We start from the raw sequence: 111934 nt of genomic DNA on the forward strand, positions 1-111934 counted from the left end.
GATGTCGCCGGAGTGGACCGGGATGGGGAACGGCTCGGCGGGCGGCAGGCCGGGGTTGAAGGCGCCGTCGACGAGCAGGCCCCAGACGTTGCCGAAGGAGACATGGCCGACGAGGTCCTCGATGTCGACGCCCCGGTACCGGAGTGCGCCGCCCTCCTTATCCGGTTCGGCGATCTCCGTCTCGAACGCGACTACTCCCTCGAGCCCGGGTACGAAGTCGGACATCAGGCGGCTCCTCGTGATGTAAGTGACAGATGGTGTCTGGTGGGGTGAGACGTGTGAACCATGTGTCAGTCAGCTTGCGAAGCGGGCGGCCGTCCGGAGGATCCACGGTCGCCGCGGCGACTCGCGGTCCTGGCCGGTCTCCCCTGTGATGCCCCGTGCGGCTGGCGGTCACCCAACCCGAACGGCATCAGAACGATATCTCCGAGTGCCACCTTTGGGGAGGGTTCACGGCACTCAGTGCCACTCAGTGACGAAGGACACCGTCCATACGGCAAGATGACCGGGTGACCGACCGCGACGCCGTCCCCTTCGATCTGGCCTCGATGCGCAAGCAGTACCGGGCCGAGGGCCTCTCCGAGACCGAGCTGGCCGCCACCCCCGTGGAGCAGTTCGCGCGCTGGTTCAAGCAGGCCGCGACGGACGGCGGGCTGTTCGAGCCGAACGCCATGGTCGTCTCGACGGCCGACGCCGAGGGGCGGACCAGCGCCCGTACGGTTCTGCTGAAGCACTTCGACGAGCAGGGCTTCGTCTTCTACACGAACTACGACTCCCGCAAGGCCCGTGACCTGGCCGAGAACCCGTACGTCTCGCTGCTCTTCCCCTGGCATCCGATGGCCCGGCAGGTCCTCGTCACCGGTGTCGCGCGGCGCACCGGCCGGGACGAGACGGCGGCGTACTTCCGGACCCGGCCACACGGCTCACAGCTGGGCGCGTGGGCCAGCGCCCAGTCCTCCGTGATCTCCACCCGTGCCGACCTCGACGGCGCGTACGCCGAGCTGGCCGCCCGCTATCCGGAGGGCGAGCAGGTGCCCGTACCGCCGCACTGGGGCGGCTTCCGGGTGGCCCCGCAGGCGGTGGAGTTCTGGCAGGGCCGGGAGAACCGGCTGCACGACCGGTTGCGGTACGTGGAGCAGGCTGACGGGAGCTGGCGGGTGGAGCGGCTGAGTCCTTGAGGGCTCAGATCTGTCCGGGGTGCCTCGTCCCAGCCCCAGTCCGGGACGGCGACGGCCGCCGTGCATTCGGGGCGCCCCGGGCAGGTCGGGTCAGCCCAGCGTCTGCTCCAGCAGCCCCGCCCACTGCGCCACCACCCGTTCCCGGCGGGACGCGTCGTCGGTGAGGAGGTTGGCGAGGCCTAGGCCTCGGGCCATGTCGAGGAGGCCCTGGACCGTTTCGCGGACGCCGGGGAGGGATTCGTCGGCGGCGAGGAGGTCGACTGCTATGCGGTGGGTCTCGCGGCCGACGCGGGATTCGAGTTCGGTGACGCGGGGGCGGAGCTGGTCCTCGTTGGAGGCGGCGACCCAGAGGTGGAGGGCGGCGCGGAAGAGGGGGCCCGTGTAGAGGTCGACCAGGGCGGCGACGACCGCGTGGCGGTCTCCGGACGCGCCCTCGGGGAACAGGGCGCGCAGGGCCGTCGAGCGTTCTTCGGCGACGTATTCGACGGCCGCCGTGAAGAGGTCCTCGCGGGTCGGGAAGTGGTGCTGGGCGGCGCCGCGGGAGACGCCCGCGCGTTCGGCGACGACCGACACCGTGGAGCCGGCCCAGCCGTGTTCGGCGAGGCAGGCCACGGCGGCTTCCAGGAGCCGCTGCCGGGTGGCCCGGCTGCGGTCCTGCTTGGGGACCCGCTCCGCACGTTCGGCCGTGCTCACACCACCCATGCCGCATCCCGTCGTTCGAGGAAGGCCGTCATCCCCTCGCGGGCCTGCGGGGAGGAGAACAGCCGGGCCGAGAGCGCGGTCAGGTCGGTCGCGTCCCGGTCGAAGGCTTCCAGCACCCTAGCCGTGAGCAGCCGTTTCGTCTCGGCCAGGGCGTCGGGGGCGGATTTGCGCAGGCCGTCCAGGAGGGGGGCGAGGGTGGTGTCCACGTCGGCGCCGTACGTCGTGAGCAGGCCGGTGCGCTGTGCCTCCGCCGCTTCGAAGCGTTCGCCGGTGAGGTAGTAGCGGGCCAGGGCGCGCGGGTCGGTGCGCGGGAGCAGGGGGAGGGAGATGACCGCGGGGGCGACGCCGATGCGGACCTCCGTGAAGGCGAAGGTGGCCTCGGTGGAGGCGGCGGCGATATCGCATGCGGCCAGCAGGCCGAGGCCGCCCGCGCGGACGTGGCCGGTGACGCGGGCGACGACCGGCTTGGGCAGTTCGATGATCTGCCGCAGCAGGCCGACCAGGGCGTCCGGGGGTGGTGGGTCCTTGAGGTCGGCTCCGGCGCTGAAGGTGTTGCCGGTGTGGGTGAGGACGATCGCGCGGACGCCGGTGTCCTTGCCGGCGTCGGTGAGGGCGTCGGCCAGTTCCGCGACGAGGGCCGCCGACAGGGCGTTGCGGTTGTGCGGTGAGTCGAGGGTGAGGGTTTCGACCGCACGCGCGCGCGTGCGGGTGACGAGGCTCATGTGCGCTCCCTGAGCTGTCGGCGGAGGATCTTGCCGGAGGCCGCTCGGGGGACGCCGACGATGAAGGTGACGTGCCGGATCCGCTTGTAGGGGGCGACCCGTTCGGCGACGAACATCATGACCTCCGCCTCCGAGAGGCCGGTGGCGGACGGCTGGCGGACCACGTAGGCGTGCGGGACCTCGTTGCCGTCGTCGTTGTACGTGCCGATGACGGCGGCGTCGGCGATGCCCGGGTGGGTGAGGAGGAGTGCCTCCAGTTCGGCGGGGGCCACCTGGAAGCCCTTGTACTTGATGAGTTCCTTGACGCGGTCGACGACGAAGAGCCAGCCGTCACCGTCCACGTGGCCGACGTCTCCGGTGTGCAGCCAGCCGTCGGGGTCGATCATCGCGGCGGTGGCGTCGGGGCGGCCGAGGTAGCCCTTCATCACCTGGGGGCCGCGGATGAGGATCTCGCCGGACTCGCCGGCGGGGAGGTCCTTGCCGGGGTCGTCCAGGGAGACGATGCGCATCTCGGTGCCGGCGATGAGCTTGCCGACGGTTCCGGGCGGCGCGGCGCGCATGGCGTCCAGGGGGACGACATGGGTGCCGGGCGACAGTTCCGTCATGCCGTAGGCCTGGCCGACGGGCGGCAGGCCGAGCCGTTCGGAGCAGGCGGCGGCGAGGCGGGCGTCCAGGGGTGCGGCGGCGCTGAGGATGTACTTCAGGGACGACAGGTCGTACTGGGCGACGGCCGGGTGCTTGGCGAGGGCCAGGACGATCGGCGGGGCCACGTAGAGGCCCGTGATGCGGTGGTTCTGGATGGCCGCGAGGAACTGTTCCAGGTCGAAGCGGGGCAGGACGACGACGGTGGCGCCCTTCCTGAGGGGCGCGTTCATCAGGGCCGTGAGGCCGTAGATGTGGAAGAACGGCAGGACGGCGAGGATGCGGTCGCCGGGGCCGGCGGGTATCGCCCCGTCGAGCTGGGCGAGGTTGGTGGCGATCTGCCGGTGGGTGAGCAGCACGCCCTTGGGGGTGCCGGTGGTCCCGGAGGAGTACGGGAGGGCCGCCACGTCCTCGGCGGGGTCGATGTCGATCACCGGCTCGGGGGCGGCGGAGGCCAGCATGTCGATCAGGGACCGGTGGCCGGTGGCGCTGTCGCACACGAAGATCTCGCGTACGCCGCCGGCGAGTTCGGCGGCCCGGCGGGCGATGTCGAGCAGCGGTGAGACGGTGACGATCCAGCGGGCCGCCGAGTCCGTGAGCTGCTTGGCGAACTCCTGGGCGGTGGCGAGCGGGTGCACGGTGGTGACGGTGGCGCCCGCGCGCGTGGCGGCGTAGAAGGCGGTCGGGAAGGCGATGGTGTTGGGGCTGTGCAGGGCGAGGACGTCGCCCTTGCGCACCCCGGCCTCGGCGAGCCCAGCGGCGACGCGCCGGTGGAAGCGGTCCAGTTGCTCGTAGGAGAGTGTGGTGCCGTCGGTGCCGTCGATCAGCGCGGGGATACCGCCGAACTCCGCGGCCCGGGCCAGGACCGCGTCGTGGATGGGCAGGTCGACGGGCGGGACGTCTGCGTACTCGCTGCGGAACATGGTTCCTCCTCGCGCGCGGGCCGTCGCCGGCCGCCTCAGTACGACTTGGGCAGGCCCAGGGTCTGGTGGGAGACGTAGTTCAGAATCATCTCCCGGCTCACCGGTGCGATACGAGCCACGCGCGCGGCCGTTATCAGCTGCGCCAGGCCGTACTCGCGGGTGAGGCCGTTGCCGCCGAGGGTGTGCACGGCCTGGTCCACGGCCTTCACACAGGCCTCCCCGGCGGCGTACTTCGCCATGTTGGCGGCCTCTCCGGCGCCCATGTCGTCGCCCACGTCGTACAGGTGGGCGGCCTTCTGCGTCATCAGGTGGGCGAGTTCGAGCTCGATGTGCGCCTGGGCCAGGGGGTGGGCGATGGCCTGGTGGGCGCCGATGGGGGTCTTCCAGACCTGCCGGTCGCGGGCGTACTCGATGGCCCGCGCGAGCGCGTAGCGGCCCATGCCGATCGCGAAGGCGGCCGTCATGACGCGCTCGGGGTTGAGGCCGGCGAAGAGTTGCAGCAGGCCGGCGTCCTCGTCGCCGACGAGGGCGTCGGCGGGCAGCCGTACGTCGTCGAGGGTCAGCTCGAACTGCTTCTCGGCGGCGTTGAGTTCCATGTCGATGGGGCGGCGTTCGAACCCGGGGGTGTCGCGCGGGACGATGAACAGGCAGGGCTTGAGGCTGCCGGTGCGGGCGTCCTCGGTGCGGCCGACGATGAGGGTCGCGTCCGCGATGTCGACGCCGGAGATGAAGACCTTGCGGCCGGTGAGGATCCAGTCGGCTCCGTCACGGTGAGCCGTGGTCGTGATGCGGTGTGAATTGGACCCGGCGTCGGGTTCGGTGATGCCGAAGGCCATGGTGCGGGTGCCGTCGGCGAAGGCCGGGAGCCAGTGCCGCTTCTGTTCTTCCGTGCCGAAGCGGGCGATGACCGTGCCGCAGATGGCGGGTGAGACGACCATCATCAGGAGCGGGCAGCCGGCGGCGCCCAGTTCTTCGAGCACGAGGGAGAGTTCGGCGATTCCGCCGCCTCCGCCGCCGTAGGCCTCCGGCAGGTTGACGCCGAGGTAGCCGAGTTTTCCTGCCTCGGACCAGAGTGCCTCTCGGTCGTAGGTGCGGCCGTGGCGTTTGCCTAGTGCCGCTACGGCCGATCGGAGGGCCTTGTGCTCATCGGTTTCGATCGTGGGCATGTGACTCCTTCGTCGTGGCTGGTCGCGCGCACGCGGCGGAGCCGCAAATTCGATGCGGCCCCGCGCCCCTAAGGGGTCTCCTTCACCACCGCAAGTAGTGCGCCCGGCTCCACCTGTTGTCCGGGTACGGCGTGCAATTCGCTCAGCGTTCCTGTGGTCGGGGCCGTGATCTTGTGCTGCATCTTCATCGCTTCGAGCCAGAGGATCGGTTCACCGGCCTTGACGGGGGTTCCCGCGGTGAGGCCGTCGGCCACTCGGACGACCGTGCCGGGCATGGGGGCCAGGAGGGAGCCGAGGGCGTGCTGGGCCGTGGGGTCGGGGAAGCGGGGCAGGGGCGTGAGGGTGGTGGTGTTGACGTAGAGGTGGTCGCCGTAGCGGGACACCTCGAACCTTCGCCGTACGCCGTCCACTTCGAGGACGACGAGGCGGGCGTCGGCGTGTACGACGGTCACCCCGTCCGCTTCCAGGCCCGTGCGGGTGTGGCGGTAGTGGACCTCGTGTTCCTCCCCCGCCATCGCATAGCGCTTGATCTGCGGTTGTGAGGGGACGTTGCGCCAGCCGCCGAAGCGGGAGCGGGACCGGGGGCCGGTGTGGGCGTCGGCGAGGGCCGCGGCGAGGGGGGCGTGCGGGTCGGGGGCGGGGGTGGTCAGGTCGGGCAGGTGGCGGTCGTAGAAGCCGGTGTCCATGCGGGCCGCGGTGAACTCGGGGTGGCGCAGGGAGCCGACCAGGAGGTCGCGGTTGGTGACGGGGCCGTGGATCACGGTCCGTTCCAGGGCGGAGGCGAGCTTGCGGAGGGCCTCCGTGCGCGTGGGGGCGTGGGCCACGACCTTGGCGAGCATGGGGTCGTAGTGGACGCCGATCGTGTCGCCGTCGGTGTAGCCGGTGTCCAGGCGGACGCCTTCCGGCACGGACAGGCGGTGCAGAGGGCCGGTCTGCGGGGTCCAGTCGCGGGAGGGGTCCTCGGCGTACAGGCGGGCCTCGACGGCGTGGCCACGCGCGCGTGGAGGCTCGTCGTCGAGGGGGTGGCCTTCGGCGACGCGGATCTGCTCGGCGACCAGGTCGAGGCCGAACACGGCCTCCGTCACGGGGTGTTCGACCTGGAGGCGGGTGTTCATCTCCAGGAAGTGCGCCCTGCCGTCGGCGACGAGGAACTCGACCGTTCCGGCGCCCACGTAGTCGACGGCTCGGGCGGCCCGTACGGCGAGGGTGCTCAGCTCCTGCCGGAGTTCCTCGGGGAGTCCGGGTGCCGGGGCCTCCTCGACGACCTTCTGGTGGCGGCGCTGGAGGGAGCAGTCGCGGGTGCCGAGCGGCAGGACCGTGCCGTGGGTGTCGGCGAGGATCTGGACCTCGACATGGCGGCCGTTCTCCACGTACGGCTCGACGAAGACCTCGCCGTCGCCGAAGGCGCTCGCGGCTTCGGCGCGTGCGGAGGCCAGTTCGGCGTCCAGGTCCGCGAGTCGTCGTACGACGCGCATGCCGCGTCCGCCGCCGCCCGCCGCCGCCTTCACCAGCACAGGCAGGTCGGCTTCGGTGACGTGGGTGAGGGGCTGGATGTCCATGAGCTGCTTGGCGCGGGTCTTGGACGCCATCGCCTCGATGGCCTCGGGGGGCGGGCCGATCCAGAGCAGGCCCGCGTCCTGGACGGCCCGGGCGAAGCCGGCGTTCTCGGAGAGGAAGCCGTAGCCGGGGTGCACGGCGTCCGCGCCGGCCGCGACGGCGGCCTTCACGATGAGGTCGCCGCGCAGATAGGTGTCGGCGGGCGCCTCCCCCGGAAGTCGTACGCTCGCGTCGGCCACGCGTGCGTGGAGGGCGCCCTCGTCCGCGTCCGAGTGGACGGCGATGGTGCGGATTCCCAGCTCACGGCAGGTGCGGAAGACGCGGCAGGCGATCTCGCCCCGGTTCGCCACCAGAACAGAAGTAATCATTGCCTCACATCCGGAAGACGCCGAAGCCACCGCGTGCGCCCTCGTAGGGGGCCGTGTGGATGGCGGACAGGCACAGGCCGAGGACGGTGCGGGTGTCGCGCGGGTCGATGACGCCGTCGTCGTACAGCCGTCCGGACAGGAACATCGGCAGCGACTCGGACTCGATCTGCTGCTCCACCATGGCGCGCAGGGCGGCGTCCGCCTCCTCGTCGTACGGCTGTCCCTTGGCGGCGGCGGACTGGCGGGCGACGATCGACAGCACGCCCGCGAGCTGCTGCGGGCCCATGACGGCCGACTTGGCGCCGGGCCAGGCGAAGAGGAAGCGGGGGTCGTAGGCCCGGCCGCACATGCCGTAGTGGCCGGCGCCGTAGGAGGCGCCGAGCAGGACGGAGAGATGGGGGACGCGGCTGTTGCTGACCGCGTTGATCATCATCGCGCCGTGCTTGATGATGCCGCCCTGCTCGTACTCCTTGCCGACCATGTAGCCGGTGGTGTTGTGCAGGAAGAGCAGCGGGATGTCGCGCTGGTTGGCGAGCTGGATGAACTGGGCGGCCTTCTGGGACTCCGCGCTGAAGAGGACCCCTTGGGCGTTGGCGAGGATGCCGATGGGATAGCCGTGCAGGGTGGCCCAGCCGGTGGTCAGGCTCGTGCCGTAGAGCGGCTTGAACTCGTCGAAGTCGGAGGCGTCGACGATGCGGGCGATGACCTCGCGCGGGCCGAAGGGGCTCTTCAGGTCGCCGGGGACGATGCCGAGGAGTTCGTCGGCGGCGTACTTGGGGGGCTCGGCCGGACCCGGATCGTCGTACGCCTTGCGGTGGTTGAGACGGGCGACCACGCGCCGGGCCTGGCGGAGCGCGTCGGGCTCGTCGACGGCGAAGTAGTCGGCGAGGCCGGACACGCGCGCGTGCATCTCGGCGCCGCCCAGGGACTCGTCGTCGCTCTCCTCGCCCGTGGCCATCTTCACCAGCGGCGGGCCGCCGAGGAACACCTTGGCCCGCTCCTTGACCATGATCACGTGGTCGGACATGCCGGGGATGTAGGCGCCGCCGGCGGTGGAGTTGCCGAAGACGACGGCGACGGTCGGGATACCGGCCGCCGACAGCCGTGTCAGATCGCGGAAGATCGCGCCGCCGGGGATGAAGATCTCCTTCTGGGACGGCAGATCGGCTCCGCCGGACTCCACCAGGCTGATGCAGGGCAGCCGGTTGGCGAGGGCGATGTCGTTCGCGCGCAGGGCCTTCTTCAGCGACCAGGGGTTGCTCGCTCCCCCGCGCACGGTCGGGTCGTTGGCGGTGATCAGGCACTCCACGCCCTCGACGACACCGATGCCGGTGACGAGGGACGCGCCGACGGTGTGGTCACTGCCCCAGGCGGCCAGCGGGGACAGCTCCAGGAACGGGGTGTCGGGGTCGAGGAGCAGCTCGACGCGCTCGCGGGCGAGGAGTTTGCCGCGTTTCCGGTGCCGTGCCACGTACTTCTCGCCGCCGCCCGCGAGGGCCTTGGCGTGCTCGGCGTCGAGTTCGGTGAGCTTGGCGAGCATCGCCTCGCGGTTGTCCCGGTGGTCGGGGCTGTTCGGGTCGAGCGCGGAGGTCAGGACGGTCACAGGAGGGCCTCCGGTATGTCCAGGTGGCGGGAGCGCAGCCATTCGCCGAGGGCCTTGGCCTGCGGGTCGAAGCGGTGCTGGTCGGCGACGCCGGCGCCGAGGATGCCCTCGACGACGAAGTTGAGGGCGCGGAGACCGGGCAGGAGGTGCCGGGTGACGTCGAGGCCGCGGCTCTCGGGGATCAGCTGCTGGAATCGTTCGGCCGTCAGCTCGTGCGCGAGCCACCGCCAGGCGTCGTCCGTGCGGGCCCACACCCCGACGTTGGCGTTGCCGCCCTTGTCGCCGCTGCGGGCGCCCGCGACAAGGCCGAGGGGGGCGTTCCGGGTGGGGCCGGCGGCCGGCGGCTCCGGCAGGGGCGGTTCCGGTACGTCGTCGAGTACGGCGGTGTCGTGGGCCGGGGGCACGGGGATGCGGCGTCCGTCATGGAGGACGGCCACATGGTCGACGGCCCTATGGGGCACGTACACATCCTCGAAGACCCCGTACGGCGAGCCCTTTCCAGGTGGCGCGAGCACATGGAAGCCGGGGTAACTGGCGAGCGCCAGCTCCACGGCCGCCCCGCTCAGCGCCCGCCCGACGGTCTGCTGGTCCGGGTCCCGTACGACGAGCCGCAGCAGCGCGCTCGCCGTCTCCTCGCTCGGGGCGTCGGGCCGGTCGGTGCGGACCAGCTCCCAGCGCACGTCGGCGACCTTGCCGAGAGCCGGTTCCAACTGCTCCCGCACCAGCGCTGCCTTGGCCTCGATGTCGAGGCCGGTGAGCACGAAGACGACCTCGTTGCGGAAGCCGCCGAGCTTGTTGAGCCCGACCTTGAGGGTGGGCGGGGGCGCCTCTCCGCGCACGCCGTCGATCCGCACCCGGTCGGGCCCGTCCTGGCCGAGCCGTACGGTGTCCAGCCGGGTGGTGACGTCGGGCCCCGCGTACCGGGCGCCGGCCGTCTCGTACAGCAACTGGGCGGTGACGGTGCCGACGTCGACGAAGCCGCCGGTGCCGGGGTGCTTGGTGATGACGCAGCCGCCGTCCTCGTGGAGTTCGGCGAGCGGGAAGCCGGGGCGTCTCAGGTCGGCGTCGCTCTCGTGGAAGAAGGCGTAGTTGCCGCCGGTGGCCTGCGCCCCGCACTCCAGGACGTGCCCGGCGACGACGGCCCCCGCGAGCCGGTCGTAGTCCGTCTCCCTCCACCCGAAGTGGGCGGCGGCGGGCCCGGTGACGAGGGCCGCGTCCGTCACCCGACCGGTGACGACGAGGTCCGCGCCCTCCCGCAGACAGGCCGCGATGCCGAACCCGCCGAGGTAGGCGTGGGCGGCGAGGCTGCCGGGGTGGCGGGCGGTGAGGTCGTCGCCCTCGACATGGGCGACGCGGACGGGGATGCCGAGCCGGTCGGCCAAGTGCCGTACGGCGTCGGCGAGTCCGGCCGGGTTGAGCCCGCCGGCGTTGGTGACGATCTTGACGCCCCGCTCATGGGCGATCCCCAGGCAGTCCTCCAACTGCCGCAGGAACGTGCGGGCGTACCCGGCGGCCGGGTCCTTCAGCCGGTCACGGCCGAGGATCAGCATCGTCAGCTCGGCGAGGTAGTCACCGGTGAGGACGTCGAGTTCGCCGCCGGTGAGCATCTCGCGCAGGGCGTCGAAGCGGTCGCCGTAGAAGCCGGAGGCGTTGCCGATGCGCAAGGTCACCCGGGCTCCCCCTCCCCCTTCGGCTTCGGCATGCGGCCGTTGCCCGGCGGTCCCGCGAAGGCCTGGGCGAGGTCGAGCCAGCGGTCGGCGTCGGGGCCTTCGGCGCGCAGGGCGAGGTCGCCGCGGTGGGCGCGCTGGGTGACCAGGAGGCAGAAGTCGAGGGCGGGGCCGGTGACGCGTTGCGGGGCGTCCTCGGGGCCGTACGCCCACACGTCGCCGGACGGTGCGCGCAGTTCGACGCGGAAGGGGTCGGCCGGCGGGGTCAGCCCGTGCGCCCCGTAGGCGAAGTCCCGGGTCCGCACCCCGAGCCAGGCCACATGCCGCAGCCGGTCGGTGGGTGGGCGCACCACACCCAGGGCGTCGGCCACGTCCTGGCCGTGGGCCCAGGTCTCCATAAGACGGGCCGTCGCCATGGAGGCGGCCGACATGGGCGGGCCGTACCAGGGGAAGCGCGCCTTGGGCGGGGCGGCCCGCAGCGCCTTCTCCAGCGCCGTACGCCCCTCACGCCACCGTGCGAGCAGTTCGGCGGGCGGGAGCGCTGCCCCCTCCTCGGCGCCCTCGTCGACGAAGGAGCCCGGGGCCGCGAGGGCCTTCTCGACCAGGGCGCGGAAGCCGTCGGCGTCCGTGACGGCGAGCAGGGACGAACGGTCGGTCCAGGCGAGGTGGGCGACCTGGTGGGCGACGGTCCAGCCGGGCGCGGGGGTGGCGAGCGCCCAGCGGGGCGTGCTCAGCCCGGCCACGAGACGGTCGAGTTCCTCGCTCTCCTCGCGCAGGTCGTCGATCACGGATGTCGGATCGGACACGGGCGCTCCCTGGGGCACGGCGGTGTGCGGGGTGGTGCGGAGTCGTGCGGCGTGCTGTGGAGCATGGCAGGGGGGTCAGAAACAATCAAGCATGCTTGCATGAAAAAAGGAGGGTGGCCGGACGCGTCCCCGGTCGGGGCCTATCCGTCGATGTCGAGCGCCGTCCCGTACAGCCGGTCCACCCTCAGCCGGACGACGACCCGGCGTTCGGCCACCAACTCCTCCAGGAACGCCTCCTCGTCCTCCGGCTCCGCGCCCCGCGGGATCATCCCGAGCAGCTCCCGCCCGACCGCGTCACCGGGAACGGCAGTGACCCCGGAGACCTCGGCCTCGCCCTCCGCGACGGCGAACGACCACACGTCCCCGCCCTGCACATGCAGCGCCGCACGCGGGTCGCGTCTCAGATGCTTGACCTTGATCCGCTCGGCCGTCGTCGAGAACCGCACGATCCGAGCCTCGGGGTCCCAGCTGTAGACCATCGTGGTCAGGTGGGGCCTGCCATCACGCTTGACGCTGGCGAGCGTGCCGAACTGCTGCTTGCCGAGGAGGTCGGAGAGGGCTTCGTCGGAGAGGGGGCGGGGAGCAGGGCGTTGAGTCATGAACGAGGCAACTGCGTCGCCCGCGGCGTTATTTCGCTTGTCGGCGGGCGATCGCGAGCAGATGGGAACTCGCCGCCAGCAGCTCCGGGTAGGGCTCGGCCATGCGTGCGGCGGTCAACGCCGACTCGAACAGGGCCGTATCGCTGAACGGCTGGCCGGTGTTGCGCTCGGCCGCCGCGAGCATGGACCAGGCCGGACCTTCGATTCCGTACACCTCGGCGCCGTCGAAGCCGGCCTCCGCCACCTCGTCACGCAACTGCTCGCCGCTGTGGAAGTAAGCGGCGGTGAAGGCCTTCTTCCCGTCATGGATCTGCGTGGCCAGGATGCCGGTGATGCTCTGCCGCATGGGCTCCTTGTGCAGGTGCGCGAAGGCGGCGTGCTCGAACAACGACGCGTAGCGGTTGATACCGGCCGCCGCGAGAAGACCGCCCGGCTTGAGAACGCGGTGGGCCTCGGCCAGCGCCTGGTCGCGGTCCGCGCGTTCGAGCAGGTGGTAGAGAGGGCCCAGCAGGAGCACGACGTCGTACGAGGCATCCTCGGCCGTGAGCCGGCGGGCGTCTCCGAGTTCGACGCCGGCGCCGGTCTGCCGGGCCTGTTCGAGGTGGCGTGGGATCGGGTCCACCAGATGAAGGTCGTAGCCGTCCTGGACGAGCCACCGGGCGTGGGCCCCCGGGCCGCCTCCGATGTCGAGGATCCGGGCCGGGGCTGAGGGGAGGTGCCGTCGCAGCAGTTCCTGCGTGCGTACCATCTCCAGGCGGCCGTCGGCTGTCGTGGTGAGCCGGTCCGCCTCGTCGATGGTCTCCGTGTAGAACCTCACGATCTCCGGGGCTGTCTCAGGGCTCGTCATGCGGGCATTGTGGTGGCTCGCCGGTGGACCAGTCCAGTGATCGGAAGTGCGCCCCATGCCGCTGCTGAAGTACGAGCAGATCGCCGACGATCTGCGCACGCGCATCGCCAACGGCGAGTTCGGTGCCGGTGATCTGCTGCCTTCCGGCCGCGACCTCGCCGAACAGTGGGACGTGTCCCGTGCCACCGTCGTCAAGGCGTACGACGTCCTGCGCAACGACGGTCTGGTGGTCGCCCGTCAGGGTTCCGGCTTCACCGTCGTCGAGACTCCCGTCGCGCGGCCCGCCGGCGGCCGCCGCGCGGGATCCAGTCGGGTGTCCGGCGGCGCACCCTACCGGCGCCTCGGTGTGCCGGACCGTGCCGCGCCTCCCGCACATGTGGCGGACGCCTTGGGACTGCGGCCGGGCGAGACGGCGCTGCGACGCGTCCGGCTGGTACTGCTGGACGACGGTTCCCCGCACAGCCTGGTGACGGCCTGGTTCCCGCCGTCGGTGGCGGACGCCGCGCCTCGGCTGGCACTGAAGGGGCCGATCACCGAGGGAACCACGCACTACGTGAGGCGCGAGACGGGCCGCTCACCGGTTGAGGGCACGGACAGCACGACGGTACGGCTCGCCACGGACGACGAGGCCGAGCTGCTGGCGGTGGAGCGGCCGACGGCGGTGGCGGTCGTACTGCATACGGCGTTCGACGACGATCGCCGGCCGCTGGTGTGCGAAGAAGGCGTCACGGCTTCGCACGTGTTCGAGCAGGTCGACAACTACCCGATGGCGTAAGCGAACTGACGACGGACACGAACTGACATTCTGCTTGACTGGACCGGTCCACCGGTCCAGTCTCTTCGTAGTGACGCGAGATCGCTGCGAAGGAGCATCGACATGCAGAAGGCTGCGATTCCCGGGCCGGTTCCGACCGGTCTGTCCGTCCCACCCACATCCGAGCCGGTCTCGGCATGGTTGGCCTCGGCCCACCCTTCGCCGACCGCGGTGCGTGATGAGTGGGACAGTGCCGCGCAGCTCGCGATGGTCCCCCTCGGTCAGCTCTTCGACGCCGTGCGCATCCCGGAAGGCTTCGTGCACGCCGCCACAGGGAGTGATGAACCGTCCGTCATGGCGGCCCGGTTGAACCGATTCCTCAACGACCCCGTCATCCACGACCCGGGTTTCGGCCGCTACTACGCGCTGGTACCGCCCGGCACGGCAAAGGAGTGGCCGACCCCGCTCGCCGAGTGCTTGACGGAAGGCACCTTCCTTGGTGTGCCCCGCGTCCACCGCACGGAGTTGGCCGAGCCACGGCGGGCCTCGTACTGGTCCGTTCCGATGAGTCGCCCGGGGTGTCTGTGCAAGGCCGCGGATGTCCTGGCGCTCGTGCCGGCGGGCGGCTGCCGGTCCGGTGACGAGGAGGGCGGTTCGTGACCGCGCTCGTCACGGGCATTCCGCTGCCGCCGGACACTGTGGCGATGCGCGCGGCAGCGCATCGCCTCCTGGCCTCCGACGCCGGGACACCCTCGGACGAGGAACTGTCCGCGTTCGTTCACCGGCTGCGCGAGCACATCGAGCTGCTCACGCCCGCGGTCGAGGAACTCACCCGCCCGCTGCCCATGGACGACGTCCGCGCGGCTGCACGATCTACCGCATCGGCGAGGCGCGACTGAGACTCCGCGACCGGGCGCGGCTCAAGCACCGGGACGGCCTCGCCTACGCCCAAGGCCTGGCCCGCTCCCTCCTGTCCTTGTGCAACCACTACGAGGCCCGGAGGGACCGGCGAGTCGTCGTGCACAGGGAAGACCGAGAACTGGCCGCATACGTACGCCTGCTGTACCACCCGCCCCGCTGCCAGGCGTGGCCGCCCCTCGGCTCCCTCGGAATGCCGCGCCGCCGAGCGGCTGTACGAGGAGTGGCGCGAAGCGCGCCGCAGCGGGAGAGCCGTCGGTAAGGCAGCAGTGATCTGCGGATAGGGTCCCCCCGCATGGGAGTTGGCGTAAGCGTGGAGAGCGAGATGGTCGTCGTCCCGGCCGGGGCGGTGACGCTGTCCGACCGGCGGACGCGGCGCGACTGGACAGTTGATGTCGCGGCGTTCCGGATGGGGGCGTTCCCCGTCACCCAGGAGCGGTACGCCCAGGTCACCGGTGAACGGCCGAGTACTGCTCGGGGGGAGCGGCTGCCGGTCGAGGGAGTGTCGTGGTGGGACGCGGTCCGCTTCTGCAACGGCCTGTCCCGTGGTGAGGGGCTGACGCCCGCGTACCGCCTGCGCGGCGAGGACGAGGGCGTCGAGTGGGACGCCTCCGCCGACGGCTACCGGCTGCCGACCGAGGCCGAGTGGGAGTACGCCTGCCGGGCCGGCAGTGCCGGGCCGCGTTACGGCCGACTGGACGAGGTCGCCTGGTATCGGGGGAACTCGGGCGAGCGGATCCACTCCGTGGGTGGCAAGCAGGCCAACGCGTGGGGCCTGTACGACATGCTGGGCAACGTCTGGGACTGGTGCTGGGATCTCTACGACGCCGAGGTCTACGGGACGTACCGGGTGTTGAAGGGCGGCGGCTGGTCGGACGAGCACTGGAGCTGCCGGGTCTCGGTGCGGCGCCGTAGCCATCCGACGTTCAGGATCGACGACGTGGGGTTCCGCGTCGCGCGGTCGGCGGTGGCGTGAGCCGGGGGGATGGGGTCACGCCCAGAGGAGAAGGAGCAAGCGACCATGCAGGCGTCAGAAGCCCGGCGTGCGATGGCCGCGGCCATGTCGATCGCCTCGTCACTCGGCCTGCCGGCCGACGACGTGATCGTCCTTCATGACTCGAACAAACTCACCCTGCGCCTGCTGCCCTGTGACGTCCTGGCCCGGGTGGCACCGGTCGGGGATCAGGTCGCCCAGTTCGAAGTCGAGCTGGCTCAGCGGCTGGCCGACGCCGGGTGCCCGGTGGCCGCTCTCGCGCCGCGGGTGGAGCCACGGCCGTATGAGCGGGACGGCTTCGTCATCACGCTGTGGACCTACTACGAACCCGCGACGCCGGGCGAGGTCTCACCGGCCGACTACGCCCACGCGCTCGCGCGGCTGCATGCAGGCATGCGCGAACTCGACGTCCCGACGCAGCACTTCACGGACCGGGTCGAGCAGGCCCAACGGCTCGTGGCGAACCGCGACCGCACTCCGGACCTCGCCGACGCGGACCGGGAGCTGCTCGGCGACACGTTGCGGCGCATGAGGCGCGTGATCGGCGAGCGCGGCGGCGCCGAGCAGTTGCTGCACGGCGAGCCGCATCCGGGGAATCTGCTCAGCACGGGGAACGGGTTGCTGTTCATCGACCTTGAGACGTGCTGCCGCGGGCCCGTCGAATGGGACCTCGCGCATGCGCCCGAGGAGGTCGGCGAGCATTATCCGGGGGTCGACAAGGAGTTGCTGCGCCAGTGCCGGATCCTCGTGCTGGCCGTGATCACGACGTGGCGCTGGGACCGAGACGACCAGCTCCCGGACGGGCGCCGGCTGGGTGCGGAGTGGCTCGGCCGGATCAGGGCAGCACTCGATCGCAACGGCTTTCACCCTGGCTGACTCTGACGAAGAACCCTCGCCCGTGCCCGAGCCGAGCCCGACCTGTGGCCGGGCCCCGCACTGAAGCGAGCGGCTACAGCTGACCGGGGTGATCGTCGCCGACGATCTGCCAGATGATCCGGATGAGGGTGTAGAGGGCGGGTCCCCAGCGTCGGGCGTGGGTGACGATCTTCTCCCGGCTCCGGCCCTGGCGGGACCGCGGCTGATCGATGCGGTCCTCGGAGCGATCGGAACTGTCGCGGTGCGCTTCGTTGGAGGTCATAGTGCCATTGCTCCGCGTCCGAGTTCGGACGGCCGGGAACCCGGACATCCCGTGCGTCCGTCCCTCCCGCCAAGGGCATCCGGGCCGGGGCCGACGTCCCGGACGGCTCGGACGCGCCCGGACGGGGTATGGAGCATGCCCCAGGGCTGGGCATCAGGCGGGAGGGGGAGGCGCATGCCGCAGGAGGAGCCGATCGATTCGTGGGAGAGGTTCCGCAAGGACCTGGAAGCACTGCACGAGGCCGCGGGCAGGCCGATCTGGACTGCGGTAGCGGAACGGTCCGGAGTGGCACGGTCGACGGCACACGGCTACGTCCGTGCGAGCAAGGGCCGCGTCGGCAACGGGAATTGGGACCAGGTGGAGGCGTTCATCGTCGCGCTGATCGACTACGCGGACGCCCACTCCCGGACCAGCTCTCTCAGCGCCGCGCAGCGGGACTTGCCCCGGTGGGAGCGCCGGTGGACAGCCCTGGACGTGTCACGGCAGAGGCGGGAGCACGAGCCGGCTCCCCCCAAGGTGCAGCCGCGCGGGGTCGGGATGCTGGGCGGGTGGGACGGCGCCGGGACGGTGGTTCTCTCACCGGAGGTGTCAGCCGAGTTCGCGGTCTGGGCCGCAGACCACCCCCACCTCGACAGACTCGCCGACAACGTCACGACAACCGGGGAGCTCGGCTTCCCCCGGGAAGCGTCAGACCTCGCCGAGAAGCTGGTCACGCGCACGACCGCGGCTCTGGGAGAGGGGCATCCGGCGACCCTGGCGGCTCGGCATGCCCACAGCTACTGGGTGGGGCAGGCCGGCGACATCCGCACAGCCCTGGACATGGCCGACACCCTCCAACGGGACTGCCTGCGCTACTTGGGGGCCGACCACGCCCTGACCCTCCTGGCCCGCCTGCGGCACGCGGCCTGGCAGCACCGCAACGGGCGGATGGTGGAGAGCCGACGCGCCTACGCCGCTCTCGCCAGAACGACTCCCCCGCCACCCGACGAACGGTTCCTCATCCTGGCCCGGCTCGGACGCACACAAGCACTCGGCACGTCCGGCCAGCTTGAGGAAGCGCGCGACCAGCTGGAGCAACTCCTCCCCGACATCAGCCACGCCTTCGGCCCTCACCACCTTGTCACCCTGCACGCCCGCATCAGCCACTCCTACCTCACCGGAAGAGCGGGGGATCCGCTCAGGGCGTACGCGCTGCTCACCAAGCTGTCCGAGGACGTGGGAGAGCACTTCGATCGCACCCACCCCGTCGTCCTGGAACTGCGCACCTACACGGTGTTCAGCGGCTGGCGGGTATCACCGCCCGACGAAGGCGTGCGCCAGGCCCGCGACCTCCACAAGGACTGCAGCGACCTCTTGGGCGACGACCACCCGACCACCCTCAAAGCCCGATCCCTGGTGGGCATCGTCCTCTACGACAGGGACGGCACGGAAGCACGCGACGTGATGACCGAAGCGCACAGGGCCCAGCAGCGCGTCCTTGGTACCGAGCATCCCGACACCTTGAACTCCGCCAACAATCTCGCCGTCGTCATCAGCGCCGTAGAGGGCGCGCAAGCGGCCCTCGACCTCTACCGCGCCACCCTGGAGACACAACGACGCGTCCTCGGATCCGACCACCCCGACACCCTCCGCACCGAGAACAATCTCGCCAACGCCATCAGCGACATCGAGGGCTCGGAGGCCGCCCTCGACCTCTACCGCACCACCCTGGAGACACAACGACGCGTCCTCGGATCCGACCACCCCGACACCCTCCGCACCGCAAGCAACCTCGCCAACGCCATCAGCGACATCGAGGGCTCGGAGGCCGCCCTCGACCTCTACCGCACCACCCTGGAGACACAACGACGCGTCCTCGGACCCGACCACCCCGAAACCCTCCACACCGCCGCGAATCTTCGATGGGCTTGCGGTGAGACAGCCGATGAGCCAGAAGGCCTCTAGCCCTCCAGCCCCGTGCTCTCCAGCGCCGCCGTCTTCTCGCGCCCGCGGCGGCCCCGGCCCACCTGCGTGCGCACCGCCCCCATGCTCGCCGCGACGACGAGGGCGATCGCGGCGGCCTCCATGGCGGAGAGGGCCTGGTCGAGGATGAGGAAGCCGGCCGTCGCGGCGATGGCCGGCTCCAGGCTCATCAGGATCGCGAAGGTGGAGGCCGGCAGGCGGCGCAGGGCGAGGAGTTCGAGGGTGTAGGGCAGGACCGAGGAGAGCAGGGCCACCGCCGCGCCCAGCCCCAGCGTCACCGGGTCCAGCAGCTTCGTACCCGACTCGGCGATGCCCAGGGGCAGGAACAGCACCGCGCCGACCACCATCGCCAGGGCCAGCCCGTCCGCCTGCGGGAAGCGGCGGCCCGTACGGGCGCTGAAGACGATGTATGCCGCCCACATGGCGCCGGCGCTCAGGGCGAAGGCCGCTCCGGCGGGGTCGAGGCTGCTGAAGCCTCCGCCGCCGAGGAGGAAGACACCGGCGAGGGCGAGGGCCGCCCAGACGAAGTTGATCGCGCGGCGGGATGCCAGGACCGAGAGGGCGAGCGGGCCGAGGACCTCCAGCGTGACCGCGGGGCCCAGCGGGATGCGGGCGACCGCCTGGTAGAAGAGGCCGTTCATCGCGGCCATGGTGATGCCGAAGACGACGACCGTGCCCCAGTCGGTGCGCGAGTGGCCGCGCAGTCGCGGACGGCAGACCAGCAGCAGGACGACCGCCGCCACGAGCAGGCGCAGCGCCACCACCCCGAGGGCGCCCGCCCTCGGCATCAGGGTCACCGCCAGGGCGCCGCCGAACTGCACGGAGATGCCACCCGCGAGCACCAGACCCACGGGCCCGAGGGATCCGAGACGGCCGGCGCCGCCTGGGCCTCCGGGGCCGCCGGCCGGGGAGGGCGTGGCGGCCGTCGCGGGCTGCGGCGTGGTGGCGTTGGTGGCGCTGGCGGGGGTGGTCACGGGCGGTCCTGTGCTGGTCGGGCTCCGGGTGCGGGCTGTGCGTACACCGGCCTGCACTCCGCGTACATCCCGATGTACTTGCCAGTCCAGAGTAATGGACTCAGTCAGGTGCGTGAAGCCCTTTTGCCTCTGTCTCGGGCTCTGAGACGCCGGCGCCGGGACGTCAGCGCCGGGAGAGGTAGAGGCCGAACGCCTTGTACAGCAGCCGGTTGAGGGGGTACTCCCACTCGCCGAGGTACTCGACGGCCTCGCCGCCGGTGCCCACCTTGAAGCGGAGCAGGCCCAGCAGGTCGCTGGACTCCTCCAGGGTGTCGGTGATGCCGCGCAGGTCGTAGACGGCGGCGCCGAGTGCGTGGGCGTCGGTCATCATGCGCCACTGCACGGCGCTGCTCGGCTGGACCTCGCGCCGGCGGCTGGTGGAGGCGCCGTAGGAGTACCAGACGTGGTCGCCGACGGTCAGCATCGTCGCGGCGGCGAGCACCTCGCCGTCGTGGTAGGCGAGGTAGAGCCGCATACGGTCCGGGTGCTCGGCGGTGAGCGCCCTCCACATGCCCTGGAAGTAGGACAGCGGGCGCGGGACGAACCGATCCCGCTCGGCGGTCTCGCCGTACAGCTCGTGGAAGGCCGGCAGATCCTCGATGTCGCCGCGTACGACCTTCACGCCGGCCTTCTCGGCCTTCTTGATGTTGCGCCGCCACTGCTGGTTCAGGCCGCTGTGGATGTCGTCCAGTGACCGGCCGGCGAACGGCACCTGGAAGACGTACCGGGGCTGCCCCGCGGCGAAGCCGCCCTCGCCGCCGGCCTCGGTCTGCCGCCAGCCCATGCGGCGCAGATCGCCCGCGATCCGGCCGGCCCGCGGGTCGTACGACGTCGCCCGCACGTCGTTCAGCCGCCCGGCGGCCGGGTCCGCGATGCCCGCCTTGACCGCCTCGGCGCTCCAGCGGCGCACCGCGACCGGCGGGCCCATCCGCACCGCGAAGGCGCCCCGCCGTCCCAGGTGCGCGAGCATCGGCTCCAGCAGCCGTTCCAGACCGGGCTCGTGCCAGTCGACGAGCGGGCCCTCGGGCAGATACGCGAGGTATCTCCGCAGCCCGGGCAGTCGCGGTCCCGGCAGCGGGCGCAGCAGTACGAGCCCCGCGCCGACGAGCCGCCCGACCGCGTCGAACCAACCCAGGCTCTCCGCCCGCCAGTCGGGCTTCACCTCGCCCCAGGACGGGACCTGGGTGTGGCTGGCGGAGGGGCGGGCCGCGACGAACGCGAGGTGTTCGTCGCGGGTGATCGGTCTGACGCGGATGCTCATACGCGGGCTCCTTCGAGTGGCTGACCACGCGAGCCTAGGAGCGGGCCCGGCCCTCCTCCGGCTCAGACACTCGGGTCCGTCCGTCGCGTGGCCCGAACGCCTCAAGCAACCCCCGCCAACGCCTCAAGCAACCCCCGCTTCACCCCTCGTCCTCCGGTTCGAACCCTCCCCCGGCGGCATCGTCGCCCGCCCCGTCCAAGGCCGCCGCCAGGACCTCCGCCAGATGCCTCCCCCGCACCCCCGCCAGCTGTTCCAGCTGTGTGCGGCAGGAGAAGCCGTCCGCCAGGACCACCGTGCCGTCCGGGGCGTTCCGTACCGACGGCAGGAGGTGTTCCTCCGCGCAGGACGTGGACACCTCGTAGTGGCCCTTCTCGAAGCCGAAGTTGCCCGCGAGGCCGCAGCAGCCGCCGCTCAGTTCGCCGGAGAGCCCGGCCGCCGCACGCAGCCGGCGGTCGGCGGCGTCGCCCAGCACCGCGTGCTGGTGGCAGTGGGTCTGGCCGGCCACCGGGCGGTCCACGCGCGGCGGCGTCCAGTGGGGGGCATGGCGTTCCAGGGTCTCCGCGAAGGTGAGGACCTTGGCGGCGAGGCGGGCCGCGCGCGGGTCGTCGTGCAGCAGCTCGGGGACGTCGGTGCGCAGGGCCGCGGCGCAGCTCGGCTCCAGGACCACGACCGGGGCGTCGGTCTCCAGCACGGGTTCCATCAGGTCGAGCGTGCGGCGCATGACCGCCCGGGCGCGGTCCAGCTGGCCCGTCGACATATACGTCAGCCCGCAGCAGACCCGGCCCCGGCCGCGCAGCACCGACAGCGGATCCATCGCGACCGTCCGCCCGTCACCCACCGGCGATGTCACCAGCCGCAGCGTCGGCGGCAGCCCCACCCGCAGCCCGGCCGCCTCCAGCACCCGCACGGCGGCCTGCCCGACGGAGGGCGAGAGGTGCTCGGTGAAGGTGTCGGGCCACAGGATGACCAGGGTGCCCGAACCGACGGCCGCCTCGCCCCGCCGCCGCTCCCACCACCGGGTGAACGTCCGCCTCGCCACCCGCGGAATCTCCCGTTCGGGTGCGATCCCGCCCAGCCGTTTCGCCGCCCATGCGAGGGGCCGTACCGCGGAGAGCGCGTTGACCAGCCACGCCGTGCGCGTACGGGACACGGCCCGGAGCCACACCGGAAGCCGCCCCATCGAGTAGTGCGCGGCCGGTCGGCGTCGCCCCGCGTAGTGGTGGTGGAGGAACTCCGCCTTGTACGTGGCCATGTCGACCTCGACCGGGCAGTCCGAGCGGCAGCCCTTGCAGGACAGGCACAGGTCCAGCGCGTCCCGTACCTCGGTCGAGCGCCAGCCGTCCGTCACGACCTCGCCCGCGAGCATCTCGTGCAGCAGCCGGGCCCGCCCGCGTGTGGAGTGCTCCTCCGCGCCGGTCGCCCGGAAGGACGGGCACATCACGGAGGAGCCGGACACCGACGTCGTACGGCACTTGGCGACGCCGACGCAGCGCCGTACCGCCGCCGAGAAGTCGCCGCGGTCCAAGGGGTAGCCGAAGGCGACGTCGACCGGTTCGCGGGGCAGGACGGAGAAGCGGAGGTTGGAGTCGAGGGGTGCGGGGCGTACGAGCATGCCGGGGTTGAGCAGGTCGTCGGGGTCCCATACGCCCTTCGCCCGCTCGAAGAGGTCCACCATCTCCTGGCCGTACATCCTCGGCAGCAGCTCCGCCCGCGCCTGCCCGTCCCCGTGCTCCCCGGACAGCGACCCGCCGTGCGCCACCACCAGCTCCGCGAGCTCCTCCGAGAAGCGGCGGAAACGGGCGACTCCGGGCTCGGTCAGCAGGTCGAAGTCGATCCGGACGTGGATGCAGCCGTCCCCGAAGTGCCCGTACGGCGTGCCGCGCAGCCCGTGTTCGGTGAGCAGCCCCCGGAAGTCCCGCAGATACGCCCCGAGCCGGGCGGGCGGCACCGCGCAGTCCTCCCACCCCGGCCACGCCTCCGACCCGTCCGGCATCCGGGTCGCCGTGCCGCTCGCGTCCTCCCGGATCCGCCACAGCGCACGCTGCCCCGCCGGGTCGGTGACCACCAGGGCGTCCACGACATCGGCCGCCCGCACGATCGCCTCGGCACGCGCGCGTGCCTCAGCCGCCGACTCTCCGCCGGTCTCCACGAAGAGCCAGGCCGCGCCCTTGGGCAGGGCCGCCGCGGACGGCACCAGGTCCGCCGACATGCCCTCCACCGTCAGCGGCCTCAATGGCAGCAGCCCGGCGGCGGCCTCCGCGGCCGCGCTCTCGTCGGCGTAGCCCAGCACGGCCAGCGCACGCGCGCGGGGCGCCTCGACCAGTCGTACGACCGCCTCCGTCAGCACGCCCAGGGTGCCCTCGGAGCCGCAGAAGGAGCGGGCCACGTCGGCGCCGTGCTCGGGCAGCAGGGCGTCCAGCGCGTATCCGGAGATACGGCGGGGCAGCTCCGGGAAGCCCGTGCGCAACCGGGCGAGGTCGCCGTCCACCAGGGCCCGCAGCCCGTCGGGCGCCCCGGACCAGTCCTGCCCGAGTCGCAGCCGCTCCCCGCGCGCGGTGACCACGTCCAGTTCGCGCACGCTGTCCGCGGTGGTCCCCCACGCCACCGAGTGGGAGCCGCACGAGTTGTTGCCGATCATGCCGCCGAGCGTGCACCGGCTGTGCGTGGACGGATCCGGGCCGAACCGCAGACCGTGCGGTGCGCCGGCCTCCTGGAGCCGGTCGAGCACCAGCCCCGGCTGCACGACGGCCGTCCGCGCCTCGGGATCCAGCGACACCAGCCGGTTCATGTGCCGGGTGAAATCCAGCACCACGCCCGTTCCCGTCGCCTGCCCGGCGATGGACGTTCCCCCGCCCCGCGCCACCACCGGCACGCCGTGGGCCCGGCACACCTCCAGCACGGCCGCCACGTCATCGGTGTCGCGTGGGGCGACGACGCCCAGCGGGACGCGGCGGTAGTTGGAGGCGTCCATGGTGACCAGCGCCCTGGAGGTGACGTCGAAACGGACGTCACCCCCGACGGCCCCGCGCAGCTCGACCTCAAGATCCGTCATACGTCCAGCAAAGCAGTCTCACGCCGAGACGAACCCCGTCTCACCCGACGGACCACGTTTCGCCCAGGTTTCCTCACCGGCTAACCTCCAGAGCGTGGCTGAGATCCAGATTCCCGCTGACATCAAGCCCGCCGACGGACGTTTCGGCGCGGGCCCCTCCAAGGTGCGGACGGAAGCGCTGGACGCGCTGGCCGCGACCGGTACCTCCCTCCTCGGCACCTCCCACCGGCAGGCCCCGGTCAAGAACCTGGTCGGCAAGGTGCGCGAGGGCGTCCGTGAGCTGTTCCAGCTCCCCGACGGCTACGAGGTGGTGCTCGGCAACGGCGGCTCCACCGCGTTCTGGGACATCGCGACGCACGGCCTGATCGAGAACAAGTCGCAGCACCTCACCTTCGGCGAGTTCTCCTCCAAGTTCGCCAAGGCGTCCAAGCTCGCGCCGTGGCTCGCCGAGCCGGACGTCATCACCTCGGACCCCGGCACCCACCCGGAGCCGGAGGCCGCGGCGGGCGTCGACGTGTACGCGTTCACGCACAACGAGACCTCCACGGGTGTCGCCGCCCCGATCAAGCGGGTGGAGGGCGCCGACGAGGGTTCCCTCGTCCTGGTCGACGCCACCTCCGGCGCCGGCGGCCTGCCCGTCGACATCGCCGAGACGGACGTCTACTACTTCGCCCCGCAGAAGTCCTTCGCCTCCGACGGCGGCCTGTGGATCGGTGTCTTCTCCCCGGCGGCGATCGAGCGCGCCGAGCGTATCCACGCCTCCGGCCGGCACGTCCCGGAGTTCTTCTCGCTGCCCACGGCGATCGACAACTCCCGCAAGAACCAGACGTACAACACCCCGGCCCTCGCCACGCTGTTCCTCCTCAACGACCAGCTGGAGTGGATCAACGGCCAGGGCGGCCTGGACTGGTCGGTGCGCCGCACGGCCACGTCCGCGCGCACGCTGTACGGCTGGGCCGAGGACGTCAAGTACGCGAACCCGTTCGTCACCGACCCGGCCAAGCGCTCCCAGGTCATCGGCACGATCGACTTCACCGACGACGTCGACGCCGCCGCCGTCGCCAAGGTCCTGCGCGCCAACGGCATCGTCGACACCGAGCCCTACCGCAAGCTCGGCCGCAACCAGCTGCGCGTCGCGATGTTCCCGGCGATCGACCCGGCGGACGTCGAGGCCCTCACGAAGTGCGTCGACTACGTGATCGAGAAGCTCTGACCTTCTCCCGTACGTGACTTCCCGTACGTGACTGAGGGCGCCCCGCGGAGTTCCGCGAGGCGCCCTCACTCGTGCTCGGGCAGGCTCGCTCAGCCGCCGTAGCCCAGGATCGCGCTCAGGGTCTTGCCCGCCGTCGAGACGGCCGACTCGGCCTTGCTCGGGGTCTTCGCCGCAGCGGACTGCGGCTTCGGGTCGGCCAGCTTCTTGCAGACGGCGTCGGCCGTGCCGCTGCCGTGCGGCACCTTGCCGTTGGTGAGGTAGGTCGCCAGGTGCTTGTCGAGGCAGGCGTTGCCGCCCAGCGAGATGCCGTGGTTGCCGCCGCCCTGCTCGACGACCAGGCTGGAGCCCTTCAGCAGACGGTGCATGGTGACGCCGCCCTGGTACGGGGTGGCCGCGTCGTCCGTCGCCTGGAACAGCAGGACCGGCGGGAGCTTGGAGTTGGCGACGTTCACCGGCTTCAGCGTCTTCGTCGGCCAGAACGCGCACGGTGCGTTGTACCAGGCGTTGTTCCAGGCCATGAACGGGGCCTTCTCGTACACGGCCCAGTTGTCCTTGCGCCACTGCTTCCAGTCGCGCGGCCAGGAGGCGTCACGGCACTGCACGGAGGTGTAGACGCTGTAGCCGTTGTCGCCGGAGGCGTCGATGGCCGCGATGTCGTCGTACGCCTTGACCAGCGCGGCGGTGTCCTTCTTGTTGACGTAGGCCGCGAACGTCTGGGCCAGGGTGGGCCAGTAGGCGTTGTTGTAGCCGCCGGGTATGAAGATGTCCTCCAGTTCGGAGGCGCCCACCTTGCCGCCGGCCGGCTTCTTGGCGAGGGCCGCCCGCATGGCGTACCACTTGGCCTCGATCTTCTTCGGATCGGTGCCGAGCTTGTACGTGGAGTCGTACTTGGCTATCCAGGCCATCAGCGCCTTGTGGCGCTTGTCGAAGGCGTAGTCCTGCTTGATGTTGGCGTCGTACCAGACCCCGGTCGGGTCGACGATGGAGTCCAGCACCAGGCGCCGCACCCGCTCGGGGTACAGCTTGGCGTAGACCGCGCCGAGGTAGGTGCCGTACGAGTAGCCGAAGTAGTTGATCTTCTTCGCGCCGAGGGCCTTGCGGATGGAGTCCATGTCCTTCACGGCGCTGACCGTGTTGATGTACGGCAGGACGTCCTTGTACTTGGTGCCGCAGGCCTGGGCGAACGCCTTGGCGCGGGCGAGGTTGGCCTTCTCGATCGCGGGCGTGCTGGGCACGGAGTCGGGGCGCACCGGGTCGAAGTGGCCCGGCTTGCAGTCCAGGGCGGGCTTGCTCTCGCCCACGCCGCGGGGGTCGAAGCCGATGACGTCGTACTGGGCCGCGACCTCCTTGGGCAGGGAGGAGGCGACGAAACCGGCCAGCGACAGACCGCTGCCGCCGGGGCCGCCGGGGTTGACCAGCAGCGGGCCCTGGTACGTCGAGGCGGTGTGCGGCACGCGGGAGAGCGCCAGCGTGATCTGCTTCCCCTGCGGCTTCGCGTAGTCGAGCGGCACCTTCACCGACGCGCACTGCATCGTCGGGGAGTCGTCCGTGGCGCACTTCTTCCAAGTGACCTTCGCGGCCTGGGCGGTGGTCGCGGAGTGCGGCGCCTCGGCGCTGGCGGGAGCGGCGGTGAGGGTCCCGGCCAGGACGACGGTCGCACCGCACAGTACGGCTGCGCTTCTTCTCATGGAGTTCTCTCAGAACGGTGAGGGGGGTCAGGCCCGCGTCAACACGGGCCGTGCCGCATCGTTTCGGAAGAGCACGCCATGCACATACATATTCGACCGAGACTTGACCGAATCGAGTCATTCCCTGCGCTCAAAGCGCCTTAAAAGAGGGGTGTTTGGGCCATCAGCACCCAAACACCCCTCTCGCCGCGCGGGTCAGGACTTACAAGGAGCAGGTCAGGAGGAGGTCAGGAGCCGGGAAGGGAGCGAAGGAAACCAGGGGCCTCCTCCTGCTTCTCCTTCGCTTCGCCGCCGTCGCCGTCGCCATCGCCTTCGCACCGGGTCTCCGTCGTATTGTTCTGGGGCCCGAACAGGACGGACCAGACGATGTTCTCGAGCCCCTGCTTCTGGGTGTTGGACGTCTTGCACGAGTAACTCTGGTTCTTGCCGCCGTCAGACGGCGCAGCGCTCTGGGCCGCGACGGGCGCGGCGGAAGTCAGGGCCGCCGCGAGGATGATGACGGCCGCACCAGCCGAGTGCGCCAGGGATCGCGGCATACGGTACAAACGCTGATTTTTCATGATCACACCTTGAGCGGAAAAGTGCCCAGGAGGAAGGCTGACGGCCCCTCGGCCGGGCAACTGAACCCGAACGGCCGCCCGCACCGCACGCCGCCACCGCACGCCGCCACCGCGACCGCTCACGTCCGGCGGGTCGAGGGCTGCGGAGGCAGCATCACGTCTCCGCTGCGCTTGAGCCGCTGCCAGGGCAGCCGGTAGCCGTTGATCGCGGTCAGGCAGGCCTGGGTGAGGACGAGATACATCACCTGGCGGTAGACGACCTGTTGGAGAGGGAGCGCCCACAGCGGCCGGAGCCGCTCGCCGTCGAGGTGGAAGGCGTACGCGGCACAGACCGCCTGCACCGCCAGCACACCGCACCACGCGAGCACGGTGGTGAGCGGGTTCCCGAACACCAGGCCGTAGAGGGCCAGGATGTCGATCAGCGGGGCGAGCAGCGGGGTGAGGATCTGGAAGACGGCCAGCAGGGGCAGACCGAGGCGGCCGAACCGGCCGGCGGGGCCGCGCTCGATCAGCGCGTGCCGGTGCTTCCACGCGGCCTGCATCGTGCCGTAGCTCCACCGGTAGCGCTGGCGCCACAGCTCCCGCAGCGAGGACGGTGCCTCGGTCCAGGCCAGCGCGTCCGGCACGTAGCCGATCTCCCACCCGGCCCGGTGCAGGGCCATGGTGAGGTCGGTGTCCTCGGCGAGGGTGTCCGCGCTCACCATCCCGGCGTCCCGCAGGGCCTCTGCGCGAAAGGCCCCGACGGCACCGGGGATGGTGGGCATGCAGTGCAGCAGGTCGTACATGCGGCGGTCGAGGTTGAAGCCCATGACGTACTCGATGTGCTGCCACCGGCCGAGCAGTCGCCGCCGGTTGCCGACCTTGGCGTTGCCCGCGACGGCGCCGACGCGGGGGTCGGCGAAGGGCTGGACGAGGCGGCCGACGGTCGAGGGGGCGAAGACGGTGTCGGCGTCCAGCATGACGACGAGGTCGTGGGAGGCCCGCAGGACACCGGTGTTGAGGGCGGCGGGTTTGCCGCTGTTGGGCTGCCGGACGACGGTGACGTTCTTCAGGGCGAGTGACTCCGCGAGGTCGGCGGTGCCGTCGCGGGAACCGTCGTCCACGACGATGATCTCCACGGGATGCTCGCTCGCGGCGAGGGAGCGGAGCGTCTTGGGGATACACGGCTTCTCGTTGTAGGCGGGGATGACGACGCTGACGGGCCGGGTGACGGCCCCGCGCCCGCCGGTGTCGGAGCGCCCGCGGCGAGCGTGCTGACGGGCGTGGTGACGGGCCAGGACGAGCAGCAGCACACACCGGGCGAGGACGAGCGAACCGACCACCAGCAGCAGCGCGCTGACGGCCGTGACCGCTGTCGCCGACACGGCGACGGCGGCCACGAAGATCCGGCCGCTCCACCGGTCGGCCGTGCCGACGGGGCTGCTGAGGGTGTCGGTGCCGACCAGCTCGGCGAGCGTGGTGAAGCGGTAGCCCTGGGCCTGCAGCCGGGGGATCAGGGTCTTGAGGGCCTCGACCGTCTGCGCTCTGTCCCCTCCCGCGTCGTGCAGGAGGACCACGGCACCCCTGCCCCCGGTCGGGATGGCCGCGTCGGCGATCTCCCGGGCACCCGGCCGCCGCCAGTCGTTGGTGTCCTGGTCGATGAACGCCAGGACGTAGCCCTTCTCCCCCAGGCGCCGGGCCAGGGACCACTCCGGGGTGTCGAGGGCCGAGGGCGTCGAGGAGTAGGGCATCCGCATCAGCGAGGTGTGGATGCCCGCGGCCCCGGCGAGGGCGAGTTGGGTCAGCGACAGCTCACGGTCGATGTCGCTCGCGGACCGGGTGGTCAGGTCCGGGTGGGAGAAGGTGTGCACGCCGATCTCGTGGCCGGAGCGCACCACGCGGCGCAGCACGTCCGGGTACCGGGCGGTCTGCTGCCCGGTGACGAAGAAGGTGCCGGGCGTGCCGTAGCGGTCGAGAACGGCCTGGATGCGGGGTGTCCAGGTGGGGTCGGGGCCGTCGTCGAAGGTCAGGACGACGGTCTTGTCCGGCGTGCGATAGGTGCGCAGACGATCGTTGGTGGTGTCGACGACCGGGCCGCCGTCGGCGATCGAGCGGGGGACGCCGGCCGCCGATCGTCCGCCGCGCCCTTCCTGGTCGCCGGCGAAGCCGCGGGTGGTGTAGCCCTCGACCAGGAGGACCGAGGCGACGAAGGCCAGCAGGATCAGGGGGACGACGATGCGGAAGCGATGCCGCGGTGCCAGGGGCGCTCGGGTCCGGCGCGGACCGGACGGCCTCGATGAGCGGTCGGGTGACCGGTCGGGGCGCCGCCGCATCAGGGAGCCTCGGCCACCGAGGGGTCGGCGGGCGGGGGCGGCTCGGCGGCATCGGGCGGTGCCGAGGGGCTGGTCGCCGGCCCTGTGGGCTCAGGTGCCGGTGGGGCGGGTGTGGTGGGCGGAGCGGGTGTGGGCGGGTCCGGGGGCGAGGGCGTTGTGGTGCCCGTGCCCGGCTCGGGGGCGGGAGCGGCGGGGTCGTCGGGGTCGGCGGGCTGCTCCGGCGGGGGAGGCTCCTGTGCCGGTGGTGTCTGTGGTTCCGGTGCGTCGGAAGGTGCCGGTGCGCCGGGCGGTGGGCTCCCTGGGACCAGGGGCGGTTCGAGGGAAGGGCCGGGCCCGGTGAGCCCCGGGACGAGCAGGGCGCTGGGGCCGGCCGCGTCCGAGGCGTCGCCGGGCGGTGCCAGGGGCGTCCCGCCCGGGGCCTGGGCCCTCGGCGCGGCGGGCGCCGCCACGTCACCGGGGAGCAGCGCGCCCGGCGCGAAGGGCGTCGCCCCCATCAGGCTCAGCCCCAGCACCGCCATGTAGGCCGCCGCACAGCCGGCCAGTCCGTAGCCGGCCCGCCGGAGATTGCGCGCACGCCGGCCGGAGGAGTCGACGAACACCGGAAGGCGCGGATCGCTCGACGGTTCCTGCCCTGTTTGCTCCCTCTTGGCACGGTACGGCGCCATAAATGTCAGCGTACGCCGCCCCGGAGCCGTCGGTCGGACGAGGCGCCCGGCGAGCACCGGGCGCCCCCTCACCCCGACGTCAGGTCGCCGTACAGCTCACACTCGGCACCGCTCCGCCCCCGGGAGCGCCGCCGAGGCCGAGGCTCGCCGAAGCCCCCACCGGCACGCTCCCGTTGTGCGCGGCGTTCACCGCCGTCACGCTCGCCCCGCTCTGCGTGTACGAGGCGTTCCACATGCTGGTGACCTTCTGTGCGCCGCTCCACGTCCAGGCGACCTTCCACGACGTCAGCGGCGTACCGCCCGTGTTGGTCACCTTCACCTCGGCGTTGAAGCCGCCGCCCCAGTCGCTGCTGACCGTGTAGGCGGCGGTGCAGGCGGCCCCGCCACCGGGTTCACCGGGCCCGCCGGGGTCCGGCCCGGAACCGCCTCCCGCGAAGCCCGGCGCCTTGATCGCCTTGAGGTAGCCGTCCTTGGCGGTGTCCACGGTCTGCCAGTCGTCCTTCAGGATGCCGCCCGTGTCGCCGGAGTTGGGGTTCCAGGACCAGAACGTCCAGTGGAAGCTGTCGGCGCCGTTCGCCGACGTCGACCGCAGATACGTCACCAGCGCGGACAGCCACCGCTGGTCCACCGTCGACTGGAGCGTCGTACCGAACTCGCCGAGCCACACCGGGGCGATGTTCTGCTTGAAGATGTAGCCCCAGTACTTGTCCCAGATCCCCGGCATGTTCGCGGGGAACGAGGGGTCGCCGAACCACGGCTGCTGGGCCACCGACGTGGCGTAGTCGTGGGCCGAGTACACCAGCCGGTTCGGCACGTCGAGCTGGACCGGGTACTGGGCCACGCCCATGAGGTTGCCGCCCCACCAGCCGTTCGTGCCGTTGTACGACTGCACGCCCTCGACCATGATCAGCAGCTCGGGGTTGACCGACAGCACCGCGTTGCCCGCGCGCTGGGCGGCCAGCCGCCAGTCCCTGCTCGTGTCGCCGCAGCCCCAGCAGGCCGGGTCGTGGGGCTCGTTGTGCAGGTCGATGCCCACGACGGTGGAGTTGCCCTTGTAGCGCGTGGCCAGGGCCTTGAGATTGGCGATCCAGGTCGACTCGGGGACCGACGCCGTGTACCAGAGGGCCGACTGTCCGGCCGCGTCCGGCCGGTGCCGGTCGAGGACGATCTTCAGCCCGGCCTGTCCGGCGTAGGCCACGATCTTGTCCAGGACCTGGAGCGAGGTCAGCCCGCGCAGGTCGGTGTTCTTGCCGTCGTAATTGACGCTGTCGGGCATGGTGCCGGACTTCAGGATGTCGTCGCTGTAGGGCATCCGGATGGTGTTGTAGCCCAGCGACTTCATCTGGTCGATCATGCTCTTGTAGTCGCGGGCCCACAGGCCGTGGACGACGTGGTTGGCGGTCTCGAAGCCGAACCAGTTGACACCGGCGATACGGACGGGCGCTCCGGCCGCGTCCAGGATCTGACGGCCGCTGGTGTGCCAGTAGCCGGCGCCGGCCTTCACCTCGACGTCGGCGCGGGCCGACTCCGTGCCGGCCAGCGGTAACAGGAGCGCCGCGGCAACACACAGCGCTCTGCGCAGAGTGCGGAACATGTGGCTGCTTCCTCTCGGGTTCCTCGGGGAGGGGGAGGCGCGGCCCCGGAACCGGACGAGAGCCGAATGGGAGCGCTCCCACAACGCCGCGCACCCCCCAGGAAACTGACGCACCATGAACACGTCAAGACCCCGGGAGGTGCGCGTCGCCCGCGCTACCGGCTGAGCTTCTTGAACCGCCGTACGGCCAGCGGCAGGAAGATGGCCGTCAGGATCACCGGCCACACCCCGGCCATCAGCAGCGCGTGCTGCTCGACCCAGGTGTCACCGCCGACCGGCGTGCCGAACAGTTCGCGGGTCGCCGCCGCCGTGGAGGAGATCGGGTTCCACATCGCCACCCAGCCCAGCCAGTCGGGCATCAGCTGCGGCGCGACGAAGATGCTGGAGATCATCGTGAAGGGGAAGGCGACCGCGAAGAGGCCGCCCGCCGCCTCCGGGTTGGGCACGATGAGGCCGAGCCACACGCCGATCCAGATCAGTGAGAAGCGCAGCCACAGCAGCAGCCCGAACGCGCCGAGGAAGCCGAGCCCGCCGTCCGGACGCCAGCCCATGGCGAGCGCCGTGAGCATCATGATCGCCAACTCGGCGCAGGCGATGATCAGATCGGTGACGCCGCGCCCGGCCACCACCGCCGAGGACGACATCGGCATGGAGCGGAAGCGGTCGATGACGCCCTTGGTGGAGTCGTAGACCACGACGGTCGCCGTGTTGATGAAGCCGAACGCCATGGTCATCGCGAACATGCCCGGCATCAGGAAGTCCTGGTAGTCCCCGCCGCCGGGCACCTTCATGGCGCTGCCGAAGACATAGCCGTAGAGCAGCACGGACAGGATCGGGAAGCCCAGCTGCCAGGCGATGTTGACGGGCTGGCGCTGGTAGTGGGTCAGGCCGCGGCGGACGATGTTCCAGCAGTCGGAGAGCAGCCAGTACGTGCCGCTCCGGGTGCTCGGCGTACTCAGGTCGATGGCGCTCACGCCGCGGCCTCCTTCTCGGTGCGGTGTCCGGTCAGGCGCAGGAACACGTCGTCGAGGCTCGGCCTGCGCAGCCCGATGTCCTCGACGCGGACGCCCTCGTCCTGCAGGGTCCGCGCCACCTCGGTGAGCGCGGTGACCCGGTCGGTGACCGGGGCGTGCACCCGCAGCTCGCTCTCGTCGGCCTCGGGTTCTCCGTCCGTGACCCGGGCGACGACCTTCACCACCCGCGGGATCTCGGACCGCTCGGCGACCACGACCTCGATCCGGTCGCCGCCGACGAGGTTCTTCAGCCCGTCCGGGGTGTCGTCGGCGATGGCCCGCCCCTGGTCGATGACGGTGATGCGCGAGGCCAGCTTGTCGGCCTCCTCCAGATACTGCGTGGTCAGCAGCACCGTCGTGCCGCCCGCCACCAGCGCCCGTACGGACTCCCAGACCTCGCCCCGGCTGCGGGGATCCAGGCCCGTGGTCGGCTCGTCGAGGAAGAGCACGGCCGGTGCGAGGATCATCGACGCGGCGAGGTCGAGGCGGCGCCGCATGCCACCGCTGTACTTGCCCACGCCCTTGTCGGCGGCGTCGGCCAGGTCGAACTGTTCCAGCAGTTCACCGGCCCGGACCCTGGCGCGCCTGCCGCCGAGATGGAACAGCCGGCCGAACATCTCCAGGTTCTGCCGGCCCGTGAGCACCTCGTCCACCGCCGCGTACTGCCCGGTGAGCCCGATCCGGGCCCGGACCTCGCGCGGCTGCCGGGCCACATCGAGACCGGCGACCGTCGCGCTGCCCCCGTCCAGCCGGATCAGCGTGGACAGGATGCGCACGGCGGTGGTCTTGCCCGCCCCGTTCGGCCCGAGCAGACCGTGCACCGTGCCCTCGCGCACGGCCAGGTCGAAGCCGTCGAGGGCGCGTTTCTCGCCGTACCGCTTCTCCAGCCCCTCGGCCCGTACCGCGTAACCGTCCATGCCGCCCCTCCCGTGCCCGCACTTCGCCGACCTTGAACTGAGTACACCGTACCCTATTACGCGTACACAGTACCCAGTTTTTGCCGCGGCCTCTAAGCTGGGCCCATGACGAGCGGTACGAGTGGTGCGGGCAGTACGGAGACCAGCGGCAGCGGCGATATCGCCCGCACCCTCGAACTGCTGTGGGACACCGGCCGGCGCCCCAGCCGGGGCCCCAAACCGACCCTGACCCTGGACCGGATCGTGGAAGCCGCCGTCCAGGTCGCGGACGCCGAGGGGCTGGGCGGGCTGTCCATGCGCCGCGTCGCCGCCGGACTCGGCACCGGCACCATGTCGCTGTACCGGTACGTCCCCGGCAAGGCCGAGCTGCTCGACCTCATGCTGGACCGGGTGCAGCGCCGCTCCGACAACCCGTCCGACCTGGGCGACGGCGGCTGGCGCGCCGCCCTGGAGGCACTGGGCCGGACGACCCTCGCCCTCTACCGCCGCCACCCCTGGCTGCTCCACGTCAACCAGTCCCGCCCGGTTCTCGGCCCGAGCGCCGTCGACGGCATGGAGAAGATCCTCACCCGGATCCGCCCGATGGGGCTGACCGACCCCGAACTGGTCTCCGCGGTCATCATGATCGACGGGTACGTCGTCGGAGCCGCGCGCACGCAACTGTACGAGCGGGAGGCGGAGCGCCGGACGGGCCTGACGGACGTCGAGTTCTGGCAGGCGCAGGTGCCGGTGCTGGAGAAGGCCATGGCTTCGGGCCGCTACCCGGTGATGGCCTCGCTCTCCGAGGACAGCTTCGGGTCGGACTTCGACCACTTCGAGTTCGGGCTGCAGCGGATCCTGGACGGGCTCGAGGTCCTGGTGAAGCAGCGCGGCGAGTCGGCCCCCTAGGCGCTGCCGGGCTCCCCTACCGTCGCCGTCGCCTCAGCCCCCGCAGCCCGAACAGCGCGGCACAGGCCACGGCGACGGCGATCGCGCCGTTCTTGAGATTCCCGCTCAGCCCGTCCCCGCCGCCACCGTCCGAAGCGGCCGAACCGCCGCTGCCGGAGGCCGAACCGGACCCACCGGCGCCGGGAGCGTCCTGCGGCTCCACGGGGCTGTCGGCCCCCTCGGCGCCGTACATGAGCTTCTTCCCGTCGGCGGTGTAGGTGACGGACTCCCCCTGCCCGAGGAACGGCACCCCGAGCCGCTCCTTCTTCTTGATCTTCCCGTCGTTCCAGTCGTACGCGATCGCCCCGAAGTAGCTGCGTACGACGAGGTGTTGGGCGTCGGGGGAGAGCGTGGCGTCGGTCGCCTCCAGGTCGGGGACGGCCGCGACGGGCCGGAAGACGTTGCTCCCGGTGGGAGACAGCTCGGCCGGCCCCTCGTACAGATGCCCGCCCTTCTCGTTCTTGTCGACGAGGTAGACACGGCCGGTCTTCGGGTGCACGACCAGCGACTCGGCGTCCCGCGCGCCGTCGGAGTACTTCACGACGTACTGCGTGGCCCGGACGGTCTGGTCACGCAGGTTCTTCGGCTCGGGCAGCCGGTAGATCCACACGTACGGCCAGCTGCCGCCGAGGTTGTCGCCGATGTCGCCGACGTAGATCTGGTTGTCCGGCCCGATGGAGATGGCCTCGACATCACGCGGACTGCCCACCCCGGCCATGGTGATCGTGGCGACCGTCTCGCCCGTAGCGCTGTCGACGGCGTAGAGATACGCCCCGTCGTCGCTGTCGTTGTGCGTCCAGTAGACGCCGGGGTGCTGGCGGGACGCCGCCAGGCCACTCGACTCGGTGATGCGCGGGTCCTTGATCGTGAACTCCTCGTCCCCGTCGGCTGCGGAGGCGGGCACGGCGAAGGCGCCCACGAGGAGAGCCGCGGCGAGGAAGGCGATCGGTCTGCGCATGCCCCAAGACTGCCATCCCGCTCCGCGGTTCATGGGGCACAACGGATCACGGGCGGGACGGATGACAGAGGCCGACGGGTTGCGAACGTCCGGCGGGGGTCGGGGGCGCGGGGGGGGCGCGAACACCTGACGGACTCCGAGCGCGGCCGACGACGGGCAGTCGGCTGACGTCGGCGGCCGACTCGCGCCGACGGGCGGCTCGGATCCTAAGGGCGGCTCCCATCCGGCAGCCGACTCCCATCCGACGGGCAGCTCCCATCCCACGGCCGACCCCCCTCCGGCAGCCACCTCCCGCCCGACAGACAGCTCCCATCCCACGGCCGACCCCCCTCCGGCAGCCACCTCCCGCCCGACAGACAGCTCCCATCCGACAGGCAGCTCCCGCGCGTCCGGCTGACGGCTCGTCGAGGACACGCACCCCGCATCCGGCCCGGGCGCCGAGGGCGGACCGCGGACGGAGGCGAGACGGAGACCAGCCGGAGGCGAGACGGGGGGCGGGGGGGGGGGGGGGGGGGGGGGGGGGAGGAGGGGGGGGGGGAGGGGACGGGGGGGGTGGGGGGGGGTTTGCCCTCCCCACCCCCCCCCCCCCCCCCCCCCCCCCCCCCCCCCCCCCCCCGCCGGTCACCCGCCGCGTGGCCCGACTCACACCCCATCCCGCAGCCCGACCCTCTCGTGATCCTCCATGATGAGCGGATGCTCAGGTTCATGCCCGTAGGTGACTCCATGACGATCGGAAGCACGGGCGAACACACGTGGCGCTACCGGATCTGGCAGCACCTGTGCCGTTCCTACGGCGGCCCCTTCACCCTCGTCGGCCCGCGCGAGACGCTCTACGACAAGCTCGACGAGGCCCCGACGTCGTACGCCTACGCCGAACCGGACTTCCCGCGTGCCCATCTGGCCGGCTGGGGCGAGGGCTGGCAGCACATGGCCCCGCTGATCGGCGAGGCGGTGCGCTCGACGCGCGCGGACATCCTGCTGGTCTCCCTGGGCCTCATCGACCTGGGCTTCTACACGAACGCGGAGCAGACCGCCGAGAACGTCCGGGCCTTCACGGCCGAGGCACGGGCGGCGAACCGGCGGGTGCGGATGGTGTGGCTGCCGGTGACCCCGAACGTCCGGGCCCAGACGGACCCGGCGTTCGCCACCGAGGTCGCCCGCTTCAACGAACTGCTGGCGAAGACGGCCGCGGACCTCGACGAGCCCGGCTCCCTCGTCCTCCTGGCCTCGACCCCGCCGTCGTACGACATCGACACCGACACCTACGACGGCACGCACCCGGGCACGAGCGGCGAGCACAAGATCGCGGCGGCCTTCGCGGAGGCGATGTACCAGGCGTGGGACCTGGGCGAGCCCTACGAGGAGTGAGGTCGGCGTGCGTCACTTGTCACTGGCCGGTGGTGTCGCCGAGGGCTCGGCGAAGAACTTCCAGATCGTGATCACGGCGATGACCTGACCGATGAGATAGGCGACCTGCAGGGAGTAGTAGCGCATCTGGTAGACCGACAGGAGGAGCCCCAGGCGGCTCTGCCAGTAGCGGCGTTCCGTGCGGAACGTGTCGAGGTCGAGCGCGATACCGGTGACGGTGAGGACGAGGAGCATCGTCGTCGCGTACAGCGCGAGATTGGCGGTGCCCTCCTGTACGAACCAGCCGCTCAGCGCGTCCAGTGCCACCGGAAGCGCGAAGGCGACGGCGACCGGGAGCGCCTTGACCGCCCCGCGCCGCCCGGGCAGGACACGCCACAGCGCCCCGAGGAGGAAGCCCGCTCCCACCCAGGTGGACACCCACCACAGGACGCGCAGCACCGTTCCGGGCAGACCGAACAGGTCCATCAGCGTGTCCTGCCAGGCCTCGCCCCGGACGGAGTCGGACCAGGCGCCGAGGACTGCGGCGGGCAGACCGGGCATCAGGGCGAAGCGCGCGCCCCGGACCCCGTTGTCCCACCAGTTGTCCCGCGGCCCCAGCGCGAGCGCGGCGTCGACCACGGAGACCTGTGCGGGAAGCCGGTCGGTGCGCGCCAGGCGTCTGCTCGTCGGCCAGTCGTGGAGTTTGTCCAGCGTCTTTTCCAGCTTCGCCCGTTCGGGCGGCTTGTCACCGGTCATCCCCTGGTCGAGGCGACGCAACTCGGCATGGGTCTCCCGGTAGACGCGGGACTTGTTCAGCAGAACCGTACGGGCTCCGGAGTCCGCGCTCTCGGCGAGCGGCCGCCCGGAGACCTCGAAGCACTGCTCCAGGACCGCGTTGCGCCGACGGAAGGCCACCGCCGCGTACAGGGCCAGCATGTACAGCGGGATCCAGAGGACCTCGGGAAGTGCGCTGCCGAGGCGGCCACTGCCGATGGAGACGGCGAGGGGGAAGAACGTGAGAAGCAGCAGCCGGTCCGCAGGGTCGTCGAGCGGCGAAGTCGTCGGGGCACGCCAGGTGCGCAGCACGCCGAGCACGGCCACGGCGGTCAGGAGCCAGGCGTAGGAGAGGAACCACTCCTGGCCATGGGACGCGGACCAGACCGCTTCCCAGATGAAGTCCTCCTTGTGAAGGTTCCCGTACCCGGCGTCCCAGCGGTCGTAGAGCCAGGTGGCGCGCTGCCAGTTGCGTTCCTCCGTGAGCGCGCAAGAGAGGGCGACCACCACGGTCCAGGCAGCGACGGCGGGCCCGGCGATACGCAGTCGCAGCTCCCGGTCCCGCGGTCGCTGCCCGGGGGGAACGGTGCTGCGGCTCTTCGGGAGCAGCTCCGCGTCGACCGCGAGCCGCCAGGCCACCGCGACGAAGCCGAGCACCGTGGCGGCCATGAGACAGCAGGCGGCCGTGGCCTGCGCGGCGAGGGCGAGATCCGACGGCAGCCAGTCCCCCTCGCATGACGCGCACAGACCGAAGAACTCCGTCAGGGTCATCGAGGCCAGCGGCGGGACCATCAGCACAAGCCCGGCCAGCCAGATCCGCCAGGGCGGTTTCGCGAAGCAGAACAGCAGGGCGACGGCGGCCAGGGCGAAGACATGGCCGCGCAGGAGGGCCTCGTCCAGCCACCACTCCGTGCGCCTCATGTCGTAACGACGGAGCAGGTCGTCCACACGGATGAGCAGGTGGAGTACGACGACGGTGACGGCCCACCACTCGAGATTGCGCAGCACACGGTCCTGACGTGCGAGCGGAGGCACACGTGGGGGACGCGGGGGACCGGGCCGGCGGTAGAGGGCGACGGCCCCGAGCAGAAGGCCGGAGATCGTCACCATCCACAGCAGCCCACCGAGTACGTCGAGCCCCGCGGCGCTCAGACGGTCGGACTGTGCGGCCCATGCGCGCTGCCAGGACGGCCTGATGGACACGGTCACGGCGGGGGCCGCCCGCGGTTTCTTCCCCGTAGGGCGCCACACCAGCCCGGAGTCCTTGTCCTTGGCCGTCGGCAGCGGCGTCGCGGACTCCACGCCGGGCGGGCCGGGGTTCACCGTGATCCTGTTCCAGACCGAGCCCGCCAGCGCGGGCGGCGGCTCGAGGGTCACGGTCCAGGCCTCGGCTCCGGCCCGTACCCGCCAGATCCCCGCATGGATGTGCGCGCGGTACTGGTTGACCCAGGAGACGGCCTCGTAGACGACCTTGACGCGGCCGCCCTTCGTCGTGACGACCGGCGGGTGGGGCCGCCATTCCCCCCAGCGGGGTTGCTGCTTGCCGGGATCTCGAGTGAGGCAGGCCATCGCCTTGACGTACGCCCTGCTCTCCCGGCTGAGCAGCAGGGCCTCGGCGTGCTTCCAGTCGGCCGGCAGGTCGACGGTCAATTCCGTCTCGATCTTGGTGTACGTACGGTCGTCATGCCGTAGTTCCACACCGGTGCTGACCCGCGCTTTCGCGAGCCCGGCGGTCGCGCACGGGTCCCCGGTCCCCTCCCCCGCGCGAGCGGATCCGGAAAGGAGCAGGACCCCCACCGCCGCCGCCAGGACCGTCGCCAACGCCCGACTTCTCAGCAAGCCCGCCCCCCGACCGACTCGTCATCTCACGACTTCGGACATCCTGCCCACAGCGCCGTGTATCAACTCACCATCCATAAATAGGACTTCCTCCACACGGGTCGACCCGCCATCGACTCCCTTGCCTGGAGCGCACTCCACGTCGCTAGCGTGCACCCATGAAGTACACGCAGCTCGGACGCACGGGACTCAAGGTCAGCCGGCTCGTCCTCGGCACCATGAACTTCGGCCCGCAGACCGACGAGGCCGACAGCCACGCCATCATGGACGCGGCGCTGGACGCGGGCATCAACTTCTTCGACACCGCCAATGTCTACGGCTGGGGCGAGAACAAGGGCCGCACCGAGGAGATCATCGGCAACTGGTTCGCCCAGGGCGAGGGGCGGCGCGACAAGGTCGTCCTCGCCACCAAGGTGTACGGCAACATGGGCGCCGACGGCCCGGCCTGGCCCAACCACGACAAGCTCTCCGCCGTCAACATCCGGCGGGCCGTGGACGCCAGCCTCAAGCGGCTGCAGACCGACCACATCGACGTCTACCAGTTCCACCACGTCGACCGGGACACCCCCTTCGACGAGATCTGGCAGGCGATCGACGTCCTGGTCCAGCAGGGCAAGATCCTCTACGTCGGATCGTCGAACTTCCCCGGCTACAAGATCGCCCAGGCCAACGAGATCGCCGCCCGGCGCGGCGGGACCATCGGGCTGGTCAGCGAGCAGTGCCTGTACAACCTCGCCGAGCGGCGGGCCGAGATGGAGGTCGTCCCGGCCGCGCGGGACTACGGCCTCGGCGTCATCCCCTGGTCGCCGCTGCACGGCGGTCTGCTGGGCGGCGTGCTCAAGAAGGAGGTCGAGGGCGGACGCCGTGCCTCCGGCCGGGCCGCCGACGCCCTCGCCGATCCGGCGACCCGCGCGCGGATCCAGTCCTACGAGGACCTGCTCGACAAGCACGGCATCGAACCCGGCGAGGCGGCCCTGGCCTGGCTCCTCACCCGCCCGGGCGTGACCGGCCCGATCGTCGGCCCGCGCACGGCGGGACAGCTGGAGTCCGCCCTGCGGGCGGCCGACCTGGACCTGTCCGAGGAGCTCCTGACCGGCCTCGACGAGATCTTCCCGGGCCCGGGCCCGAGCCCGGAGGCCTTCGCCTGGTAGCGCCCCTGGAAGGGGCGCGGGGAACTGCGCGACAGGCCCCCACCGGCCGGCAGCCGGAAGGCGACCGCAGTTCCCCCCGGCGCGCCCTACCTCCCCAGCGCGGAAGCCAGGACGACAACGAGAAACATCAGCACGAGCACACCGGCCATGATCCGGTTACGGGTTTTCGGGTCCACGGCACCGAGCCTAACCGGCACCCCCGAGCGCCCACCGACCGACCGCCTCATACCGGGGCTGCTCACCCGGAACCCCCGACGTCGGCAGATTGCTCCGCACCAGCGCCAGCTCGCCCACCGTCCAGGTCCGGCCCGTGAACCCGGCCAGGGTGTCCAGATACGCCCGCACGTCCCGCGCCTCCCGGCTCCTCGCGATCGTCAGATGGGCCTTGTACCGCCGGTGCTCCCCCATCGGCACCCCCGCCTTCCGCGCCGCCGCCTCGGCCCGGTCGGCCAGCAGCCGCAGGGTCGCCAGGTCCCCCTCGGCCCCGGCCCACAGCGCCCGGCCGTGCCCGAACTGACCGCCGCCCCGCACGGCCAGCTCAAAGGCGCCGGTACGGCGAGCGACCCGCTCCAGCCGGGCCGACAGCTCCGGCACGAGGCCGTCGTCGACCTCCCCGTAGAAGGCGAGCGTGAAGTGCCAGCCGGCCCGGCCGGTCCAGCGCATCCCGTCCGCCCCGGGCAGCTTCCGCAACGCGTCCACGACGGTGCCGAGTTCACGGGCCGCCTCGTCGGGAGGCAGTACGGCGGCGAAGACTCTCATGGGGACAGCCTGGCACCATGAGGCCATGGAGATCACCATCAGAGAAGGCGGTCCCGACGACATTCCCGCGATACTCGGGATGCTCGACGGCTGCGTGGAGTGGCTGGTCGCGCAGGGCCGCACGGGGCAGTGGGGGACGCAGCCCCTGTCCCAGAGCCCGAAGACGGTGGAGTCGGTCGGGCGGTACATGGGCGAGGGCAGCGTGTTCCTGGCCGAAGCGGACGGTGTCCCGGCCGCCACCCTCACCCTGACCGACTCTCCCGGCGCCTACCTGGCCCACCTCTCACCGCCCGGCGAACCCGAGCGCTACATCCACTGGCTGGCCTCCGACCGCCGCTTCAAGGGCCACGGCCTCGGCAGCGCGCTCCTCACACACGCGGCCGAGGAGACCCGCCGGGCCGGGGTGGGCCTCCTCCGCGTGGACTGCTACGCCGGCGACGACGGCAAGCTCGTCCGCTACTACGAGACCAACGGCTTCACCCGCACCGAGGCCTTCACGGTCGGCGAGAACGACTGGCCCGGCCAGCTGCTGGCCCGGAGGGTGTAGGCGGCCTCCGGACCCGGGCGTGTCCCGGTCACCGTGCGTATCGTTGTACCGCGCGGCCGACTCTATTCGCGGGTGCGGCCGGGGAGGAGCGCCACGATGACCGTCCTTGCAGACAGGATCGAGATGGCCGACAGCAGCGGTGAACTCACCCTCGACACAATGTTCGAGTGGGTGGAGACGATGCCGGTCCCCGAGGGCTACAAGGTCGAGATCGTCGGGGGGAACATCTTCATGGCTCCTCAGCGGGACACCCACTGGGAGATCATCGCGGACATCTACGACCAGCTGCGCACCAAGTATCCGCGCAAGCGCCTGAAGTCCGACGTCCGCGTCGACTACCCGGGCCACCTCAACGGCTTCGCCTCCGACATCACCTTGATGGCGGAGGGGGCGTCAAAGAACGCCAAGAACCTGTGGCGCTACGAGGACGTCGAGTTCGTGGCCGAGGTGATCTCCAGGAAGACCGCGGCGAACGACTACGGGCCCAAGAAGGACGCCTACGCCGCCGCAGGCGTGCCGGTGTACCTGATCGTGGACCCGTACACCGGCCGCTGGCATCTGCACACCAAGCCCAAGGACGGCGAGTACCGAGGCGAGCTGAGCCTGGACTTCGAGGACGAGATCGACCTGACGGGAACCGTGGTCGGGCTCGTCCTGAAGACCGGCGAGTTCCCCCGGGACTGATCCCGCCTACGCCGCCGGAGCCAGCGCCTCCTGCCGCTCCCGGGGGACGAACCGCACCCGTGGGTGGCCGTGGTGCCAGCCCACCGACAGACGCAGGTTGCCCACCCGGGCCAGGATCACGCCGATGACCGCCGCGGCGACCGCCGCCACCGCACCTCCGGCGGCCAGGCCGACCCGGGCGCCGTACGTATCGGTGATCCAGCCGACGATCGGGGCGCCGACCGGGGACCCGCCGAGGAAGACCATCATGTAGAGGGCCATGACACGGCCGCGCATGGCCGGATCGGTGGACATCTGGATGCTGGTGTTCGTCGTGACGTTGACCGTCATGCCGAACAGGCCCAGCGGGACCATGAGCAGGGCGAACATCCACAGCGTCGGGGTCGTCGCCGCCACGATCTCCAGCGCGCCGAAGACCATGGCGGCGGCGATCAGCAGCCGCAGCCGGGCGGTACCGCGCCGCGCCGCGAGCAGCGCGCCCGCAACCGAACCCACCGCCATCAGCGTGTTGAACATGCTGTAGGCGCCCGCGCCCGCGTGGAACACGTCGTCGGCGAAGGCCGAGAGGTAGACGGGGAAGTTGAAGGCGAAGGTGCCGACGAAGCCGACCAGGACGATCGGCCAGATCAGCTCGGGCCGGCCGGTGACATAGCGCACGCCCTCCCGCAGCTGCCCCTTGCCGCGCGGGGCGCGCTCCACGACATGCAGCTCGCGGGCGCGCATCAGCAGCAGACCGGCGAGCGGCGCGACGAAGGACAGGCCGTTGAAGAGGAAGGCCCAGCCGGTGCCGACGCCGGTGATCAGCAACCCCGCCACGGCGGGACCGACCAGCCGAGCCGACTGGAAGTTGGCGGAGTTGAGGCTGACCGCGTTCTGCAACTGCCCGGGGCCGACCAGTTCGGAGACGAAGGACTGCCGGGCCGGGTTGTCGACGACCGTGGCCAGACCGACCGCGAAGGCGGCGACGTACACGTGCCACACCTGGACATGGCCGGTGAGGGTGAGGACGGCGAGGGCGATGGCGGTGAGGCCCATCGACGACTGGGTGACGAGCAGGGTGGGCCGCTTGCGCAGCCGGTCGACGAGGACACCGCCGTAGAGGCCGAAGAGCAGCATCGGCAGGAACTGCAGCGCGGTCGTTATGCCTACGGCAGCGGAGGAGCCGGTGAGGCTGAGGACCAGCCAGTCCTGGGCGATGCGCTGCATCCAGGTGCCGGTGTTGGAGACGACCTGCCCCAGGAAGAACAGGCGGTAGTTCCTGACCTTCAGGGAGGAGAACATCGAGGACTTGCGCGGGAGCGGGTCGCGGGGAGGCGTGTCGGAGGTGGGCGGGGAGTCGTGGGGATCAGGTGCGGGGACGGAAGCTGCTCCGGGACCCGTACTCAAAAGGGTTCGCCTCCTTGCTGTGACGACTTACAGGTGCGCGAGCTTCTCCAGCACGGGGGCGGCGGCGCGGAGTTTCGCCCACTCGTCCTCGTCGAGGTCCTCGACCAGCGTGGCCAGGAACGCGTTCCGTTTGCGGCGGCTCTCCTCGAGCATCGCTTCGGCCTGCTCGGTGCGCGTCACGACCTTCTGGCGCCGGTCCTCGGGGTGCGGCTCCAGACGGACCAGCCCCTTCGCCTCCAGCAGCGCCACGATGCGGGTCATCGACGGCGGCTGGACGTGTTCCTTGCGGGCGAGCTCGCCCGGCGTGGCCCTGCCGCAGAGGGACAGGGTGCCGAGCACCGACATCTCGGTGGGGCTGAGCGACTCGTCGACACGCTGGTGCTTGAGCCGACGGGACAGCCGCATCACGGCGGATCGGAGGGAGTTCACGGCGGCTACGTCGTCGCCATGGCTGAGGTCCGGCATGTTCTTTAGCGTAACTCATTACTCTCGCTAAAGAACACCAGGGACACGCAGAAGCCCCCGTGACCCTGGCCACTTACCCGTGACATCACTCATATGGGTGACGCGACGGCGGAACGCGACCCACCGCACCGAAGGATGCCGCGACCCTCATGCCCATGGGGACCAGCGTGCTCAGCCTGCGAATAGACCACGACCTGCTCGACCGGCTCCGGCACCATGCCGCGAAAAGGGGAATGAGCGTCCAAGACTATGTCGTCCGGACGCTCATTCGAGATGACTTCGACGAACGGTTCCAGTCCGCCGTCGAGGAGACGGAGAGGTTCTACGGGGTCACCTGAGGACCCCGTCCGATCAGGTCAGCCCCAGCGCGGGCATCAGGTAGTAGAACGTGAACACCGCCGCCACCGCGTACATCGCCGTCGGAACTTCCCGGCCCCGGCCGGCCGCCAGGCGCAGCACGACGAAGGTGATGAAGCCCATGCCGATGCCGTTGGTGATCGAGTACGTGAACGGCATCATCAGCATCGTCACGAAGGCCGGGACGGCGATCGTGTAGTCCGCCCAGTCGATCTCCTTGACCGAGCCGGCCAGGATCAGGAAGCCGACCGCGACCAGGGCCGGGGTCGCCGCCTGGGACGGCACCATCGTGGCGACCGGCGTCAGAAAGAGGGCAAGGGCGAAGAGCCCGCCGGTGACGACGTTGGCGAGACCGGTGCGGGCACCCTCACCCACACCCGCCGTCGACTCGACGAAGGCGGTCGTGGCCGACGACGAACTCGCACCACCGGCGGCGACGGCGAAGCCGTCCACGAGCAGCACCTTGTTGATGCCGGGCATCTGCCCCTGCGCGTCCGTCAGCTTCGCCTCGTCGGAGACGCCCATGATCGTGCCCATCGCGTCGAAGAAGCACGACAGCAGCACGGTGAAGACGAAGAGCACGCCGGTCAGCATGCCGACCTTCTCGAACCCGCCGAACAGACTGACCTGCCCGACCAGCCCGAAGTCAGGACTGGCAACGGGATTCCCGGGCCACTTCGGAGTCGTGAGCCCCCAGCTCGGCACGTCGACCACGGCCTCGATCACGACCGCGACCACCGTCATGGCGACGATCGAGATCAGGATGGCCCCGGACACCTTGCGCACGATCAGCGCGAGCGTCAGCAGCACGCCCAGCACGAAGACCAGCACCGGCCACCCGTTGAGATGACCGTCGCCACCCAGCTGCAGCGGCACGGTCGTCTGCGCGGCATCCGGAATACGCGAAACAAAACCGGCGTCGACGAGGCCGATCAGCATGATGAACAGGCCGATACCGATCGAGATGGCCTTGCGCAGCCCGAACGGCACGGCGTTCATGACCCGCTCGCGCAGCCCGGTCGCGACCAGCAACATCACGACGAACCCGGCGAGGACCACCATGCCCATCGCGTCCGGCCAGGACATGCGCGGGGCGAGCTGCAGCGCGACGACGGAGTTCACACCGAGCCCGGCGGCGAGCGCGATCGGCACATTGCCGATGACGCCCATGAGGAGCGTGGTGAGGGCGGCGGTGAGGGCGGTCGCGGTGACCAGCTGACCGTTGTCCAGCTGGTGGCCGTACATGTCCTTCGCGCTGCCGAGGATGATCGGGTTCAGCACGATGATGTAGGCCATCGCGAAGAAGGTGGCGAGACCGCCCCGGACCTCGCGGGACAGGGTGCTGCCCCGCTCGGAGATCCGGAAGAAGCGGTCGAGTGCGCCGTACGTGGGCCCGGCTCCCGGCTGTTCAGGGGAGGGGGCCTGGGCGGGAGCCGAGGACGACATGTGTTTGGTGTTTCCTACGAAGAGAAGTGGTCAGACACAAACCGTTTCAGTATGAACATATAAACCCCCGAACGACCATCTCCGCGCGTAGACCTGATCGCCTCGTAAGCTGTCCCCATGGCGAAGTGGACCCCCAGGCACGAGGCGCCGGAGCCCCTGGAGGGCCCCGTGGTCGCCACCATCATCGGCGGCACGATTCTGTGGTTCCTCCTCTTCCTGATCCAGCTCCCCTTCTATGGCTGGTTCGACGACCACGGCCACACCTGGTGGGTGTGGACGTGCCTGGCCGGGGCCGGGCTCGGCCTGATCGGCATCTGGTACGTCCGCAAGCGCGATGCCGCGATCAAGCGAGCCGCCGCCCAGGACCCGACGGATACTCCCCCGACCCGCTCGACCCCCTCGGCCCAGTAAGAGGGACCACGACCCGCCCGCACCCGCGCACGGCGAGAAGGGGACGTGTCGGGGGGTGTCCGCCCGCAGCGGTTGTCGCGTCAACGAACAGCCAGTCGGCGTGACACCCCATCGCGACGTTCCGAGGACGGACACCCCCCGACGCGGCCCCGACCCACCACCCGGCGCCAGGCGCAACGCGCACCCGCCCGCTCCGGCGAGACACAGCCCCGCCCCCTCCCTACGCTCAAGAGGAGGCGGCGAACGCCCGGAACCGGTGAGGAGCGCAGTCATGACGATCCAGAACAGCGCGGTCGAGGCGGACCGGGCTCTGAAGGCCAAGCACCGGGCGATGTGGGCCCAGGGCGACTACCCGTCCCTGGCCGCCGAGGTCATCCCCGGCCTGGGAGCGGTCCTGGTCGAGGCCTGCGGGGTGCGCCCGGGCCAACGCGTGCTGGACGTGGGCGCCGGCAGCGGCAACGCCGCGATCCCGGCCGCCCTGGCCGGCGCGGACGTCATCGCCTCCGACCTGACCCCGGAACTGTTCGGGGCGGGCCGGCTGGCCGCCGAGCAGCAGGGCGCCCACCTCACCTGGCAGGAGGCCGACGCCGAGGCCCTGCCCTACGGCGACGCGACGTTCGACACGGTCCTGTCCTGCGTCGGCGTCATGTTCGCCCCGCACCACCAGCAGGCCGCCGACGAACTGATCCGGGTCTGCCGGCCGGGCGGCAGAGTCGGCCTGCTGAGCTGGACCCCCCAGGGCTTCATCGGCCGGATGTTCGCCGTGATGAAGCCGTACGCACCCCCACCCCCACCCGGCGCCCAGCCGCCCCCGCTGTGGGGAGACGAGAAGCACGTGCGCGCACTCCTCGGCGACGGCGACCGGGTCACCGACGTCCGCGCCGAGCGCGGCACCGCCAGGGTCGACCGCTTCGCGACGCCCGAGGCGTTCCGGGACTACTTCAAGGAGCGCTACGGCCCGACGATCGCCGTCTACAAGAACATCGCCGACCACCCCGACCGCGTCGCCGCCCTGGACCGCGACCTGGTGGAACTCGGCCGCGACGGCGCGGCCCGGGAGTGGGAGTACCTGCTGCTCACCGCCCGCCGGGCGGGCTGACGGACGCGTACAACTGCCGTACGACCAGGGCACGACACCCCTCCTCCCCAGGTCGGATCTTCCCCGCATTCAGCAGGTGAAGCGGCAAATCCGCACGTACCGTCGAATGCATGACGCATCTCGACGCGGGTGCCCGGCTCGACTCCGCGCGGCCGGTGACGGTCACCTCACCGGTGACCGGCCTGACCGGTGCTCAGGTCGCCGAACGCGTGGAGCGCGGCCAGGTCAACGACGTACCGGTGCGCAGCAGCCGCTCCACCGTCGACATCGTCCGCGCGAACGTCTTCACCCGCTTCAACGCGATCATCGGCATCCTCTGGCTGATCATGCTGGTGGTCGCGCCCATCCAGGACAGCCTGTTCGGCTTCGTGATCCTCGCCAACACCGGCATCGGGATCGTCCAGGAGTGGCGGGCGAAGAAGACCCTGGACTCCCTCGCGCTGATCGGCGAGGCGCGACCCACCGTCCGCAGGGACGGGGACGCCACACAGGTCAGCACCTCCGAGATCGTCCTCGACGACCTGATCGAGATCGCCCCCGGCGACAAGATCGTCGTCGACGGTGTCTGCGCGGAGGCCGACAACCTCGAGATCGACGAGTCGCTGCTCACCGGCGAGGCCGACCCGGTCGTCAAACGCCCCGGCGACCAGGTGATGTCGGGCAGTTTCGTGGTCGCGGGCGGCGGGGCGTTCCAGGCGACGAAAGTCGGCCGTGAGGCCTACGCCGCCCAGCTCGCCGAGGAGGCCTCGCGCTTCACCCTCGTCCAGTCCGAGCTGCGCTCCGGCATCTCCACGATCCTCAAGTACGTGACGTGGATGATGGTCCCGACCGCGATCGGCCTGATCATCAGCCAGCTGTTCGTGAAGGAGAACGCCTTCGACGACTCCGTCGCCCGTACGGTCGGCGGCATCGTCCCGATGGTCCCCGAGGGCCTGGTCCTGCTCACCTCCGTCGCCTTCGCCATCGGCGTCATCCGGCTGGGCCGCAAGCAGTGCCTGGTGCAGGAGCTGCCCGCGATCGAGGGGCTGGCCCGGGTCGACACCGTCTGCCTCGACAAGACCGGCACCCTCACCGAGGGCGGCATGGACGTCACCGAGCTGCGGCCGCTCCAGGACGCCGACGAGACGTACGTACGACAGGTCCTGGGTGCCCTCGGCGAGTCGGACCCGCGCCCGAACGCGTCCCTGAAGGCGATCATCGACGCCTACCCGGACGGCGAGCACTGGCGCTGCACCCAGGCGCTGCCCTTCTCCTCGGCCCGCAAGTACAGCGGCGCCGCGTTCGCCGAGGCCGGCGGGGAGACGAGCACCTGGCTGCTGGGCGCGCCGGACGTCCTGCTGCCCGACGACGACCCGGCCCTCGCCGAGACCGGGCGGCTGAACGAGCAGGGCCTGCGGGTGCTGCTGCTCGCCCGGGTCGCACGCGACCTCGACGACGCCGAGGTGACCCAGGGGGCGAAGCCGACCGCCCTGGTCGTCCTGGAGCAGCGGCTGCGGCCGGACGCGGCCGACACCCTGGGCTATTTCGCCGACCAGAACGTCCGCGCCAAGGTCATCTCCGGCGACAACGCGGTGTCGGTCGGCGCGGTCGCCGCCAAGCTCGGGCTGTCCGGCACCACCGTCGACGCCCGCCGGCTGCCCGCCGACGAGGACGGCATGGCCCGGGCCCTCGACGACAACACGGTGTTCGGGCGGGTCACCCCGCAGCAGAAGCGGACCATGGTGGGGGCGCTGCAGTCCCGGGGGCACACGGTCGCGATGACGGGCGACGGGGTGAACGACGTCCTGGCCCTGAAGGACGTCGACATCGGCGTGGCGATGGGCTCCGGCTCGGAGGCGACCCGGGCGGTGGCGCAGATCGTGCTGCTGAACAACAGCTTCGCGACGCTGCCGTCGGTGGTGGCCGAGGGCCGCCGGGTGATCGGCAACATCACGCGTGTGGCGACGCTGTTCCTCGTCAAGACGGTCTACTCGGTGCTGCTGGCCGTCCTGGTGGTCTGCTCACAGGTCGAGTACCCGTTCCTGCCGCGCCACCTGACCCTGCTGTCGACGCTGACGATCGGCATCCCGGCGTTCTTCCTCGCGCTCGCGCCCAACAAGGAGCGGGCGAAGCCGAACTTCGTCCGGCGGGTCATGCGGTACTCGATCCCGGGCGGGGTGGTGGCCGCGGCGGCGACCTTCGCGACGTATCTGATCGCCCGGGAGCACTACACGGGCGCGGACGCGCTGGACGCGGAGACCAGCGCCGCGACGCTGACGCTCTTCCTCATCTCGATGTGGGTCCTGGCGATCATCGCCCGCCCCTACACCTGGTGGCGCGTCGCCCTGGTGGCGTCGATGGCCGGGGCGTTCCTGCTGGTCCTGGTGGTGCCGTGGCTCCAGCACTTCTTCGCGCTGAAGCTGGTCGGCATGACGATGCCGTGGATCGCGGTCGGCATCGCGGCGGTGGCGGCGGCCGCCCTGGAACTCGCGTGGAGGTGGGTGGACCGCCGCGTTCCCGCGTAGCGCCGGTTCTACTTCACGTCGACGAAGTCGCCCGTGGCGTTGACCGCCGGGGTGGTCGTGGTGCCCGCGAAGGAGTAGCGGAAGTAGCCGTCCTCGGAGGCCTTGACCGTGGTCTTCAGCTCACCGGTGGAGTTCGACTTGATGGTCTTCACCGTGGTGTAGGTGTTGGAGTTCTTCTTGCGGAACTGCAGCTTCACCGACTGGTTGGTGTAGCCGTGGTACTTGTTGTCGTCCCAGTTGGCGCGGGACAGCTTGCCGGTGACCGTGATGGTCTTCCCCTTCTTCACCGGCTCGGGCGAGGCGTTGACCGTCTGCTTGGAGAAGCGCTGGAGCTTGAAGGAGTTGGTCGGGTCCGTCACCGCGACACCGACCTCGTCCAGGTTCGGGTTCTCCGGGTCCTCACCGTTGAACGCGACCGCGAAGCCTGCGGCCTTCCAGGAGCCGGCGTCCTCGTTCAGCAGCGCGAACGGGTCGATCTCGACGGTGGCCTTGCAGTTGGCGACGGTCGCGGAGGAGTCCGTGCAGCTCGCGTCGTTGCTGTCGAAGAAGAAGGCCGAGTCCTCGAAGGAGGCGCCGCGGTACAGCTCGATGCCCGCGAAGAAGTCGTCCGCGTGGATGTCGACGTCCGCGCCGTGCGTCAGCTTGAAGGAGACGGGCACCTTCACCAGGTTGGTGGTGCCGGCGGAGATGTTCTTGCCGTTGTTGACCTTGACCGAGGAGAAGGTCGCGTTCAGGGCGTACGGCTCGCCGTCCACGGCGCCGACGAAGGCCGAGCGGCCGGAGTCGGCGTGGACGACCTCGCTGGCGGCGGCGATGTCCGCGGGAACCTTCGGCTCGGTGGCCTGCGCGGCCGGCACGGCGAAGGCGGACAGGGCCAGGGCGCCGGTGACGGCGGCCACGGTGGCTCGGATGCGCATGCATTCTCCAGGTGGAGAGGGACCCCGGCGCTCGTCGTCGGCTCCTGGGGCCCAAGTGATCGTGGAGTCTGTTGACTCACGTGATCAGATACGCGACGAGTGCGCATGGTTGTACGACGAGTGAAAACTTTGTGCGGAAGTTTTCACCAGCCGCCCGAGCCCCCTGAGCCTCAGTCGAACCACCGGTCCCGCGACAGCTCCTCCGTCCGGGACGGATCCTCCATCAGCGCCGCCACCTCGAACCGTCGCGGCCACTGCCCGGCCGCCCAGGCCAGACCCGCGGCGACGCCCTCCAGGGTGGCGGCGTGCAGGACGCCGTCGTCGGTCAGCCGCCAGTCGATCTCCACGCCGTCGACGACGAGTTCCTCGTGTTCGACGTAGGACGCCGGGGTCAGCCGGCCGAGCAGCACCCGCACCGGCTCCGGGACGTCGTGCTCCACGCCCTCCGAGGTGACCTCCCCGGTGACGGACTCGCTGAGGCGCCGTACCTGGAACAGCTCGGCCAGATCGGCGGCCCGGGAGGGGCGGACCGGGAGCAGCGGGACGCCCGAGGTGAAGGGGAGGAGGTCGGGCGAGTCGACGACCACGGCGTCGGCCGCGTCCACGACCTCCACCCGGCCGTCGACGACCGCGCGCAGCTCGTCCGGCAGGGTCACCTGCTCGGGGTCCAGATCCGCCAAGGCCCCGTACAGGGCGTGCAGCTGGGCGTCCGCCACCTCGCGCTCGGGCTCGGCGAGCCGGTCGAGCAGCTCGGCGGCTCCGCCGGGCTCGTCCAGCAGCGCGGCGACGGACGTGCGAACCCCCAGGGCCCGCAGCACCTGTTCATCTTCAAAACCGGTCGCGTCGGCCTCGTCGTACAGCCCGCGCAGCAGCGGGTCGCCGCCGGCGGCGCGCAGACCGGCCGGGCGGCGGCCGTCGAGCACCGGGTTCCCGCGCAGCCACCACGCCGCGTACGGCCGTACGACCTCGTGCGTGCCGTCGTGCAGCAGGATCCGCACGGGCTGGACGATCGCGTCCCGGAAGGGCGGCTGCGACAGCAGGGCCAGGGCCTGGGCCCACTTGTCCTCGTCGACCAGGTCCAGGTCCCGTACGGCGATGATCTCCGTGGCGACCGGCGGGACCGGGCTGTCGGGGAAGCGGTCGAGGATGTCCTCGCACCACACGTCGACGGCGTCCAGCAGGCCGGCGTCGTCGGGCTCGGCGAAGTCGCCCTCGCGGGGCTCCAGTTCGTCCGGGTCGAGAACGACGTCGGTGGCGCGGACGAGCGCGAAGTTCGCCAGGACCCCGCAGGCGGCGAGCGGCTGCTCGCCCCACCTGTCGGCCAGTTCGGTGTCCACGGCGGCGAGTTCGCCCTCGCGCATCACCTGGGCGAAGGGGCTGCCGGGGAAGACGAGTTCGCAGGCGGGGGCCGGTTCGCCATCCTCGTCGGGCAGGGCGAGGGCGCCGAGCCAGGGCTCGTCGCCGGGCTCCAGGCCGGCGTCGCGCACCAGCGCGAGCACGGTGTCGGCCAGTTCGTCGGCGTCGAGGGTGTCCTCTTCCCAGTTCACCCCGCCCTCGTCATCCAGGGACGCGGCGACGGCGGCCCGTACCTGCGGGGTGGTGAGCACGGCACGCGGGGTGGCGGGAAGGGCGCCGAGCTTCTCCAGGAGCGGGTGGGAGGCGTCCTGGTGGGCGACCTTCAGGCCGAGCCGGGCCAGCACCTCGGGGTCGATACGGGCGGCCTCCGCGCCGGGCAGGAGGACCTGCCGGGGGCCGATCGTCGTACGGCCGTCCGCCAGCGGCACGGGGAGGCCCGACAGCCGGTCGGGGTCCACCCCGGCGAGGCTGTCGTAGAGCCGCCGCCACCAGCCGGGGTCCTTCTCGAGCCCGGCCAGCCGGTCGACGGCGTCGGTCAGCGGGACACGGGCGACGCCCAGGGTCCGCAGCTCGGCGCGCCGTTCGAGACCGCCGGGCAGCAGCGTGGGCAGCACCTCGGCGAGGACCCGCACGGTGTCCGCGCCCGCGCCCTCGACGATCTCGGCGTCCCGGGGCCGCAGGGAGTCGGGCAGGTCGTCGTCGCCCTCCTCCTGCTCACGGCGCTCGGCGGCAGGCGGTAGGAAGGCCGGGTGGGCGGGCGGGAGAAACGCAGTCCGCGGCAGCCGCTCCAGGATCGCCTGGCGCAGGGCGCCGTCCAGCTCGCCCTTGCCGAGCGGGCCGGGCACGAGGCCGATGATCCCGGCGGTCACCGGCCGCCAGGCGCCGAGGAGTTCGGCGTACGCGTCGGCCGCGCGCTGGACGAGGAAGTCGGTCAGCGGTCCCGGGGCGGCGTGCCGGCGGGTGGAGTCCAGCGGGAACGAGGCGATGAGCAGGGCCGGGACGCCGAGCGGCTCGTCGCTGGGCGTGGGGGCGTGCACGACCGGGCTGGTGCGGGGCCGGGCCGGGCTGCCGTCAGTGTCGACGGGCACGGCCCAGGTGACGGACCACCGCGGCCGCAACCGCTCCTCGAGGGGCCGGTCGGCGAGCAGTTCGGGGGTGAGCGGGCCGTGCGCGACGGCGGTGCGCCAGTGGGTGACGCCGCCCTCGGAGTCGTCGACGACGGTGAAGGCCCCGTCGGTACGGCGGGTGAGGGTCCTGGGGCTCTCCCCGTTGACCTCCACGACGACCTCTTCGAGGCCGGGGAGGGCGAGCAGCAGCGCGTCGTCCACGGCGTGCAGCAGCCGCTCGGCGAGATCGGCGGCGGGGTCGTCGCGCAGCGGGAGGATGACGGCGGTGTCGTACGGGGCGGGGGCGGTGCCCTCGGCGGCGAACGGCAGCCGCAGCAGCGGTACGTGCCCGTCGCGCCGCCGGACCTCGTCCCCGAGCCCGGGGCTGTGCCGGGCGGTCTCGGCGGCCAGGTCCCGGGCCTCGGCGAGGGACCAGCGCACCCCGCCGTGCCGGCCGACGACGGCGGGCTCGTCGGTGACGGACAGGACGGCGGCGAAGCCGACGCCGAAGCGTCCGACGGCCTGCTCCTGGTTCTCCCGCTTCGCCGACGCCCGCAGCGTGGACAGCGACTCGACACCGGCCGCGTCCAGGGGTGCCCCGGTGTTGGCGGCGACGAGCACGCCGTCCCGCAGGGTGAGCCGCAGCCGCCCCGGTACTCCGGCCCGGGCCGCGGCGTCGGCGGCGTTCTGGGCGAGCTCGACGACGAGCCGGTCCCGGTAGCCGCCGAGGACCAGGTCCTCCTCGGCGTTGGCGTCCTCACGGAACCGGGCGGGGCTGGTGGCCCAGGAGTCGAGGACACCGCGGCGCAGGCGGGCGGTACCGAACGGATCGGCCCCCTCAGCGGCGGGCCGCACGAACTTGCTGCTCACGTTCCGTACCTTCTCCTCGTCGACGTGAGGACGAAGGTACCGCCTGTGGAGCGGGGGGTGCGTGCCCGCCCGGCGCTACCGGCTCCGGAACGCGCGGGCCCCTACGAGTGGCCCAGTTCCTCCGTGCTCTCGTCCGTCGTCGCCTCGACCGAGCCCGAGTCCGGCGCCGGGCGCAGGGGGAACGGGTCGACGCGGGTCTCGTCGATGACCGGGGAGGGCGGCTGCGGGGGGCGGGGCATGACCGCGGCCTCGGAGTGGCCGCCGCAGCCGTAGGTGAGGGAGACGAGGCGGCCGTCGGCCGGGGAGAACTCGTTGGCGCAGACGCCGAAGGCCTGGCCGAGGGAGCCGCCGATGGGGGCGAGGAAGCCGCAGGTGACGCAGGCCGCCGGGGCCGACTGGGCCATGGGGGTCTTGGGGCCGAACGCCTCCTCCCAGCGGTCGGCCGCGGTGTACAGGCCGTAGCGGGACAGGACGCGGGCCCGGCGCATGCCGAGTTCCTCCGCCAGTCCGGTGATGGAGCCGCGGGACGGGATGGCCGGGAGGAAACCGGACGGGGGTCCCGCGGTGACGTCCGCGTCCTCCGCCTCCACCAGGTCGGCCATCTCGTGCGACACGGGGGAATTGGGCGCCGGCTCGTCCTCGCCCGAGTAGCCGGGCTCCAGACGCAGATCCTCGGCGTCCGTGGGCAGCAGATCGCCCGGCCCCATGTCACCGGGGCGCAGCCGCTCGCTCCACGGCACCCACTCGGGCGCGAGCACCGCGTCCGGGCCGGGCAGCAGCGCCGCCTCGTCCACCGTGACGATCTTCGCCCGGGACGCCCGGGCCACGGTCACGGCCCAGCGCCAGCCCCGGTACCCCAGCTCCCGGCATTCGAAGAAGTGTGTGACAACGCGGTCTCCCTCGGAGACCGTCCCCACGTGCTCGCCGACGATCCCTGGCGCCGCGGCCTCCTCGGCTGCGGCGCGCGCGAGGTCGACGGCCTCGGCGCACAGACGGTCAGGGGTGCGGCTTCGCGTTGTCGCTGCGCTCACAGGTATCGCTTCTCTCCATACGCCGTCTGACGAGTGCGCCACTCCCAGCGCCGGGGCGGACGGAGCGGACCGGGGGACCGCGTCGACGTCCTTCATCCATTTTGCGGGATGGCTGAGATACGCACGCTACCCTTCCGCCCCACGTCGCGTACACCGACGGTGCCATGAGCAGGTGACCGGACAGTCGCCCGACAGTCACCCCACAGGCCCTATACAAGCGGTAACGGCACTACCCACAGCCTTCTCGGGGCACTATGACGTCGTGGCAGCCGCGAAGACGCCCGTCAAGGGAAGCAGCCGACTGAGCGGACCGGGCCGTATGCGCGGCTCCCTCCGCGCGGTCGGCCGTGCCCTGCACTTCCCGGTGACCGGAACCGCCCGCGGCATCCGCAAGGCCACCCACGCGCACGGCGCCGGCGAGTCCGGCCTCGGCAAGCTGATCGAGCTGCACGGCGTGAACGGCGCCGGCGATGTCATGGTCACCGTCGCCCTCGCCTCGACCGTCTTCTTCTCCGTCCCGACCGACGAGGCCCGCGGCCGTGTCGCGCTGTACCTCGCCATCACCATGGCGCCCTTCACGCTCCTCGCGCCGGTGATCGGCCCCCTCCTCGACCGCATCCCGCACGGCCGCCGGGCGGCCATGGCCGGCGCGATGCTGGCCCGGGCGCTGCTCGCGATCGTGCTGTCCGGCGCCGTCGTCACCGGCGGGATCGAGCTGTACCCGGCGGCGCTCGGCGTCCTCGTCTCGTCGAAGGCGTACGGGGTGGTCAGAAGCGCGGTCGTGCCCCGGCTGCTGCCGCCCCGCTTCTCCCTGGTGAAGGCCAACTCGCGGGTCACCCTCGGCGGGCTCCTCGCCACCGGCATCGCCGCCCCGATCGGCGCCGGACTCCAGCAGATCGGACCACGCTGGCCGCTCTACGGCGCCTTCGTGCTCTTCATCGCGGGGACGGTCCTGTCGTTCACGCTGCCGCCCAAGGTGGACTCCGCCAAGGGCGAGGACACCGCGCTGCTGGCCGCGGACGAGCAGCATCTGCACGGCCCGCACCGCCGGCCCGTCAAACGCCCCGGGCTGCGCACGGTCGGCCCGGCCGTCACCCACGCCCTGGCCGCCAACGCGTCCATCCGCTGTCTGACCGGCTTCCTGATCTTCTTCCTGGCCTTCCTGCTCCGCGAGCATCCGGTCTCGGGCCAGAGCGCCGCCGTGTCCCTGGGGATCGTGGGCGTCTCGGCGGGCGCGGGCAACGCGCTCGGCACGGCGGTCGGGGCGTGGCTGCGCTCCCGGGCCCCGGAGATCATCATCGTGACGGTGGTGGCGTGTGTGGTGGGCGTGGCGGTGCTGGCCTCGGTGTTCTTCAGCGCGGTCCTGGTGGCCTGTCTGGCGGCGATGGCCGGCTTCGCCCAGGCCCTGGCCAAGCTGTCCCTGGACGCGCTGATCCAGCGGGACGTGCCCGAACTGGTCCGGACCTCGGCCTTCGCCCGCTCCGAGACACTGCTGCAGATGGCCTGGGTGCTGGGCGGGGCGATCGGCCTCGCGCTGCCGCTCAACGGCACGGTCGGGCTGGCGGTGGGCGCGGCGATCGTCGGCACCGGGTGGCTGACGACCGTACGGGGGCTGATCGGCTCGGCCCGGCGCGGTGGTGCGACGCGGCCGCGTGTGGCGTAGCCGCCGGGCACGCCGTACCCCGCGTGGGCACTCCCGGTCGTGTGCCCGATAACCTTCGCCCATGAACACGTTGCAATCCGTAGTGCGACGCCGCCGCGCCGTCGCTGTCGTCGGTGTCGTATCCGCCGGACTGCTCGTCCTGTCGGCCTGTGACAAGCCGACCCCGATCGCCACGGTCACCGTGGGCAGCGACTCGGTGAACTCCGAGGCCACCTGTGGCGGCGAGGGCGACGCCCTGAAGCCCGCCGACCTCACGCAGTGCCTGAAGGACAAGGGCATCAAGTCCATCTCGGTCGACCCGGACGAGACCGTGCGCTTCGGTGTCGACCCGGAGATCGCCGACAAGGGCTGGACGATCCTGATGAACGGTCAGCCGCTGACCGACGCCAGCACGAAGACGTACCGCACCATCCCGGGCAGCGTGTTCTTCAACGCCCAGTACGGCGCGCAGGGCGACTCGACGCTGGTCTCCATCAAGGAGGGCGAGAAGGACACGTCCGGCCTGTGGAACTTCAAGCTGGAGAAGGACGCGTAATCGCTGCCGCTGGGCTGGGCAGGGTGCTGATCGCCACCGCTGTTCCTGTGGAGAGGGACGCGGTGGCCCGGGCTTCCCACGGCGGTAGCGGCATCGAGGTGATCGATGTGGGTGTCGGGCCCGCCCTGGCCGCCGCCTCCACCGCCTCCGTTCTCACCGCCGCCGCTCTCCGGGGCACCCCCTACGATCTCGTGGTCTCCGCCGGGATCGGGGGCGGGTTCCAGCCGGAGGCGCCCGTGGGGGCGCTGGTCGTGGCCGATGAGATCGTCGCGGCCGATCTGGGGGCCGAGACGCCCGACGGGTTCGTGCCGGTCACCGAGCTCGGGTTCGGGACCGTACGTCACCGGCCGCCCGGGGACCTCGTACGGCGGGTCGCCGACGCCGCCGGGGCCCGTGCCGGGGCCGTGCTCACGGTGTCGACCGTGACGGGGACGGCCGCCAGGGCCACCGCGCTCCGCGAGCGGCACCCCACCGCTCTGGCCGAGGCCATGGAGGGCTTCGGTGTCGCCGAGGCCGCCGGCGCGCACGGGGTGCCCGTGCTGGAGATCCGGGCGGTCTCCAATCCCGTCGGGCCGCGTGACCGTGCCGCCTGGCGCATCCCCGACGCGCTGGCCGCACTGACCGAGGGTTTCGGGAAGCTCGTGCCCGTGCTGGAGAGTTGGAACCGGCATGACCAGTGACCAGTTGCAGATCGCGTACTCCCCCTGCCCGAACGACACGTTCGTCTTCGACGCCCTGGCCCACGGCCGCGTCCCCGGCGCCCCCGCCCTCGACGTGACCTTCGCCGACATCGACGTCACCAACGGCATGGCCGAGCGCGGCGAGTTCGACGTACTGAAGGTGTCGTACGCCGTGCTGCCGTACGTCCTCGACGAGTACGCGCTGCTGCCCTGCGGTGGCGCCCTGGGGCGGGGCTGCGGGCCGCTGGTGCTGACGCGGGAGGCGGACGTCGACCTCACCGGGCGCACCGTCGCCGTGCCCAGCGAGAGGTCCACCGCGTATCTGCTGTTCCGGCTCTGGGCCGCCGACACCCTGGCCGACGGGGTCGGCGAGATCGTCGTCATGCCGTTCCACGAGATCATGCCGGCCGTGCGGGACGGGAAGGTCGACGCGGGGCTCGTGATCCACGAGGCGCGCTTCACGTACGCCGGCTACGGCCTGCACAAGCTCGCCGACATGGGCGAGCACTGGGAGCACACCACCGGGCTGCCGATCCCGCTGGGCGCGATCATCGCCAAGCGGTCGCTGGGCGAGCAGAAGCTGCGGCTGCTCGCCGACTCCATCCGGACGTCCGTGCGCGCCGCCTGGGACGACCCCGAGGTGTCCCGCCCGTATGTCATGGAGCACGCCCAGGAGATGGACCCGGCCGTCGCCGACCAGCACATCGGGCTGTACGTCAACGAGTTCACGGCCGCTCTCGGCGAGGACGGCTACGCGGCCGTACGCGGACTGCTGACACGCGCGGCGGCCGAGGGACTCGTACCGCCCCTCGGCCCGAACGCGCTGCGATTTCCCTGACGGGCCTACACGTCCAGCTGGTCGGCGACCGCCCGCAGCAGGCCGGCGATCTTCTTGCCGGAGGTGCGCTCGGGGTAGCGGCCCCGCTCCAGCATCGGGGTGATGTTCTCCAGCAGGGTCGTGAGGTCCTGGACGATCGAGGCGAGTTCGTCCGGCTTCTTGCGCGTCGCCGCGGCGACGGAGGGGGTCGGGTCCAGAATCGTCAGGGACAGTGCCTGGTCGCCGCGCTGCCCGGCGACCACGCCGAACTCCACTCGCTGACCGGGCTTGAGCGTCTCGACTCCGGCGGGGAGGACCGAGGAATGGACGAAGACGTCACCGCCGTCGTCGCGGGAGAGAAAGCCGAAGCCCTTCTCGCTGTTGAACCACTTGACCTTGCCGGTAGGCACGTCTGTCCTCGTCCTCGTACTCGTCGGAAAACTGCTTCTGGAAACGGGTCTTGATAGCACTCGGGCGGGCCGCACGGACCCGCCGGTACCAAGGCTAGTGCTCTTCAGGCCGGTGACAAGACGTCACCGGGTTGTTCCTTCGGGCTGGGAACTACCCTGGTCGGGTGCGTGACAAAACCCAAACGAATTCCGCCGCGCCCGGTGACCGTCTGGTCCGTGCCGGTGCCATCGTCTTCTTCATCGGCGCCGTGGCCACACTGGTCACGGTCGCCCCGCTGTTCCTCGGGACGGCGCCCTTTCCGACGTACATGTTCGGATTGAGCATGCTCATGGCTATCGGTTTCCTGATGGCCGGCGCGGGAGTACTGCGTTCCGTGGCGGCCGGACGGCGTCAGGCGCGCGCGGGGCGGTAGTCCGAAAGCCACCCGGGGAATTCGGTCAGGTCGCCGAGGACGACGTCCGCGCCCGCGGCGCGCAGTTCCTCCGGGGGGCAGGGGCCGGTGGCCACCGCGACGGACAGCGCGCCGGCCGTCCGGGCGCCGCGCACGTCTCCGACATGGTCGCCGACATAGACGGCCGCGTCGTGCTCGCGCAGTGCCTCCGCCTTCTGTTCGGCCCACAGATCGCCGATCACCGCGTCGGGCTCCATGCCGAGGTGGGCGAGGTGCAGCTTGGCGTTGGGCTCGTACTTGGCGGTGACGACTATCGCGCGCCCTCCGGCCTCACGTACCGCCGCGATGGCCTCGGCGGCGCCGGTCATCGCGGGGGTCGCGGCGATGGCGATCGACGGGTACATCGCGCGGTACAGATCGGCCATGTCCGCGACCTCCGCGGCCGGGAACCAGTTGATCAGCTCCTCGGCCAGCGGCGGCCCGAGCCGCGTGACCGCCAGATCGGCATCGATGAACGTCCCCGTCCGCTCGGACAGCGCCTGGTAGCAGGCGCGGATGCCGGGACGGGAGTCGATGAGGGTCATGTCCAGGTCGAAACCGACGGTGAGTGCCATATGGGCCATTGTGCCCAGGGCGGGTGACGGCAGACGTCCCCCCGGTGCCTACGGCCTCTGCCGTTGTGAACGCCACAGCAGGAACAACGCCGACGCCACCGCCGCGCCCCGGACCACCCAGGGCCAGGTCTCGGAGACCGCGTCGTTCATGTGGCCCTCGGCGATCGGAGCGCCCCAGCGGCCGTTCATCCTGCCCCAGAGCCAGACCAGGCCCGACGTGACGGCGAGCCCGGGCAGGACCATGACCGCCCACTTCGTCTCCGCCTGGGTCAGGCGGCGCGAGGCGTAGGCGATGAGCCAGCCGAGGAGCAGCACGAACCAGTTGCCGAGCACGGCGCCCGCGACGAGCAGCCCCGCGGCGGCGAGGAGCAGCGGGTTGCTCCAGTTGCCGGCGGAGGGCAGCCGGGGGAGGCGGCGGCGACGGGCGCCGGTCCCGGCCGCTTCCTCGACGGCGGGCTCGGCCTCCTCGGCGGCCGTCTTCTCCGGCTCCTGCTTCCTCGGCTGCGGCGGCTTCAGCAGGTCCGGCAGTTCCACGCCGCCCACGAAGCCCGGCACCTCCTCGCCCACACCGAACGGGCTGCCGTCCACCCGCCACCAGTCGGGCTGGACGACGCTGTCGCCGAGTTCGTGCCCGGCGGCCAGGTGCGGCGGGGCCGGGCCCTCGGCGGGCGCCGGGTGCGACTCCTCGGCGGGCCGCGCCGGGCGGGGCCGCGGGACGACCCGCCGCAGCATCCCCTTCGCCCGTTCCTCCGGCTCGGCGGCACGCTGCACGGGCACGGACGCGGGGGCGGGGGCGGGGGCGGCGTTCCGCGGCGCACCGCCGGTGCCTTGCGCTGCCGCCGTCACGACCTCGTCGGGGCTGCCCAGGCGGGTCAGGATGCGGCGGACGGCGGCGGGTGAGTCGACGGTGGCTTTCGCCCGGCTCCGGTCGATCTCGTTGCGCAGGTCCGCGACCAGGCGCATCCGGGTGGCCGAGGACAACTGCCGCTGCTGGGCCACGTCGCCGACACGGCTCAGATACTCGTAAACGACCTGGTCGCTCTCAATCCCCACGAAGTCCCCTCCGGGGCGGGTGCGTTGGCTGACGCCGTCGGACGACGGTATCGCGAGGACCGGCGGGTCGGCGAAACCCGGCCCGCCCGGCGTCCGGAAGACGCGGCCCGGCCGCCGGAGGCGACCCGCTACCGTGGACCGGATGAGCACCGAGGACAGGCCCCCGGCCCCCCGCTCCCTCGCGGAAGCGCTCCGCGCGCGGGGCGATGTCCCGCTGGGCGCGCTGCTGCGCAGCCGCCCGGACCTCATCACGCCCGTGCCGACCGACCTCACCCAGCTCGCGACCCGGGCCGGCACCCGCGCCTCGGTCGTGCGGGCCCTGGAGCGGCTGGACCGGTTCACGCTGCAGACGGCGGAGGCGCTGGCCGTGGCGGCGGACCCGGCGACGTACGACGAACTGCTCGGGCTCACCGCCGGGGACGACGCCGACCCGGCCGTCGTCGCCGCCCTGCCGCACGCCGTGGACGTGCTGCGCGAGCAGGCCCTGGTCTGGGGCGGCGACGACCGGCTGCGGCTGGTCCGTACGGCACGTGAACTGCTGGCACCCGCGCCGCAGCACCCCTCGCCGACCGGGCTCGGCCCGACGGTCCAGGAGGCCACCGCCGGGATGTCGCCGGGGCGGATCCAGGAGATCGTCACGACCGCCGGGCTGGCCTCGACCCATGACTCGGTCTCCGCCGTGACCGCCCTCACCGGCCTGTTCACGGACCGGGCCCGGATGACCGCGCTGCTCGACGGCGCCCCGGCCGACTCCCTGGAGGTGCTCGAACGCCTGGTGTGGGGGCCGCCGTACGGGCAGGTCACCGCGGATCCGGCGGCGCGGCTGCGCTGGCTGCTGGGCCGCGGGCTGCTGCTGCCGACGGCGCCGGGGACGGTCGTCCTGCCGCGCGAGGTCGCCCTGCACCTGCGGCGGGGTCTCGCGCACCGGACGCCCGAGCCCGTGCCGCCGGTGGTCGAGGCCACCGCCGTGCACCGTCCACAGGTTGTGGACAGTACGGCGGCCGGGCAGGCGTACACCGCGCTGGCGACCGTCGAGGAGCTACTGAAGGACTGGGACGAGGGCGGGCCCGCGGTGCTGCGGGCCGGCGGGCTGAGCGTGCGGGACCTGAAGCGGACCGCCGTCGCGCTCGACGTGCCCGAGCCGGTCGCCGCGTTCTGGGTGGAACTGGCGTACGCGGCGGGCCTGATCGCCTCGGACGGGGAGGCCGACGAGCGGTACGCGGCGACCCCGGCCTACGACGAGTGGCTGGAGGCGCCCCCCGCCGAGCGCTGGTCACGGCTGGCCACGGCGTGGCTCGCGGCGACCCGGACGGCCGGTCTGGTGGGCGGGCGGGACGCGAAGGACCGTACGTTGTCGGCGCTCGGGCCGGGCCTGGACCGTTCGGCGGCGCCCGAGGTACGGCACCGGGTGCTGGCGCTGCTGGCCGGGCTGCCCGAGGGGGCCGCGCCGGACGCCGAGTCGGTGCTGGCCCGGCTGCGCTGGGAGCGCCCCCTGCGCGGCGCGCAGGGGGAGGACGACCCGCGTACCCGCCTCGCCCGCTGGGCCCTGTCCGAGGCGGAACTGCTGGGCGTGACCGGCCGGGGCGCGTTGTCGGGGCATGGGCGGGCCCTGCTGGGACCGGCGGCGGCCGTGCAGCACCCCGAAGCGGAGCCCTCCGGACCGGCGGGTCCGGCGGCGGGGCTTTCGGCGGGTCCGGGAGACAAGCTCCCCGTCCACCATCACCACCATCGCCCCGTCCCGGTCGCTCCCCTCTCCCCCGCCGAACAGGCCGTCGCCTCCGCCGCCGCGGCCCGGCTCCTGACGCCCCAGCTGCCCGAGCCGCTGGACCATGTGCTGCTCCAGGCCGACCTGACGGCGGTGGCGCCCGGGCCCCTGCGGCGCCCGCTCGCCGACATGCTCGGGGTGCTGGCGGACGTCGAGTCCAAGGGCGGGGCCACCGTCTACCGGTTCACGCCCGGGTCGGTGCGGCGCGCGCTCGACGCCGGGCAGGCCGCCTCCGACCTGCACGCCTTCCTCACCGCGCACTCCCGCACGCCGGTGCCGCAGCCGCTCGCCTATCTGATCGACGACGTGGCCCGCAGACACGGCCAGCTGCGGGTCGGCGCGGCCTCGGCGTATGTGCGCTGCGACGACGACGCGGTGCTCAACGAGATCCTGGCCGACAAGCGGGCCGCCGGGCTGGGGCTGCGGCGGCTCGCCCCGACCGTGCTGGCCGCGCAGGCCGACCCGGCGGGCCTCCTCGAAGGGCTGCGGTCGATGGGGTTCGCGCCGGCCGCCGAGTCCGCCGAGGGCGATGTGCTGATCACCCGCGCCCTCGCCCACCGCACCCCGCCCCGTACGGCGCCCGAGCCGGTGCCGGACGGCCCGCCGGTCCCCGACGACGTCCTCCTCGCGGCGGCGCTGCGCGCCATCCGGGCCGGCGACCTCGCCTCCACCACCCCGCGCAAGCCCGGCACCGCCCCGGCGGTCAACGGCGAGCTGCCCCGCACCGGTTCCGCCGAGACCCTCGCCACCATGCAGGCCGCCGTCCTGACCGGCGAGGCCCTGTGGATCGGCTACGTCAACGCCGAGGGCACCGCCAGCCAGCGGGTGATCGCGCCCGTCCGCGTCGAGGGCGGTTTCGTCACGGCGTACGACCACACGGCGGACGAGGTCCGTACGTATCCGCTGCACCGGATCACCGGGGTCGCGGAGCTGGCGGACGACTCCGGCTGACCCCTGTCGGGCAGGGGGCGCTTCTCACCCGTTCGGGTGCACGCGGGCGTTCATGCACGCCACGCCGGGGATGTCCCACCCTTGGGCGACCTTGCCGGGCGTGCCGCATCACGCGCTGTGCCCGGGGGCAGCCACCGGGTGTTCCTGTGAGCCCTGTCGAAAGGAAGTCCCAGCATGCGCGCTGTTCGTCGAGTCACCGCCGTCCTGGCCACCGCGACCCTGATGATGTTCGGTGGTCTCGCCACCCCGGCCGCGGCGGTCGGCATCGATGTCGCCGGCCTCGTCCTCGAGACGCCGCAGATCTGATCCGCCTCCGCGCACCTGCCGGGGCCGGCCCCGCGTTCCGGGCCGGCCCGCGGTGCTGTGTCCCTCACCGCTCAGCCCGTGAAAGGCCCTGCCGCCATGCGTGAAAAGTTTCCCGCCGTCGTACTCTCCGCCGCCGCCCTCGTGGGCGTGCTCGCGTCCTCGGCCGCGGCGGCCCCGCCCGCGCTGCCGCTGCCGATCCCGGCGGCCCACGCCGAGTCCCTGGTCGGCGAAGGCGTCTCCGTCGAGGGCCCGCTGGTCAACACCATCAGTCTGTCCACGCTGCGGTAGCGCGGCGCGTCCGGTAGCTGTCGCCGTCCAGCCGGACCACCTCGGCGTGATGGGCGAGGCGGTCCGCCATCGCGGGTGCGGAGGTGCCGAAGACCTCGTCCCAGCGGCCGAGCGGGCGGTCGCTGGTCACGATCAGCGAGCCGCGCTCGTAGCGGTGCGCGACCAGCTGGAAGAACAGGCCCGCGGTGGCCGCGTCGAAGGGCGTGTAGCCGATCTCGTCGACGATCAGGAGGGGGTGTTCGTCGAGGGCGGCCAGCTCCGCGTCGAGCCGGCCGGCGGCCCGGGCGCCGGAGAGCCGGGCGGCCCAGTCGGCGGCGGTCGCGAACAGCACCCGGTGCCCGGCCTGGCAGGCCCGCACGCCCAGGGCGACGGCCAGGTGCGTCTTGCCGGTGCCGGTCGGGCCGACGAAGACCACGTTGCGCCGGGCGGCGACGAACTCCGCCTTGCCGAGCAGGGCCACGGTCTCCCGGTCGAAGCCCCGGGGGTGCTGCTGGTCGAAGTCCTCCAGCAGCTTGCGGGCGGGGAAGCCGGCCGCGCGGATCCGGGCCTCGGCGTCCGCGTCGGGTTCCGGGACGGATGTGGGCTCCGGCTTCCGGGGGCGGGGCAGGGTGGCCGCCGGGGTCTCCTGGCCCGGCTGCGGACGCGTGACCTGCGAGTACCCGGCCGGCTCGCGCTCGGCGTGCCCGCTGTCGGCATGGCCTCGATCCGCATGGCCTCGATCCGCATGCCCGCGATCCGCATGGCCGCGATCGCTCTGCGCCGCCATCGGGCCCGACATGTACGCGAGGATCGCCGCCGAGGCGATGAACGCCATGTGGATCACCGTCCCCCACATCAAGGCGTGGCGGGAGGTGTGGTGGACGTCCACGAACATCTGGAGCAGATGCACCGAGGAGATGCCCACGATCGCGGTGGCGAGCTTGACCTTCAGTACGTTGGAGTTGACGTGCGAGAGCCATTCCGGCTGGTCGCGGTGGCCCTGGAGGCCGATGCGCGAGACGAAGGTCTCGTAGCCGCCGACGATCACCATGATCAGCAGGTTGGCGATCATGACGACGTCGACGAGCTTGAGCACGGCGAGCATCACGTACGTCTCGGTGGCGTGCCCGCTCACGCACATGAGGATTAAGGTCCACAGCTCCTTGAAGAACTTGTAGACGTAGACGCCCTGCGCGGCCACCAGCCCGAAGTACAGCGGGGCCTGGAGCCAGCGGGTGGCGAACAGGGCGTATCCGAGCGTGGTCGTCGGCGTATTCTGCACGGTTCGCCATTCTTCGGGGCCACCACGGAAAAACTGAATTCACACCACACGTTGGGATGAAAAGGCATTCTGTAGGACCGGCGTCATTTCAGCAGCGCAGATCACACCCTCGGGCGGCGTCGATCAGGCACACTGGACGTTTGGCCGCAGAAAGGGTGCCGCGTGTGAATGGTCCGCTGATCGTCCAGTCCGACAAGACCCTGCTCCTGGAAGTCGACCACGAGCGGGCCGACGACTGCCGTCGCGTCATCGCCCCCTTCGCGGAGCTGGAGCGGGCGCCCGAGCACATCCACACCTACCGGGTGACCCCGCTGGGCCTGTGGAACGCGCGCGCGGCGGGCCATGACGCCGAGCAGGTCGTGGACGCGCTGGTGGAGTACAGCCGCTATCCGGTGCCGCACGCGCTGCTCGTCGACATCGCCGAGACGATGGACCGCTACGGCCGGCTCACCCTGTCCAAGCACCCGGCGCACGGCCTGGTCCTGACGACCACCGACCGGCCGGTGCTGGAGGAGATCCTGCGGTCGAAGCGGATCACGCCGCTGGTCGGCGCCCGGATCGACCCGGACACCGTCGCCGTGCACCCCTCCGAGCGCGGGCAGATCAAGCAGACCCTGCTGAAGCTGGGCTGGCCGGCCGAGGACCTCGCCGGGTACGTCGACGGCGAGGCGCACGCGATCGAGCTGGCCGAGGACGGCTGGGCGCTGCGGCCGTACCAGAAGCAGGCGGTCGAGAACTTCTGGCACGGCGGCTCCGGCGTCGTCGTCCTGCCCTGCGGCGCCGGGAAGACGCTGGTCGGGGCCGGGGCGATGGCGCAGGCGAAGTCCACGACGCTGATCCTCGTCACGAACACCGTCTCCGCGCGGCAGTGGAAGCACGAGCTGGTGAAGCGGACCTCCCTCACCGAGGACGAGATCGGCGAGTACAGCGGGACGCGCAAGGAGATCCGGCCCGTCACCATCGCCACGTACCAGGTGCTGACGACCAAGCGGAAGGGCGTCTATCCGCACCTGGAGCTGTTCGACTCGCGGGACTGGGGCCTGGTCGTCTACGACGAGGTGCACCTGCTGCCGGCGCCGGTCTTCAAGTTCACCGCGGATCTGCAGGCCCGTCGCCGCCTCGGCCTGACGGCCACCCTGGTGCGTGAGGACGGCCGTGAGTCGGACGTGTTCTCCCTGATCGGGCCCAAGCGGTTCGACGCGCCGTGGAAGGAGATCGAGGCGCAGGGCTACATCGCGCCCGCCGACTGCGTCGAGGTCCGGGTCAATCTGACGGACTCCGAGCGGCTCGCGTACGCCACGGCCGAGACGGAGGAGAAGTACCGCTTCTGCGCCACGACCGCGACCAAGCGGAAGGTCACGGAGGCGATCGTCCGCCGCTTCGCCGGGCAGCAGATCCTCGTGATCGGCCAGTACATCGACCAGCTCGACGAGCTGGGTGAGCACCTGGACGCGCCCGTGATCAAGGGCGAGACGTCGAACGCGCAGCGCGAGAAGCTCTTCGACGCGTTCCGCGAGGGCGAGATCAGCGTGCTGGTGGTCTCCAAGGTCGCGAACTTCTCGATCGACCTGCCGGAGGCGACGGTCGCGATCCAGGTGTCGGGCACCTTCGGCTCCCGCCAGGAGGAGGCCCAGCGCCTCGGCCGGGTGCTGCGCCCCAAGTCGGACGGCCACCAGGCCCACTTCTACTCCGTGGTCGCCCGGGACACCATCGACCAGGACTTCGCGGCCCACCGGCAGCGCTTCCTGGCGGAGCAGGGGTACGCGTACCGGATCGTGGACGCGGACGAGCTGCTCGCCGAGAGCTGAGAAGGGCGGGTCCGCCGGCTCACTTGCGGCAGGTCCGTCGGCTCACTTGCGGCGGACCACGCCGACCTCCTCGCCGTACTGGCCGAGGACGATCACGTCGAAGGCGGCGCCCGCGAAGACCTTGACGGCGCGCAGGGCGTCGCCGAGGCGGTGGCGGTGGCTGCCGGTCACGGCGGTGGCACCCGGCGGCCGGCCCGGTGCGGGGGCAGGGGAAAGGGTTGCTGCGCTCATGTCTCCATGGTGCGGTTTCGTCCGTAAAGCCCGCGTCGGTCCAGGGACCGAGCCCGCGTCCTCCGCTCGGATGACCTCCCACACCGGCAACCCTTCCGGGGCGCCGAAAAACCGTTGGCGGCCGCCTCCCCCGCTCCTCTAAGATCTCCGCTCTTGCCCGCCTCCCTCTACGGAGCGCCGCCGACCGGACGGAAACCGGTCCGCATCTCACCGCCATCCCTTCCGCAGGCCCTCCGGAGGCACCCCCTTGTCCACGCCCGTCGACGACCCGCTCTCCCGTGAGCGCTCCCACCTCGCCTCGTCCCGTTCCGCCCTGCGCGCCATGCGCGAGGACGTCGAGGCCCTCGACATCAGCGACGTCACCGCGAACTGGGTCAACGCGGAGGCGCTGAACCACCAGATCGAGGAGCGCATCAAGGCCCTGGCCGACCTCAGCGACACCCCGCTGTTCTTCGGGCGGCTCGACTATCTGCACACCCCGGGCGCCGAGCAGGCGGAAGGGGCGGAGGGCGAGCGCTTCTACATCGGGCGCCGGCATGTGCACGACCACGACGGCGACCCCATGGTCATCGACTGGCGGGCGCCGGTCTCGCAGCCGTTCTACCGGGCCTCCAAGAAGGACCCGCAGGACATCGCGCTGCGCCGACGCTTCGGCTACACCCGCGGCGACATCACGGCGTACGAGGACGAGCACCTCTCCGACCCGGCCGAGGCGGCGAAGACCAGCAGACTGCTCCAGCAGGAGATCGAGCGTCCGCGTGTCGGGCCGATGCGGGACATCGTCGCGACGATCCAGCCCGAGCAGGACGAGATCGTGCGCTCCGGCCTCTCCGGCTCGGTGTGCGTGCAGGGCGGCCCGGGCACCGGGAAGACCGCCGTCGGCCTGCACCGGGTCGCCTACCTCCTCTACGCCCACCGCGAGCGCCTCGCCCGCACCGGCACCCTGGTCATCGGACCCAACCGGTCCTTCCTGCACTACATCGAGCAGGTCCTGCCCGCCCTCGGCGAGTTGAGCGTCCAGCAGGCCACCGTCGAGGACCTGGTGGCGCACGTCGAGATCAAGGGCACGGACGACGCGACGGCCGCGGTCGTCAAGGGCGACGCCCGCATGGCAGAGGTGCTGCGCAGGGCCCTCTACGCCCACGTCACCCTGCCCACCGAGCCGGTCATGGTCGTACGCGGCTCCCGCCGCTGGCGCGTCGCGCAGTACGAACTGGAGGACCTCGTCCGCGAGTTGCTGGACCGCGACATCCGCTACGGCGCCGCCCGCGAGGCCCTGCCGCAGCGCATCGCGCACGCCGTGCTGGTGCAGATGGAGCGCTCGGGCGAGGCGCCGGACGACCGGGTGCAGGACGCGGTGGCCCGCAACAGCGCGGTCAAGGCGGCCGTGAAGACGGTGTGGCCGGCCGTCGACCCGGCGAAACTGGTGCTGCGCCTGCTGTCGGACGCGGACTTCCTCGCCGAGCACGCGGCGGGGATCCTCAATGAGGAGGAGCAGAAGGCGATCCTGTGGGCGAGACCGGCGCGCAGCGTCAAGTCCGCCAAGTGGTCGACCGCCGACGCCGTGCTCATCGACGAGGCCACCGACCTGATCCAGCGCACGCACTCCCTCGGGCATGTCGTCCTCGACGAGGCGCAGGACCTCTCCCCCATGCAGTACCGGGCGGTCGGCCGCCGCTGCACCACCGGCAGCGCGACCGTCCTCGGTGACCTGGCGCAGGGCACCACGCCCTGGGCGACCCGCGGCTGGCAGGAGGCGCTGACCCACCTGGGCAAGCAGGACGCGGTGGTGGAGGAGCTGACGGCCGGCTTCCGTGTGCCGACGGACGTCATCGCGTACGCCTCCCGGCTGCTGCCGCACATCGCCCCCGGCCTCACCCCGGTCGTGTCGATCCGCGAGAACCCGGGCCACTTCGAGGTCCGGGAGGTCGCCGGGACCACCGACGTGGTCGAGGCCTGCCGCGAGCTGCTGGGCAACGAGGGCTCGACCGGCCTGATCGCGGCGGACGCCCGGATCCCGGAGCTGGCGGAGGCCCTGGCGGAGGCCGGGATCCCGTACCTCGGCCCGGGCGAGGAGACCACCCAGGAGACCCGGCTGACCCTGGTCCCGGCCTCGCTCGCGAAGGGCCTGGAGTACGACTACGTGGTCCTGGACGAGCCGCGGGCCGTGGTCGACGGCGAGCCGGACGAACGGACCGGGCTGCGGCGCCTGTACGTGGCGCTGACACGAGCGGTGTCGGGTCTGATCGTCACGCACGCGGCGCCGCTGCCGCCCCAACTGGCGTGACCGCTCAGGTCGCGACGTAGCCCCCGTCGGCGGCGAGCACCGCGCCGGTGATGTAACTGGCCTTGTCGGAGGCCAGGAACGCCACGGCCTCGGCGATCTCCTCGGGCTCGCCGGCGCGGGTGAGCGGGGTGTTCCGGCTGAACTCCTCGAACATCTCGCCCACCGTCTCGACGGCCATGTCGGTGCGGATCGGGCCGGGCGCCACGGAGTTGACGCGGACGCCCGCCGCGCCGAACTCGACGGCCCACGACCGGGTCAGCGCGTCCATCGCGGCCTTGGAGGCGTTGTAGACGGAGCCGACGGGGGTGCCGATCTGCCCGGCGACCGACGAGACGTTGACGATCGCGCCCTTCTTCCTGGCCACCATGGCCGGCACGAGCGCGGCCGTCAGGAAGTAGGCCGCACGGACATTGACGTCGAACACCTGCTCGTAGCTGTCGAGCGGCTGCTCGGGGGTCGTCGAGACCGGGAAGACGCCCGCGTTGTTCACGAGCACGTCCACCTCGCCGACCTCCTCGGCGAGCCCCCGGACGTCGTCGAGGTTCGCGACGTCCGCGACGACGAAGTGGCCCGTCCCGCCCGCCCGCTCGATCAGCTCGACGGTCTCCTTGCCGAGCTCGGCCCGGCGCCCGGTCACATAGACGGTGGCACCCGCCTCCGCGAGCTTGACCGCGATCGCGCGGCCGATGCCCGACGTGGCGCCGGTGACGAGTGCCTTCTTGTCCTGAAGTTCCTTGGTTGTCATGTCTGCCAACGTGGCCGCGCCAGATCGTCAGCGCATAATTTCCGCATATACGGCCTGGTCAGGCCGGTTGCCGCTCGCCGGCCGGCTCCGCCGTGCACAGCCCGAAGCAGAGGCGCACGAACCGCGGCAGCCGGTAGCGGCCGCGTACGAGCGGCTCGATCAGGTGCACGCCCGCGAGCGACTCCAGCACCAGCTCGATCTCGCCGGCGTCGGCCCCGGACAGCTCCGCCGCCTTCTGACTGTCGATCACCTCGGCGTCCTGGCGCGCGAAGCACATGAGCATGCGCCGTTCCGGATCGCTCAGCTGCTGCTCGGCCGCGATCAACGGGGCCATCATCGCGGCGCAGTCGGACGGGATCACGTCGGTGAGCCTGCTGTCCCGCTCCATCTGCAGCAAAGCCATCTCGATCGTCCAGTGCGGACGCGCGCTGAGCTTGCCGCCCATCACCCTGATCGGGTGCGGCAGTCGCGAGAGGCGTTCCAGCAGCACCTCGGCCTGCTCGGGCTCCGCGTCCGCGCGTACCGGGCCGACGGCCTTGCGCAGGAACTCCCGTGCCTCCCGCTCGGCCAGCCCGGCGATCTTCAGCCAGGTCACCCCCGGCAGCTCGTGCAACCGGCGGACGCTCGTGAGGATCATCGCCGAGCCGGGCGTGGCGAGATCGCGCACGGCCGCCGCGTCCCGCACGTCGTCGACCACGACCAGGAACCGCTTGCCGCGCGCCTTCTCCCGCCACAGCGCGGCCTTGTCGCCGACGGGGTTCTCCACGCCGACCGCGCGCAACAGCTCGCCGGCGACGTCCCCGCCCCTGACGACGATCTGCCCGTCCGGGAAGCGCCCCTTGACGAGGTGGCCGATCCGGGTGGCCAGCGCGGTCTTGCCGCTGCCCCGCATACCGGTGATGCCCACGGTGCCCGGCAGCGTCCGCAGGGCCTGCGCGATCTCCTCGGCACGGCCGGTGAAGTCGACCAGATCCGGCACCAGCTGCTCCGGCCTGCGCGGCAGGGTGAGGTCGCCGTCGAGGATCTGCGCGTAGACCTTGCGCAGCTCCGGCCCTGGTTCGAGGCCGAGTTCCTCGATGAGCAGCGCGCGCACCCGGTGGAAGTGGTCGAGTGCCTCGCCCTGCCTGCCCTCCAGGTAGAGCGCGCGCATCAGGAGGGCGCGTGGTCGTTCCCTGAGCGGGAAGGCGGCGACGTGCTTCTGCAGCTCCAGCACGTCGAGTTCGCGTTCGAGGCAGTCCTCCCGCGTCTTGAGCCGGTAGTCGCCGAGCCGCACCCGTTGCGCGTCGAAGTAGGCGCTCCGGAGGCCTTCCAGGGGCTCGCCCCGGCAGTCGTCGACGATCTCCGCGCGGGCCGTGTACCCGCCGTCCCTGGACGTCAGGTTCAGCTCCGGAAGCGCCTTGCGGAGCTTGTACACGTACGTCCGCAGTGCCATCACCGCGCTCGGCGTCGGGTCGTCCCAGACCATGCCGATCAACTGCTCGTTGCTCAGCCGGATGCCGTTGTTCAGCAGCAACGCCGCCAGCACCGCCCGCTGCTGGCGCGGCCCCAGTGCGACCTCCTCTTCGTCGCGCCAGGCTCGTACCGGACCCATCAGTGAGAAGCGCAGGCTCATGCAACGCCACAACGCACGGGCCCATGCCCTGCTTCCCCGTGTCCTGCCGGGAGGGTCACGCGGGGGCGGCGTCCAGGGCGGTACGCCATCGCGCGACGGCCTCCGCCGACACCGGTGCCTCCCAGCCCTCCGGCCGGGCCGCCCCGCCGATGTGGAAGCCGTCGACCCCGGCCGCCCGCAGCGTCGGCACGTGGTCGAGCCGCAGCCCGCCGCCCACCAGCAGGTGCTGCTCGTACCCCGGCTCTCCTCGGCGGGCCGCCTCCGCGAGCAGTACGGAAAGCCCGTCGTCGACCCCGCAGGCCGATCCGGCGGTGAGGTACGTGTCGAGCCCCGGCATCCCGTCCAGCTGCTTGCGCAGGGCGTCCCGGTCGGCGGCCCGGTCGATCGCGCGGTGGAAGGTCCAGGGGCAGCCGTCCAGTACCGCGACGACCCGCTCCACGGCCGCCAGGTCCACGCCGCCGTCCGCGTCGAGGAACCCGAGCACGAACTCCTCGGCTCCGGCCTCCCGCAGCTCGCCCGCCGCCCGGACCAGCCGGTCGGTGTCCCCCGCCGCGAACCCGTCCGTGAGCCGGAGCATCACCCGCAGGGAGAGGTCGACGGCCCGGCGGATCCCGGCGACGGTCCCGGCCGACGGGGTGAGCCCGTCGGCCGCCATGTCGGTGACCAGCTCGAGGCGGTCCGCGCCTCCCGCCTGGGCGGCGACCGCGTCCTCGACGCCGAGGGCGATCACCTCCAGGACTGCACGCTTGCTCATGGGGCCCCTTCGTCGGCGTGGAATCGGCGTTCGGACGCCTGACGGTCACGACAGGTCTAGTCCAATCAAAGACTACGCTGCCCCGTTCCGCCGCCTCCCACGCCCCGGTGCGGCGCCTCAGCCGAAGATGTTCAGCTCCTTCGCCTCCACCCCCGCCAGCTCGAACGCGGGCGCCCCGCCGACCGGCCGCCCCGCGTACAGCCGTACGAGGGTCGGCCCGTCCCCGATGAAACGCCCCGGAGGCCGCTCCCCGTCGCTCTCGCCCAGCCGCAGCGGCTCGTCCAGGTCGTCGAGGTCGGCGTGCAGCGGCACATGCCCCCGCTCACGGGTGATCCGGGCGAGCAGCGCGAGCGCGTCCGGCAGCCCGGCCCCGCCGTACGCCCCCGGCTCCCCGAGCGCCTCGCGCACGTCCCCGGCGTGCACCCACTCCCCGAGCGCGAGGCCGTCCAGCTTCCCGTCCGCCCCGGCGATCACGGCCCCGGCCTCGCTCATCCCGCGCTCCAGCTCGTCCACGACCTGCGCGTTGCTCCAGCCGCCCCGCTTCGCGATGTCCCGGTCGTTGGACTCGGGCGAGAACACGCCCTCCTCGAACCGCCCGTCCGCCACCCGCGTCAGGGCGGCCGAGCAGTGCGCCAGCACATCCCGAACCGTCCAGCCCGGACACGCGGCCACGGGCCGTGCGAAGTCCTCCTCGGCCCTGCCCCGCAGCAGCGGGATCAGCGCGTCACGCTCGATCGTGAGCAGCCGCCCGGGCTGCTCGGGGTCCCGTACGTCGTGCACATCAGCAGGAGTCGTCATGGAACCCACGCTAGATCCCAACCCCGGGTCGGCGGGAGAATGACGCCATGGCCGATCCCGACACCCCGCGCACCCTGCACACCCTGCGCACCCGCTTCACCCGCACCCTGGAAGCCGCCCGGGGCCCGGCCGCCGACGGCCCCGACCCGGCGCCGTACGCCGACAACCTGCTCACCCGCTGGCAGGAGCCCCAGCGCCGCTACCACACGGTCGAGCACCTCACGGCGGTCCTCGATCACATCGACGTACTGGAGCGGCACGCGCACGACCTGGACGTGGTGCGGCTGGCCGCCTGGTTCCACGACGCGGTCTACCTCCCCGACCGCTCCGAGAACGAGGAACGCTCCGCCCGCCTCGCCGAACGCGCCCTCACCGAGGCCGGTGTCCCCGCCACCAAGACCGCCGAGGTGGCCCGCCTGGTCCGCCTCACCGTCACCCACGACCCCGCCGACGACGACCCCGACGGCCAGGTCCTCTGCGACGCCGACCTGGCCGTCCTCGCCTCACCCCCGTCGGCGTACGCGGCCTACACCACCGCCGTCCGCGAGGAGTACCACTTCGTCCCGAACGACGCCTTCCGCACGGGCCGCGCCACCATCCTGCGCCAACTCCTCGCCCTGCCGAGGCTGTTCAGGACCCCGCACGGAGCGAAGGAGTGGGAGGCGACGGCCCGCTACAACCTGCGGTCGGAGCTGGAGCTGCTGGAGGAATCGCCCTCCGGACCGGCCTCCGAGTCCTAGGGTTGGCCCCACCGCACCACAGGGAGGGGAACACGCATGGACAACACCACCGAGCCCGAGGTCATCGAGCCGAGCCTGCCGTTCTGGGTCACCGTCAGCGAGGAGGGCGACGACGACTCGATGGGCCTGTTCGGCAACGGCGGCGGCGAACCGGCCCTGCGGTCCGTCCCGCTCGGCCCCCTCCGCAAGAACCTCGCCGAGACCGTCGACGCCCTCCAGCAGCTGTTCGAGGACGCCGCGGCCCGGGGCGGCACCCTGCCGCTCGCCGAGGCCCAGCTGTCCTTCCAGGTCACCGCGAGCGGCGGCGTCCAACTCCTCGGCACCGGCCAGGTACAGGGCACCCGTGGACTGACGCTGGTCTTCAAGCGGCCTTCCTAGGGCCCTCCAGGGACTTCCGAGGCTTCCAGGGGACTTCCCGAGGGGACGCAACCACCCCTTTGTGAACTAAAGTTGTCGGACGAACGGCCGAGGGTCAGGGGGACGGCATGAGCGGCAGCGCGGCGAACGGAAGCAGTACAGCCAAGACGGCCTGCCCCGCCTGACCGCCGCGCATGTCCCAGCACAAGGTCCAGCACAAGGCCCTGCTCATCGGAGCGAGCGAGTACGACGACCAGCACATCCAGAACCTGCCGTTCGTCCGCGACGACCTGCAGCGGATCCGGGACGTGCTCATCGAACGCGGCTTCCAGGCAGCGGAGATCGTCGAGAGCAAGCGCGGCATCACACCGAACACGGTCAACGGCCGCATCCGCGCCTTCTTGCGCGACGCCGGCCGGGGCGACACCCTGCTGATCCTGCTCAGCGGACACGGCCAGCACTTCGAGGGCAAGGACTTCCTGATCCCCGAGGACGCCACCTTCGACGTCGGGGTCTTCGCCGACAGCTGCATCGAGATCGGCTGGGAGCGGGAGCTGGAGGAGTCCCCCGCGGGCCATGTCGTCTTCCTCGTCGACGCCTGCCGCGAGGGCATCGACCGCGACACCATGGCGGCGCTGCCCGGCGTCCAGCCCTGGCCCCGGCGCAAGGTCGCCGACGCGCTGCGCCGCAAGGTGGCGTACGTGCACGCCTGCAAGGCACCCCAACTGGCCCTGTTCGTCGGCGAGAAGGAGACGGTCCGGCCTGGCTTCGACCCCGGCACGCAGCCGGGCGAGTCCTTCAGCCTCTTCTCCCGCGCCCTCGCGGACACCATCGCGGCGGACCCGCACGCCCTGCGCCTGCGCGAGTTCGCGGCGCGGGTGCAGAAGCGGGTCGGGGAACTCCACCGCGCCTACGGCAAGACACGGCCCGTGCAGGAGGTCACCGTCGTCACGGAGACCGCGGCCACCCCCGGCGGCGAGGACTTCCCGCTGCTGCCCGGCCCCGACCGGCGCACCGAGGCGCACCCGTGGATCCGTTCCGCCGAACAGCACCCGATCTGGCAGCGCACGCCCGACGGCCCCGCCCGCCGGCACCTCCAGGAGACCTGTGCCGCCCTGGCGTCCCGGCTGGCCACGGCGTACGAGAGCGCGGCCCACGCCCTGCGCGACGACCCGTGGCACGACGCCGAGCTGGCCCGGCGCACCCACGTCAGACTGGACTTCCTCACCAGCCGGCTGGCCGACAACGTCGCCCTGTCCCCGACCGAGGCCGCGCTGGCGGTCCTGCTGCCCCTGGTCGAGCAGGCCTTCTGGACCCAGGAGGCCGCACAGCGCGTCGGCGTACTCGGCACGGACCTCTGCGCCTCCGGCCCCGACCACACCCGCTTCCGCAAGTTCGGCCAAGGCTTCCCCCGACTCAAGCGCCGGCTGCACACCCTGCACGACCAGACGGCGGCACGCGACTCCGTGAAGCGCATCCGCTGGTGGCTCTTCCACCGCTGGCTGATCCAGCAGCCGGAGCTGTACGCGGCGGAGAAGCTCAAGTCCCTCCTCGGTGAGGTGACGGGCGGCACCGACCAGCCGCCGTGGGTGACCGACGCACTCTCCTCGGACCGTCTGATGCGGCTGCTGAAGGAGCACCGCACGGCCCCGTTCTCCGTCCGCCGGGCCGCCGTCGGCCGCCCTTCCGGCGCCCTCGACGACCACGACGTCATCGCCGCCACCACCGGCGACGAGCACGAGGTGCGCCCGCCCCTGGTCTCCGCCCTGCTCAAGGCGGCCTACGCGATGGCCGTCGACCCCGTCGACCTGCCCGAGATCGTGGTGGAGCACCTCGGCATCTACGACAGCGTCGACCTCGGCGAACTCATGGTCACCGTGCGCCGCTCCGACTGGCGCCACTCCGGGGTCGGCCGCTCCCTGAACGCGGTCTGCACCCACCCGGCCGTCCAGATCGCCCTGCGGGAACACGCCACCCGCGTCGACACGCTCCTGCGCGAGATCAACCGCGACGACAACCCCGCCCTGGCCCCGCTGGGCGCCCTGCCTCCCTACGCCGACGGCAGCCGGGTCCGCCTCGACGGCAACACCCCCGACCAGCTCTCCGACGGCATCCGTTTCCAGCTCGCCGAGGACCGCGTCCAGGAACTCCTCATGGGCGAACAGCTCTACGGCGACCGCGAGCTGGCGGTCCGCGAGCTGTACCAGAACGCGCTGGACGCGCTGCGCTACCGGGACTGCCGCACGCAGTACCTCCAGCGCACGGGCCGTCCGACGGCGTCCTGGGAAGGCCGGATCGAGTTCGTGCAGGGCGTGGGCTCGGACGGCCGCCCCTACCTGGAGTGCCGCGACAACGGCATCGGCATGGGCCTCACCGAACTCGGCAGCGTCTTCTCCCAGGGCGGCACCCGCTTCGTCGACCTGCCCGAGTACATCGAGGAACAGGTCGCCTGGAGCGAACTCCCGGAACCCAAGCTCCGCCTCTACCCCAACTCCCGTTTCGGCATCGGCGTCCTGAGCTACTTCATGCTGGCCGACGAGATCGTGGTCCGCACCTGCCGCATGGGGCGGGACGGGCGGCCCGGGCGGCTGCTGCAGGTGACGATCGCGGGGCCGGGGAACCTGTTCCGGGTCGAGGATCTCGGGGAGGGCGAGGCGTCGGGGACGACCGTGCGGCTGCTGTTGTCGCGGCAGGGGAAGCGTGTGTCGTGCGTGGAGGCGTTGCAGCGGTTGCTGTGGGTGGCGCCTTATCGGACTTTGGCGGTGCACGGGTCCCGGGAGCATGGGTGGGTGCCGGGGGAGTTGTCCCGTACGGGTCTTGAGATAGAGATGTCGAAACGGAAGCCGGGACCTCGCGTCAAGGACCCCGTCTGCCTTGCGTCCAACTCACCCGATCTCTGGTGGATCGACCGCCAGGGCATCATCCTGTCCGACGGCCTGTTGACGGGATCGGAACCGGCGTTCCAGATGGTGCAGGAGTTTCCTTACGGCATCATCCTGAATCTGCATGGCGAGCATGCGCCGGTACTCACCGTCGACCGCAAGAAGGTGCGTTCCTTCGACGGCGATCATGTCAGGGCTGTCCTCACTGCCGCGGTGCCGAGTCTGACACTCCCGGGTCTTCCCCTCCCGACCCATAACTGGCTGACGCAAGCCAGCTCGGTCTCGACGTGGTTCGGCGACCTCGTGGCTCAGCACGCCCACCTGGCCGATCTGACGTGGCGGATCGGGAACGTTTCGATGTCCTTCCGCGAAGTCGGCTACTTCCTTCCCGACGTCGACCTGATCCCTCTGGTGACCGGCAGCTACCCACCGGCAGGACACTCGACCCACGTTGCCCGCTTCATCGGCACCATGCCGCCGAGTGTGCTGCGTTGGCGCCTGCGGGCGCTGTACCGCGCGGGTCTCGGCGGCCCTGTGTCCCTGCCGGAACCGTTCCCGTCCGACGAGCTGTGCGCCCGGCCCTCCGACCTGTCGCTGCTCACCATTGGCAGACAGAGGCGCTGGGACAGGGCGTACCGAGACTGGATGAATGAGCGGCCCGGTCGGCATCCCGCGTTGCTTCTCAGTCTCCTCGTCGACTGGCACGACCCCGCCCAGCCGCTGGGCGTCGGCGAGGTCTTCGTGCTGAGCCTCAGAGTGGAGCACCCGCCTGCGGAGGTATCCGACCGGCTCGCCGCTCTGGGTTACCAGGTCGAGCCCTTGGACGACTGCGTCGCCGCCGACTGCGAGGATCTTCCGCTGCTGCGACGGATGGGCGACCCGTCGGGGTGGCTGACTCCGGGCTCGGCGCTTTCGGGACCCCAGGTCTGTGTCAGTGCCGCGCACCGAGCCTGCTCCACTGCGCAAGCCGCGCGGCGTCTGCGGGAACTGGGCTTCACCGTGCCGGACGACCACCCGGTCCGGGAGCGGTGGACCGACGAGGAGCGAGGCATCCTCCAGACCTTGTGGTCGTCATGTGCCGGCCCGCCGTCCCCGGAAGAGGCTCTGCGGATCTCCCGCGCCCAGCTGGCCTCGGTGGCACACGGGACGGATACGACGGTGTTCCACGTCACGGAGTTCCTGTCCGAGCTGGGCTTCCAACTGCCCCCCGACACCACGGACGGTCCCGAACTGTCGGAGGACGACCGGTCGCTCCTCCTGTACGACTTCCAACGTCCTTGGGTGGACCGGGAAGTGTCACTCCTCTACATGACGGCTGTGGCGCGCCATCTCCACAAGCCCGTCCCCTCCATCGCGGCGCGGCTGGAGGAACTGGGCTACGCGGTGGCGTCCGTCCCCGACGAGGAAGGGCAGTTGCCCTCACCGGCTGAGACCGCTCTCGTCAATAGCAGTCTCATGCTGCACACGAACGGTCCCTTGAGCGTGTTCGACGTGGCCTACGGAGCACGGCAGGCGGGGCTCCCCCTGGCCGAGGCCGTCTCCATCCTCACCACATGGGGATACCACTGCCCGGTCACCGCCGAGGCCCTGGCCCACGCCGAGGAAATCGACGGCGCGATCCTGAGACACCGCCCTTTCCCCGGCCCCGCCACCTATGGCCCGGTATCCCCCGCCGTCCTCAAGGCTGTTGGCGGCCGAGCCAAGGCCCTCGCCGACTTCGGCTACGACGTCGCCCCCCTGTCGGAAGACTGCGACACAGAACTACGCCTGGAACACGCCCTGCTCCACGCTCTCACCAGCAAGATCGCACTCCCCTTCACCCCCCACCCCGACGACCCCCCACTCACCCTCGTCACCCTGGCCGTAGTAGCCCTCTCCGCCGCCAAGACCCTCCGCGAAACCGCCCTCAAGGCCACCGGACTCGGCATGCGTCACGAGATCGAGGACTGGTTCCCCGCCCCGGAAATCCCGTCGCCCCAGCCCCCCACCCCCTCGTAACCTCCCCACCATGTGGACAACGGGCGCGGAACAGGTGGAGCAGGCCGTCGGCGAGTGCGTCGGCCTGCTGGGGGGAGTCACCGACCGGGACTGGGAGGGGACACCGGCCGGGCGGCTCGCGTGGAGCTGCCGGGAGACGGCCGTGCACGTCGCCGAGGATCTCATCGCGTACGCGGGGCAGTTGGCGGGGCGGGAGCCCGAGGGGTACACGCCGTTCGAGATGTCGCTGGCGGAGGGGGCCGGCAACGCGGACGCGGTGCAGGTGATCAGGACGACGGGGGCCCTGCTCGCGGCGGCGATCCGGACGACGCCGCGGCGGGTGCGGGCCTTCCATCCGTATCCGTTCCGCAACGCGAACCGTGAGGGGTTCGCGGCGATGGGCGTGGCCGAGGTGCTGCTGCACACGCACGACATCGCCGAGGGGCTGGGCGTGGCGTACGAGGCGGACTCCGGGCTGTGCGACTTCGTGCTCAGGCGGATCTTCCCGCATGTCCAGCCCGGACCGTCCCCCTGGCAGACCCTGCTGTGGGCCACCGGCCGGGGTGAGCTGCCGGGGCGGGCGCCCGTCACCGCGTGGCGGTGGAACAACAACCTGGTGATCGACACCGAACGGCTCACCCTTGAGGGCGTCACCCCGGCGGTGGCCGACGATCTGGCCACGGTCGGCGACGGCGGCTGCTTCGAGTGGCTCGGAGGGAGCCCGGCAGAGGGCACCCGGGTCGGCGCCGGGCTGATGTTCAAGCAGTACGAGGACGGGGTCCACCGCCCCGAGTGGACCATGTACGTGCTGGTCCGCCGCGAGGACGACCAGGCGCTCGGCGCCATGGGGTTCCACGCCGTTCCGGATGAGGCGGGGCGGGTCGAGATCGGGTACGACCTGGTCGAAGCGGCCCGTGGGCACGGCTACGCCACCGAGGCGCTGCGCGCGCTGTCGGCGTGGGCGCTGGCCCGGGACGAGGTACGGACCGTCGTCGCCAACGTCGAGCGGGACAACACGCCCTCGCGGAACGTCCTCACCCGCGCCGGATTCACTGCCGTCGCGGAGGACACCGAGCAGGTCACCTACGAGATGACCGACCTACGAGGTGAAACGACCTACGAGCCGGGTGAACCCGGCGAGCGGTAGAGGCCCTTGGGCCGCCGCAGCCCCGCGCCGTGCAGCAGCCGCACCACCTCGCGGCTGCTGACCTCCACGGCCCCGGCGCCCACCGCGTCGGCGTACCGCTGGGCGGGGATGTCGTAGTGGTCGCGTTCGAAGGCCCGCCGGGGCACGCCGAGCCGTTCGGCGAAGGTGTGCAGTTCGTCGTAGGAGACATCGCTGATCAGGTGGGACCACATGCGGCCGTGCCCGGGCCAGGCCGGCGGGTCGATGTAGATCGTCACCAGGGCCTCACGAGGACGCCCCGCCGAGGGCCTCGCTCAGCGACCCCACCGCCGCGACCTTCACGCCCGCCTCGCCGCACACCCAGTGCGGGTCGGCCCCCAGCACCGGGTCCACGTCCAGCGCGTGCGGGTCGCCGTCGCCGCACACCGGGCACAGCGGCCAGCGGCCGTAGCGCTCCAGCAGGGCGTCCTGTACGTCCTGCGCGACCAGCCCGGCCACGTACGGAGCGCCCTCCGGCCACTGCTCGACCCACCACCGCCGCTCCGTGACGGCCTCCTCGACCAGGGACACGACATCCGCCTCGGCGACGCGTCCCGCGACGAGGTCGGCCAGTACCAGGGCACGCGCGGCGTGCAGCGTCTGCTCCAGGGGGGTGATGGGCTCCATGCCCCCCATTGTGCGCACCCTTGCTGCGCACTCTTGACCCGGCACCGAGCCGAAAATATCTTTCAGTGGTGACCAGCAGAGTGAAGGAAAGTTTCGTCGGCACCCTCGGCACCCCGCCCGCCCCCGCCGCCCTCGCGGCCAAGGTCCGCACCCTGGCCCCGTCGATGACGCGTTCCATGCAGCGCGTCGCCGAGGCCGTCGCGGGCGACCCGGCCGGCTGCGCGGCCCTCACGGTCACCGGCCTCGCCGAACTCACCGGCACCAGCGAGGCGACCGTCGTACGCACCGCCCGGCTGCTCGGCTATCCGGGTTACCGGGACCTGCGCCTCGCCCTCGCCGGCCTCGCCGCCCAGCAGCAGTCCGGCCGGGCCCCGGCCATCACGACGGACATCGCGGTGGACGACCCGATCGCCGACGTGGTCGCGAAGCTCGCCTACGACGAACAGCAGACCCTCGCCGACACCGCCGCCGGCCTCGACACGGTCCAGCTGGGCGCCGCCGTCACCGCGCTGGTCGCGGCCCGCCGCACCGATGTGTACGGCGTCGGGGCGTCCGGCCTGGTCGCCCAGGACCTCACGCAGAAGCTGCTGCGCATAGGGCTGATGGCCCACGCCCACAGCGACCCGCATCTGGCCGTGACGAACGCGGTGCAGCTGCGGGCAGGTGACGTGGCGATCGCCATCACGCACTCGGGGTCGACCGGGGACGTCATCGAGCCGCTGCGGGTCGCCTTCGAGCGCGGGGCCACGACCGTGGCGATCACCGGCCGCCCCGACGGCCCGGTCACGCAGTACGCCGACCACGTCCTCACCACCTCCACCGCCCGCGAGAGCGAACTGCGCCCGGCGGCCATGTCGTCCCGGACCGGCCAGCTCCTTGTGGTGGACTGCCTGTTCATAGGGGTGGCGCAGCGGACGTACGAGACGGCGGCACCGGCACTCTCGGCGTCGTACGAGGCGCTGGCCCACCGGCACCGCCCCTGAGCCGGAAAGACACGGGAAGACACAGAAGGACACGAAAGAGCCGTCATGACCTCCACCTCCGACCCCCGGCACCTCAGAACCGAGCTGGAGTCCCTGACCACCGAGGCCTTCCGGCCGGAGCTCGCGGACATCGACCGGCTGCCCACCCCGGACATCGCGCGGCTCATGAACGGCGAGGACGCCACCGTGGCCGGGGCGGTCGCGGCACGGCTGCCACAGATCGCCACCGCGATCGACGCGGTCGCGGAACGGATGGCCCGAGGCGGCCGCCTCGTCTACGCGGGCGCGGGCACGGCGGGCCGGCTGGGCATCCTGGACGCCTCCGAGTGCCCGCCCACGTTCAACACCGACCCGGCCCGGGTCGTCGGCCTCATCGCGGGCGGCCCGGCGGCCATGGTCACCTCGGTCGAGGGCGCCGAGGACTCCCGCGAGCTGGCCCGGACCGACCTGGAGCCCCTCGGCCTCACCCCCGACGACACGGTGGTCGGCATCTCCGCCTCCGGCCGCACGCCGTACGCCATCGGCGCCGTCGAGTACGCCCGCACCCGCGGCTCCCTCACCGTCGGCCTCGCCTGCAACCCCGGCAGCCCGCTCGGGGCCGCCGCCGACCACGGCATCGAGATCGTCGTGGGCCCCGAACTCCTCACCGGCTCCACCCGCCTGAAGGCCGGCACGGCACAGAAACTCGTCCTCAACATGCTCTCGACGATCACGATGATCCGCCTGGGCAAGACCTACGGAAACCTGATGGTCGACGTCCGCGCCTCGAACGACAAACTCCGCGCCCGCTCCCACCGCATCGTCGCCCTCGCCACGGGCGCCGAGGACAAGGAGATCGAGGACGCCCTCCTCGCCACCGACGGCGAGGTCAAGAACGCGATCCTCACCCTCCTGGCCGGTGTCGACGGCCCGACGGCGGCCCGTCTGCTGGAGGAATCCGACGGCCATCTGCGCGCGGCCCTGGAAGCGTGCCACCGCTAGAGGTGTGCTGCCACTATGGGGGCATGAGCAGCAAAAGCGTCGTCGTGGAGCGGCGGATCGCCGCCGGGCAGCGTGCCGTGTGGGAGGCCCTGACGGACCTCGGAGGCATGGAACGCGTGCTCAGCGGGGTCACAAGGATCGAGGTCATCACCGAGGGCGGCTTCGGGGTCGGCACGCGGTGGCGGGAGACCCGGCGGATGTTCGGCAAGGAGGCCACCGAGGAGATGTGGGTCACCGCCTGCGAGGCGCCCGACCGTTATGTCGTGGAGGCCGATTCGCAGGGCACCCATTACATCTCGGAGTGGCAGCTGCGGGCAGACGATCCGTCGGCGACCACGGTGCGGATGACGTTCGGCGCGGAGGTGCCGGGCGGTGCCCGGGGGCTCCTCGTCAGGCTTCTCGGCGGCGTGGGGGCGCGGGCCGTACGCAAGGCCATCGAGAAGGATCTCGACGACATCGCCTCGGCGCTGGAGGCACGCAACGGCTGAGCCGACGCATCTCACCTCGCCTTCGGCTCCCGGTTGACCTGCCTCACCCGCGCCCGCAGTGTCTCCCGCGCGGGCAGCGACCTCAGCACGTCGGTCAGATGCTCGGCCGTCCGTACGTTGCACCGGCCCAGTTCGACGAGGGCGAACGGTTCCTTGCTCGCGGCCGTGACCGGATCGACGCCCAGGGACGGCAGCACGACACCGACCTCCTTGAGGGCGTCCCGCAGCGACTCCACGATCTCTTCGGTCGAACGCACCTGTTCCTACCTCCACGCTGAGTTGGTGATTCACCACACAGCGTGGCCGACGCGCCTCTAGCCTGGCCAGACACGGCGGTCCAACAACCCGATCTGTACGACAGGGAGTTGCCCATGCCCGGCCCCAGGGACCTCGACCCGTCCTCCTCACCTCGGGCCCTCCTGGGCGCCGAACTCCGCCACGCCCGCGAGAAAGCCGGCCTGAGCCAGGAGGAACTGGGTCAGCGACTGTTCGCGAGCGGGTCGTTCGTCGGGCAGCTGGAGGCGGGTACGCGCAGGTTGCAGCGGGAGTACGCGCGGTTGCTGGACGAGGCGTTGGGGACGGAGGACTTCTTCCAGCGGAACTGCGGGGCGGCGGCGAAGTCGAAGTATCCGGAGCACTTCGCGGAGGCGGCGGAGGCGGAGGCCCGGGCTGTGGCCATCAGGGAGTTCGCCTCGATGCTGATTCCCGGGCTGCTCCAGACGCCCGCCTACGCCCGGGCGGTGTGCCGCGCATATCAACCGACCGCACCGGATGAGGAGATCGAGAAGAGGGTGGCCGCCCGCATGGAGCGCACCCGCATCCTCGACGATCCAACAAAGCCCTTGTTGTGGGCCGTGATTGACGAGTCTGCCCTGCGGCGGGTGACAGGCGGGGCGGAAGTCATGGCCGAGGCCCTGCGACACATCAGCGGCATGGCCCGCCGTAGCCGGTCCATCGTGCAGGTGCTGCCCTTCGACGCGGGGGCGCACCCGGCCATGCAGGGGTGCGTCAAGCTCATGGACTTCGACGACGCACCTCCGCTGGCCTACCTCGAAGGCGTCGGCACCGGGCGGCTGGATGACGACCCCGCCACTGTCGCGGAGTACCGCTTCTACTACGAGTTCCTCGCGGCCTCCGCACTCTCGCCTGAGAAGTCTCTAGCCCTGCTCGAAGCAATGACGCAGGATTACGGCCATGAGGAACATGCCTGAGTGGTACAAGTCCAGCTACAGCGGCGGCAGCGGCGACAACTGCCTGGAAGTCACCCGGGCAATCCCTGATGTCATCCCGGTCCGCGACTCCAAGAACCCCCACGGCCCGAAGCTCGCGTTCCGGGCCACAGCCTGGGCGGCGTTCGTCGAGAACCTCAAGGACGAGACGGCCTGAGCTTCGGGATCCGGGCTTCGAGCCCTCTTTTCAAGGAATGGGTGGAGGGCCTCAACCCGCCCTCCCACCCCGCGTGTTGACTTGACGCGTTCGGCTTGCCACGCACAGTGACGTGCCTCTAACGTGCTCGCATACGCAACAGCCCCCGCCCGGTGCTACCAACACCTGCGGGGGCTTAACCAACGAGATCGAGAGTCGATCGATCCCATGGCTGAAGCCAACTTTAGTGCTGCCGTCCCGTCCGCGCACCCCATGGCGACCCCGGGCTACGGCAAACGCAGCACACCCGACCAACACCCCCGCACCAACCACGACTTCGCCCACCTCCCACCCCGCGAAGCCGCCATCGCCGCCTACCTCGACCGACTCCCCGACGGCGCCGACATCTCCGTGAAGACGCTGGCCAAACAGCTCCCGTACGGACAGTGCGCCCTCGGCACGGCCCTCAACCGCCTCCAGGGGGCAGGGCACCTGCGGCGAGGCAGGGAGTGCGTGACGGCCGAAGACAGCAGCTCCCGCTGGATCACTCGAACGTGGTTCACCCGCACCGCCCGGGACGACGACTGGTGGGCCGCCTTTACCCGTGGCGACGCACCACAGCCGAAGGCGGCGCGCCCCACCCGATCCCGGGCCCACATCCTGCTCGCCGCCCTCGGCCGCACAGCCTCCGTCCTGTCCCTCTCCGAACGGGACTGCGCGACGCTCGCCCCGCTCGTGGCGGACTGGTTCGCGCGAGGCGCCTCGGAGGGCGACGTACTGCGGGAGCTGACATCCGGCCTGCCGACTCCCGTCCACCACGCCGCGGCCCTGGTCCGCAGCCGCCTGACCAGCAAACTCCCACCCCCACCCGCCCCGCGCCCGCCCCTACGGGTCCTGGAGTGCGCGAACTGCGGCGCCCCGGGGCGTCCGGAAACCCTGCCAGGGGGTCGTTGCAGCGCCTGCCGGGGCGAACACACCCCCGCACAACCCCCTGCACCCCTTTCCGCCCCCACGGTCCAGGCCCACGCGGCCGGTATCCGCGCCGCAATGTCCCAACGACTACAAGAGAAGGCACCCACATGACAGCTCTGCCCGTCGAGGACTTCGAGGATCTGACCGACGTGGCCCCGGACCACATCCGGCTCGAGTACGTCGACGGGCGTGTCCGTACGAAGGCCCCACTCACCGTCGAGGACTTCGAAGAGCTGGAACGCCGTGCCCGGGAGACCGTGCGGCTTGAGTACATCAACGGAAAACTAGAGGTCAAGGCCATGCCGGACGGCAACCACACCTCGATCTTCATGTGGCTGCTGCGCCAGTGCTTGATGCAGCGCCCCGATCTGAATCTCGTACCCGAGTCCGGCGTCAAGGCGGAGGCCTATCGCAAAGGCGAGCACGGACGGACGGCACCCTCGCTGCCGTGGATCGGTTCAAGGGAGATGGCGAGTGGTCCGACCCCGAAGGTTCCCTCATGGCCGTGGAGATCACTTCCCGCGACCGCGACACCAACCAACGCGCCCGCATCGACAAGCCCATCGGCTACGCGGCGGCCGACATCCCCGTCTACCTCCTCATCGACCGCGACAACAACACACTCACCGTCCACAGCGAACCGAAAGACGGCCGCTACCAGCAGATCTCCCGACACCCCTGGGGCGCCACCGTCGAGCTCCCCACCCCCGTGAACATCACCCTGCACACCGAGAAGCTCAAGGACTACGCCGACTGAGGACAATGGGCGTATGAACCACGCCCAGCTGACCGCCCTAGGCCGAGCCCTCCGAGTCCTCGGCGAGCATGGCGAGGCCCTCACCTCCGACACCCCGGACGCCAAGCTGCACGAGGTCAAGGCCGACCTGAAGCGCGCGCTGGACCTGCTGGACGAGAGCGTCGCGGGCGCCGCGCCCAGCACCCGCTGCCCCGAGCATCCGAACGGCCCGGTCGACGAGAACGCCCCCGACCTGTGCCTGCTGTGCGAGACCCGCCGCAGGTCCGCCCGCCGGAACGAGTACAACGGGCCCGCCCCGCAGCAGCCGCAGACCGACCCCGTCCAGTCCCGCTACGGCGTGAGCGCCGACCGCCCCCAGCCCCAGCAGCGCTGGCTGCCGGAGCTGTGGAACGGCCAGGCCTGGCAACTGTGCGGCACCCCGCGCCGGGACCGCCGCGAGGCCGAGCTGTTCATCAACGCCCAGCGCCGGGCACCCCGAGCCGCCATGGCGTACCGGCTGGTGCACGAGTTCACCGACTACGAGGTGCTGCGGGTGTGGGGGACGCCGGTGAAGGTCGACATCGAGCCCATGGGGAACCTCTAGCTCACAGGAGGGGCAGGGCGGGGAAGCCGTAGCCCTCCCACAGTCGCCGCGACGTCTCCTCCGGGTAGGCGCCGACCACCGGCTCCGCGTCCAGCACCTGCACCAGCCGCCGCTCGTCGTCGTACGCCGGCCAGCCCGGGTCCCCCGACCGCGCGAAGGCCGTCCAGGACGCGCGGAAACGGGCCGACAGCGCCAGGGCCTCCTCGGACGGCTCCCCGCCCCCGAACGTCAGCAGCCCCAGGTCCGCCCCGTACGTGCCGAACAGCAGCGGGATGTCCAGGCCGTGGCAGGCTCCGAGCGCGCCGCCGTTGCCCGGGGCCGCCCAGGTCAGTTCGTACACATGGGCGCGCCCGCCACCCGCCCTCGCCGCCTCGGCCAGGTGCAGGGAGGGCATGTTGAACAGCCAGTCCGTCTGGACGCGTTCGTAGAGCTCGCCCGGGGAGGCGTCGGGGAAGGCGGCGCGGTAGGCCTGCTCCCCGTCGGGGCCGGGGGCGAAGAGGTGGAGGGCCGCGCTCGCCCTCTCTTCGGTGATCTGCTGGCCCGCCATGGCGATGAAGAGCCGGAACTCGTCCCGGTTGTGGCCCACCAGCAGGTCGACGTCCTTCGCCGAACCGGCCGCCAGGGCCTGCCACGGCGTCGTCGGCAGCACCTCTCCGTCGACCACCGGCGAGAACGGCGTGACCGTGGGCGCCGCCTGGCCCCAGCGGTCTACGTACTGGAGCATCTTGGCGCCCAGCGTCTCACCGGCCGACGTCAGCCGGTGCGGAGGGATCGTCGAGAGGTCGGCGACCGTGGGGCGCAGCCCCAGCTCGGCGGCCAGGGCGAGGCCGATGTCCCGGGCGAGTGCGTCGGAGAAGAACGTCCCCGGCACGCTCTGCGCGATGGCCCGCCGGAAGAGACCGGCCGCGCGCGGCATGGAGAGCAGTGAGGCGACCGAGCCCGCGCCCGCCGACTCTCCGAAGACCGTGACCTGGTCCGGGTCGCCGCCGAACGCCTGGATGTTGTCGCGGACCCACTCCAGCGCGGCGACCTGGTCGAGCAGTCCGCGGTTGGCGGGGGCTCCCTCGATGGACGCGAAACCCTCCATGCCCAGGCGGTAGTTGAGGGACACGACCACGAGGTCACCGTCGGTCGCGATGTGCCGGGCGTCGTAGCCGGGGCTGCCGGAGTGGCCGAGCTTGTAGGCACCGCCGTAGATCCACACCATCACCGGGCGGCGGGCCGCCGGGTCGGGTTCCGGGGTCCAGACGTTGGCCGTGAGCCACTCGTCGCCCTCGGGTACGTCGAGCAGGCCGGGCCCGCCCAGGCTGCCGACGTCCTGCGGGGGCGGCGGGCCGAAGGCGTGCGCGTCGCGTATGCCGTCCCAGGGCTGGGCGGGGCGCGGTGCCTGGAAGCGGGCCTCGCCCACCGGGGGCGCGGCGAAGGGGATGCCGCGGAAGACGGCGAGTCCCTCCTCCCTGCGGCCCCGAACCGCACCGGCGGTCGTACGGACCACCGGTGCGGGATCGTCCGAAGGGCCACCCGCCGACGGGCGGGACTCGGTCGTCGTCATCTGGATCTCCTCACGGAATGCCGGTGAACAGGCGCTCCGCCAGTGTCATTGACTGACGCAAGTAAATCCAGAGTCGCAGGGCCCCCGGCCCCCCGGTCAGCTGAGGGTCTTCAGGTCAGCTGAGGGTCTTCAGCGCCGCCGGGTCGTACGGGGCCGTGTCGCCGAAGCGGCCGTCCAGCACCTTGGCCGCCCACTGCGGGTCCTGGAGCAGGGCGCGGCCGACGGCGACCATGTCGAACTCGTCGCGCTCGAAGCGGTCCAGGAGGTTGTCGAGGTCGTTGACGTCGGCGCCCTCGCCCTGGAAGGACTTGAGGAAGTCGACGCCGTTCAGGCCGACCGAGCCGACGGTGATGGTGGGCTTGCCGGTGAGCTTCTTGGTCCAGCCGGCCAGGTTGAGGTCGGAGTCCTCGAACTCGGGCACCCAGTAGCGGCGGGTGGAGGCGTGGAAGGCGTCGACGCCGGCCGCCGCGAGCGGGGTCAGGATGGACTCCAGCTCCTCGGGCGTCTCGGCGAGGCGGGCGTGGTAGGCCTCCTGCTTCCACTGCGAGTAGCGGAAGATGATGGGGAAGTCGGCGGAGACGGTCTCGCGGACGGCCGCGACGATCTCCTCGGAGAGCTTGGCGCGGGCGACGCGGTCGCCGCCGTAGGCGTCGGTGCGGCGGTTGGTGCCCTCCCAGAGGAACTGGTCGAGCAGGTAGCCGTGGGCGCCGTGGATCTCCACGCCGTCGAAGCCGATGCGCTCGGCGGCGGCAGCGGCCTCGGCGAACGCGCCGATGACGGCGTCGATGTCGGCCTGGGTCATGGCCTTGCCGGTGGGCTCGTCGGCGCCGATGCGCAGGCCCGAGGGGCCGACGGCCGGGGCGTCCGCGAACGGCGGCTCGCCCTGGTTGCGGACCATGCCGATGTGCCACAGCTGCGGCACGATCGTGCCGCCCGCGGCGTGCACCGCGTCGGCGACCTTCGCCCAGCCCGCGAGCTGCTCCTCGCCGTGGAACCGCGGCACGCGGTCGCTCTGCCCGGCCGAGTCGTGCCCGACGTAGGTGCCCTCGGTGACGATGAGGCCGACTCCGGCGGCGGCACGGCGGGAGTAGTAGGAGAGGACGTCCTCTCCGGGAACGCCGCCCGGGGAGAACATGCGGGTCATCGGCGCCATGGCGATCCGGTTCGGGACGGTCAGGCCGCCCAGCGTTACGGGCCGGGACAGGATTTCTGCGGCGCGGGAGGCGGAGGCGGCGACAGTCACTCAGGGGCTCCTTCGGATACCGGACAGTATGTGCATACGCATAGGACGTACGTTTCAACCATCCGGCCCACCCCTGCCATCCCGCCCGCACTGTGACCCCGCACACGCCCGCCTGCGCCGGGGCACGTCCGGACACGCCCGAGGGCGGCACCCCCTGCCCGGGAACCCGGAACAGGGAGTGCCGCCCTCGGCAAGACCGTTGATCAACCCGGGGAATCCCCAGGGGTCGATCAGAAGTCCATGTCACCGCCCGGCATACCGCCACCGGCGGGCGCGGCGGACTTCTCCGGCTTGTCGGCGATGACGGCCTCGGTGGTGAGGAACAGCGCGGCGATGGAGGCGGCGTTCTGCAGCGCGGAACGGGTCACCTTCGCCGGGTCGATGATGCCCTCGGCGATCATGTCGACGTACTCACCGGTCGCGGCGTTCAGGCCGTGGCCGACCTGGAGGTTGCGGACCTTCTCCACGACGACGCCGCCCTCGAGACCACCGTTGACGGCGATCTGCTTCAGCGGGGCCTCCAGCGCGAGCTTCACGGCGTTGGCGCCGGTCGCCTCGTCACCCTCGAGCTCCAGCTTCTCGAAGACCTGGGAGGCCTGCAGCAGGGCCACGCCACCACCGGCGACGATGCCCTCCTCGACGGCCGCCTTGGCGTTGCGCACGGCGTCCTCGATGCGGTGCTTGCGCTCCTTGAGCTCCACCTCGGTGGCGGCACCGGCCTTGATGACCGCCACGCCGCCCGCGAGCTTCGCCAGGCGCTCCTGGAGCTTCTCGCGGTCGTAGTCCGAGTCGCTGTTCTCGATCTCGGCGCGGATCTGGTTGACGCGGCCGTTGACCTGGTCGGTCGAGCCGGCACCGTCGACGATGGTGGTCTCGTCCTTGGTGATGACCACCTTGCGGGCCTTGCCCAGCAGGTCGACCGTGGCGTTCTCCAGCTTGAGGCCGACCTCCTCGGAGATCACCTCGCCGCCGGTGAGGATGCCGATGTCCTGCAGCATCGCCTTGCGGCGGTCACCGAAGCCCGGGGCCTTGACGGCGACGGACTTGAAGGTGCCGCGGATCTTGTTGACGACCAGGGTCGACAGGGCCTCGCCCTCGACGTCCTCGGCGATGATCAGCAGCGGCTTGCCCGACTGCATGACCTTCTCCAGGAGCGGGAGCAGGTCCTTGACGTTCGCGATCTTGGAGTTCGCGATCAGGATGTACGGGTCGTCGAGGACGGCCTCCATACGCTCCATGTCGGTGGCGAAGTACGCCGAGATGTAGCCCTTGTCGAAGCGCATACCCTCGGTGAGCTCCAGCTCCAGACCGAAGGTCTGGGACTCCTCGACGGTGATGACGCCTTCCTTGCCGACCTTGTCCATGGCCTCGGCGATGAGCTCGCCGATCTGGGTGTCGGCGGCGGAGATGGAGGCCGTGGAAGCGATCTGCTCCTTGGTCTCGACATCCTTCGCCTGCTCCAGCAGGGCGGCGGAGACGGCCTCGACGGCGCGCTCGATGCCACGCTTGAGGGCCATCGGGTTGGCGCCGGCGGCTACGTTGCGCAGGCCCTCCTTGACCAGGGCCTGGGCGAGAACGGTCGCGGTGGTCGTACCGTCACCGGCGACGTCGTCCGTCTTCTTGGCGACTTCCTTGACCAGCTCGGCGCCGATCTTCTCGTACGGGTCCTCGAGCTCGATCTCCTTGGCGATGGAGACACCATCGTTGGTGATCGTGGGGGCGCCCCACTTCTTCTCGAGGACGACGTTGCGGCCCTTGGGGCCGAGCGTCACCTTGACGGCGTCCGCGAGCTGGTTCATGCCGCGCTCGAGGCCGCGCCGCGCCTCCTCGTCGAACGCGATGATCTTGGCCATGTGAAGTGGTCCCTCCAGGACTGGGGGTGATTACTTCGGACCGCGCCCGCGCCCGCGACGGACGGCTCGCCAGCCTCGTGGTTCCTTCCCCACCCGGCCTGCGGGCCTCACCGACCCGGTCCTTACGTTGTCACTCTCACCTTCAGAGTGCTAACGCAATGATTAGCACTCGGCCTAGGCGAGTGCAAGCGCCTCTCGGGATGCGGAGGCACTCTCAGCCCCCGGCGAACAGGGTGCGCCGGGCTCGGCCACGGGCCGCGGACAACGCCACGACGCAGCGGCCGAGGCCGGGAAGTGGCTGGCCCCACGCCCGGCGACGACAAGCGGGCGGCCGACGCGAACGAGTCCGGGCGTGAGCCCACCGCCCCCGCACCGGGCAGGACTTCGGGGCGCCTTCGGGCGCGGCGGACTCCGACGAGCGCTCTCCCCGGCGCGTCCGTCACCCCGGCCCGACCGCCGGCCCGACCACCGGACAGACCGCCGGACAGACCGAAGGGCCCGCACCCCGGGGGGTACGGGCCCTTCAGAGAAGACCTGCCGCTTGCGGTTTGTCGTGGTCGCGCGTTCAGGCAGCGACGCGAACCATGTCGGCCTGTGGACCCTTCTGGCCCTGCGAGATCTCGAACTCGACCCGCTGACCCTCTTCAAGGGTGCGGTAGCCGTCCATCTGAATCGCGCTGTAGTGGACGAAAACATCCGCACCACCGTCGACCGCGATGAAGCCGTACCCCTTCTCCGCGTTGAACCACTTGACGGTGCCCTGAGCCATGCCTAACTCCCCTATTACTGGCCCTTGCACAGACCCGCACTTCGCGGATCCGGGTCAGACCTCACCCCCCACGGATTGGGGGCGTGCGCCGGAACGCGTCGACCGCGGCCGAATGTATCTGTCCAACTGCCCTCTGCAACAGGTCAATCGGACGAGAATTCTGGACGCGCGGGATCCGGAATGTGGGGAGAATTCGTGCGACTTCAGGGCAAGTCGGGCCACGCAAAGGGAACAAAAGCGGCGAAAGACGCGCACACTTTGGCTACATCTTGTCGGGCGCGAGGCAGGAATTCAGGGTGCCCGATCAGGGGATCGGGATCGCGTTCCCCAACTGTACCGCGCTCAACCACACAGAATTGCCCCCTCCGCTTCTCTCACGGAGGGGGCAATTCAATGAACACTCAGTGACGGCCGTTACCGATGGTAATAATCAAGCCGGTCGACCGGTTCAGCCGCCGGCCACAGCCGGAATGATCGACACACCGGCACCGTCCGGCGTGGCCGTCTCAAGACCCTGCTCGAACCGCACGTCGTCGTCATTCACGTACACGTTGACGAACCGGCGCAGCTTGCCCTGGTCGTCCAGCACCCGGGCGGCGATCCCGGTGTGGTTCTTCTCCAGATCGGCGATGACCTCACCGAGGTTCCCGCCCTCGGCGGCGACCTCGGCCTGCCCGCCGGTGTAGGTACGCAGGATGGTGGGGATGCGAACGTTGACGCTCATCGGAATATGACCTCCGGTTTCGATTGAGCTACAGCTGGGCCGCGTCCCAAGGGGCGCGGGGAACTGCGCGACCAGCCCCCACCGGCCCGCAGCGAACAACGGTTCAGACGAGCCCGGCGTCCCGGAACGAGTCCAGGTTGGGCCGGATGGTCGCGGTCAGCCCGGTCCCGGCCACCGCGTCCAGCGTCTTGAGACCATCCCCCGTGTTCAGGACCACCGTGGTCTTGGCAGGGTCGAGAAGCCCGTTCTCCAGCAGCTTCTTCGCCACCCCCACCGTCACCCCACCGGCGGTCTCCGCGAACACACCCTCGGTCCGCGCGAGCAGCTTGATCGCCTCGACGACCTGCTCGTCGTTCACGTCCTCCACCGCACCGCCCGTACGCCGCGCGATGTCCAGCACGTACGGCCCGTCCGCCGGGTTCCCGATCGCCAGCGACTTGGCGATGGTGTCCGGCTTCTGGGGCCGTACGACGTCGTGCCCGGCCTTGTACGCCGTCGACACCGGCGAGCAGCCCTCGGCCTGCGCGCCGAAGATCTTGTACGGCTTGTCCTCGACCAGACCGAGCTTGATCAGCTCCTGCAGCCCCTTGTCGATCTTCGTGAGCTGCGAGCCGGAGGCGATCGGCACGACCAGCTGGTCCGGCAGCTGCCAGCCGAGCTGCTCGCAGATCTCGTACGCCAGCGTCTTGGAGCCCTCGGCGTAGTACGGCCGCAGGTTGACGTTGACGAAGCCCCAGCCCTCGCCGGCCGGGTCGCCGATCAGCTCGGAGCAGAAACGGTTCACGTCGTCGTAGTTGCCCTCGATGCCGACGAGCTCGCCGCCGTAGATCGCGGCCATGACGACCTTGCCCTGCTCCAGGTCGTGCGGGATGAACACGCAGGAGCGGAAGCCGGCGCGGGCCGCGGCGGCACCGACCGCACCGGCGAGGTTGCCGGTGGAGGAGCAGGACAGGGTGGTGAAGCCGAAGGCGCGGGCGGCCTCCAGGGCCTGGGCGACGACACGGTCCTTGAAGGAGTGCGTCGGGTTGCCGGAGTCGTCCTTGACGAAGAGCTTACCGGCGTCGACGCCGAGCTCACGGGCCAGGTTGTCGGCCTTGACGAGCTTGGTCCAGCCGGGGTTGATGTTCGGCTTGTCCGCGACGTCGGCCGGGACCGGCAGCAGCGGGGCGTAGCGCCAGATGTTCGCGGGGCCCGCTTCGATGCGCTTGCGGAGCTCTTCGGCGTCGTAGGCCGAGAAGTCGTAGGCGATCTCCAGCGGGCCGAAACACTCCTGGCACGCGAAGACCGGTCCGAGGGGGACGCGGTGACCGCACTCGCGGCAGCTCAGGGCGGCGGCGGGGCCGAGGTCTACGGTGGATTCGGTGGTGCTTGCAACAGTCTGCGCAGCCATGTGAGGCGAGGCCCTTTCTCCTCATCTTCCTCACGACGCATCTCGCCGTGAGACGGATTTGGCACCTTCCCGAGCCGGGAGCCTCGCGCGTGTGGTCGACAGTGACCTACGAGAACCGACTGGAGGGTTGCCGGGACTTCAACGGGCCGTTTCCCTCAGTCCCTCTGGATGAGCTGTATTCGGTTGTCGACGTGGGTTGACCCCGGACATGCGATGGTCACCCGCGTTGTTCAAGACTGTAACCGACGACCAGGACAGTTGAGATAGTCGTCCGAACCGCGAGATGGCTCACGGTCCGTCCCGCCGAGAGTACGCAGAGGAGCCGCCACGGTGCTGGAAGAAGTCGAGCGCTGGCTGAGCACCCGTTCCTGGTCCGCGACCGATCGCCCCCTCCACCAGATACTCGCCGCCAAGCAGCGCACGGGCCAGACGGTCAGTGTCGTGCTGCCCGCGCTCAACGAGGAGGAGACGGTCGGCGACATCGCCGCCGTGATCCGCCACGACCTGATGCGGCAGGTGCCGCTCGTCGACGAGCTGGTCGTCGTGGACTCGGGCTCGACGGACCGTACGTCGGAGGTGGCCGCGGCGGCGGGCGCGACGGTGGTGCACCGGGACGCGATACTCCCGCGGCTGCCCGCGGTGCCCGGCAAGGGCGAGGTGCTGTGGCGCTCGCTGCTCGCCACTCGCGGGGACATCGTCTGCTTCGTCGACGCGGACCTGCGGGACTTCTCGTCCGACTTCGTCTCCGGGATCGTGGGCCCGCTGCTCACCGAGCCGGGCGTGGACCTGGTGAAGGCCATGTACGACCGTCCGCTCGGCGCCGCCGCCGGGCAGGGCGGCCGGGTCACCGAGCTGATGGCCAGGCCGCTGCTCAACATGCACTGGCCGCAGCTGGCCGGCTTCGTGCAGCCGCTCGGCGGCGAGTACGCGGCCCGCCGCTCGCTGCTGGAGCAGCTGCCGTTCCCCGTCGGCTACGGCGTCGAGCTGGGCATGCTGGTCGACGCCCTGCACCTGGCGGGCCTGGACGCCCTCGCCCAGGTCGACGTCGGGGTGCGCAAGCACCGGCACCAGGACGGTCAGGCGCTGGGCCGGATGGCCGCCGCGATCTACCGCACGGCTCAGCTGCGGCTGGCCCGCGGGCATCTGATCCGGCCGTCCCTGACGCAGTTCGAGCGGGGCGGGGACGGCTTCGAGCCGCGGACGTACTCCGTGGACACCGAGGAGCGTCCGCCGATGGTGGAGATCGCCGAGTACCAGGCACGGAAGGCGGCCTGACCGTGGCCTGGCAGTGGCCTGACCGGGGCTGTTTTCGGCCGTGCGGGTCAGGGGGCTGCCAGGTCCGTACGTTTGAGCGTTTCCGGGCCGGGCTAGGTTGAGGGCTATGGCTTCTACGTACGGTGCTGCACGGGTGCTGGTGGCCTCCAACCGCGGCCCGGTCTCGTACGCGGTGGGCGAGGACGGTTCGCTGAACGCCAAACGGGGCGGCGGCGGACTGGTCTCGGGGCTCTCCGCGATCGGCTCGGACGCGGACGCGCTGTGGGTCTGCTCGGCGCTGTCCGACGGCGACCGCGAGGCCGTCCGGCGGGGTGTCGGCGAGGACGGCGTGCGGATGCTGGACATCCCGGCCGACGTGCACGCCGACGCGTACAACGGCGTCGCCAACTCGGTGCTGTGGTTCGTCCACCACATGCTGTACCAGACCCCGCTGGAGCCGGTCTTCGACGCGGAGTTCCGGCGGCGGTGGGCGTCGTACGAGACGTACAACCGGGCGTTCGCGCAGGCGCTGGCGGAGGAGGCGGCCGAGGGTGCGGCGGTGGTCGTGCAGGACTACCACCTGACGCTGGTGCCGGGCATGCTCCGCGAGCTGCGGCCGGACCTGAGGATCGGGCACTTCTCGCACACGCCGTGGGCGCCGCCCGAGTACTTCCGGATGCTGCCGGACGACGTGGCCGGGCAGGTGCTGCGCGGCATGCTGGGCGCGGACCGGCTGGGCTTTCTCACCCGGCGCTGGGCGGACGCGTTCGTCGAATGCGCCGAGCGGTTCGGCGGCGGGCTCGGGGGCACGCGGGTCGGGGTGCACGGGCTGGGGGCCGACGCGGACTTCCTGCGGCAGCGGTCGCACGAGAAGGACGTCCAGGAGCGGATGTCCGCACTGCGGGAGGAGATCGGCCCGGCTCCGGACGGCGGCGCCCGCCGCACCATCGTCCGGGTCGACCGCACCGAGCTGTCGAAGAACATCGTGCGCGGTCTGCTGGCGTACCGGCAGCTGCTCGACGACCACCCCGAGTGGCGCGAGCGCGTCGTGCACGTCGCCTTCGCGTACCCCTCACGGCAGGACCTCGCGGTGTACCGGGACTACACGGCCGAGGTGCAGCGGCTGGCGGACGAGATCAACGCCGCGTACGGGACACCGGACTGGACGCCGGTCGTCCTGCACGTCAAGGACGACTTCGCGCGCTCCCTGGCCGCGTACCGGCTGGCCGACGTCGCGCTCGTCAACCCCATCCGCGACGGCATGAACCTCGTCGCCAAGGAGGTCCCGGTCGTCTCCGACGCGGGCTGCGCGCTGGTGCTGTCGCGGGAGGCCGGGGCGTACGAGGAGCTGGGCGAGGACGCGATCACGGTGAACCCGTACGACGTGACCGGCACGGCGGCGGCCCTGCACGAGGCGCTCTCGATGCGCCCGGAGGAACGCGCCGAGCGCGCCAAACGCCTGGCAGCGGCGGCGACCGCACTGCCGCCGGCGCAGTGGTTCGTGGACCAGCTCGACGCGCTGAGGGGCTGAGCGGTGATGAGCCAGGAGGCGCTGCCGACACCCGTCACCAAGGCCGGGCAGGAGGGTCTCGACGCCCTCCTCGCGCGGCCCTCCGAGGCGCTGATCGGCCTGGACTTCGACGGGACGCTCGCGCCGATCGTGGCCGATCCGGAGCTGGCCAGGGCCCATCCGGAGGCGCTGGGGGCGCTGGCGGCGCTCGCGCCGAAGGTGGCCGCCGTCGCGGTGATCACCGGCCGTCCGGCCGAGGTCGCGGTCCGCAACGGCGGCTTCGCGGACGTACCCGGTCTCGAACACCTCGTCGTCCTCGGGCACTACGGCGCCGAGCGGTGGGACGCCCGCAGCGGCAAGGTCACCGCGCCCGAACCGCACCCCGGCGTCGAGGCGGTCCGCGCCGAGTTGCCCGGGCTGCTCGAAGGGAGCGGCACCTGGGTCGAGGAGAAAGGCCGGGCCGTGGCCGTGCACACCCGCCGGGCCGCCGACCCGCAGGCCGCCTTCGAGGCCCTGCGCGAGCCGCTCACCGCCCTGGCGACCCGGCACGGCCTGATCGTCGAGCCCGGCCGCCTGGTCCTCGAACTGCGCCCGCCCGGCATGGACAAGGGCGTCGCCCTGACCGAGTTCGCCCAGGAGATCGGCGCCGGTTCCGTCCTCTACGGCGGCGACGACCTGGGCGACCTGCCCGCCTACTCCGCCGTCGACCGCCTCCGCGCGACCGGCACCCCGGGCCTGCTGGTGTGCAGCGGCAGCGACGAGGTGACGGAACTCCGGGAGCGAGCGGACCTGGTGGTGAACGGCCCGGAGGGAGTAGTGAACCTACTGACGGCACTGGCGACCCAGCTCAGCTGAAGCGCCCTAAAAGGGGCGCGGGGAACTGCGCGACCAGCCCCCACTCACCCGCACCCCGCGACGGCCGATCAGCCCCACGGCCCTCAGCGCTCCGCCCGCCGCCTCTCCCGTATCCGCCGCAGCCGATTCACCGTCACCGGATCATGAGCGAGCGCCCGAGGGTCGTCCAACAGCGCGTTGAGAAGCTGGAAGTAACGCACGGGCGCGAGCCCCAGCTCCTCCCGCACGGCCCGTTCCTTCGCACCGGGCCCGGCAAAGCTCCGGCGTTCGAGCGCGAGGACGTCCCGCTCCCGGCGCCCGAGCCCCTGCTCGCCTGAATCCTCGTCCATACCAGGCACCGTAACGCCCGCCACCGACAGCCGGACTACTCCGCGTTCTCCGCCCGGGACGCCTCCGCCTGGAGCTGGCCCAGGACGGCCGAGGGGCTGCCGCCGGGCGCGACGGCCTTGCCGATCCGCTGCTTGATCTCGGCGCTGACGTCGGCCCAGGAGGTCTTGCCGACCGGGTAGAGCTCGGAGGTCAGCAGTTCCTCCAGGAACGGCCTGAGGTGCCGGTCCTGGTCCGAGACGGACATGGCCCCGGACGCGGAGGTGGTGACCGGCAGCAGGTCGTACTCGCGGGAGAAGGCCAGCACGTTCTTCTCGCTGTAGACGAAGTCGAGGAAGTCGCCGACCTGGTCGCGGTTGCCGTTCTTGCGGAAGGCCGTCATCCAGTCGGCGACACCGAGCGTGGACTTGCTCGTGCCCTCCTTGCCCGGCGTCGGCACCATGCCGTACTTGACGCCCTTCTTGGCGGCGATGTTCATCAGCGACGGGTGCCCGTTGACCATGCCGACCTCGCCCTTGGCGAAGGCGGCGTACGCGTCGGCCCGGTTGAGCTCCCCGGGCGCTACCGGCCCGTTCAAGTCCTTGCCGACCAGTTCGTCCTTCAGCCAGTTGAAGGTGTCGACGTTCTCCGGGGCGTCGATGCCGTAGCTGTCGACGGTGTCGGTGTAGCCGCCCCCGCCGCTGAGCATCCACTGCATGGTCTCGGCGGGCGCCTCCTCCGGACCGAGGGGCAGCGCGTACGGGTAGGTCACGCCCTCCGCCTTGAGCGCCTCGGCGTCGTCGGCCACGTCGTCCCAGGTCTTCGGCGGGGTGATGCCGGCCTCGGAGAAGAGGGTCTTGTTGTAGAAGAGCACGCGCGTGGAGGAGGCGAACGGCATGCCGTACTGCACGCCCTTCACCTGCCCCGCGGAGGCCAGCTGCCCGACGAAGTCGGCCTGCACGGGTATGGAGAGCAGTTCGTCGGCCTTGTAGAGCTGGTTCCGGGCCGCGTAACCGGCGTACGAGCCGATCTGCGCCATGTCCGGCGGGTCACCGGCGGCGACCATCTCCCTGACCTTGCGGTCGACGTCGTTCCAGGAGTAGACGCTGACATCGATCTCGACGTCGGGGTGGTCGGCCTCGTACTCCTCGACGAGCTTGTCCCAGTACTTCTGCGAGCTGTTGGCCTTGCTGTCGCCGTAGTCGGCGGCGACCAGCTTCAGGGTCACGTCGGCCGAGCCGCCCGTGACGCCGCAGCCGCCGAGGACCGCCGTCATGCCCAGTGCGGACACCACCGCGATCGTTCCTGCCATCCGCCGCCGCTGCACCGCTGCACTTCCCCAACCCTGGCGTCGCCCGCCAAATCCTGGCGTGGTCCGCCACCGAAACTTTTCGATATTCGGAATAAGGTCTACACCACGTGAGTGGACTAGACCTCTCGCGGGTCCCCGGGTCACACTGTGTTCCGTGAGACATGTCATCGCCCTGGACGTGGGCGGCACCGGAATGAAGGCCGCTCTGGCCGGCCCCGGGGGCGAGGTGCTGCACCGCTCCCGCCGGGCCACCGGACGCGACCAGGGTCCGGACGCCGTCGTCGCGGGCATCCTCGACTTCGCCGCCGAGCTGCACGCGTACGGCGCCGAGCACTTCGGCACGCCCGCGGCCGCCGCCGGTGTGGCCGTGCCCGGCATCGTCGACGAGGCGGAGGGCATCGCCGTCTACGCCGCGAACCTCGGCTGGCGCGACGTCCCCCTGCGCGCCGCGCTCGCCGAACGGCTGGGCGTCCCGGTCGCCCTCGGCCACGACGTGCGCACCGGCGCTCTCGCCGAGGGCCGGGTCGGCGCGGGGCGCGGCACCAACCGGTTCCTGTTCGTGGCGCTGGGCACCGGCATCGCGGGCGGCATCGGCGTCGAGGGCCGGGTCGAGTCGGGCGCGCACGGCTTCGCGGGCGAGATCGGCCACATCGTCGTACGGCCCGGAGGGGCCCTGTGCCCGTGCGGGCAGCGCGGCTGCCTGGAGCGCTTCGCGTCGGCGGCGGCCGTCAGCGAGGCCTGGGCCGCGGCCTCGGGCGACCCGGACGCGGACGCGGCGGACTGCGCGAAGGCGGTGGAGTCCGGCGACCCGAGGGCCGGGGCAGTCTGGCAGACCGCCGTGGACGCCTTGGCCGACGGCCTGGTCACGGCCCTGACCCTGCTGGACCCCCGCACCCTGATCATCGGCGGCGGCCTGGCGGAGGCGGGGGAGACGCTGTTCACGCCTCTGCGGGAAGCGATCCGCAGCCGCATCACCTTCCAGAAACAGCCGACGCTCGTGCCGGCGGCCCTGGGGGACAGTGCAGGCTGCCTGGGGGCGGGCCTGCTGGCCTGGGACCTTCTGGCATCGACCGACCGTACGGAGGTAACGCCCTGATGACCGATGCCCCAGGGGCGCGGGGAACTGCGCGACCAGCCCCCACGCACCCGCACCCCGCAACGTCCGGACACCCCACGGTCCTGACCGGCGCGACCGTCGTCCTCCCCACAGAAACGGTTCAAAACGGCCGGGTAGCCATCGACGGCTCCCGCATCACCCCCACCGCCTCCGAGAACGCCCAGGTCATCGACGTAACAGACCACTACGTCATCCCCGGCTTCGTCGACCTGCACAACCACGGCGGAGGCGGAGCCTCCTTCACCTCCGGCTCGGCCGAGGACATCCTCAAGGGCATCCACACCCACCGCCTGCACGGCACGACCACCCTGGTCGCCTCCACCGTCACCGGCGACCTGGACTTCCTCAGCCAACGCGCCGGCCTGCTGAGCGAGCTGGCCGAGCAGGGAGAGATCGCCGGCGTCCACTTCGAGGGCCCGTTCATCTCCCCCTGCCGCAAGGGCGCCCACGCCGAGGACCTCCTGCGCGACCCGCACCCCGCGGACGTCCGCAAGCTGGTCGAAGCGGCCCGGGGCCACGCCAAGATGGTCACGCTGGCCACCGAACTCCCCGGCGGCCTGGACTCCGTACGCCTCCTGGCCGAACAGGGCGTGATCGCGGCGATCGGCCACACGGACGCGACCTACGAACAGACGGTCGAGGCCATCGACGCGGGCGCGACGGTGGCCACCCACCTCTTCAACGCGATGCCCCCGCTCGGCCACCGCTCCCCCGGCCCGATCACCGCGCTCCTCGAGGACGACCGGATCACGGTCGAGCTGATCAACGACGGCACGCACCTGCACCCCGCCGCCCTCCGGCTCGCGTTCCACCACGCGGGCGCGTCACGGGTCGCGTTCATCACGGACGCGATGGACGCGGCCGGTTTCGGCGACGGCCGCTACTGGCTCGGCCCGCTGGAGGTGGAGGTCGCCGACGGCGTGGCCCGCCTGGTCGAGGACGGCACCATCGCGGGCTCCACCCTCACCCTGGACCGCGCCTTCAAACGGGCGGTCACGGTCGACGGCCTCTCGGTCGAGGACGCGGTACAGGCACTCTCGGCGACCCCCGCCCGCCTGCTCGGCATGTCCGACCGCATCGGCTCTCTGGAGCCGGGCAAGGACGCGGACCTCGTCCTCCTGGACTCGGATTTCGAGTTGAAGGGCGTGATGCGCCGGGGCGAATGGGTGGTCGGTCCCCAACTGGGCTGATCCATCCCCCAGTCGGGAGACGGTGGCCGAGTCCAGGACTGGGCCGACCGCCGTCTCTTTGGCATGATCGAGCCTCCGGAAGTTCACGGCAGCAAGCGCACGGCTCGGTATCGGGGGAGGTCGACCAGGTGATCCTCACGGTCACACTGAACACCGCTCTCGACATCACCTACCGCGTACGGTCCCTCCGCCCGCACACCTCCCACCGCGTCTCCGAGGTGACGGAACGCCCCGGCGGCAAGGGCATCAACGTCGCCCGGGTGCTGGCGGCCCTCGGGCACGAGGTGACGGTGACGGGATTCACGGGCGGTGCGACGGGCCGGGTCGTGCAGGAACGGCTCGCGTCGGTGCCGGGCGTGGTGGACGCGCTGATCCCGATCACGGGCACGACCCGCCGCACGATCGCCGTGGCCGACGACCGGACCGGCGACACGACCCAACTCAACGAACCCGGCCCCACGGTCACCCCCACCGAGTGGTCCGCCTTCCAGGAGGCCTACGAGACCCTGCTGGCATCCACCTCGGCAGTGGCCCTGTGCGGCAGCCTCCCACCGGGCGTACCGGTGGGCGCCTACGCCGGACTGGTCCGCACGGCCCGGTCCGCCGGCATCCCGGTCCTCCTCGACACCAGCGGCGAACCACTGCGCCGCGGCGTCGCCGCCCGCCCCGACATCGTCAAGCCGAACGCCGAGGAACTGGCAGAACTGACGGGCTCCCACGACCCGTTGCGTGCCACGCACGACGCCCGCCGCCGAGGCGCCCACGCGGTGGTCGCGTCCCTGGGCGCGGAAGGCCTGCTGGCGGTATCCCCCGAGGGCCGCTGGCGCGCCGCCCCACCCACCCTCGTACGAGGCAACCCGACAGGCGCGGGCGACTCCGCGGTCGCCGGCCTGATGTCGGCCCTGGTGGAGCACCTTCCCTGGCCGGACCGCCTGACCCGAGCGGTCGCCCTGTCGGCGGCGACGGTCTCGGCGCCGGTGGCGGGGGAGTTCGACCGGGGCGTGTACGAGGAGCTGCTGGGGCGGGTCACCGTGACGAGTGAGGCTTCTGCGGCGTAGGACACAGGTGGCCGAAACCCCCTGGCCGATCTGCCTCTTCCCACCTAAGATCACGGACGACCAAGATCGACTTCTTTACAGGGGGAACAATTGAACAAGATCACGAGGCTGGCCATGGTCGGCATCGCCTCCGTGGGCCTCATGGCCACCATGAACTCCGGCGCGTCGGCGGCCCCGGCGGTCAAGGCCGCTCCGGCGGCCGCGCAGGAGTGGGGCGGCGGCTGGAGCGATGTCCGGGACGTCAGCATCCGTGAGAAGCCCAGCACCACCGCACGGAAGGTCGGCACCCTGAAGAAGGGGAAGATCGTCAAGTGCTGGGTCGCCGGGTGCAGCGCGGTCGACGGCGGCAGCTACAAGTGCACCAGCGGCTCGCCCACCGAGAAGCGCTGGCACGAGGTCAACTGGGGCGGCAAGAAGCGGTACGCGGCGACTCGCTGCCTGGAGTGGGGCCGCGTCGAGTGAGCTGACCTCGCTCTCCGCTCGTACGACGGCGGCCGTCCCCCACGCTGTGTGGGGGACGGCCGCCGTCGTCGTATCAGCTCGTCCGGCTGCCCTTCTTCAGGTAGAACTGGTCGAGGACCGCGTCGCACTTGTTGCCCTCGTTGCAGGCGAGCTCGATGGTGTTGGTGCCCTTGTTCAGGTTCACCGTGGCGTAGGTGTTCTTCCAGCCCTGTTCCCAGTCGCCCTTGGGCGAGCCCCCGAAGTTCTTCATGCTCAAGGGCCTGGAGAGGGCATCGCCGTTGATCACCATGGTCGCGTCGGCGTCCGTGCCCGGGACGCCGTAATTCACAAAGAGCGTGTAGGTGCCGGCCTTCTCGATGCCGTCCACCGTCCAGGTGATCTTGGCACCGACCTGGTTGAAGCCCGTCACATAGACCCCGCCGTCGGCCTTCGCGCCCTTGAACTCCGACGCGGTCGACATGCCGGGGCTGAGGCGCAGGGCCTTCGCGTCGGCCTTCGGCAGCTCGGCCTGGCTCGCCGCGCTCTTGCTGGCGGACGGAGTCGGCTCGGTGCTCTGGGACTGGTTCTGGCCGGAGCCGGAGCCGGCCTGGTCCTCGGGCTTCTTGTCGTCCTTGTCGCCGCCCACCATGGCCACGCCGATGCCGATGACAACTGCCGCGACTACCGCGATCGCGCCGATCAGCAGGCCCTTGGTGTTGGGGCCGCGGCCGCCTCGGCCGCCTCCGCCGCCGGGTACCTGGTGCTGGGGGGCGGTGGTGGCTCCGCCGCCGCCGGGCAGCGTCTCCGGGGCCGCGTAGTGCGCGTTCGGCCGGCCGTAGCCGCCCTGCTGCTGGGGGACCTGTGCGTTCTGAGGCTGCTGGCCGTAGGAGCGGGTACCGACCGCACGCACGCGGTTGACCGAGTTCGGGTAGCCGTAGCCCCCGGACGGCGGCTGGGCTCCGTTGGCCTGCCCGTCGGCGTAGAGATAGCCGAACGGGTCGTCGTCCTCGGGCGTGCTCGCGCCGTTGTTGCCGGGCGTCATCCCTTGGTCTCCTCAGTCAGGTGCGGTGCAATGCGGTACGGGTCGTGAGAGAGCGAGCCTACCCGCTCCCAGTGACCCAAACAGGTGACTCAGACCGCATCAACTCGCTGACCTCGGGTTCACCCAGCGCGTCTGTGTTGTTTGGGACGAGATCGTTTCTCGACGTACATCCGCTCGTCAGCGGATTTCAACACTTCGTCCGCGGTCATTCCACAGTGTGCCCATCCGATGCCGAAGCTGGCTCCGACCCGGACCGCGCGCCCCTCGGCACGGATGGGCTGGATGATCTCGTTGCGGAGACGGACCGCGAGGTCTTGGGCATCGGCCCGGCCGAGTCCGTCGGCGAGGATGACGAATTCGTCACCCCCGAGCCGGGCGACCGTGTCGCCGTCGCGGACGCCGCCGCTCAGCCGCCGGGCGACCTCGATGAGAACCGCGTCACCCGCGTTGTGCCCGAACCGGTCGTTGATCGACTTGAAGCCGTCGAGGTCGCAGAAGAGGACGGCGAGGCCCTTCGTGCCGTCGTCGAGGTCGCCCTCCGGGGCGACGGTGTGCACATGGTGGTCGTAGGCGTCGAACGGGTCGGCGGCCTGCCGGAAGTCGAAGCCGGGGCCGACGACGTCGAAGGCGGGGTGACCGTAGGCCGCGTCATGGGACTCGGCGACGGCGGAGTGCGGGGGCGTGGCGCGCTGGCAGAGCCGGGACGACAGGCGGGAGCGCAGCTCGGCGGAGTTCGGCAGGCCGGTGAGTGAGTCGTGCGAGGCGCGGTGGGCGAGCTGCAGCTCGCGGCGCTTGCGCTCCTCGATGTCCTCGACGTGCGTGAGGAGGAAGCGGGGGCCGTCGGCGGCGTCCGCGACGACGGAGTTCCGGAGGCTGACCCAGACGTAGGTGCCGTCGCGGCGGCCGAGGCGGAGTTCCGCGCGGCCGCCCTCCGCCGAGGTCCGCAGCAGGGTGCCTATGTCCTCGGGGTGGACCAGGTCGGAGAACGAGTAGCGGCGCATCGCGGAGGCGGGGCGGCCCAGCAGCCGGCACAGGGCGTCGTTGGTGCGCAGGATCCGGCCGTGCTGGTCGCCGCCCATCTCGGCGATGGCCATGCCGGACGGGGCGTACTCGAAGGCCTGCCGGAAGCTTTCCTCGCTCGCGCGCAGCGCCTGCTGCTCGCGCTCCAGCCGGACGAGGGCGCGCTGCATGTTGGCGCGCAGCCGGGCGTTGCTGATCGCGATGGCGGCCTGGAAGGCGTACATCTGGAGCGCCTCGCGGCCCCAGGCGCCGGGGTGGCGGCCGTTGCGCGGGCGGTCCACGGAGAGCACGCCGATCAGTTCGCCGCAGGCCGCGCTGCGCTGCGGCCCGGGCGCGTACATGGGCGCGAAGAGCCGGTCGGCCGGGTGCCACTCGTCCTCGAAGCGGGGCGCGGGGCCGTCGGTGTACCACTGCGGGACGTCGTCGTCGTCGAGGACCCAGCCCTCGGTGTGCGGTATGAACACCAGGTCGCCCCAGCGCTCGCCCATGCCGAGGCGGCGTTCCCAGGAGTCGCGCGAGCCGACACGGCCGGTGATGAGGGCCTCGGCGGCGGGGTTCCCGGCGAAGGCGGCGACGACGAGATCGCCGTCGGGGCGTACGAGGTTCACACACGCCATCTCGTACCCGAGAGCGGCGACGACGCCCTCCGCGACGGTCTGCAGTGTGTCGGCCAGGCTGCGGGCCGTGTTCATGTCGGCCATGACCTGGTGCAGTTGTCGCAGGGACGCAAGACGGACGTAAGGCTCCGACTCTGTCTCCATGCTCGCCCTCCCCCCGAGTACCTCGCAGCGAATCAAGAATCAAGGGTTCTCATCGGCGTTCGTCCTGGCAGCTTCCCCGCCACTGAATCACAGCGCGCTGCTCACTCGGTACACAGGGTCAACAATTCATGCCCCTTGTGACTCAAGTCACAGGCAAAGCTGAACAATTGAGTGGAGTTTCTGCGTTTTTCACGTGCACCTATCGAACGCAAACTTTGTCAGGTTGCGCCCAGGTATTTCCCCAAAGCATGGCGAACCGGCCTTCGGGAATCCGTCGCGAGTCCTAAGACCCAGCTCAGGCGGGAGCCCGATGCGCGGCGCGCGGGGCGGAGACTAGCGTTTCGGATGTGCCGAACACTCCCGCCGCCACGTCTCCGATCATTCCGCCACCCGCCTCCGGGCATGCTGAGGGGGTGAGCAACGACGAGTTCCGTGCCGCCATGTCCCGGCTGGCCTCGGGCGTGGTCCTGGTGACCGCGCAGGAGCCGCCGCTCGACCCGGACGACCCCTCGGCGCCGGGCAGCGAGGACGTGGGCATGACGGCCACGGCCTTCATGTCGGTGTCCCTGGACCCGCCCATGGTGCTGGTGAGCCTGCGCGAGGGCTCCCGCATGGACGAGCTGCTCGACGAACAGCCCCAGTGGGCGGTCTCGGTCCTGTCCGAGAGCCAGCGGCACATCGCGGGCCGGTTCGCCATGAAGGGCCGGGTCAGCGACCGGCTGCTGTTCGCCGACATCCCGTACACGCGCGGCGAGTACACCGGGGCACCCCTGGTGGGCGGCGCCCTGGCCGTCCTGGAGTGCCGCACCGAGCAGCGCGTAGCGGCCGGCGACCACACGCTGGTCATCGGCCGCGTCCTGACGGCCCGCGTACCGAGCGCGGAGGGCGGGCCGCTGGCGTACTTCCGGGGGAGGTACCGGCAGTTGGGGTAGGCGGAAATCCGGTGGCCCGGGGTGATCGGCGACCCTAGGGTGCGCCCATGACGACGACGGGCCTGCACCTCGAAGAGATCACCGCCGGGAACCTCGACGCCGCCCTCGGCATCCGCGTCCGTCCCGACCAGGAGCACGCGGTCGCCCCGGTCGTGAAGTCACTCGCCGAGGCGTACGCGCACGGCGCCATCGCGTGGCCCCGCCTCATCGTCGACGGCGACCGCCCGGTCGGCTTCCTCATGGCCTGCCTCGGCATCGACTGGTACGGGGACGGCAGCGACTTCCGCTCGGGCCTGTGGCGGCTGAACATCGCGGCCGACCAGCAGGGCAGGGGGTACGGCCGTTTCGCCGTCGAGTCCGTCGCCGCCGAGCTGCGCAGGCGCGACACCGAGAAGTTCTACGTCACCTGGCACCCGGGTCCGAACGGCCCCGAGGACTTCTACCTGGGGCTCGGCTTCCGCCCGGCCGGGGAGAACAGCGGGGGCCAGACGGTGGGGCTGCTGGAGCTGACCAACGACAGGTCCTAGCTCCAGTCCCGCGCGGAGCGCCCCCGCTTCGTCTCCGAGCGCTGCTTCTTCTCGCGCAGCCGCCGCTCGTTGATGCCTCGGGGGATCCGGGTCGCTCTGCGGGGCTTGGGCGGGGGCGCGGTGGCCTCGGCCAGGAGGGCGGCGAGGCGTACGGCGGCGGTCTCGCGGTTGCGCCACTGGGAGCGGTGCTCGGAGGACCGTACGGTGACGACCCCGTCGACCAGGCGCCCGGCCAGCCGCTCCAGCGCCCGCTGCTTCCACACCTCGGGCAGCGCCTCGGTCTTCGCCAGGTCGAAGCTGAGCTCGACCTTCGAGTCGCTGGTGTTGACGTGCTGTCCGCCGGGCCCCGAGGAGCGCGAGAAACGCCACAGGAGCTCGGCCTCGGGCAGGGAGACGGAGCCGCGGATGACGTGGGGACCAGACATGCCGTCCATGTTCCCTCTCCTGTCCGGTCCACGTCATCCCAATAATCGCGAGTAAAGAAAGTAAAGGAGCTGGAACCTCGCGTACCCCTCTCCACGTTCAGGGGGTAGCTGTAGCTTCTTTGCCGTACTGCCGTACGTAAACGAGGGAAGGGACTCCCAACAATGGCTGTAAGCCTGTCCAAGGGTGGCAACGTCTCGCTCACCAAGGAGGCACCGGGCCTGACCGACGTCACCGTGGGCCTCGGCTGGGACGTCCGCACCACCACCGGCACGGACTTCGACCTCGACGCCTCCGCGATCGCGGTCAACACGCAGGGCAAGGTCTTCTCGGACGCCCACTTCGTGTTCTTCAACAACAAGCAGACCCCGGACAACACGATCGTCCACACCGGTGACAACCGCACGGGCGAGGGCGCCGGCGACGACGAGGCGATCAACGTCAACCTCGCCGGCCTCCCGGCCGACATCGAGAAGATCGTCTTCCCGGTGTCCATCTACGACGCCGAGAACCGCTCGCAGAACTTCGGCCAGGTCCGCAACGCCTACATCCGCATCGTCAACCAGGCCGGCGGCGCCGAGATCGCCCGCTACGACCTGTCGGAGGACGCGGCCACGGAGACGGCCATGGTCTTCGGCGAGCTCTACCGCAACGGCGCGGAGTGGAAGTTCCGCGCCGTCGGCCAGGGCTACGCCTCGGGCCTGGTCGGCATCGCCCAGGACTTCGGCGTGAACGTCTGACGGACGCCGAACTCGTTCTGACCGCGGAGCCCCCGAGCCTTGCAAGAGGCCGGGGGCTCCGCCCTTTTCCTCAGGGGCGGAGCCCCACCCCTCATGCGGACGCCCCACGACGACCGAGCCACCCGCGCTACGTTCCGGGGGGCGCACCCCTCCCCGCTCCCCTGCTCGCCGAACTCACCGCCCTCTACGCCGCCAACCACGAGTTCCACACCCTCAGCGGCGACTTCCCCGACCCGGACGACATCCGCCCGGAACAGGTCGCGGCCGCCCTGGCCGAGGAATGGGCCCATCCGGACGTCGACGTGCTGCTCGCCCGCGGCTTCGGTCGCCTGATCGGTATCGCGATCACCCTCGCCCACCACCCCGACCCCGCCGACCCGGACCCCTGGATCGGCCTGCTGATGGTGGACGCGAGCCGGCAGGGCCAGGGCCACGGCCGCCGTCTCGCCTCCCTCGTGGCGGACCGCTTCCGCGCAGCCGGCCGCACGGCCGTACGTCTCGCCGTCCTGGCCGGCAACCCGAAGGCCCTCGCCTTCTGGACGGCTCTCGGCTACGAGGTCATCGACCACCGCGAGGACATGCGGCTGAAACGCCCGTGCGCGGTCCTGCGCAAGGATCTGACCACGCCGTAGCGCCAGGCCCCTCAGGGCCGTTCCGGCTTCCCCTCCCCGTACAGCCAGTCCTCCCAGATCTCCTCGAAGTCCTCCCCGGGCGCCTGCTTCTCGACGTACGCCGTGAACTCGGCCGTGTCCGCGTTCCCGTACCGATACTCCGCCGCCCACCCCCGCAGGATGGCGAAGAACCTGTCATCACCCACCGCCTGGCGGATCTTGTGGAGGACCATCGCGCCCCGCTGGTAGACGGGGTCGCCGGAGATGTTCGCGGCGTCCGAGGGCTTCGCGGGCGGGAACGCCCAGAGGTCCTTGTACGTCTTCTCGCCGTTCTCGTACAGCGCGTCGAAGGACTCCTGCGCGCTCTCCCCGCCGTGGTCCTCCCGCCACAGCCACTCCGCGTACGTCGCGAAGCCCTCGTTGAGCCACATGTCGCGCCAGCTCTCCGGCGTGACGGAGTCGCCGTACCACTGGTGGGCGAGTTCGTGGACGAGGAGGGTGATGCCGGGGGCGCCGGGGAAGACGGGGCGGGTCTGGGTCTCCAGGGCGTAGCCGACCTCGGGCGCGCGGTCGACGATCGCACCCGTGGAGGAGAAGGGGTACGGGCCGAAGCGCTTCTCCGCCCAGCGCAGGATCTCGGGGATGCGGGCGAGCACCGCGCGGCTCGCCTCCTTCTCCGCCGGGTCGAC

Annotated in this window: 104 protein-coding genes, 1 pseudogene and 1 riboswitch (2 of these 106 running past the window's edge); of the genes and pseudogenes, 50 read left to right on the forward strand and 55 right to left on the reverse strand. The window is 71.4% G+C overall.

Annotation, left to right across the window (positions count from 1 at the left end):
- On the reverse strand, positions 1 to 225 hold the beginning of the coding sequence (locus ACZ6I3_RS09815) for a citrate synthase 2 (protein WP_469413300.1). Its footprint begins 876 nt before the window's first position; only the first 225 of its 1101 coding nucleotides appear in the window; it begins with the start codon at positions 223 to 225; its stop codon lies beyond the left edge, outside the window.
- A gap of 284 nt (positions 226 to 509) precedes the next feature.
- Here ACZ6I3_RS09815 and pdxH point away from each other — a divergent pair, with 284 nt between their 5' ends.
- Positions 510 to 1178, forward strand: coding sequence for a pyridoxamine 5'-phosphate oxidase (gene pdxH / locus ACZ6I3_RS09820; protein WP_469413303.1), 669 nt, complete (start codon positions 510 to 512; stop codon positions 1176 to 1178).
- Positions 1179 to 1268: 90 nt separating this feature from the next.
- Here pdxH and ACZ6I3_RS09825 read toward each other — a convergent pair whose 3' ends face one another.
- From ACZ6I3_RS09825 to ACZ6I3_RS09870, 10 genes are all read right to left on the reverse strand, one after another.
- On the reverse strand, positions 1269 to 1880 hold the full coding sequence (locus ACZ6I3_RS09825; RefSeq protein WP_469413305.1) for a TetR/AcrR family transcriptional regulator: 612 nt from the start codon (positions 1878 to 1880) through the stop codon (positions 1269 to 1271).
- The gene (locus ACZ6I3_RS09830; RefSeq protein ID WP_469413307.1) at positions 1868 to 2602 is read right to left on the reverse strand and encodes an enoyl-CoA hydratase family protein; all 735 of its coding nucleotides are present in this window, start codon (positions 2600 to 2602) and stop codon (positions 1868 to 1870) included. Before ACZ6I3_RS09830 ends, ACZ6I3_RS09825 begins: the two co-directional genes overlap by 13 nt.
- A complete protein-coding gene (locus ACZ6I3_RS09835; protein ID WP_469413308.1) occupies positions 2599 to 4167 on the reverse strand; it encodes a 4-coumarate--CoA ligase family protein in 1569 nt (522 codons plus the stop codon). The genes ACZ6I3_RS09830 and ACZ6I3_RS09835 overlap by 4 nt, the downstream gene beginning before the upstream one ends.
- Positions 4168 to 4202: 35 nt before the next feature.
- Complete coding sequence (locus tag ACZ6I3_RS09840) at positions 4203 to 5333, reverse strand: acyl-CoA dehydrogenase family protein (protein WP_469413310.1); 1131 nt, start codon at positions 5331 to 5333, stop codon at positions 4203 to 4205.
- A gap of 68 nt (positions 5334 to 5401) precedes the next feature.
- Positions 5402 to 7258, reverse strand: a complete 1857-nt coding sequence (locus ACZ6I3_RS09845) for an acetyl/propionyl/methylcrotonyl-CoA carboxylase subunit alpha (RefSeq protein WP_469413312.1) — start codon at positions 7256 to 7258, stop codon at positions 5402 to 5404.
- 4 nt (positions 7259 to 7262) lie between these two features.
- A complete protein-coding gene (locus ACZ6I3_RS09850; RefSeq protein ID WP_469413314.1) occupies positions 7263 to 8861 on the reverse strand; it encodes an acyl-CoA carboxylase subunit beta in 1599 nt (532 codons plus the stop codon).
- Positions 8858 to 10531, reverse strand: coding sequence for an acyclic terpene utilization AtuA family protein (locus ACZ6I3_RS09855; RefSeq protein ID WP_469413315.1), 1674 nt, complete (start codon positions 10529 to 10531; stop codon positions 8858 to 8860). Before ACZ6I3_RS09855 ends, ACZ6I3_RS09850 begins: the two co-directional genes overlap by 4 nt.
- Positions 10528 to 11334, reverse strand: a complete 807-nt coding sequence (locus ACZ6I3_RS09860; RefSeq protein WP_469413317.1) for a TIGR03084 family metal-binding protein — start codon at positions 11332 to 11334, stop codon at positions 10528 to 10530. Before ACZ6I3_RS09860 ends, ACZ6I3_RS09855 begins: the two co-directional genes overlap by 4 nt.
- 140 nt (positions 11335 to 11474) lie before the next feature.
- Positions 11475 to 11933, reverse strand: a complete 459-nt coding sequence (locus ACZ6I3_RS09865; RefSeq protein ID WP_469413319.1) for a pyridoxamine 5'-phosphate oxidase family protein — start codon at positions 11931 to 11933, stop codon at positions 11475 to 11477.
- Between the two features lie 28 nt (positions 11934 to 11961).
- Entirely contained in the window at positions 11962 to 12780 is an 819-nt protein-coding gene (locus tag ACZ6I3_RS09870) for a class I SAM-dependent methyltransferase (protein WP_469413321.1), read from the reverse strand.
- A 55-nt stretch (positions 12781 to 12835) separates the two neighbouring features.
- On the opposite strand from ACZ6I3_RS09870, the gene ACZ6I3_RS09875 reads away from it, so the two are divergent.
- From ACZ6I3_RS09875 to ACZ6I3_RS09895, 5 genes are all read left to right on the forward strand, one after another.
- A complete protein-coding gene (locus ACZ6I3_RS09875) occupies positions 12836 to 13555 on the forward strand; it encodes a GntR family transcriptional regulator (RefSeq protein WP_469413322.1) in 720 nt (239 codons plus the stop codon).
- A 210-nt stretch (positions 13556 to 13765) separates the two neighbouring features.
- Positions 13766 to 14194, forward strand: coding sequence for a hypothetical protein (locus ACZ6I3_RS09880; RefSeq protein WP_469413324.1), 429 nt, complete (start codon positions 13766 to 13768; stop codon positions 14192 to 14194).
- A complete protein-coding gene (locus ACZ6I3_RS09885) occupies positions 14191 to 14433 on the forward strand; it encodes a DUF6415 family natural product biosynthesis protein (RefSeq protein WP_469413326.1) in 243 nt (80 codons plus the stop codon). Before ACZ6I3_RS09880 ends, ACZ6I3_RS09885 begins: the two co-directional genes overlap by 4 nt.
- A 314-nt stretch (positions 14434 to 14747) precedes the next feature.
- The gene (locus tag ACZ6I3_RS09890) at positions 14748 to 15428 is read left to right on the forward strand and encodes a formylglycine-generating enzyme family protein (protein ID WP_469413328.1); all 681 of its coding nucleotides are present in this window, start codon (positions 14748 to 14750) and stop codon (positions 15426 to 15428) included.
- 45 nt (positions 15429 to 15473) lie between these two features.
- Positions 15474 to 16322 carry a phosphotransferase enzyme family protein gene (locus tag ACZ6I3_RS09895; RefSeq protein ID WP_469413329.1) on the forward strand — a complete coding sequence of 283 codons (849 nt, stop codon included), beginning with the start codon at positions 15474 to 15476 and terminating at the stop codon, positions 16320 to 16322.
- Positions 16323 to 16395: 73 nt separating this feature from the next.
- Here the strand turns inward: ACZ6I3_RS09895 and ACZ6I3_RS09900 are convergent, their stop codons facing one another.
- Positions 16396 to 16584 carry a hypothetical protein gene (locus ACZ6I3_RS09900; RefSeq protein WP_469413331.1) on the reverse strand — a complete coding sequence of 63 codons (189 nt, stop codon included), beginning with the start codon at positions 16582 to 16584 and terminating at the stop codon, positions 16396 to 16398.
- 174 nt (positions 16585 to 16758) lie between these two features.
- Here ACZ6I3_RS09900 and ACZ6I3_RS09905 point away from each other — a divergent pair, with 174 nt between their 5' ends.
- Positions 16759 to 18528 carry a tetratricopeptide repeat protein gene (locus tag ACZ6I3_RS09905; RefSeq protein ID WP_469413333.1) on the forward strand — a complete coding sequence of 590 codons (1770 nt, stop codon included), beginning with the start codon at positions 16759 to 16761 and terminating at the stop codon, positions 18526 to 18528.
- Here the strand turns inward: ACZ6I3_RS09905 and ACZ6I3_RS09910 are convergent.
- From ACZ6I3_RS09910 to ACZ6I3_RS09920, 3 genes are all read right to left on the reverse strand, one after another.
- Positions 18525 to 19520 (reverse strand): EamA family transporter, encoded by a 996-nt coding sequence (locus ACZ6I3_RS09910; RefSeq protein WP_469413334.1) that lies wholly within the window; start codon positions 19518 to 19520, stop codon positions 18525 to 18527. The genes ACZ6I3_RS09905 and ACZ6I3_RS09910 overlap by 4 nt on opposite strands.
- A 163-nt stretch (positions 19521 to 19683) precedes the next feature.
- Positions 19684 to 20820 carry a lipid II:glycine glycyltransferase FemX gene (locus ACZ6I3_RS09915; protein ID WP_469413335.1) on the reverse strand — a complete coding sequence of 379 codons (1137 nt, stop codon included), beginning with the start codon at positions 20818 to 20820 and terminating at the stop codon, positions 19684 to 19686.
- Between the two features lie 139 nt (positions 20821 to 20959).
- Entirely contained in the window at positions 20960 to 23872 is a 2913-nt protein-coding gene (locus tag ACZ6I3_RS09920) for an FAD-binding and (Fe-S)-binding domain-containing protein (RefSeq protein ID WP_469413337.1), read from the reverse strand.
- 94 nt (positions 23873 to 23966) lie between these two features.
- Between ACZ6I3_RS09920 and serC the strand changes: the two genes are divergently transcribed.
- Complete coding sequence (gene serC, locus ACZ6I3_RS09925) at positions 23967 to 25085, forward strand: phosphoserine transaminase (RefSeq protein ID WP_469413339.1); 1119 nt, start codon at positions 23967 to 23969, stop codon at positions 25083 to 25085.
- A gap of 89 nt (positions 25086 to 25174) precedes the next feature.
- Here the strand turns inward: serC and ACZ6I3_RS09930 are convergent, their stop codons facing one another.
- The 7 genes from ACZ6I3_RS09930 to ACZ6I3_RS09960 all read right to left on the reverse strand — a co-directional run bounded on the left by ACZ6I3_RS09930 (position 25175) and on the right by ACZ6I3_RS09960 (position 33834).
- A complete protein-coding gene (locus ACZ6I3_RS09930; protein WP_469413340.1) occupies positions 25175 to 26773 on the reverse strand; it encodes an alpha/beta hydrolase in 1599 nt (532 codons plus the stop codon).
- Between the two features lie 227 nt (positions 26774 to 27000).
- Positions 27001 to 27333, reverse strand: a complete 333-nt coding sequence (locus ACZ6I3_RS09935) for a hypothetical protein (protein ID WP_469413341.1) — start codon at positions 27331 to 27333, stop codon at positions 27001 to 27003.
- Positions 27334 to 27452: 119 nt separating this feature from the next.
- On the reverse strand, positions 27453 to 29645 hold the full coding sequence (locus ACZ6I3_RS09940; protein ID WP_469413343.1) for a bifunctional polysaccharide deacetylase/glycosyltransferase family 2 protein: 2193 nt from the start codon (positions 29643 to 29645) through the stop codon (positions 27453 to 27455).
- Positions 29645 to 30310, reverse strand: coding sequence for a hypothetical protein (locus ACZ6I3_RS09945; protein ID WP_469413345.1), 666 nt, complete (start codon positions 30308 to 30310; stop codon positions 29645 to 29647). Before ACZ6I3_RS09945 ends, ACZ6I3_RS09940 begins: the two co-directional genes overlap by 1 nt.
- Positions 30311 to 30389: 79 nt before the next feature.
- Positions 30390 to 31904, reverse strand: a complete 1515-nt coding sequence (locus tag ACZ6I3_RS09950) for a cellulase family glycosylhydrolase (protein WP_469413346.1) — start codon at positions 31902 to 31904, stop codon at positions 30390 to 30392.
- 155 nt (positions 31905 to 32059) lie between these two features.
- A complete protein-coding gene (locus ACZ6I3_RS09955) occupies positions 32060 to 32878 on the reverse strand; it encodes an ABC transporter permease (protein WP_469413347.1) in 819 nt (272 codons plus the stop codon).
- Positions 32875 to 33834 (reverse strand): ATP-binding cassette domain-containing protein, encoded by a 960-nt coding sequence (locus tag ACZ6I3_RS09960; RefSeq protein WP_469413349.1) that lies wholly within the window; start codon positions 33832 to 33834, stop codon positions 32875 to 32877. Before ACZ6I3_RS09960 ends, ACZ6I3_RS09955 begins: the two co-directional genes overlap by 4 nt.
- A 105-nt stretch (positions 33835 to 33939) precedes the next feature.
- Between ACZ6I3_RS09960 and ACZ6I3_RS09965 the strand changes: the two genes are divergently transcribed.
- On the forward strand, positions 33940 to 34722 hold the full coding sequence (locus ACZ6I3_RS09965; protein ID WP_469413351.1) for a TetR/AcrR family transcriptional regulator: 783 nt from the start codon (positions 33940 to 33942) through the stop codon (positions 34720 to 34722).
- A gap of 16 nt (positions 34723 to 34738) precedes the next feature.
- Here ACZ6I3_RS09965 and ACZ6I3_RS09970 read toward each other — a convergent pair whose 3' ends face one another.
- The gene (locus tag ACZ6I3_RS09970) at positions 34739 to 35719 is read right to left on the reverse strand and encodes a WD40 repeat domain-containing protein (RefSeq protein WP_469413353.1); all 981 of its coding nucleotides are present in this window, start codon (positions 35717 to 35719) and stop codon (positions 34739 to 34741) included.
- A 693-nt stretch (positions 35720 to 36412) separates the two neighbouring features.
- Here ACZ6I3_RS09970 and ACZ6I3_RS09975 point away from each other — a divergent pair.
- A complete protein-coding gene (locus tag ACZ6I3_RS09975; RefSeq protein WP_469413355.1) occupies positions 36413 to 37087 on the forward strand; it encodes a GDSL-type esterase/lipase family protein in 675 nt (224 codons plus the stop codon).
- Positions 37088 to 37099: 12 nt separating this feature from the next.
- Here the strand turns inward: ACZ6I3_RS09975 and ACZ6I3_RS09980 are convergent, their stop codons facing one another.
- Entirely contained in the window at positions 37100 to 39661 is a 2562-nt protein-coding gene (locus ACZ6I3_RS09980; protein WP_469413357.1) for a DUF6185 family protein, read from the reverse strand.
- 176 nt (positions 39662 to 39837) lie between these two features.
- On the opposite strand from ACZ6I3_RS09980, the gene ACZ6I3_RS09985 reads away from it, so the two are divergent.
- Positions 39838 to 40830: an aldo/keto reductase gene (locus tag ACZ6I3_RS09985; protein ID WP_469413358.1), complete on the forward strand. Its 993-nt coding sequence runs from the start codon at positions 39838 to 39840 to the stop codon at positions 40828 to 40830.
- Between the two features lie 186 nt (positions 40831 to 41016).
- Here the strand turns inward: ACZ6I3_RS09985 and thpR are convergent, their stop codons facing one another.
- Positions 41017 to 41589, reverse strand: a complete 573-nt coding sequence (thpR, locus tag ACZ6I3_RS09990; RefSeq protein WP_469413360.1) for an RNA 2',3'-cyclic phosphodiesterase — start codon at positions 41587 to 41589, stop codon at positions 41017 to 41019.
- Between the two features lie 25 nt (positions 41590 to 41614).
- Here thpR and ACZ6I3_RS09995 point away from each other — a divergent pair, with 25 nt between their 5' ends.
- Positions 41615 to 42136, forward strand: coding sequence for a GNAT family N-acetyltransferase (locus tag ACZ6I3_RS09995; RefSeq protein ID WP_469413361.1), 522 nt, complete (start codon positions 41615 to 41617; stop codon positions 42134 to 42136).
- Positions 42137 to 42232: 96 nt separating this feature from the next.
- Positions 42233 to 42820 (forward strand): Uma2 family endonuclease, encoded by a 588-nt coding sequence (locus ACZ6I3_RS10000; RefSeq protein ID WP_469413362.1) that lies wholly within the window; start codon positions 42233 to 42235, stop codon positions 42818 to 42820.
- Between the two features lie 6 nt (positions 42821 to 42826).
- On the opposite strand, the gene ACZ6I3_RS10005 is transcribed toward ACZ6I3_RS10000, so the two are convergent.
- Both ACZ6I3_RS10005 and ACZ6I3_RS10010 read right to left on the reverse strand, forming a co-directional pair.
- The gene (locus tag ACZ6I3_RS10005; protein ID WP_469413364.1) at positions 42827 to 44206 is read right to left on the reverse strand and encodes an MFS transporter; all 1380 of its coding nucleotides are present in this window, start codon (positions 44204 to 44206) and stop codon (positions 42827 to 42829) included.
- Positions 44207 to 44233: 27 nt separating this feature from the next.
- Positions 44234 to 44671, reverse strand: a complete 438-nt coding sequence (locus tag ACZ6I3_RS10010; protein WP_184597761.1) for a MarR family winged helix-turn-helix transcriptional regulator — start codon at positions 44669 to 44671, stop codon at positions 44234 to 44236.
- Positions 44672 to 44826: 155 nt separating this feature from the next.
- Between ACZ6I3_RS10010 and ACZ6I3_RS10015 the strand changes: the two genes are divergently transcribed.
- Positions 44827 to 45009, forward strand: a complete 183-nt coding sequence (locus ACZ6I3_RS10015; protein WP_193479758.1) for a ribbon-helix-helix protein, CopG family — start codon at positions 44827 to 44829, stop codon at positions 45007 to 45009.
- A gap of 13 nt (positions 45010 to 45022) precedes the next feature.
- On the opposite strand, the gene ACZ6I3_RS10020 is transcribed toward ACZ6I3_RS10015, so the two are convergent.
- Complete coding sequence (locus ACZ6I3_RS10020) at positions 45023 to 46474, reverse strand: NCS2 family permease (protein WP_469413366.1); 1452 nt, start codon at positions 46472 to 46474, stop codon at positions 45023 to 45025.
- A gap of 117 nt (positions 46475 to 46591) precedes the next feature.
- On the opposite strand from ACZ6I3_RS10020, the gene ACZ6I3_RS10025 reads away from it, so the two are divergent.
- The 3 genes from ACZ6I3_RS10025 (at position 46592) to ACZ6I3_RS10035 (ending at position 50488) form a co-directional block, all read left to right on the forward strand.
- Positions 46592 to 46885, forward strand: coding sequence for a DUF2530 domain-containing protein (locus tag ACZ6I3_RS10025; protein ID WP_469413368.1), 294 nt, complete (start codon positions 46592 to 46594; stop codon positions 46883 to 46885).
- Between the two features lie 271 nt (positions 46886 to 47156).
- Positions 47157 to 47984, forward strand: coding sequence for a class I SAM-dependent methyltransferase (locus ACZ6I3_RS10030; RefSeq protein WP_469413369.1), 828 nt, complete (start codon positions 47157 to 47159; stop codon positions 47982 to 47984).
- 110 nt (positions 47985 to 48094) lie between these two features.
- Positions 48095 to 50488: an HAD-IC family P-type ATPase gene (locus ACZ6I3_RS10035; protein ID WP_469413371.1), complete on the forward strand. Its 2394-nt coding sequence runs from the start codon at positions 48095 to 48097 to the stop codon at positions 50486 to 50488.
- A gap of 8 nt (positions 50489 to 50496) precedes the next feature.
- Here the strand turns inward: ACZ6I3_RS10035 and ACZ6I3_RS10040 are convergent, their stop codons facing one another.
- From ACZ6I3_RS10040 to ACZ6I3_RS10050, 3 genes are all read right to left on the reverse strand, one after another.
- The gene (locus ACZ6I3_RS10040; RefSeq protein WP_469413372.1) at positions 50497 to 51405 is read right to left on the reverse strand and encodes a hypothetical protein; all 909 of its coding nucleotides are present in this window, start codon (positions 51403 to 51405) and stop codon (positions 50497 to 50499) included.
- A gap of 170 nt (positions 51406 to 51575) precedes the next feature.
- Entirely contained in the window at positions 51576 to 54737 is a 3162-nt protein-coding gene (locus tag ACZ6I3_RS10045) for a sacsin N-terminal ATP-binding-like domain-containing protein (RefSeq protein WP_469413374.1), read from the reverse strand.
- Between the two features lie 101 nt (positions 54738 to 54838).
- Complete coding sequence (locus tag ACZ6I3_RS10050) at positions 54839 to 55768, reverse strand: DUF3027 domain-containing protein (protein ID WP_469413375.1); 930 nt, start codon at positions 55766 to 55768, stop codon at positions 54839 to 54841.
- A gap of 262 nt (positions 55769 to 56030) precedes the next feature.
- On the opposite strand from ACZ6I3_RS10050, the gene ACZ6I3_RS10055 reads away from it, so the two are divergent.
- The 4 genes from ACZ6I3_RS10055 (at position 56031) to ACZ6I3_RS10070 (ending at position 59484) form a co-directional block, all read left to right on the forward strand.
- The gene (locus ACZ6I3_RS10055; protein WP_469413376.1) at positions 56031 to 57431 is read left to right on the forward strand and encodes an MFS transporter; all 1401 of its coding nucleotides are present in this window, start codon (positions 56031 to 56033) and stop codon (positions 57429 to 57431) included.
- Between the two features lie 61 nt (positions 57432 to 57492).
- Positions 57493 to 57966, forward strand: coding sequence for a DUF2771 domain-containing protein (locus ACZ6I3_RS10060; RefSeq protein WP_382828588.1), 474 nt, complete (start codon positions 57493 to 57495; stop codon positions 57964 to 57966).
- 62 nt (positions 57967 to 58028) lie between these two features.
- Positions 58029 to 58646 (forward strand): futalosine hydrolase, encoded by a 618-nt coding sequence (locus ACZ6I3_RS10065; RefSeq protein WP_469413378.1) that lies wholly within the window; start codon positions 58029 to 58031, stop codon positions 58644 to 58646.
- Positions 58636 to 59484 (forward strand): 1,4-dihydroxy-6-naphthoate synthase, encoded by an 849-nt coding sequence (locus ACZ6I3_RS10070; RefSeq protein WP_469413380.1) that lies wholly within the window; start codon positions 58636 to 58638, stop codon positions 59482 to 59484. Before ACZ6I3_RS10065 ends, ACZ6I3_RS10070 begins: the two co-directional genes overlap by 11 nt.
- Positions 59485 to 59489: 5 nt before the next feature.
- On the opposite strand, the gene ACZ6I3_RS10075 is transcribed toward ACZ6I3_RS10070, so the two are convergent.
- A complete protein-coding gene (locus ACZ6I3_RS10075; protein ID WP_189729237.1) occupies positions 59490 to 59873 on the reverse strand; it encodes a cold-shock protein in 384 nt (127 codons plus the stop codon).
- A gap of 164 nt (positions 59874 to 60037) precedes the next feature.
- On the opposite strand from ACZ6I3_RS10075, the gene ACZ6I3_RS10080 reads away from it, so the two are divergent.
- The gene (locus tag ACZ6I3_RS10080; RefSeq protein ID WP_469413381.1) at positions 60038 to 60286 is read left to right on the forward strand and encodes a hypothetical protein; all 249 of its coding nucleotides are present in this window, start codon (positions 60038 to 60040) and stop codon (positions 60284 to 60286) included.
- On the opposite strand, the gene ACZ6I3_RS10085 is transcribed toward ACZ6I3_RS10080, so the two are convergent.
- Both ACZ6I3_RS10085 and ACZ6I3_RS10090 read right to left on the reverse strand, forming a co-directional pair.
- The gene (locus ACZ6I3_RS10085; protein ID WP_469413384.1) at positions 60265 to 60888 is read right to left on the reverse strand and encodes an HAD family hydrolase; all 624 of its coding nucleotides are present in this window, start codon (positions 60886 to 60888) and stop codon (positions 60265 to 60267) included. The two genes, ACZ6I3_RS10080 and ACZ6I3_RS10085, sit on opposite strands and share 22 nt — an antisense overlap.
- A gap of 39 nt (positions 60889 to 60927) precedes the next feature.
- Positions 60928 to 61932, reverse strand: coding sequence for a hypothetical protein (locus ACZ6I3_RS10090; RefSeq protein WP_469413386.1), 1005 nt, complete (start codon positions 61930 to 61932; stop codon positions 60928 to 60930).
- A 142-nt stretch (positions 61933 to 62074) separates the two neighbouring features.
- On the opposite strand from ACZ6I3_RS10090, the gene ACZ6I3_RS10095 reads away from it, so the two are divergent.
- The 3 genes from ACZ6I3_RS10095 to ACZ6I3_RS10105 all read left to right on the forward strand — a co-directional run bounded on the left by ACZ6I3_RS10095 (position 62075) and on the right by ACZ6I3_RS10105 (position 65242).
- The gene (locus tag ACZ6I3_RS10095) at positions 62075 to 64648 is read left to right on the forward strand and encodes a helicase-associated domain-containing protein (protein ID WP_469413387.1); all 2574 of its coding nucleotides are present in this window, start codon (positions 62075 to 62077) and stop codon (positions 64646 to 64648) included.
- 174 nt (positions 64649 to 64822) lie between these two features.
- Positions 64823 to 64954 carry a hypothetical protein gene (locus ACZ6I3_RS10100; RefSeq protein WP_469413389.1) on the forward strand — a complete coding sequence of 44 codons (132 nt, stop codon included), beginning with the start codon at positions 64823 to 64825 and terminating at the stop codon, positions 64952 to 64954.
- A 96-nt stretch (positions 64955 to 65050) separates the two neighbouring features.
- Positions 65051 to 65242: a hypothetical protein gene (locus tag ACZ6I3_RS10105; RefSeq protein ID WP_469413391.1), complete on the forward strand. Its 192-nt coding sequence runs from the start codon at positions 65051 to 65053 to the stop codon at positions 65240 to 65242.
- Here the strand turns inward: ACZ6I3_RS10105 and istB are convergent.
- A complete protein-coding gene (gene istB, locus ACZ6I3_RS10110; RefSeq protein ID WP_469413393.1) occupies positions 65220 to 66503 on the reverse strand; it encodes an IS21-like element helper ATPase IstB in 1284 nt (427 codons plus the stop codon). The genes ACZ6I3_RS10105 and istB overlap by 23 nt on opposite strands.
- A 164-nt stretch (positions 66504 to 66667) precedes the next feature.
- On the opposite strand from istB, the gene ACZ6I3_RS10115 reads away from it, so the two are divergent.
- Positions 66668 to 68311, forward strand: a complete 1644-nt coding sequence (locus ACZ6I3_RS10115; protein ID WP_469413395.1) for a DNA repair helicase XPB — start codon at positions 66668 to 66670, stop codon at positions 68309 to 68311.
- 42 nt (positions 68312 to 68353) lie between these two features.
- Here the strand turns inward: ACZ6I3_RS10115 and ACZ6I3_RS10120 are convergent, their stop codons facing one another.
- Positions 68354 to 68542, reverse strand: a complete 189-nt coding sequence (locus ACZ6I3_RS10120) for a hypothetical protein (protein WP_184599430.1) — start codon at positions 68540 to 68542, stop codon at positions 68354 to 68356.
- Positions 68543 to 68789: 247 nt separating this feature from the next.
- Here ACZ6I3_RS10120 and ACZ6I3_RS10125 point away from each other — a divergent pair, with 247 nt between their 5' ends.
- Entirely contained in the window at positions 68790 to 70829 is a 2040-nt protein-coding gene (locus ACZ6I3_RS10125) for a HelD family protein (protein WP_469413397.1), read from the forward strand.
- Between the two features lie 4 nt (positions 70830 to 70833).
- Here the strand turns inward: ACZ6I3_RS10125 and ACZ6I3_RS10130 are convergent, their stop codons facing one another.
- The 4 genes from ACZ6I3_RS10130 to ACZ6I3_RS10145 all read right to left on the reverse strand — a co-directional run bounded on the left by ACZ6I3_RS10130 (position 70834) and on the right by ACZ6I3_RS10145 (position 74738).
- On the reverse strand, positions 70834 to 71574 hold the full coding sequence (locus ACZ6I3_RS10130; RefSeq protein WP_469413399.1) for an SDR family NAD(P)-dependent oxidoreductase: 741 nt from the start codon (positions 71572 to 71574) through the stop codon (positions 70834 to 70836).
- A gap of 58 nt (positions 71575 to 71632) precedes the next feature.
- Positions 71633 to 73165: a BTAD domain-containing putative transcriptional regulator gene (locus ACZ6I3_RS10135; protein ID WP_469413401.1), complete on the reverse strand. Its 1533-nt coding sequence runs from the start codon at positions 73163 to 73165 to the stop codon at positions 71633 to 71635.
- Between the two features lie 76 nt (positions 73166 to 73241).
- Positions 73242 to 73940: a copper homeostasis protein CutC gene (locus tag ACZ6I3_RS10140; protein ID WP_469413403.1), complete on the reverse strand. Its 699-nt coding sequence runs from the start codon at positions 73938 to 73940 to the stop codon at positions 73242 to 73244.
- Positions 73941 to 74057: 117 nt separating this feature from the next.
- On the reverse strand, positions 74058 to 74738 hold the full coding sequence (locus tag ACZ6I3_RS10145) for a maleylpyruvate isomerase family mycothiol-dependent enzyme (protein WP_469413404.1): 681 nt from the start codon (positions 74736 to 74738) through the stop codon (positions 74058 to 74060).
- Positions 74739 to 74785: 47 nt separating this feature from the next.
- Here ACZ6I3_RS10145 and ACZ6I3_RS10150 point away from each other — a divergent pair, with 47 nt between their 5' ends.
- The 4 genes from ACZ6I3_RS10150 to ACZ6I3_RS10165 all read left to right on the forward strand — a co-directional run bounded on the left by ACZ6I3_RS10150 (position 74786) and on the right by ACZ6I3_RS10165 (position 81841).
- Entirely contained in the window at positions 74786 to 75478 is a 693-nt protein-coding gene (locus ACZ6I3_RS10150) for an HD domain-containing protein (RefSeq protein WP_469413406.1), read from the forward strand.
- A gap of 36 nt (positions 75479 to 75514) precedes the next feature.
- Complete coding sequence (locus ACZ6I3_RS10155) at positions 75515 to 75856, forward strand: Pepco domain-containing protein (RefSeq protein WP_391109402.1); 342 nt, start codon at positions 75515 to 75517, stop codon at positions 75854 to 75856.
- Positions 75857 to 76029: 173 nt separating this feature from the next.
- Complete coding sequence (locus ACZ6I3_RS10160) at positions 76030 to 80715, forward strand: HD domain-containing protein (RefSeq protein ID WP_469413408.1); 4686 nt, start codon at positions 76030 to 76032, stop codon at positions 80713 to 80715.
- 34 nt (positions 80716 to 80749) lie between these two features.
- A complete protein-coding gene (locus ACZ6I3_RS10165) occupies positions 80750 to 81841 on the forward strand; it encodes a GNAT family N-acetyltransferase (protein WP_469413685.1) in 1092 nt (363 codons plus the stop codon).
- On the opposite strand, the gene ACZ6I3_RS10170 is transcribed toward ACZ6I3_RS10165, so the two are convergent.
- Together ACZ6I3_RS10170 and ACZ6I3_RS10175 are read right to left on the reverse strand one after the other, a co-directional pair.
- A complete protein-coding gene (locus ACZ6I3_RS10170; protein ID WP_391109407.1) occupies positions 81811 to 82098 on the reverse strand; it encodes a DUF4031 domain-containing protein in 288 nt (95 codons plus the stop codon). The two genes, ACZ6I3_RS10165 and ACZ6I3_RS10170, sit on opposite strands and share 31 nt — an antisense overlap.
- Positions 82099 to 82105: 7 nt before the next feature.
- Positions 82106 to 82486: a hypothetical protein gene (locus ACZ6I3_RS10175; protein ID WP_469413410.1), complete on the reverse strand. Its 381-nt coding sequence runs from the start codon at positions 82484 to 82486 to the stop codon at positions 82106 to 82108.
- A gap of 68 nt (positions 82487 to 82554) precedes the next feature.
- Between ACZ6I3_RS10175 and ACZ6I3_RS10180 the strand changes: the two genes are divergently transcribed.
- The 3 genes from ACZ6I3_RS10180 to ACZ6I3_RS10190 are packed head-to-tail and all read left to right on the forward strand — an operon-like array spanning position 82555 to position 84938.
- The gene (locus ACZ6I3_RS10180) at positions 82555 to 83469 is read left to right on the forward strand and encodes a MurR/RpiR family transcriptional regulator (protein WP_469413411.1); all 915 of its coding nucleotides are present in this window, start codon (positions 82555 to 82557) and stop codon (positions 83467 to 83469) included.
- A 45-nt stretch (positions 83470 to 83514) separates the two neighbouring features.
- Entirely contained in the window at positions 83515 to 84450 is a 936-nt protein-coding gene (gene murQ / locus ACZ6I3_RS10185; RefSeq protein ID WP_469413414.1) for an N-acetylmuramic acid 6-phosphate etherase, read from the forward strand.
- A 23-nt stretch (positions 84451 to 84473) separates the two neighbouring features.
- Positions 84474 to 84938 carry an SRPBCC family protein gene (locus ACZ6I3_RS10190; RefSeq protein WP_469413416.1) on the forward strand — a complete coding sequence of 155 codons (465 nt, stop codon included), beginning with the start codon at positions 84474 to 84476 and terminating at the stop codon, positions 84936 to 84938.
- A gap of 11 nt (positions 84939 to 84949) precedes the next feature.
- Here ACZ6I3_RS10190 and ACZ6I3_RS10195 read toward each other — a convergent pair whose 3' ends face one another.
- Positions 84950 to 85195, reverse strand: coding sequence for a hypothetical protein (locus ACZ6I3_RS10195; protein WP_469413691.1), 246 nt, complete (start codon positions 85193 to 85195; stop codon positions 84950 to 84952).
- A gap of 114 nt (positions 85196 to 85309) precedes the next feature.
- On the opposite strand from ACZ6I3_RS10195, the gene ACZ6I3_RS10200 reads away from it, so the two are divergent.
- From ACZ6I3_RS10200 to ACZ6I3_RS10220, 5 genes and pseudogenes are all read left to right on the forward strand, one after another.
- On the forward strand, positions 85310 to 86149 hold the full coding sequence (locus tag ACZ6I3_RS10200) for a helix-turn-helix domain-containing protein (RefSeq protein ID WP_469413418.1): 840 nt from the start codon (positions 85310 to 85312) through the stop codon (positions 86147 to 86149).
- Positions 86133 to 86324, forward strand: coding sequence for a DUF397 domain-containing protein (locus ACZ6I3_RS10205; RefSeq protein ID WP_469413419.1), 192 nt, complete (start codon positions 86133 to 86135; stop codon positions 86322 to 86324). The genes ACZ6I3_RS10200 and ACZ6I3_RS10205 overlap by 17 nt, the downstream gene beginning before the upstream one ends.
- A gap of 252 nt (positions 86325 to 86576) precedes the next feature.
- Positions 86577 to 87386, forward strand: coding sequence for a hypothetical protein (locus tag ACZ6I3_RS10210; protein ID WP_469413421.1), 810 nt, complete (start codon positions 86577 to 86579; stop codon positions 87384 to 87386).
- A 5-nt stretch (positions 87387 to 87391) separates the two neighbouring features.
- Positions 87392 to 88032, forward strand: a pseudogene (locus tag ACZ6I3_RS10215) (Uma2 family endonuclease).
- Between the two features lie 13 nt (positions 88033 to 88045).
- Entirely contained in the window at positions 88046 to 88615 is a 570-nt protein-coding gene (locus ACZ6I3_RS10220; RefSeq protein ID WP_469413422.1) for a hypothetical protein, read from the forward strand.
- 1 nt (position 88616) lies between these two features.
- Here the strand turns inward: ACZ6I3_RS10220 and ACZ6I3_RS10225 are convergent, their stop codons facing one another.
- From ACZ6I3_RS10225 to thrC, 6 genes are all read right to left on the reverse strand, one after another.
- Positions 88617 to 90167 carry a carboxylesterase/lipase family protein gene (locus tag ACZ6I3_RS10225; RefSeq protein WP_469413424.1) on the reverse strand — a complete coding sequence of 517 codons (1551 nt, stop codon included), beginning with the start codon at positions 90165 to 90167 and terminating at the stop codon, positions 88617 to 88619.
- Positions 90168 to 90282: 115 nt separating this feature from the next.
- A complete protein-coding gene (locus ACZ6I3_RS10230; RefSeq protein WP_469413426.1) occupies positions 90283 to 91410 on the reverse strand; it encodes an NADH:flavin oxidoreductase in 1128 nt (375 codons plus the stop codon).
- A gap of 230 nt (positions 91411 to 91640) precedes the next feature.
- Positions 91641 to 93263, reverse strand: coding sequence for a chaperonin GroEL (gene groL / locus ACZ6I3_RS10235; RefSeq protein WP_469413427.1), 1623 nt, complete (start codon positions 93261 to 93263; stop codon positions 91641 to 91643).
- A gap of 565 nt (positions 93264 to 93828) precedes the next feature.
- Positions 93829 to 94032, reverse strand: a complete 204-nt coding sequence (locus ACZ6I3_RS10240) for a cold-shock protein (protein ID WP_003949956.1) — start codon at positions 94030 to 94032, stop codon at positions 93829 to 93831.
- Positions 94033 to 94480: 448 nt separating this feature from the next.
- Positions 94481 to 94756: a MoaD/ThiS family protein gene (locus ACZ6I3_RS10245; RefSeq protein ID WP_469413429.1), complete on the reverse strand. Its 276-nt coding sequence runs from the start codon at positions 94754 to 94756 to the stop codon at positions 94481 to 94483.
- A gap of 103 nt (positions 94757 to 94859) precedes the next feature.
- Positions 94860 to 96146, reverse strand: coding sequence for a threonine synthase (gene thrC, locus ACZ6I3_RS10250; RefSeq protein WP_469413431.1), 1287 nt, complete (start codon positions 96144 to 96146; stop codon positions 94860 to 94862).
- An 18-nt stretch (positions 96147 to 96164) separates the two neighbouring features.
- Positions 96165 to 96321, reverse strand: a riboswitch (SAM riboswitch).
- A gap of 155 nt (positions 96322 to 96476) precedes the next feature.
- On the opposite strand from thrC, the gene ACZ6I3_RS10255 reads away from it, so the two are divergent.
- From ACZ6I3_RS10255 to otsB, 3 genes are all read left to right on the forward strand, one after another.
- A complete protein-coding gene (locus ACZ6I3_RS10255) occupies positions 96477 to 97421 on the forward strand; it encodes a glucosyl-3-phosphoglycerate synthase (RefSeq protein ID WP_359893331.1) in 945 nt (314 codons plus the stop codon).
- Positions 97422 to 97527: 106 nt separating this feature from the next.
- Positions 97528 to 98931, forward strand: coding sequence for an alpha,alpha-trehalose-phosphate synthase (UDP-forming) (locus ACZ6I3_RS10260; protein WP_469413432.1), 1404 nt, complete (start codon positions 97528 to 97530; stop codon positions 98929 to 98931).
- A gap of 6 nt (positions 98932 to 98937) precedes the next feature.
- Complete coding sequence (gene otsB, locus ACZ6I3_RS10265; protein WP_469413433.1) at positions 98938 to 99765, forward strand: trehalose-phosphatase; 828 nt, start codon at positions 98938 to 98940, stop codon at positions 99763 to 99765.
- 83 nt (positions 99766 to 99848) lie between these two features.
- Here the strand turns inward: otsB and ACZ6I3_RS10270 are convergent, their stop codons facing one another.
- Both ACZ6I3_RS10270 and ACZ6I3_RS10275 read right to left on the reverse strand, forming a co-directional pair.
- Positions 99849 to 100094: a DUF3263 domain-containing protein gene (locus ACZ6I3_RS10270; RefSeq protein WP_469413435.1), complete on the reverse strand. Its 246-nt coding sequence runs from the start codon at positions 100092 to 100094 to the stop codon at positions 99849 to 99851.
- Between the two features lie 35 nt (positions 100095 to 100129).
- A complete protein-coding gene (locus ACZ6I3_RS10275) occupies positions 100130 to 101383 on the reverse strand; it encodes an ABC transporter substrate-binding protein (RefSeq protein WP_469413437.1) in 1254 nt (417 codons plus the stop codon).
- A 154-nt stretch (positions 101384 to 101537) separates the two neighbouring features.
- On the opposite strand from ACZ6I3_RS10275, the gene ACZ6I3_RS10280 reads away from it, so the two are divergent.
- From ACZ6I3_RS10280 to ACZ6I3_RS10295, 4 genes are all read left to right on the forward strand, one after another.
- Positions 101538 to 102479 (forward strand): ROK family protein, encoded by a 942-nt coding sequence (locus tag ACZ6I3_RS10280; protein WP_469413438.1) that lies wholly within the window; start codon positions 101538 to 101540, stop codon positions 102477 to 102479.
- Positions 102479 to 103690, forward strand: a complete 1212-nt coding sequence (gene nagA / locus ACZ6I3_RS10285; RefSeq protein WP_469413441.1) for an N-acetylglucosamine-6-phosphate deacetylase — start codon at positions 102479 to 102481, stop codon at positions 103688 to 103690. Before ACZ6I3_RS10280 ends, nagA begins: the two co-directional genes overlap by 1 nt.
- Before the next feature lie 128 nt (positions 103691 to 103818).
- The gene (locus ACZ6I3_RS10290; protein WP_469413442.1) at positions 103819 to 104748 is read left to right on the forward strand and encodes a 1-phosphofructokinase family hexose kinase; all 930 of its coding nucleotides are present in this window, start codon (positions 103819 to 103821) and stop codon (positions 104746 to 104748) included.
- A gap of 90 nt (positions 104749 to 104838) precedes the next feature.
- Complete coding sequence (locus ACZ6I3_RS10295; RefSeq protein WP_469413443.1) at positions 104839 to 105210, forward strand: hypothetical protein; 372 nt, start codon at positions 104839 to 104841, stop codon at positions 105208 to 105210.
- Between the two features lie 73 nt (positions 105211 to 105283).
- Here ACZ6I3_RS10295 and ACZ6I3_RS10300 read toward each other — a convergent pair whose 3' ends face one another.
- Complete coding sequence (locus ACZ6I3_RS10300) at positions 105284 to 106231, reverse strand: carbohydrate-binding protein (protein WP_469413446.1); 948 nt, start codon at positions 106229 to 106231, stop codon at positions 105284 to 105286.
- 119 nt (positions 106232 to 106350) lie between these two features.
- Complete coding sequence (gene cdgB / locus ACZ6I3_RS10305; protein WP_469413448.1) at positions 106351 to 108012, reverse strand: diguanylate cyclase CdgB; 1662 nt, start codon at positions 108010 to 108012, stop codon at positions 106351 to 106353.
- A 347-nt stretch (positions 108013 to 108359) separates the two neighbouring features.
- On the opposite strand from cdgB, the gene ACZ6I3_RS10310 reads away from it, so the two are divergent.
- Positions 108360 to 108944, forward strand: coding sequence for a flavin reductase family protein (locus ACZ6I3_RS10310; RefSeq protein ID WP_469413450.1), 585 nt, complete (start codon positions 108360 to 108362; stop codon positions 108942 to 108944).
- A gap of 47 nt (positions 108945 to 108991) precedes the next feature.
- On the forward strand, positions 108992 to 109471 hold the full coding sequence (locus tag ACZ6I3_RS10315; protein ID WP_469413452.1) for a GNAT family N-acetyltransferase: 480 nt from the start codon (positions 108992 to 108994) through the stop codon (positions 109469 to 109471).
- On the opposite strand, the gene arfB is transcribed toward ACZ6I3_RS10315, so the two are convergent.
- Positions 109468 to 109905: an alternative ribosome rescue aminoacyl-tRNA hydrolase ArfB gene (gene arfB, locus ACZ6I3_RS10320; protein WP_469413454.1), complete on the reverse strand. Its 438-nt coding sequence runs from the start codon at positions 109903 to 109905 to the stop codon at positions 109468 to 109470. The genes ACZ6I3_RS10315 and arfB overlap by 4 nt on opposite strands.
- A gap of 153 nt (positions 109906 to 110058) precedes the next feature.
- On the opposite strand from arfB, the gene ACZ6I3_RS10325 reads away from it, so the two are divergent.
- Positions 110059 to 110634, forward strand: coding sequence for a TerD family protein (locus ACZ6I3_RS10325; RefSeq protein ID WP_382495033.1), 576 nt, complete (start codon positions 110059 to 110061; stop codon positions 110632 to 110634).
- On the forward strand, positions 110556 to 111266 hold the full coding sequence (locus tag ACZ6I3_RS10330) for a GNAT family N-acetyltransferase (protein WP_469413456.1): 711 nt from the start codon (positions 110556 to 110558) through the stop codon (positions 111264 to 111266). Before ACZ6I3_RS10325 ends, ACZ6I3_RS10330 begins: the two co-directional genes overlap by 79 nt.
- 11 nt (positions 111267 to 111277) lie before the next feature.
- Here ACZ6I3_RS10330 and ACZ6I3_RS10335 read toward each other — a convergent pair whose 3' ends face one another.
- Positions 111278 to 111934, reverse strand: partial view of a M1 family metallopeptidase gene (locus tag ACZ6I3_RS10335; protein ID WP_469413457.1) — the 3' portion only. It continues 735 nt past the right edge of the window; only the last 657 of its 1392 coding nucleotides appear in the window; its start codon lies beyond the right edge, outside the window — the gene reads right to left on this strand; its stop codon occupies positions 111278 to 111280.

This window comes from Streptomyces sp. NPDC041940, from assembly GCF_055589465.1.

Excerpts from the sequence above, each read along its gene's own strand:
- ACZ6I3_RS09825 (WP_469413305.1), bottom strand. The coding sequence starts at position 1,880 with ATGGGTGGTGTGAGCACGGCCGAACGTGCGGAGCGGGTCCCCAAGCAG.
- ACZ6I3_RS09830 (WP_469413307.1), bottom strand. The coding sequence starts at position 2,602 with ATGAGCCTCGTCACCCGCACGCGCGCGCGTGCGGTCGAAACCCTCACC.
- ACZ6I3_RS09835 (WP_469413308.1), bottom strand. The coding sequence starts at position 4,167 with ATGTTCCGCAGCGAGTACGCAGACGTCCCGCCCGTCGACCTGCCCATC.
- ACZ6I3_RS09840 (WP_469413310.1), bottom strand. The coding sequence starts at position 5,333 with ATGCCCACGATCGAAACCGATGAGCACAAGGCCCTCCGATCGGCCGTA.
- ACZ6I3_RS09845 (WP_469413312.1), bottom strand. The coding sequence starts at position 7,258 with ATGATTACTTCTGTTCTGGTGGCGAACCGGGGCGAGATCGCCTGCCGC.
- ACZ6I3_RS09865 (WP_469413319.1), bottom strand. The coding sequence starts at position 11,933 with ATGACTCAACGCCCTGCTCCCCGCCCCCTCTCCGACGAAGCCCTCTCC.
- ACZ6I3_RS09870 (WP_469413321.1), bottom strand. The coding sequence starts at position 12,780 with ATGACGAGCCCTGAGACAGCCCCGGAGATCGTGAGGTTCTACACGGAG.
- ACZ6I3_RS09875 (WP_469413322.1), top strand. The coding sequence starts at position 12,836 with ATGCCGCTGCTGAAGTACGAGCAGATCGCCGACGATCTGCGCACGCGC.
- ACZ6I3_RS09890 (WP_469413328.1), top strand. The coding sequence starts at position 14,748 with ATGGGAGTTGGCGTAAGCGTGGAGAGCGAGATGGTCGTCGTCCCGGCC.
- ACZ6I3_RS09895 (WP_469413329.1), top strand. The coding sequence starts at position 15,474 with ATGCAGGCGTCAGAAGCCCGGCGTGCGATGGCCGCGGCCATGTCGATC.
- ACZ6I3_RS09900 (WP_469413331.1), bottom strand. The coding sequence starts at position 16,584 with ATGACCTCCAACGAAGCGCACCGCGACAGTTCCGATCGCTCCGAGGAC.
- ACZ6I3_RS09905 (WP_469413333.1), top strand. The coding sequence starts at position 16,759 with ATGCCGCAGGAGGAGCCGATCGATTCGTGGGAGAGGTTCCGCAAGGAC.
- ACZ6I3_RS09915 (WP_469413335.1), bottom strand. The coding sequence starts at position 20,820 with ATGAGCATCCGCGTCAGACCGATCACCCGCGACGAACACCTCGCGTTC.
- ACZ6I3_RS09920 (WP_469413337.1), bottom strand. The coding sequence starts at position 23,872 with ATGACGGATCTTGAGGTCGAGCTGCGCGGGGCCGTCGGGGGTGACGTC.
- ACZ6I3_RS09930 (WP_469413340.1), bottom strand. The coding sequence starts at position 26,773 with ATGAGAAGAAGCGCAGCCGTACTGTGCGGTGCGACCGTCGTCCTGGCC.
- ACZ6I3_RS09935 (WP_469413341.1), bottom strand. The coding sequence starts at position 27,333 with ATGAAAAATCAGCGTTTGTACCGTATGCCGCGATCCCTGGCGCACTCG.
- ACZ6I3_RS09940 (WP_469413343.1), bottom strand. The coding sequence starts at position 29,645 with ATGCGGCGGCGCCCCGACCGGTCACCCGACCGCTCATCGAGGCCGTCC.
- ACZ6I3_RS09945 (WP_469413345.1), bottom strand. The coding sequence starts at position 30,310 with ATGGCGCCGTACCGTGCCAAGAGGGAGCAAACAGGGCAGGAACCGTCG.
- ACZ6I3_RS09950 (WP_469413346.1), bottom strand. The coding sequence starts at position 31,904 with ATGTTCCGCACTCTGCGCAGAGCGCTGTGTGTTGCCGCGGCGCTCCTG.
- ACZ6I3_RS09960 (WP_469413349.1), bottom strand. The coding sequence starts at position 33,834 with ATGGACGGTTACGCGGTACGGGCCGAGGGGCTGGAGAAGCGGTACGGC.
- ACZ6I3_RS09965 (WP_469413351.1), top strand. The coding sequence starts at position 33,940 with ATGACGAGCGGTACGAGTGGTGCGGGCAGTACGGAGACCAGCGGCAGC.
- ACZ6I3_RS09970 (WP_469413353.1), bottom strand. The coding sequence starts at position 35,719 with ATGCGCAGACCGATCGCCTTCCTCGCCGCGGCTCTCCTCGTGGGCGCC.
- ACZ6I3_RS09975 (WP_469413355.1), top strand. The coding sequence starts at position 36,413 with ATGCTCAGGTTCATGCCCGTAGGTGACTCCATGACGATCGGAAGCACG.
- ACZ6I3_RS09985 (WP_469413358.1), top strand. The coding sequence starts at position 39,838 with ATGAAGTACACGCAGCTCGGACGCACGGGACTCAAGGTCAGCCGGCTC.
- thpR (WP_469413360.1), bottom strand. The coding sequence starts at position 41,589 with ATGAGAGTCTTCGCCGCCGTACTGCCTCCCGACGAGGCGGCCCGTGAA.
- ACZ6I3_RS09995 (WP_469413361.1), top strand. The coding sequence starts at position 41,615 with ATGGAGATCACCATCAGAGAAGGCGGTCCCGACGACATTCCCGCGATA.
- ACZ6I3_RS10000 (WP_469413362.1), top strand. The coding sequence starts at position 42,233 with ATGACCGTCCTTGCAGACAGGATCGAGATGGCCGACAGCAGCGGTGAA.
- ACZ6I3_RS10010 (WP_184597761.1), bottom strand. The coding sequence starts at position 44,671 with ATGCCGGACCTCAGCCATGGCGACGACGTAGCCGCCGTGAACTCCCTC.
- ACZ6I3_RS10015 (WP_193479758.1), top strand. The coding sequence starts at position 44,827 with ATGGGGACCAGCGTGCTCAGCCTGCGAATAGACCACGACCTGCTCGAC.
- ACZ6I3_RS10020 (WP_469413366.1), bottom strand. The coding sequence starts at position 46,474 with ATGTCGTCCTCGGCTCCCGCCCAGGCCCCCTCCCCTGAACAGCCGGGA.
- ACZ6I3_RS10025 (WP_469413368.1), top strand. The coding sequence starts at position 46,592 with ATGGCGAAGTGGACCCCCAGGCACGAGGCGCCGGAGCCCCTGGAGGGC.
- ACZ6I3_RS10030 (WP_469413369.1), top strand. The coding sequence starts at position 47,157 with ATGACGATCCAGAACAGCGCGGTCGAGGCGGACCGGGCTCTGAAGGCC.
- ACZ6I3_RS10035 (WP_469413371.1), top strand. The coding sequence starts at position 48,095 with ATGACGCATCTCGACGCGGGTGCCCGGCTCGACTCCGCGCGGCCGGTG.
- ACZ6I3_RS10040 (WP_469413372.1), bottom strand. The coding sequence starts at position 51,405 with ATGCGCATCCGAGCCACCGTGGCCGCCGTCACCGGCGCCCTGGCCCTG.
- ACZ6I3_RS10060 (WP_382828588.1), top strand. The coding sequence starts at position 57,493 with ATGAACACGTTGCAATCCGTAGTGCGACGCCGCCGCGCCGTCGCTGTC.
- ACZ6I3_RS10070 (WP_469413380.1), top strand. The coding sequence starts at position 58,636 with ATGACCAGTGACCAGTTGCAGATCGCGTACTCCCCCTGCCCGAACGAC.
- ACZ6I3_RS10085 (WP_469413384.1), bottom strand. The coding sequence starts at position 60,888 with ATGGCCCATATGGCACTCACCGTCGGTTTCGACCTGGACATGACCCTC.
- ACZ6I3_RS10095 (WP_469413387.1), top strand. The coding sequence starts at position 62,075 with ATGAGCACCGAGGACAGGCCCCCGGCCCCCCGCTCCCTCGCGGAAGCG.
- ACZ6I3_RS10100 (WP_469413389.1), top strand. The coding sequence starts at position 64,823 with ATGCGCGCTGTTCGTCGAGTCACCGCCGTCCTGGCCACCGCGACCCTG.
- ACZ6I3_RS10105 (WP_469413391.1), top strand. The coding sequence starts at position 65,051 with ATGCGTGAAAAGTTTCCCGCCGTCGTACTCTCCGCCGCCGCCCTCGTG.
- ACZ6I3_RS10120 (WP_184599430.1), bottom strand. The coding sequence starts at position 68,542 with ATGAGCGCAGCAACCCTTTCCCCTGCCCCCGCACCGGGCCGGCCGCCG.
- ACZ6I3_RS10130 (WP_469413399.1), bottom strand. The coding sequence starts at position 71,574 with ATGACAACCAAGGAACTTCAGGACAAGAAGGCACTCGTCACCGGCGCC.
- ACZ6I3_RS10135 (WP_469413401.1), bottom strand. The coding sequence starts at position 73,165 with ATGGGTCCGGTACGAGCCTGGCGCGACGAAGAGGAGGTCGCACTGGGG.
- ACZ6I3_RS10140 (WP_469413403.1), bottom strand. The coding sequence starts at position 73,940 with ATGAGCAAGCGTGCAGTCCTGGAGGTGATCGCCCTCGGCGTCGAGGAC.
- ACZ6I3_RS10145 (WP_469413404.1), bottom strand. The coding sequence starts at position 74,738 with ATGACGACTCCTGCTGATGTGCACGACGTACGGGACCCCGAGCAGCCC.
- ACZ6I3_RS10150 (WP_469413406.1), top strand. The coding sequence starts at position 74,786 with ATGGCCGATCCCGACACCCCGCGCACCCTGCACACCCTGCGCACCCGC.
- ACZ6I3_RS10155 (WP_391109402.1), top strand. The coding sequence starts at position 75,515 with ATGGACAACACCACCGAGCCCGAGGTCATCGAGCCGAGCCTGCCGTTC.
- ACZ6I3_RS10160 (WP_469413408.1), top strand. The coding sequence starts at position 76,030 with ATGTCCCAGCACAAGGTCCAGCACAAGGCCCTGCTCATCGGAGCGAGC.
- ACZ6I3_RS10175 (WP_469413410.1), bottom strand. The coding sequence starts at position 82,486 with ATGGAGCCCATCACCCCCCTGGAGCAGACGCTGCACGCCGCGCGTGCC.
- murQ (WP_469413414.1), top strand. The coding sequence starts at position 83,515 with ATGACCTCCACCTCCGACCCCCGGCACCTCAGAACCGAGCTGGAGTCC.
- ACZ6I3_RS10190 (WP_469413416.1), top strand. The coding sequence starts at position 84,474 with ATGAGCAGCAAAAGCGTCGTCGTGGAGCGGCGGATCGCCGCCGGGCAG.
- ACZ6I3_RS10200 (WP_469413418.1), top strand. The coding sequence starts at position 85,310 with ATGCCCGGCCCCAGGGACCTCGACCCGTCCTCCTCACCTCGGGCCCTC.
- ACZ6I3_RS10205 (WP_469413419.1), top strand. The coding sequence starts at position 86,133 with ATGAGGAACATGCCTGAGTGGTACAAGTCCAGCTACAGCGGCGGCAGC.
- ACZ6I3_RS10210 (WP_469413421.1), top strand. The coding sequence starts at position 86,577 with ATGGCGACCCCGGGCTACGGCAAACGCAGCACACCCGACCAACACCCC.
- ACZ6I3_RS10220 (WP_469413422.1), top strand. The coding sequence starts at position 88,046 with ATGAACCACGCCCAGCTGACCGCCCTAGGCCGAGCCCTCCGAGTCCTC.
- ACZ6I3_RS10225 (WP_469413424.1), bottom strand. The coding sequence starts at position 90,167 with ATGACGACGACCGAGTCCCGCCCGTCGGCGGGTGGCCCTTCGGACGAT.
- groL (WP_469413427.1), bottom strand. The coding sequence starts at position 93,263 with ATGGCCAAGATCATCGCGTTCGACGAGGAGGCGCGGCGCGGCCTCGAG.
- ACZ6I3_RS10240 (WP_003949956.1), bottom strand. The coding sequence starts at position 94,032 with ATGGCTCAGGGCACCGTCAAGTGGTTCAACGCGGAGAAGGGGTACGGC.
- ACZ6I3_RS10245 (WP_469413429.1), bottom strand. The coding sequence starts at position 94,756 with ATGAGCGTCAACGTTCGCATCCCCACCATCCTGCGTACCTACACCGGC.
- thrC (WP_469413431.1), bottom strand. The coding sequence starts at position 96,146 with ATGGCTGCGCAGACTGTTGCAAGCACCACCGAATCCACCGTAGACCTC.
- ACZ6I3_RS10260 (WP_469413432.1), top strand. The coding sequence starts at position 97,528 with ATGGCTTCTACGTACGGTGCTGCACGGGTGCTGGTGGCCTCCAACCGC.
- otsB (WP_469413433.1), top strand. The coding sequence starts at position 98,938 with ATGAGCCAGGAGGCGCTGCCGACACCCGTCACCAAGGCCGGGCAGGAG.
- ACZ6I3_RS10270 (WP_469413435.1), bottom strand. The coding sequence starts at position 100,094 with ATGGACGAGGATTCAGGCGAGCAGGGGCTCGGGCGCCGGGAGCGGGAC.
- ACZ6I3_RS10275 (WP_469413437.1), bottom strand. The coding sequence starts at position 101,383 with ATGGCAGGAACGATCGCGGTGGTGTCCGCACTGGGCATGACGGCGGTC.
- nagA (WP_469413441.1), top strand. The coding sequence starts at position 102,479 with ATGACCGATGCCCCAGGGGCGCGGGGAACTGCGCGACCAGCCCCCACG.
- ACZ6I3_RS10300 (WP_469413446.1), bottom strand. The coding sequence starts at position 106,231 with ATGACGCCCGGCAACAACGGCGCGAGCACGCCCGAGGACGACGACCCG.
- cdgB (WP_469413448.1), bottom strand. The coding sequence starts at position 108,012 with ATGGAGACAGAGTCGGAGCCTTACGTCCGTCTTGCGTCCCTGCGACAA.
- ACZ6I3_RS10315 (WP_469413452.1), top strand. The coding sequence starts at position 108,992 with ATGACGACGACGGGCCTGCACCTCGAAGAGATCACCGCCGGGAACCTC.
- arfB (WP_469413454.1), bottom strand. The coding sequence starts at position 109,905 with ATGGACGGCATGTCTGGTCCCCACGTCATCCGCGGCTCCGTCTCCCTG.
- ACZ6I3_RS10325 (WP_382495033.1), top strand. The coding sequence starts at position 110,059 with ATGGCTGTAAGCCTGTCCAAGGGTGGCAACGTCTCGCTCACCAAGGAG.